The sequence below is a fragment of the Hydrogenophaga luteola genome (assembly GCF_042648585.1).
GTDB classification, from domain to species: domain Bacteria; phylum Pseudomonadota; class Gammaproteobacteria; order Burkholderiales; family Burkholderiaceae_C; genus Hydrogenophaga; species Hydrogenophaga luteola.
Genome location: NZ_JBHRXX010000002.1, coordinates 53,575 through 164,462, shown reverse-complemented (window position 1 = coordinate 164,462; position 110,888 = coordinate 53,575). Strand labels below are relative to the sequence as shown.

Below are 110,888 nucleotides of genomic sequence, written 5' to 3'. Positions count from 1 at the left end.
CGAAACAAAGTCCATCAGGCCGAAGCTCAGTGAGGCCACACGAGGGTGGGCCGCGATGTCGAAAGCCCGGTGCACCGCGGCCGGCGACTCGATCAGCACGTGCAGCGGCAGCGCAGTGGCGCCTGCGGCCTCCATGGCCACCACAGCGCGCTCGACGTCGGCCACCGATTCGACCTTGGGCACCATCAGGTGGCACAGGCGCGAACCCGCGCGGCCCGCGATCTGGGCCACATCGGCATCGAAGTGGGGGTGTTCGACCGGGTGGACCCGGGCCGCGACGCGGGTGCCCGCAGGGGCCCCCAGCGCCAGTTCGGTGACCAGGGCCGCGTGCTCGGCCTCGCCGCCAACGGGTGCCCCGTCTTCGCAGTCCAGCGTGACGTCGAAGACGCAGGCGCCGAACTCGGCACTCAGTTCGGCCTGCAGCTGCAGGCTCTTCCTCATCCGCGCCTCGACCCCGCTGTAGTGGTCACAGACCGGCAGTGCGAACGCACCGGCCTGGGCCCCAGCAAGGATGTCGCGCGGGTGAGGTTTCACGGAGTTACGAAGCGGTTACCAGCTCAGAGCAGGTGCTTCACGCCGTCCTTCTCGCCTTCGAGCTCGGCCAGGGTCTTGTTGATGCACTCTTGCGAGAAGGCGTCGATGGGCAGACCTTCGACGATCTTGTACTCGCCGCCTTCGCAGGTGACGGGGTAGCCGAACATGACTTCCTTGGGGATGCCGTATTCACCGTTGGACGGGATGCCCATGGTGACCCACTTGCCGTTGGTGCCCAGGGCCCAGTCGCGCATGTGGTCGATGGCGGCGTTGGCGGCCGAAGCGGCCGAGGACAGGCCACGGGCGGCGATGATGGCGGCGCCGCGCTTGCCCACGGTGGGCAGGAACACGTTGGCGTTCCAGTCGTGGTCGTTGATGGTGTCCTTGACGGACTTGCCGTTCACGGTGGCGAAGCGGTAGTCGGCGTACATGGTGGGAGAGTGGTTGCCCCACACTGCCAGTTTCTCGATGTCGCCCACGGCGCAGCCGATCTTGGCGGCGATCTGCGAAGCAGCGCGGTTGTGGTCCAGGCGCAGCATGGCGGTGAAGTTCTTGGCCGGCAGGTCCGGGGCCGACTTCATGGCGATGTAGGCGTTGGTGTTGGCAGGGTTGCCCACCACCAGCACGCGCACGTTGCGCGAAGCCACGGCGTTCAGGGCCTTGCCCTGGGCAGTGAAGATCTGGGCATTGGCAGCCAGCAGGTCGGCGCGCTCCATGCCGGGGCCACGGGGGCGGGCGCCGACCAGCAGGGCGTAGTCGGTGTCCTTGAAGGCGGTCATCGGGTCGCTGTGGGCTTCGATGCCGGCCAGCAGCGGGAAGGCGCAGTCTTCCAGTTCCATGATCACGCCCTTGAGCGCGTTCTGGGCCTTCTCGTCCGGAATTTCCAGCAGTTGCAGGATCACGGGCTGGTCCTTGCCCAGCATTTCGCCGGAGGCGATGCGGAACAGCAGGGCGTAACCGATCTGACCTGCGGCGCCGGTGACGGCAACACGGACGGGCTTCTTGCTCATGGTGAAAACTCCAGAAGGGACGTTGGGAAGTTGAAAAATCGGTGGGGAGTGACCCCTTGGACAGCCCGCGAGTGTACCCGCGTAAACCCGTAGGCGTCAATTTGTCTTATGTCTTATATAAGATATGATTGCGCACCAAAAATAGCGGGCCACGGCGTTGGGTCATTTGCCCGCTCATCCACCGACACCATGGCCTCCGCACATCCTTCGCAGTCCGATCTGTCCCCGGAGGACCCGCGTGCGCCTGCCGATGCGACAGGCGCCGAATCGCCCGCGCTTCTTCCGCCAACACCCGCGTTCAGCCCGCTCTACCAGCAAATCAAGAGCCTGATCCTGCGCAGCCTGCAGGCGGGCGAGTGGAAGCCCGGCGACATGATTCCCAGCGAGTTCGACCTCGCCGCCCGCTTCCGCGTGAGCCAGGGCACGGTGCGCAAGGCCATCGACGAACTGGCCACCGACAACCTGCTGGTGCGCCGCCAGGGCAAGGGCACGTTCGTCGCCACCCACGCCGAACAGCACATCCAGTACCGCTTCCTGCGCGTGCTGCCCGACGCCAGCGCGCCCGAGGCCCAGGTTCCGGCCGAGCGCCGCATCATCGAATGCCGCCGCCTGCGCGGTCCGGCCGAAGTGGCGCGGCAGCTCGACCTCAAGGGCGGCGACTCGCTCGTACAGGTACGGCGCGTGCTTTCGTTCTCGGGCACGCCCGCCATCCTGGAAGACATCTGGCTGCCAGGCGCGCCGTTCAAGGGCCTGAGCCTAGAAACCCTGTCCAGCGACAAGGGTCCCATGTACGCCCTGTTCGAAGCGCAGTTCGGCGTGCGCATGGTGCGCGCGACCGAGAAGATCAAGGCCGTGGCCGCCGATGCCGACGCCGCAGCGCTGCTGGGGGTCGAAGTGGGCCACCCGCTGCTGAGCGTGGAACGGCTGGCTTACACCTACAACGACGTGCCGATGGAACTGCGGCGCGGCCTCTACCGCACGGAAACCAGGCATTACCACAACGAACTGAACTGAGTCGCCAACGCGCCGGAGCCCGACACGCCAAGGCCAGATGTCAGGCTTGGGTATGCTGCGTTGCAATAGAATTTGAAGGTTTGTAATCCGGGTTACCACCGAGTTACAAGCCCCCTTCCAACCCCGAACCCCACGGAAGAAAGTCCCCACCATGACCGAGTTGACCAAGAAGCGGCCCGAGTTCCGCAACATCAACGCCTTCAAGGACCTGACCACCTACCGCCTCCCATTGGCCGGCTGGGTGTCGATCCTGCACCGCGCCAGCGGCGGCCTGATGTTCATCCTGCTGCCCCTGATCGTCTGGCTGTTCGACACCTCGGTGTCGTCCGAGATCTCCTACGAACGTTTCAGCGCAGCCTTCTCGGGCGGCATCGGCTTTGTTCCCGGCTGGCTGTTCAAGCTGGTGGTGCTGGCCATCATCTGGGCCTACCTGCACCACCTGATCGCCGGCCTGCGCCACCTCTACATGGACGTCAACCACGCTGTGAGCAAGGAGTTCGGCAAGTCCTCCGCCATCGTGACGCTGGTGCTGTCGATCGGACTGACGCTGATCCTCGGTGCCAAGCTGTTCGGCCTGTACTGATCTGCGCGAAAGAAGGAAAACAACATGTCCGTCAATTACGGTTCCAAACGCGTCGTAACCGGCGCCCGCTACGGCCTGCGCGACTGGCTGGCCCAGCGCATCACCGGCGCGCTCTTCGCCCTGCTGACCCTCATCGTCCTGGCCAAGGTGCTGCTCACCAGCGGCCCCCTGGGCTACGAGGGCTGGGCCGGCATCTTCGCCCCGCAGTGGATGAAGGCGCTCACCTTCGCCGTCTTCATCGCCATCGCGTACCACATCTGGATCGGCATGCGCGACATCTGGATGGACTACATCAAGCCCGCAGGCATCCGCCTCGTCCTGCACGTGTTCACCATCGTCTGGCTCGTCGCCTGCCTGGGCTGGGCTGTTCAAGTTCTCTGGAGACTCTGATCCATGACCACCACCGCATCCCTTTCCAAGCGCAAGTTCGACGTGGTCATCGTCGGAGCCGGCGGCTCCGGCATGCGAGCCTCCCTGCAGCTGGCCCGCGCCGGCCTCAAGGTGGCCGTGCTCTCCAAGGTCTTCCCGACCCGCTCCCACACCGTGGCGGCACAGGGCGGCGTGTCCGCCTCGCTGGGCAACATGAGCGAAGACAGCTGGGAATACCACTTCTACGACACCGTCAAGGGCTCCGACTGGCTCGGTGACCAGGACGCCATCGAATTCATGTGCCGCGAAGCCCCGAAGGTCGTGTACGAGCTCGAGCACTTCGGCATGCCGTTCGACCGCAACCCCGACGGCACCATCTACCAGCGCCCGTTCGGTGGCCACACCGCCAACTACGGCGAGAAGCCGGTGCAGCGCGCCTGCGCGGCGGCCGACCGCACCGGTCACGCCATGCTGCACACGCTGTATCAGGCCAACGTATCGGCCAAGACCACATTCTTTGTGGAGTGGATGGCGCTGGATCTGATCCGCGACGCCTCCGGTGACTGCGTGGGCGTGACCGCCCTCGAAATGGAAACCGGCGACACCTATGTGCTCGAAGCCAAGACCGTGCTGCTCGCCACCGGTGGTGCCGGCCGCATCTTCCAGTCTTCGACCAACGCCTTCATCAACACCGGCGACGGCCTGGGCATGGCCGCCCGTGCCGGCATCGCGCTGCAGGACATGGAGTTCTGGCAGTTCCACCCCACCGGCGTGGCCGGCGCGGGCGTGCTGCTGACCGAAGGCTGCCGCGGCGAAGGCGCCATCCTGCTCAACAGCAACGGCGAGCGTTTCATGGAGCGCTATGCGCCCACGCTGAAGGACCTGGCGCCGCGCGACTTCGTGTCCCGCTGCATGGGCCAGGAAATCCTGGAAGGCCGTGGCTGTGGTCCCAACAAGGACTACATCCACATGAAGCTGGACCACCTGGGTGCCGACACCATCCACAAGCGCCTGCCCTCGGTGTACGAGATCGGCGTGAACTTCGCCAACGTGGACGTGACGCGCGAGCCGATCCCTGTTGTGCCCACCATCCACTACCAGATGGGCGGCATCCCGACCAACATCCACGGTCAGGTGGTCGAGCGCTTCAACGGTGAAGACCGCCCGGTGAACGGCCTCTATGCAGTGGGCGAATGCTCCTGCGTGTCGGTGCACGGCGCCAACCGCCTGGGCACCAACTCGCTGCTGGACCTGCTGGTCTTCGGCAAGGCGGCCGGCAACCACATCATCGCCAACGTCAACCCCAAGCAGGAACACAAGGACCTGCCCAAGGACGCGGCCGACAAGACCCTGGCCCGCCTGGCCCGCCTGGACAGCGCCAAGAACGGCGAGTACGCCCAGGACGTCGCCAACGACATGCGCGCCATCATGCAGACGCACGCCGGCGTGTTCCGCAGCCAGGAATCGATGGACGCTGGTGTCCAGAAGATCAATGCCCTGCGCGAGCGCGTGGGCGCCATCGGTCTGAAGGACAACTCCAAGGTGTTCAACACCGCGCGCATCGAGGCGCTGGAAGTCGAGAACCTGATGGAGGCCGCTCAGGCCACCATGACCAGCGCGGCCGCTCGGAAGGAATGCCGCGGTGCCCACCTGGTGCGCGACTACGAACACGACGTCAACCACCCGACCTGCCCGCTGGGGCGCAACGACGCCGAGTGGATGAAGCACACCCTGTGGTACCAGGACGGCAACAAGCTGGACTACAAGCCGGTGCGCATGAAGCCCCTGACCGCCGAAACGGTGCCCCCGAAGCCCCGCACCTTCTGACCGGAATCAGCGAACACAAGGACACTGAAAAATGGCACAACGCACTTTCAAGATCTACCGCTACGACCCGGACAAGGACGCCAAGCCGTACATGCAGACCATCCAGGTCGAGCTCGACGGCACCGAGCGCATGCTGCTCGACGCCCTGGTCAAGCTCAAGGCCGTCGACCCCACGCTGTCGTTCCGCCGCTCCTGCCGCGAAGGCGTGTGCGGTTCGGACGCCATGAACATCAACGGCAAGAATGGCCTGGCCTGCCTGACCAACCTGAACACGCTCAAGGGCGACATCGTGCTCAAGCCGCTGCCCGGCCTGCCGGTGGTGCGCGACCTGATCGTGGACATGACGCTGTTCTTCAAGCAGTACCACTCGATCAAGCCCTACCTGATCAATGAGACGCCGGCCCCCGAGCGCGAGCGCCTGCAGAGCCCCGAAGAGCGCGAAGAGCTCAACGGCCTGTACGAGTGCATCCTGTGCGCCAGCTGCTCGACCAGCTGCCCCAGCTTCTGGTGGAACCCCGACAAATTCGTCGGCCCCGCCGGTCTGCTCCAGGCCTACCGTTTCATCGCCGACAGCCGCGACCAGGCCACCAGCGAGCGTCTGGACAACCTGGAAGATCCGTACCGCCTGTTCCGCTGCCACACGATCATGAACTGTGTGGATGTCTGCCCCAAGAGCCTGAACCCGACGAAGGCGATTGGCAAGATCAAGGAACTGATGGTGCGCCGCGCCGTCTGACCCCGCCTTTTATGACCATGAATGCCAGCCCCGGTGACGCCGAGCTCGATGCCCCGGCATTGAGCAAGCTGCGCTGGCGCTGCCGCCGTGGACTGCTCGAGAACGACCTGTTCATCGAGCAGTTCTTTGCCAGGCACGAAACTGGCTTGACTGTCAGGCAGGCCGAAGCTCTGGGGGTTCTAATGGACCTCTCCGACAACGACCTGCTTGATCTGTTGCTCGGCCGCAAGAAGCCCGAGGGCGATCAGGCCAGCAACGACGTCACTCAGGTGCTGGGCATGCTGCGCGCTGCCCGACGACCCGATTAACCTCTACCAGGAAACCGCATGAAACTCGTAGACAACAAAGCCACCCTGTCGTTCTCCAACGGCAGCCCCAGCGTCGAGATGCCGGTGTACGGCGGCAGCATCGGTCCGGACGTGATCGACATCCGCAAGCTGTACGCACAGACCGGCATGTTCACCTACGACCCCGGCTTCCTGTCCACGGCGTCCTGCCAGTCGGCCATCACCTACATCGATGGCGACAAAGGTGAGCTGCTGTACCGCGGCTACCCGATCGAACAGCTGGCCACCCAGGCCGACTACCTCGACACCTGCTTCCTGCTGCTCAACGGCGAACTGCCGAACGAAACGGAACGCGGCGACTTCCACAAGCTCGTGACCAACCACACCATGGTCAACGAGCAGATGCAGTTCTTCCTGCGCGGTTTCCGTCGCGACGCGCACCCGATGGCCGTGCTGACCGGCCTGGTGGGCGCACTCTCGGCCTTCTATCACGACAGCACCGACATCAACAACCCGAAGCACCGCGAGATCGCGGCGATCCGCCTGATCGCCAAGATGCCCACGCTGGTGGCCATGGCCTACAAGTACGGCGTCGGCCAGCCCTACATGTACCCGCAGAACAACCTGAGCTATGCCGGCAACTTCCTGCGCATGATGTTCGGCACGCCCTGCGAGGAGTACAAGGTCAGCCCGGTGCTCGAACGCGCCCTGGACCGCATCTTCATCCTGCACGCCGACCACGAGCAGAACGCCTCCACCTCCACGGTCCGCCTGTGCGGCTCGTCGGGCACCAACCCGTTCGCCGCCATCGCGGCCGGTGTGGCCTGCCTCTGGGGCCCCGCCCACGGCGGCGCCAACGAGGCCTGCCTGAACATGCTGGAAGACATCCAGCGCCAGGGCGGCGTCGCCAAGGTCGGCGAGTTCATGGAGAAGGTCAAGGACAAGAACAGCGGCGTCAAGCTGATGGGCTTCGGTCACCGCGTGTACAAGAACTACGACCCGCGCGCCAAGCTGATGCAGGAGACCTGCAACGAGGTGCTGGCCGAGCTGGGCCTGGAAAACGACCCGCTGTTCAAGCTGGCCAAGGAACTGGAAAAGATCGCGCTGGAAGACGACTACTTCGTGCAGCGCAAGCTCTACCCGAACGTCGACTTCTACTCCGGCATCGTGCAGCGTGCGATCGGCATCCCGGTCAGCCTGTTCACGGGTATCTTCGCGCTGGCCCGCACCGTCGGCTGGATCGCCCAGCTCAACGAGATGCTGGCCGACCCCGAGTACAAGATCGGCCGTCCGCGCCAGCTGTTCACCGGCTCGGCCCGTCGCGACGTGCCGGCAGGGTTCAAGAAGTAACCCCCTGCGCCGCTTTGCGGCTTCCCCTTTGAAAGGGGGACCACACCAGCGGCCCGGCAAAGCCGGTTCCGCGGTGTGTACTGACCAAGGCCTTCCCTCAACCCGCTCACCCCAGGTGCAGCGGGTTTTGTTTTTGCGGTGCCTGGCATCTCCAATCACGATGCCACTTACCCGTCAAACAAGGGGAAAATACCAAAAGTCATCTTGATACGCGATGACTTTCGAATGAACGCTCCCGACCGCGCCTTCACCCGCCGACTCGACCTGACCACGCTGCAGCTGTTCGTGGCGGTGTGTGAGCGCGGCAGCATCGGCAAGGCGGCCGAGACCGAGTTCATGGCCCCATCCGCGGTCAGCAAGCGCCTGTCGGATCTGGAAACCACGGTCGGCACGCCACTGCTGATGCGCCACGCGCGGGGCGTCACCCCCACTCCGGCCGGCCAGAGCCTGCTGCACCACGCCCGCTCGGTGCTGTTCAGCCTCGACAAGATGCAGGGCGAGCTCTCGGAATACGCCGACGGCGTGCGCGGTCATGTGAGGGTGCACGCGAACATCTCGGCCACGGTGCAGTTCCTGCCCGAAGACCTGGGCGGCTTCATCCGTGCGCACGACGCGATCAAGATCGACCTCGAGGAACACCTCTCGACGGAGGTGCTGCGCGCGGTGCAGGAAGGCGCCGCCGACCTGGGCATCTGCCATGTCGGCGACGAACAAGCCCAGGGCCTGCAGACCCTACCCTACCGGCAGGACCGGCTGGTGCTGATCGTGCCGGCCCGCCATCCGCTGGCCGGACACACGGCCATGGCCTTTGCCGACAGCCTCGACTGGGACCACGTCGGCCTGCACGCCAACAGTTCCATCTACCGCGCCATGCACGCCGCCGCCACCGCCAGCGGCCGCAACATCCGGCTGCGCATCCGCGTCTCGGGCCTGGACGCCATGTGTCGCATGATCCACAACGGCCTGGGTGTCGGCCTGATGCCGCGCCGCGCCTTCGAAATCACACAGGGCACCGGCGATCTGCAAGCCGTTGAGCTGACCGACGACTGGGCCACGCGCCACATCGACCTGGTGGCCCGCGACTTTTCCAGCCTGCCCGTCAGCGCCCGGCTGCTGGTGGACCACCTGTCCACACAGGCCGCCGCGCCCGCCACCCCGACCTAGAATTTCAAGCCCCACAGGAGAACCACACCCCATGGCCCGCACGCTCTACGACAAGATCTGGGACGAACACGTCGTCCACACCGAGGAAGACGGCACGTCCGTCCTCTACATCGACCGACACCTGGTGCACGAAGTGACCAGCCCGCAGGCCTTCGAGGGCCTGCGCCAGGCCGGCCGCAAGGTCTGGCGTGTGAGCTCGGTGGTCGCGACCGCCGACCACAACACGCCCACCACCGGCTGGGAACGCGGCTACGACGGCATCACCGACCCGATCAGCAAGGAACAGATCACCACGCTGGACAGCAACATCAAGGAGTTCGGCGCCGCGGCGTTCTTTCCCTTCATGTCCAAGCGACAGGGCATCGTGCACGTCATCGGCCCGGAGAACGGCGCCACCCTGCCCGGCATGACCGTGGTCTGCGGCGATTCCCATACGTCCACCCATGGCGCCTTCGGCGCATTGGCGCACGGCATCGGCACCTCCGAGGTCGAGCACGTGATGGCGACGCAGACCCTGCTGGCCAAGAAGGCCAAGAACATGCTGGTCAAGGTCGAGGGCCAGTTGGCCAAGGGCGTGACCGCCAAGGACATCGTGCTCGCCATCATCGGCAAGATCGGCACCGCCGGCGGCACCGGCTACACCATCGAGTTCGCCGGCAGCGCCATCCGCTCGCTGTCCATGGAAGGCCGCATGACGGTCTGCAACATGGCCATCGAAGGCGGCGCGCGCGCTGGCCTTGTCGCCGTGGACGAGAAGACCATCGAGTACGTCAAGGGTCGCCCGCTGGCGCCCACCGGCGTGGAATGGGACCAGGCCGTCGCCTACTGGAAGACGCTGCACTCTGACGACGGTGCGCACTTCGATGCCGTCGTCGAACTCGACGCCGCGCAGATCCTGCCGCAGGTCACCTGGGGCACCTCGCCCGAGATGGTGCTGGGCGTGGACGCCCGCGTGCCCGACCCCGAGAAGGAAAAGGACGCCAGCAAGCGCGGTGCGATGGAGCGCGCGCTGACCTACATGGCGCTCGAACCCGGCAAGCCGCTGTCCGACATCTTTGTCGACAAGGTCTTCATCGGATCCTGCACCAACAGCCGCATCGAAGACATGCGCGAGGCCGCCGCGGTCGTGAAGAAGCTGGGTCAGAAGGTCGCCAAGAACATCAAGCTGGCGATGGTCGTGCCGGGCTCGGGCCTGGTGAAGGAACAGGCCGAGCGCGAGGGCCTGCACGAGATCTTCAAGGCCGCGGGCTTCGAATGGCGCGAGCCCGGCTGCTCGATGTGCCTGGCGATGAACGCCGACCGGCTGGAGCCGGGCGAGCGCTGCGCCAGCACCAGCAACCGCAACTTCGAAGGCCGCCAGGGCGCCGGTGGCCGCACCCACCTGGTCTCGCCTGCGATGGCCGCCGCCGCCGCCATCCACGGCCATTTCGTCGACATCCGCACCATCGCCTGAACGTCATTCCCGAGCGTTTTCCCAAGGAGTCCCTCATGTCCCCGTTCAAGACCCTGCTCGCCACCGCCGCCCTGATGTCCCTGGCCGCCTGCAGCTCCAACACCGTGCAAGGCGTCAAGCAGGACGCCCATGTCGTCAAGGACAAGGCTGTGGAGGTCAAGGACGTGGTGGTCGACAAGGCCATCGAGATCAAGGACAAGGCCGTCGAAGGCGGCAAGGCCGCCGGCCAGGCGGTCGGGTCCGGACTGGAGAAAGCCGGCGAAGCCGTCAAGGGCGCGACCAACTGAACACCCACACCATGCAGACATTCACCATTCACCAGGGCCTCGTGGCCCCCATGGACCGCGAGAACGTCGACACCGACGCGATCATTCCCAAGCAGTTCCTCAAGTCGATCCGCAAGACCGGCTTCGGTCCCAACCTGTTCGACGAGTGGCGCTACCTCGACCAGCCGGGCGAACCCGGCGTGCCCGAGAGCGCGCGCAAGCCCAACCCCGACTTCGTACTCAACCAGCCGCGGTACAAGGGTGCTTCGGTGCTGCTCACGCGCCGCAACTTCGGCTGCGGCTCCAGCCGTGAGCATGCGCCCTGGGCCATCGACCAGTACGGCTTCCGCGCCATCATCGCGCCCAGTTACGCCGACATCTTCTTCAACAACTGCTTCAAGAATGGCCTGCTGCCCATCGTGCTGAGCGAAGCGCAGGTGGACCAGTTGTTCAACGAGGTGTTCGCCTTTCCCGGCTACCAGCTGACCATCGACCTGGAGCGCCAGGTGATCGTCAAGCCGCAGGGCGAGGAGATCCCCTTCGAGGTCAACGCCTTCCGCAAGTACTGCCTGATCAACGGCCTGGACGACATCGGCCTGACGCTGCGCCACAAGGACAAGATCGAGGCGTTCGAGAAAGAGCGTCTGGCGACCAAGCCCTGGCTCGCGCACACCATGTAATCCACTTCAACAGCAAGACACAATGAAAATCGCAGTTCTCCCCGGTGACGGCATCGGCACCGAAATCGTCGCCGAAGCGGTCAAGGTCCTCGACGCGCTCGACCTGAAGTTCGAGATGGAATCGGCCCTGGTCGGTGGCGCCGCCTACGACGCGCACGGCCACCCGCTGCCCGAGTCCACGCTCAAGCTCGCCAAGGAAGCGGACGCCATCCTGTTCGGCGCCGTCGGCGACTGGAAGTACGACAAGCTGGACCGCCCGCTGCGCCCCGAGCAGGCCATCCTGGGCCTGCGCAAGAACCTCGGCCTGTTCGCCAACTTCCGCCCCGCCATCTGCTACGAGCAGCTGGTCGGTGCCTCCAGCCTCAAGCCCGAGCTGATCGCCGGTCTGGACATCCTGATCATCCGTGAGCTGACCGGCGACATCTATTTCGGCCAGCCCCGTGGCCGCCGCGAAGCCCCGGACGGCGAGTTCAAAGGCGCGCCTGAAGCCTTCGACACCATGCGCTATTCCAAGCCGGAGATCGAGCGCATCGCCCACGTAGCCTTCCAGGCCGCGCGCAAGCGCAACAAGAAGGTGACCTCGGTCGACAAGGCCAACGTGCTGGAGACCTTCCAGTTCTGGAAGGACACCATGATCGAGGTGCACGCCCAGTACCCCGACGTCGAGCTGCAGCACATGTACGTCGACAACGCCGCGATGCAGTTGGTCAAGGCGCCCAAGGCCTTCGACGTGGTGGTCACCGGCAACATGTTCGGCGACATCCTGTCCGACGAGGCCTCGATGCTCACGGGCTCGATCGGCATGCTGCCCTCGGCCTCGCTCAACGCGAAGAACCAGGGCCTGTACGAGCCCAGCCACGGCAGCGCACCCGACATCGCCGGCAAGGGCATCGCCAACCCGCTGGCGACCATCCTGTCGGCCGCGATGATGCTGCGCTTCTCGCTCAACCAGGAAGAAGCCGCCCAGCGCATCGAAGCCGCGGTGCAGAAGGTGCTGGCCCAGGGCCTGCGCACCGGCGACATCTGGAGCGAAGGCACGACCAAGGTCGGCACTGTCCAGATGGGCGATGCCGTGGTCAAGGCGTTGGCCTGAAATCGGGCGCCCGCAGATGAGCGCGCCGCTGTTCACCTTCGACAACAGCTACGCGCTGATGGAGGGCATGTCCGTGGCCTGGCAGCCAGCGACGGTGCCGGCGCCGCGCTGGCTGTACCTGAACCGGCCGTTGGCCGAGGAACTCGGGCTCGACGCCGAGGCCTTGGCCTCGGACGATGGCTTGGCGGTGTTCGCCGGCAACCGCGTGCCCGAGGGCGCCACACCGATTGCACAGGCCTACGCCGGTCACCAGTTCGGCGGTTTCTCGCCGCAGCTGGGCGACGGACGCGCGCTGCTGCTGGGCGAAGTGATCGACTGCCAGGGACAGCGCCGCGACATCGCCTTCAAGGGTTCGGGCCGCACGCCGTTCTCGCGCGGCGGCGACGGCAAGGCGGCCGTGGGCCCGGTGTTGCGCGAGGTGCTGATCAGCGAGGCCATGCACGCGCTGGGCATCCCGACCACGCGTTCGCTGGCGGCGGTGGCCACCGGCGAAACCATCCGCCGCGAACGTCCCCTGCCCGGCGCGATCCTCACACGCGTCGCGGCCAGCCACATCCGCGTCGGCAGCTTCCAGTTCTTCGCTGCGCGCAACGACACCGAACGTGTGCGGCAGCTCGCCGAACACGCCATCGGGCGCCACGACCCGGTGCTGGTCGGTCGTGAAGACCGGTACCTCGCGTTCTACGAGGCCGTGGTGCAGCGCCAGGCCCGCCTAGTCGCGCAGTGGATGTCGATCGGCTTCATCCACGGCGTGATGAACACCGACAACATGACCATCTCGGGCGAGACCATCGACTACGGGCCCTGCGCCTTCCTGGAGGCCTACGACCCCGAGACCGTGTTCAGCTCCATCGATACCCACGGCCGCTACGCCTTCGGCAACCAGCCCGGCATCGCGCAGTGGAACCTCGCGCGGCTGGCCGAAACCCTGCTGCCGCTGTTCAACACCGACGACGGGCAGGCGGTGGCCGCCGCCACCCGGGTGCTGGACGGCTTCGGCGAGCGCTTCGACCGGCACTGGCTCAACCTGCACCGCCTCAAGCTGGGCCTGCGGGGCGAACCCGCCAACGACGAGGCCGACCGAGCCCTGGTCAACAACCTGCTGCGGCTCATGCACGAGCACCGCGTCGACTTCACGCTCGGTTTCCGCCGACTGTCGGCCGTGTTGCGCGGGGCGCCGCAGGACTGGCTGGCGCTCTGGGGCGACTCGCAAGCCGCCGCCGGCGAGTGGCTGGGGCGCTGGCAGCAGCGCTTGACGGCGCAAGGCGAACCGGCGCATGAAGTGGCCGCCCGCATGGACGCCACCAACCCGCTGTTCATCCCGCGCAACCACCTGGTCGAGAATGCGCTGGACGCAGCCAGCGAGTCCGGCGACCTGCGGCCTTTCGAGCGCCTGCTGGCCATCGTCACCGACCCGTACACCGAGCGCAGCGAAGACGCCAGCGCTGCCCAGCCCGGCACGCCCGAACAGACCCAGGGCTACCGCACCTTCTGCGGCACCTGAGTCGGCAGCTGTCGAAAACGGCGCCCCTGTCTCGTCGTCATTCCAAGGCCTGACCTGGCCTTGCCATCCGCCAACACCCCGACCGAGGAGCAATCCATGAGCACCGGCACCGTCCGCTTCCACCGCATTCTCAAGGCACCGCCCGAGCGCGTCTACCGCGCCTTCCTCGACCCCGACGCCATGGCCAAGTTCCTGCCGCCGCACGGCTTCACCGGCCGCGTGCTGGAGATGGACGCGCGCGTCGGTGGCGTCTACCGCATGCAGTTCACCAACTTCAGCAACGGCCAGACGCACGCCTTTGGCGGCAAGTACCTGGAGCTGGTGCCGAACGAAAAGATCGTGAACACCGACCTCTTCGACGACCCCAACCTGACCGGCCAGATGATCACCACCATCAGCCTCAAGGCCGTCTCCTGCGGCACCGAATTGACCGCCGTGCAGGAAGGCATCCCAGAGGCCATCCCGGTCGAGATGTGCTACCTCGGCTGGCAGGAAACGCTGGCGCTGCTGGCCCAGCTGGTGGAGCCCGAAATCCCGGGCTGACGCCATCCTCCGGATGGGCGATGCGGGGTGCCGCGCCCGTTCCCAGAATGCAGCGGTCGGGCCAGTCCGACGCCCGCTCTCAGGAGGACACCCCATGACACCCCTTGCCCGCTGCCTGTCCCTGTTGCTCGCCGGCCTCGCGCTGGCGGGCTGCCGGGAATCCGAAGCCCCTTTGGTGGCGCACTCGTCCACCTCGCAGCACCACGAGTACCGCAACGACCTGGCGGTGTGCGGACTCAACACGCACCCGATCGTGCCCATCACCAGCACGGTCCGCTACACCGAAGCCACCGTGATGGCGGGCTTCCGTTCCGATTACTTCCCCGGCGCCCAGCCCTTCCCCTGCAACCGGCTGATGGCCTACCGCTCGCAGGGGGTGATGATGTTCCGGGGCACCGTGCCCGCAGGGGCTGCGCTCAACACGGTGAACGCCTTGCTGGAAATCAGCAGCTTCGCGCCAACGGTGCCGATCCGCGTCATCGAAGCGCGGCCCTTGTCCACCGGCTCCACCGGCAGCTACTCAGGCACCACACGCGAGAGCTGCCGCTTCCGGGTCAGCAGCTACCCCCGCACACCCTATGTGCCCGGCCCGACCAACTACGGCGGGCCGTGGATCACCACCACCGAGCTGGCCGACACCGGCACGCACCGCTTCTGGGTGCCGATGCGGGAGCCCCAGATGGTCAATGTGACCGAGGAGTTCCGCCGCTCGGTGACCGGGGGTAGCGATGTGGTGATGCGCCTGGTCATCGAACCCGACGACATCGCCTTCGCCTCGGCCGCCAGCAACAACTGCTACGGGCAGTTCACGGTGCGTCTGCGGATCTTTGCGCCGGACGAGTGATGTGGCCCAACGCGCGCACGCGCTGTTCTGCCTCGCTGTCCACCGACAGCGGCTGGTGTCCCCGCGCGCTCAGGTAGCGCTCGCTGAACAGGCCGAACCAGGCGTCCAGCGCGTCGGCGGCGACGGCATCTCCCGCTAGGTCCAGGCACAGGGCGGCCACCTCGGCGGTGCAGAAGTGGTGTTCCTGTGCCGAGCGCCGCAGCTGGTAGCGCGAGGCATGCGCCGGCTGCAGCCCCAGCACCGGCGCGCTGTCCAGCCAGGGGCTCTTGCGGAACATCTTGCGCGCCTCGGACCAGGTGCCATCCAGCAGCACGAACAGCGGCCGGCGCCCGTCGTCCACCACCGGAGTCGTCACCGCGCGCGAGGGTGCGGCGTACTCGGTGGGGAACACGACGTGCGGCCGCCACTGCGGATCGGCCAGCAGGGCCAGCAGCGCCGGATCGACCTCGGTGCGCGACCAGCCGAAGGCCCAGGTGTCGGGCACCACGTCGGCGATCAGCCATCCGGTGTTGGTGGGCTTGAGCGCCTCGATGTCGCCCAGCAGCAGGCAGAATCCCGCGTTCGATGGCACCACCGGCCGCAGGCCGCAGATGCAATGGGTCGCGGGCAGGCGGCAGCCGCTGCAGCGCACCAGGCCGGCGCCGCGCGCGACATAGGGTTTGCTGGAGGCCGCCAGGCGCTGGGCGCGCTGGCGCGCGACCGCGTGGAGAACGGAAGGGACGGCGGGTTCCGGGGTGGCAAAGGGCATCCGTCAAATGTATGCTCCCCGCGATGAACGTCCTGACCTCCCTCGACGCCCTGCGCGCGCTCTACGACCCGGTGCGCGAGCGCTCGTCCAAGAAAGAGATCCCGCAGCTCGACGCGCACGCTCGCCGCTTCATCGGTCTTTCGCCCTTCGTGGTGATCGGCAGCGGCGATGACCCGCACGGCATGGACACCTCGCCGCGCGGCGGCGCACCGGGCTTCGTGCACGTGCCGGACGCCCACACCCTGCTGATTCCCGACGCGCCGGGCAACAACCGGCTGGACACGCTGGAGAACATCGTGCGCGGCGGCGAGGCCGGCGCACCGGTCGGTCTGCTGTTCCTGATCCCGGGTGTGGACGAAACCCTGCGCGTGAACGGCCGCGCCGTGCTCAGCACCGACGCCACCGACCTCGCGCTGTGTGCCGAGCCCGGCCGAAGCCCCAAGCTGGCGATCCGGGTCGCGGTGCAGGCCTGTTACCTGCACTGCGCCAAGGCGCTGATGCGCTCGAAGCTCTGGGACGCGGAGCGCCAAGTGGAGCGCTCCGCATTGCCCAGCATGGCCGAGATGATGCGCGACCAGATCCGCGAATTCCGCGGCGAAGAAGTCGCCGCGGAAACGCTGGAACAGATGCTGGAGCGCTACCGCCAGACGCTCTGACGACGTTCCAACCCAGGCTCAGGGCAGGAAGTTCAGCCCCTCGGGCAGCGGCGGCACCAGCGGCATCTCGAACAGCGGGCCGGGCCCATCGGGGTCGATCACCACACTGCCCCCGCTGCGGAAGAACTCCGCGATCTGCGTCTGCGCCAGCACCGCGATGGTCGGTCCCGCCGGGCTTGCCAGCCCGGTCAGGAAGGTGTGCGGGTTCTTCGGCACCGCCGGGTTCGCGGCGACGGCCAGGTCGTTGCGGAAGTAGGTGGTCTGCGCCTGCAGGCCACCAGCGCGCACGATGGCGGTCGAGGTCGGGTTGGGCACGGTCTGGTCCCCCTTGGCCATCTGCAGGATCACCGGCTTGGCCGCGCTGCCCGGCAGCGGCTGCTGGCGGATCAGGTGCGCGTAGGACACCGGGTTGCCTGCCTGCTGCACCCACTCCCAGCGGTCGATCACCTGCGCGATCTCCATCGCGCCAGGCACCTGGTTGACCACCGGCGGCAGATCGCGCAGCGGCATGTTCTCGAAGAAGTTGAACGGCACCGGCAGGCTGGCCGACGGCGGCAGGTTGAGCAGCTGCGGCACCCGCGTGGCCAGCGCCAGGCCGGTCAGGCCGCGAAACGCGCCCAACCGGGCGACTTCGGCGATGGAGCCACCCGGCACATTGGGCACGCCCGCCTGGATGGACGGCTCCACGCCCAGCAGGATGGTGCCGTAAATGCCGCCGAAGGACTGGCCGGCGTAGTAGATGCGCTGCGCGTCGAGGTCGGTGCTGCCATCGCCTTCGACATCGATACCCGCCTCCACCTGGCGCACCAGCTGCATCAGGTCGATGGCGGTCTGGCGCAGGCCGTCGCGGCTGGAAATCGCGGAGCGCGGCGGCGCGGCACTGGACCCCTCGGTGCTGTCGATGGTGCCGTTGCCGTCCTGGTCGAACCCACGGCCGCCAGCTGGCACCGCCACCGCACCACCCGCCGTGGTCAGGTTCAGCACACCGGCCGCGCCGCCGCCGTGGCCCACCACGTTGATCGACAACGTGGCAATGCCGCGCGAGGCCAGCACCGAAGCCACCGTCCACGGTGCGCCGAACATGCTGTCGGTGAAGCCATGGCCGAAAATCGCCACCGGCCATCCCGCCGTGGGTTTGGCACCGGCCGGCAGGAAGAGCTGAAACACCAGCTCGTTTGTGCCCTGCGGCTGGGGTCGGCCCGACAACGTCGGGGTCGCGGGTATGTACTGGCCCGTGGCCAGGTAGTTGGGCGACTGGTAGCGGCCGTAGGCGATCTGACCGACGGCGCCGGGCACGACGTAGAGCGCCGACAGCGGCACGGCCTGTGGCGCCAGCGCCCCCGCGGCGGCGCCGACCTGGCGCTGCAGCTCGACCGCCGCCACGCCGGCCAGCGGAAACACCGCGCGCACCGGTGCGCCGCCCGCGCTGCCGATCATGAAGTCCACCGGCGCCGGATTCGTTGCCTTGATACGGCGCATCACCTTCACCAGGTCGCCGGTGGCGCTCTGCGTGGTGAAGACCGAGGCCGCCGCCACCGCCAGCCCACGACCGAGGCGCACCGCCGACGCCCCTTCGCGCATCTCGCGGTGGTGTTCCGCACGGTGGCGCCCGCCGCCCAGCGCGGCCCCGGACACGATGCGCCGTCCCTTGGCGTCGCGCACCCCGTTGGTCACCACCAGCACATAGCGCGAACGCTCGGCCAGCAACTCGTCGGGTTCGAACACCAGCGTGCGCGTGGCCGGGTCCCACAGCACCTGGTTGATGCCCACCTTCTGGCCAAAGCCGCGCAGGTTCTGCGTGTCGCCGAGGTTGTAGAGGAACACCGTCTCGCTGCTGACCGATCCCACGTCGATGTCGCCGGTGAACGGCACCGTGATGCGCGGCTGTGTCGAGAAGCCGTCGAGCGTGTTGATGATGTCGATGTCCTGGCAGTCGCTCACCCGCACCGCGCAGTCGGGCCGGGGCAGGTTGACGCGGCGGAAGGTCGCGTTGCCGAAGTCGACCACCGTGTGGCGGTTGCTCGGGAACGGACTGGCTGTGTCGTCGTCGCGCACCGACACGGACTGCGCCACCGCGACCACGGGCATCAGCGCAAGCGACAGGACCGCTGTGATCAAGCGGGCGTGAAAGGGCGTCATGGGAGTCTCCTGATGTTTGACCGCCCAGGGCACCGGGAGGTCTTTTTGTGAATTTGTGCACGCCGTTGTACGCCGCTGCACGGGCAAGTGCCAGAGTCCTCAGCGTTTTCCCTGAGCCCTGCACACCGGTTTGCGTCGCGCAGGCGACGCAAACCACGCAGGCGCCGGAGCGGGCCGGTACAGAAACCCTGCTGTCCTTGTATCCGCAGGTAAAGCCCGCGGGCTCGGTGGCCAACTGCGTATGCTCGGCCATCTTCAACCCTGAGGAGAACCCCATGCCCATGACTTCCCGACTCGCCCTCGCAGGTGCCGCAGCCGCCGTTCTGGCACTGTCTGCCTGCAGCCATTCCATGCACGCCCACCACGGCGGCAAGCACGGCGCCATGAACCCCAATGCCAATGCCAGCGCCACCACACCGGCCAAAGTCACGGCCAGCACGCCGGTGCTCGCCAGCGGCTACAAAAAGGTGGAGGCACCAGCGACGGCCCGGCTGTACTTCGTCAACCTGGCCGACGGAGCCACCGTGAGCAGCCCGGTCAAGGTCGTGTTCGGCCTCAGCGGCATGGGCGTGGCGCCGGCTGGCGTCGAGAAGGCCGGCACCGGTCACCACCACCTGCTGGTGAACGTGAACGAGTGGGACGCCAACGCGCCGCTGCCGGCCAACGACAACTTCCGGCATTTCGGCGCCGGCCAGACCGAGGTGTCGCTCGACCTCAAGCCGGGCCAGCACACGCTGCAGTTGGTGCTGGGCGACCAGAACCACATTCCCCACCACCCGGTCGTGATGAGCGACCGCATCACCATCACCGTCCGATGAACGACCTCAACCCCGTCATCGCCCTGCTCGGGCGCCGCCTTCGCCTCGCTGTCATCGGCGGCGGCCCGGGCTCCTTCATCGGCCCCATCCACCGCATGGCGGCGCGCCTGGACGACCGCTACGACATCGTGGCCGGCGTGCTTTCGTCGGACCCGCAACGCTCGGTGGCCGCCGGCCTGGCAATGGGACTGGCCCCGGACCGCTGCCACCCCGACCTGGCCACCCTGCTGGCGGCCGAATCGCAACGCCCCGACGGCATCGACGCGGTCGCCATCATGACGCCCAACGACGGCCACTTTCCTGCTGCGATGGCGGCGCTGGACCACGGTTTCGACGTCATCTGCGACAAGCCCATGACCAACACCCTGGCCGAGGCACAGACGCTGTGGGAGAAGGTCCAGGCCAGCGGCCGCGTGTTCTGCCTGACGCACAACTACAGCGGTTACCCCATGGTGCGCCAGGCGCGCGCCATGGTGGCCGACGGCCAGCTCGGCGACATCCGTCTCGTGCAGGTGGAGTACGTGCAGGGCGGGCGCGCCAAACCTGGCCCCGGCCGCGTGGCCTGGAAGGCCGACCCGGCGCGCGGCGGGCCTTCGCTGGTCATGGGCGACATCGGCACCCACGCCCACCAGCTGCTGCGCTTCATCAGCGGGCTGGAGGTCGGCGAGGTCGCGGCGGAACTCGGCTGCGTGGTGCCCGAGCGCGAGGCGCATGACTTTGCCGGCGTGCTGCTGCGCATGGCGGGCGGCGCACGCGGCAGCTTCTGGGTCACTCAGGCGGCGGCGGGCGTCGAGAACGGCCTGCGCATCCGCGTCAGCGGCTCGCGCGGCACGATTGAATGGCAGCAGGAACACCCGCAGGTGCTGGACTTCAAGCCGCTGGACGCGCCCGCCCAGCGCCTGACGCCGCGCGGCCCGGGCGCCCTGCCGCTGGCGCTGCGCGGCACCCGCGTGGCCGCCGGCCACCCCGAGGGCTTCCCCGAGGCCTTTGCCAACCTCTACTCGGACGCGGCCGAGGCCATCGCGGCACGGCGCGCCGGCCAGAGCCCCGACCCGCTGGCCCTGCATTTTCCGAACGCGCACGACGGCTGGATGGGCATGCGCTTCGTCGACGCGGTGATCCGCTCAGCACAGGCCGGTGGCGCCTGGACGCCCGCATGACGCAGCCCATGCGCGCCCGCCGCGAGGTGCTCGGCGCCCTGGCTGCGATGGGCCTCGGCGTGTGCCCGACCACCTGGGCGAACACCACGCCCCCACAGCCCACCGACTGGCCCCAGGCATCGGCCGTACCCGGCGGCGTGGCCCGGCTGTCGCTCGGCCCCTCGGCCGACCGGCCCCAGGCCTGGGCCGGCGAGGCTCCCTTGCTGGTGGTGGGCAGCCCGACCGGCTGGACCGCGCTGGTCGGCATCCCGCTGGCTGCCGCGCCCGGGGAAGCCCAGATCGAGATCAAGATAGACGGCGGCGGCCGGCGCGCCCTGCCCTACCGCATCGGCGCCAAGGCCTACGCCGAGCAGCGCCTGACGGTGGCCCCGCGCACGGTCGAACTCTCGCCCGAGGACCTGGCCCGGCACGAACGCGAACGACTCCATCAGCAGGCCGTCATCACCCGCTTCACCGAACCGCTGCCGCTCGACCTGCGCATGCAGGCGCCGGTGGACGGACGCCGCTCCAGTTCCTTCGGGCTGCGGCGCGTGTTCAACGGGCAGGCACGCCAGCCCCACAGCGGCATGGACATCGCGGCCGCGACCGGCACGCCGGTGATCGCGCCGCTGGCGGCACGGGTGATCGACACGGGCGACTACTTCTTCAACGGCCAGACCGTCTGGCTGGACCACGGAGGCGGGCTGCTGTCCATGCTGTGCCACCTCAGCCGCGCCGATGTGCGGGTGGGCGATGTGCTGGCGGCCGGCCAGCCACTGGGCGCGGTGGGCGCCACCGGCCGCGTCACCGGCCCTCATCTGCACTGGAGCGTGCTGCTCAACCGGACCGCGGTCGATCCGGCGTTGTTTATTCACGCTTGATCCCGTTTTTTGGGGCGGGAAATGGCGGCCGGCCGGAGCACCGCGGGCACAATGCGCGCTCTCCCTTGTTGCCCGAATGTCCGCCCCGGAGGCCCCGTGTACCGTTTGCCGCTCGCCATCGCCGCCCTCATCGCCCTGGCGGCGTGTTCATCCACCAAGCGGCAATGGCAGAAGGAAGGCGTGAGCGCCTTCGACACCGCCAACGTCGAGTCGGAGTGCAAGTTCCAGACCGGTCTGGCCAAGATCAAGGGCGACCAGGCCGAGGAACTGGTCCGCCACTGCATGCAGGCGAAGGGATTTCGCCTGAACTGAGGGCCAGGGTCAGCCGCCGATGCGTTCGGCACCACCCATGTAGGGGCGCAGCACCTCGGGCACGGTCACGCTGCCGTCGGCGTTCTGGAAGTTTTCCAGCACCGCCACCAGCGCCCGGCCCACCGCCACGCCAGAGCCGTTGAGGGTGTGCACCAGTTCGTTCTTGCCCTGGGCGTTCTTGAAACGCGCCTGCAGGCGGCGGGCCTGGAAGGCTTCGCAGTTGGAGACCGAGCTGATCTCGCGGTAGGTGCCCTGTGCCGGCACCCAGACCTCCAGGTCGTAGGTCTTGCTAGCGCCAAAGCCCATGTCGCCGGTGCACAGGCTCATCACCCGGTAGGGCAGGCCCAGCGCCCGCAGGATGGCTTCGGCGTGGCCGGTCATCTCTTCCAGCGCCTCGTAGCTCTTTTCCGGGTGCACGATTTGCACCATCTCGACCTTGTCGAACTGGTGCTGGCGGATCATGCCGCGCGTGTCGCGGCCGGCGCTGCCGGCTTCGGAGCGGAAGCACGGGGTATGCGCCGTCATCTTGATCGGCAGGTCCGATTCGGCCAGCACGGTGTCACGCACCACGTTGGTCAGAGTCACTTCGCTGGTCGGGATCAGGTACAGCGCCTGGGTGTCGGGCATCTCTTCCCCCTCCTGCCCGCCCTTTTTCACAGCGAACAAGTCGCCTTCGAACTTGGGCAACTGGCCGGTGCCGCGCAGCGTCTCGCCGTTGACGATGTAGGGCGTGTAGCACTCGGTGTAGCCGTGCTGCTGGGTCTGCGTGTCCAGCATGAACTGGGCCAGCGCGCGGTGCAGGCGTGCAATCGGCCCGCGCATGAAGGTGAAGCGCGAGCCGGCGAGCTTGGTACCGGTGTCGAAGTCCAGGCCGAGCTTCTCGCCGATGTCCACGTGGTCGCGAACCGGGAAGTCGAAGGTCTTCGGCGTGCCCCAGCTGCGCACCACCACGTTGCCCTCTTCACCCGCGCCCACCGGCACGCTTTCGTGCGGCAGGTTGGGCACCGCCAGCAGCAGGTTCTGCAGCTCGCCCTGGATCACGTCCAGCCGCGCGGCCGAGGCTTCCAGCTCTGCCTTCATCTCGCCCACCTGGGCCATCACCGCATCGGCCTCTGCGTGCTGCCCCTTGCCCTTGAGCATGCCGATCTGCTTGGAGAGGCTGTTGCGCTGCGCCTGCAAGGCTTCGGTGCGGGTCTGCAGCGCCTTGCGCTCGGTTTCCAGCGCCTGGTAGGCGGCCACGTCGAGGTAGGGCTGGGGGTTCTTGCGGGTTTCCAGGCGCGCGACGACGGCGTCCAGGTCTTTGCGGAGTTGAAGGATGTCTAGCATTCGGCGATTGTAGGCAGCGGTGTTCAGTGGATATGGTCGATGGCGCCGTCGCCTTGAATCTTCAGCCCCTTGGGCAGCGGGAACTTGATGGTCTCGGTGATGCCGTCGAGCTTGCGCACCGAAATCGCGCCCAGCTCGCGCAGCCGCTCGATCACCTGCTGCACCAGGATGTCGGGCGCCGAGGCGCCGGCCGTCAGGCCCACGCGCTGCTTGCCGTCGAACCACTCGGCCTTGAGCTCGCTGGCGTTGTCGACCATGTAGGCCTCGGTGCCCAGGCGGTGCGCCACCTCGCGCAGTCGGTTGCTGTTGCTGCTGGTCGGGCTGCCGACCACGATCACGATGTCCACCTGCGGGCTCAGCAGCTTGACCGCGTCCTGCCGGTTCTGCGTGGCGTAGCAGATGTCCTGCTGCTTGGGTTCGCGCACCTTCGGAAAGCGCGCCTTCACCGCGGCCAGGATGCCGGCCGTGTCGTCCACGCTCAGTGTGGTCTGCGTCACCACCGCCAGCAGATCGGTCTGCTTCGGCTGCACCTTGGCCACGTCGTCGATGTCCTCGACCAGGTGAATGCCCTCGCTGAGCTGGCCCATGGTGCCCTCGACCTCCGGGTGCCCCTTGTGGCCGATCATGAGGAACTCGTAACCCTCCTTGAACAGCTTGGCCACCTCGACGTGCACCTTGGTCACCAGCGGGCAGGTGGCGTCAAAGATGCGGAAGCCACGCCGTTCGGCCTCCTGCTGCACCGCCTGGCTCACGCCGTGGGCCGAGAACACCAGCGTCGCACCGGCCGGCACCTCGTCGAGTTCCTCGATGAAGATCGCGCCCTTGTCCTTGAGGTCGTTGACCACGTAGGTGTTGTGCACGATCTCGTGGCGCACGTAGATAGGCCGGCCGAACTTGGCCAGTGCGCGCTCCACGATCTCGATGGCGCGGTCGACGCCGGCACAGAAGCCCCTGGGCTCTGCGAGCAGGATCTCGGACATCACAGCACCCCGATCAGCTGGACTTCAAACTTCACCGGCTGGCCCGCCAGCGGGTGGTTGAAGTCGAACAGCACCGCACCGTCCTCGCGCACCTCGACCACGGAACCGGCGTACTGGCCCAGGCCGTCGGGCGTGGGGAACTGCACCACATCGCCCGCGGTGTACTTCTCGTGCGGGTCGCCCAGCTCGTTGAGCAGCTTGCGCGCCACCCACTGGACCATCTCGGGCTGGCGCTCGCCAAAGGCCTCACCGGCGGCGAGGTCGATCACCGTGGTCGTGCCCTCTTCCAGGCCGATCAGGCGCTGTTCGATTGCGGGTGAGAGTTCTCCGGCGCCCAGGCTAAGCGTGGCGGGCTGGCCCTGCTCGAAGGTGTCGATCACCACCTTGCCCTGCGGACCGGAGAGGCGGTAGTGCAGGGTGAGAAAAGAACCTTCTTGGACGTGTGTCATGGACAAATGGGGGATGAAACAGGGGGTGCGGCGAGCGCAGCGCAGTCGGAACGGCCCGGACGACGCCGCCGGACACAGGCCGCTATTGTAAAAACCGGCGACCGCCCAGGCGGCAACAGGGAGTACACAACGATGAATGGTCTGGCCGCCACCGGGCTCAAGAGCCTGCCCGCCGACGCGCGCCCGCGCGAAAAACTGCTCAGCCGGGGCCCCGGCGCACTGGGCGACGCCGAACTGCTGGCGCTGCTGCTGCGCACCGGCATCAGCGGCAAACACGTGATCCAGCTCGCACAGGAACTGCTCGACCGCTTCGGCGGCGTCGGCGGGCTGCTGCACACCAGCGCGGAGGCGCTCAAGACTGTCAAGGGCCTGGGCCCGGCCAAACGGGCCGAGGTGGTGGCGGTGCTGGAGCTGGCACGCCGGGCGCTGGCGCAGGAGCTGCAGCAGCGGCCGCTGTTCGACAGCCCGAAGGCCGTGCGCGAATACCTGCAGCTGCAACTGGGCGCCCGCGCACACGAGGTGTTCTGCGTACTGTTCCTCGACAGCCAGAACCGGCTGCTGGCGCTGGAGGAGCTGTTCCGCGGCACGCTGAGCCAGACCTCGGTCTACCCGCGCGAGGTGGTGCTGCGCGCCCTGCACCACCACGCCGCCGCGGTGGTGCTGGCGCACAACCACCCCAGCGGCGAAGCACGCCCCTCGCGCGCCGACGAATCGCTCACGCAGTCGCTCAAGGCCTCGCTGGCGCTGGTGGACGTGCGGGTGCTGGACCATTTCATCGTCACGCGCGACGCCGCCGCCTCGATGGCCGAAATGGGCCTCGTCTGACGAAACATGGCCCCCACGCTCCGCCGCTGCGCGGGTCGCTGCCTCCCGAGGGGGCTGGGCCGGCCCTGGGGCGGCCCACCCGAGGGGATTGCCCCCTGGGCGAGAATCGCATCACCATGAAAGTGCGCGCCCTCGCCGACCTCAAGACGCTGCAGAAGGTGATCGCCCAGCGGGCCGCCGCCGAAGCCGCGGCGCGCGAAGCCGAGCGACTGCACGCCCTGCGCATCGACCGCGAGAAGCGCCTGTTCGAGCTGGCCGTCGGCCCGGTGCGCCCGCTGACCCACCAGCGCCGGGTGGTGCACCCGCCTGCCCCGGTGTCCACCGAGCCCCGGCAGCGCCTGCTCGACGAGCACGCTGTGATGCGCGAGGCGCTGTCGGACGAGTTCGACGTGGAGACCCTGCTGCACACCGACGAGGCGCTGAGCTACCGCCGACCGGGCCTGGGGCCGGACGTGACGCGCAAGCTGCGCGAGGGCCACTGGAGCATCCAGAAGCACATCGACCTGCACGGCCTGCGCACCGACGAGGCGCGCGAGGCGCTGGGCCGTTTCATCCGCGAGGCGCACCAGCTGGGGCTGCGCTGCGTGCGCGTGGTGCACGGCAAGGGTCTGGGCTCGCCGGGCCGCACGCCGGTGCTCAAGGGCCGGGTGCAGCGCTGGCTGGTGCAGAAGAAGGAAGTGCTGGCCTTCGTCCAGGCGCGGCCGGCTGAGGGTGGGGCCGGGGCGCTGGTGGTGCTGCTCAAGCCTGTGGGGCGCTGAGGCTCTTGCCCGTCAGGCAGGCGTGTTCCGCATCCAGTCGGCGGTCTTGAAGAAACTTTCCTTGAGGCGCACCCGCAGCGCGTCTGGCACCCCGGTCTCGCCCATCGCCTGGTCCATGCAGGCCAGCCACTGATCCCGCTCGACGATGCCGATCTTGAATGGCATGTGCCGCATGCGCAGGCGCGGGTGGCCGAAGCGGTCTTCGTAATGCGAGGGGCCACCCAGCCAGCCGCAGAGGAACCAGAACAGCTTCTGCCGCGCGTCGTCCAGCGTGCTGCCGTGTGCCACCCGCAACTCGTGGTAGCCCGGCTCGATGTCCATCAGGTCGTAGAAGCGGTCGACCAGCGCCCGCACGCGGGCTTCGCCGCCGATCCATTCGAAAGGGGTGGCGGGCTTGGTCGGGCTGTCTTCTGTGTTCATGCAGGATCCTTGTCAAATCGCGGCGCGGCGAAGCGTTTCAATCACGGGCGTCTTCAACACGCTGCGCAGGCCCCACCACCCCGCGGCCAGCGCCAGCACCCCGCCCGCCAGGCCACCGGCAACCGGCACCCAGGGCGATGGCTGCCAGCTGAACTCGAAGGCGTATTTCGCCAGCGCCCAGCCGACCGCCATCGCCACCACCGAAGCGAGCACGCCCGCCAACAGCCCCACACCGAGCAGCTCGACCCGCTGCACGTCGCGCAGCAGCTTGGACCCAGCGCCCACCGCGCGCAGCACCGCGAACTCGCGTTCGCGCTCGCCGCGCGTGGCGGTGATCGTGGCCAGCAGCACCACCAGGCCAGCGGCCAGCGCAAAGCCGAACAGGAACTCCACCGCGCGGATCACCTGGCCCAGCACGCGCTGCACCTGTGCGATGGTCTGGCTCATGTCGACGTTGGTGATGTTCGGAAACTGGCGCACCAGCGCGTTGTCGAAGGTCTTGTTGCCATCGGGCACGCGGTAGGCGCTGATGTAGGTGGTGGGCAGGTCGGGCAGATGCGACACCGGGAACAGCACGAAGAAGTTCACCCGCATGGAGCCCCAGTCGACCTTGCGCAGGCTGGTGATGCGGCCCTCGACTGGAATGCCCGCCATCTCGAAGCCGAGCCGGTCGCCGAGTTTGAGGCCAAGCTCCTTGGCCAGCCCCTCCTCCACGCTCAGGCCGTCCTGTTCCTCGGGCGTCCAGCGACCGGCAACGATGTCGTTGTGGACGGGCGGCTGGGCGGTGTGCGAGAGGTTGAACTCGCGCTCCACGAGGCGCTGGGCGCGGTCGCTCTCGAAGTTCTCTGGTTGCACAGCGGCGCCGTTCACGCTCACGAGGCGGCCGCGGATCATGGGATACCAGTCGTACTTGGCGATGCCACCGTCGGCCAGCGCCCGCTTGAATGGCTCGCTCTGCTCCGGCTGGATGTTGATGACGAAACGGTTGGGCGCATCGGGCGGCGTGGCGTTGCGCCAGCTGGCGATCAGGTCGGTGCGCAGCAAGACCAGCAACACCAGGGCCAGCAGACCCACCGCCAGCGCGCTGATCTGCACCACGGCGTAGGCCGGCCGGGCGGAGAGCTGGCGCGTGGCCAGCACCAGCGCGCGCGGTGCGGTACTCTCGTTGACGCTGCGGCGCAGCAGCCAGACCGCGGCCCAGCTCACCAGCGCAAACACCGCCACCGCGGCGGCAAAACCACCGACTGCGATGCCGCCGAGCTTGAGATCGCGGCTGGCGGCCAGCAGCAGCACCGCAAAGCCGGCCACGCCCAGGCCCAGCACCGCCAGCGTGGCGGGCTTGAGCTGCCCGACGTCGCGCCGGATCACGCGCAGCGGCGGCACCTGCGCCAGTTGCAGCACCGGCGGCAGGCCGAAGGCCATCATCAGCGTCAGCCCCATGCCCAGGCCCAGCAGCACCGGCCAGAACGTCGCGGCCGGCAGCGCCGACTCGACCAGCCCGGAGAGCAGCAGCACGAACACGTAATGCAACCCGAAGCCCGCCAGCACCCCCAGGCCGCTGGCCACCAGGCCGACCACGGTGAACTCGAAGGCGTAGGCGCGCGCCATGGTGCCCTGCGACAGGCCGAGCACGCGCATCATGGCGCAGTCGTCCAGGTGCCGCTGCGCGAAGCCGCGCGCCGCGATGGCCACGGCCACCGCCGACAGCAGCGCCGCCAGCAGCGCGACCAAGTTGAGGAATTTCTCGGCGCGTTCCAGCGTCTGCTGCATCTCGGGCCGGCCGCCTTCGAGTGACTCCAGCCGCAGGCCGCGAATCTCCGGCTTCTTCAATTCGGCCTCGGCCCAGGCCACGTACTGCTTCACCGCCGGGTCGGCGCCCGCCACCGCCAGCCGGTAACCGACTCGGCTGGCCGGCTGCACCAGCCCGGAAGCCGGCAGGTCGGCGGCGTTGATCATGACGCGCGGCGCGAAGCTCATGAAGCCGGCGCCGCGGTCGGTCTCGACCACGATCACCTTGGCCAGCGTCAGGCTCGCGTCGCCCAGCAGCAGCGGATGACCGATCTGAAGCTGGAGCGCCGACAGCAGGGCCGCGTCAACCCAGGCCGTGCCGGGCGCGGGGATGTCGCGGGTGGGCGCGTCGGCCGTCTCAGGACTGTCGGCCACACGCAGGCTGCCGCGCAGCGGATACCCGGGCGCCACCACCTTGAGCGCCACCAGCCGCGCAGCGCCACCCTCTTCGTCCCGCGCCCGGCCCATGGTCGGAAAACTCAGGGTCTGCACCGTTTGCAGGCCCAGCTCGGCGGCCTTGGCGGCAAACGCCGGGGGCGCCGGCCGGTCGCTCTGGATCACCGCGTCGCCACCGATCAGCGCCCGCGCATCGCGCTGCAGGCCGCCCTGCAGCCGGTCGGCAAAAAACGCAACCGCCGTCAGCGCCGCCACCGCCAGCGTCACCGCCAGCAGCAACAGCCGCAACTCGCCCGCCCGCCAGTCGCGCCAGAGCGAGCGCCAGCCCAAGGACCAAAACGAGACCGGAACGGAAGAAGGAGCAGCAGCCATCCGGCGACCTTACCGCAAGCGCATCAACCGCGCGCGACCGTATGGATATGAACAAGACAAAGCCGGAGCGCGTGTCTCAGTCGAGGATGCGGTGGAACCGGCTCCGCCGGGCCACTCGCATCGCCCCCTTGAGGGGGTGACGCGCCGCAGGCGCGGCGCGGGGGTGGACCTTATTTCGTGCCGAAGATCCGGTCGCCCGCGTCGCCCAGTCCCGGCACGATGTAGCCATGCTCGTTGAGCTCGCGGTCCACCGCCGGGGTGTAGATCGGCACGTCGGGATGGGCGTCGTGGAAGGTCTTGATGCCCTGCGGGCAGGTGACCAGGCACACGAAACGGATCGAACGCGGCTTCGTCGCCTTCAGGCGGTCCACCGCGGCCACCGCCGAATTGCCGGTGGCCAGCATGGGGTCGAGCACGATCACGTCGCGCTCTTCCATGCCGCTGGGCATCTTGAAGTAGTACTCCACCGCCTTGAGCGTGGCCGGGTCGCGGTACAGGCCGATGTGACCCACGCGCGCGCCGGGGATCACCTGCAGCATGCCGTCCAGAAAGCCGTTGCCAGCGCGCAGGATGGACGCGAGCACGATCTTCTTGCCGTCGATGACGCGGGATGTGGTCTTCTCCAGCGGGGTCTCGATCTCGACCTCCTGCATGGGCATGTCGCGCGTGAGCTCGTAGGCCAGCAGGGCGGACAGCTCGTGCACCAGCTCGCGGAAGCTCTTGGTGCTGGTGTCCTTCTTGCGCATCAGCGTGAGCTTGTGCTGGACCAGGGGGTGATCGATGATGTGGACGTCGCGGCTCATGAACGGGAACTCTGAAAAATGAACGGCCAGCCGCACTGGGCTGGCGCTGCCGCGAGTTTATGCGGCAGGGGGCGGCGGATCGTCGAAGACGATGCGCTGGGGGTGCGAGAAGCACAGGAAGCGCCGGTGCGTGGCACGGCCGATGGCACACAGACCCACGCGCTGGGCCACGTGCAGCCCCATTTCGGTGATGCCGCTGCGCGAGATCACCACCGGCACCCCCATCTGAGCCGACTTGATGACCATCTCGCTGGTCAGGCGACCGGTGGTGTAGAACACCTTCTCGCCCGCGGGCAGCGGCTGCTGCAGGGCCATCCAGCCCGCAATGGTGTCCACCGCGTTGTGGCGCCCCACATCTTCCACGAACAGCTGCAGGTCTTCGTTGACGAACAGCGCGCAGGCATGCACCGAACCGGCGGTCTTGTAGGTGCTGTCGTGCAGGCGGATGGTGTTGACGATGTCGTACAGCTGCGACTGCCGCAGCGTCGCCTGCGGCGGCAGCACGATGCGGTCCACGTCGTCCATCAGGCCGCCGAACACGCTGCCCTGGCCGCAGCCAGTGGTGACCACGCGGCGCGCGGTGCGCTCCTCGATGCGGTCGATGCCCGCGCGCGTCACCACCGCCGCCGCGCCCACGTCCCAGTCCACGGTGATGGACTCGATGTCGTGCACACCGCCCACCAGCCGCTGGTTGAGCAGGTACCCCAGCACCAGCCATTCGGGGTGGGCCCCCAGGGTCATGAGGGTGACCAGCTCGCGCTTGTCCACGTAGACCGTGAGATCGCGCTCGGCCGGAATGCGGATAGAACGAGGCTGGCCGGACTCGTCCACCACCGTCACCTCGCGGGTGAGGTCGGCATGGGCCTGCGTCAGGCGCGGCCGCAGCGCAGCAGCTTGGTCGGGGGCAACGGCGTGGGGCAGATCGGCCAGGTTCATGCGGTCAAGGATACGCCGCCGCGCAGGCAGCAGCAGCCCTCAGGACTTCTTGGCGGGGGCTGCCGCGGCAGGCGCCGGTGCCGCAGCAGGTGCTGCGGCCGAAGCCGGCGCAGGCCAGACGAAGGGGCCGGGGTCGGCGCAGGGCGGCGTGGCCGTGGCCGGCTTGGCGGTCTTGCCCGCGGCGGCCAGGGTCTTCTGGTGGTTGGCTGCCGCCTTGTCCATCGACAGGCAGAGCTTGTAGGCGTCCACCTTGCCCGTGTGCGCGGTCTTGGCCTTGGCCTCCTCGGCCTTGGCCTTGGCGGCGTCGTCGAGCACGGGGGCGGGCAACTTGGCGAGAGTGGCCGTGGACACGGCGGCCAGCGCCATCAGCAGAAATGTCTTCTTCATGGTGTCTTCCTCGGGATCAGGCCTTGGCGGGCGCCTGCAGCGGTGCGTCCGGACCGGACTTGCTGCGCTGGGCGGGGATCTTGCCGGCCTTGACATCGTCGTACCAGAGCTCGTGGTGTTCCTTGGCCCAGGCCTCGTCCACGTAGCCGGTCCTCATGGCACCATAGGCCCCTTTGACGCCGACCGTTCCCATGTAGATGTGGCCCATGATGAGCGCCATCATCACCAGCGCGCACACCAGGTGCAGCATGTGGGCGATCTGCATGTCACCGCGCAGGTACAGCATGCCCGGCAGTAGCTTGTCCAGAAACAGGCCCGAGCCCACCACCACGATGCCGGGAATGGTCACACCCCACCAGAACAGGCCCTTCTCACCCGCGTTGAAGCGGTGCGAAGGCACTTCCTTGTCGCTCAGCATGCCACCAGCCTTGCTGAGCCAGACGAAGTCGGCCGCGTTGGCGATGTTGTCCTTGATGAAGGTGATCACGATGATCAGCAGCGACACCGCGAACAGCGGGCCGACGAAGTTGTGCACGTTCTTGAGCGCGAAGGTCAGCCAGCCGAACAGCGTGCTGCCGATCACCGGCAGCAGGAAGAACTTGCCGAAAGCCATCACGATGCCGGAGATCGCCAGCGCGATGAAGGCACCGGCGTTGGACCAGTGGGCCGCACGTTCGAACGGGGTGAAGCGCTCAATCTTGCGGCCGGTGTCGGGCAGGTGGCCACCCAGCGGACCCTTGGCCTTGTAGAAGATCGCTAGGGTGAGCAGCACGATGAAGAGCAGCGCACCGCCATAGGGAATCAGCCAGTCGTTGCGCACCTGGCGCCAGGCCTCGCCCGCCGTCGTCAGGCGCGAACCCGGGTACTGCACGAAGGGCTGGATCAGGTTGCCGGCTTCGGGCGCCTCAGTGACCGGCAGGCTGCTGTAGCCGGTCACGCCCTTGCCCACATCGCGCCACATGGGGGCGTTGTTGCCGGGCTGCACCTGCTTGCGCTGGGCGTTGGTCTGGCTGGCGTAGTTCGGGTCGGTGCTGGCGTCGGGCGCGATCTCGAAGATGTTCGCGCTCTTGACGCCGCCCACGGCCGGGGCCGCCTGGGCGGCGGGCGGCGCGGGGTCGTCGGGCGGGGGGCTGCTGGCGGCCTGTGCGTGGGCCAGGCCCAGCGTCCCGGCCAGCGACAGCGCCACGCCCCAGCCACGCAGTCGTGCGAAGGTAGGTTGGCTCATGCGCGGTTCCTCACTGGGTGCTGACGCGGGTGTAGTCGTTCATGCCGTACTGGGCGCGCGCCTTGAGCTGCTGTTCCCAGCTGGCCTTGTCGCCCACCGTCCAGCCGGGCTGCTGGTACTGGCTCTTGCCGACACCGGTGTAGGGCGCGGTGTCCTGGCGCACACCGGTCGTTTCCTGGGGTTTCTCGCCACAGGCGGAGAGGACCGCGGCGGAAGCCAGCAGCCCGAGGATGGTCAGGGTCTTGTGCATCACGACTTGGTCCCTCCCTGTGCGGTGCCGTAGGCCGTGCCCCAGCCCCAGACTTCGGCGCCCTTGCCACGGCGCAGCACGCGGCTGCGGAAGATGTCGGCCACCACGTCGCCGTCACCAGCGAGCAGGGCCTTGGTCGAGCACTGCTCGGCGCATGCCGGCAGCTTGCCTTCGGCCAGGCGGTTGCGGCCGTACTTCTCGAACTCGGCTTCGCTGCCGTGTTCCTCCGGGCCACCGGCGCAGAAGGTGCATTTGTCCATCTTGCCGCGCACGCCGAACGTGCCCTGGCTGGGGAATTGCGGGGCGCCGAAGGGGCAGGCGTAGCTGCAGTAGCCGCAACCGATGCAGACGTCCTTGTCGTGCAGCACCACGCCTTCGTCGGTGCGGTAGAAGCAGTTGACCGGGCAGACCGCCATGCAGGGCGCATCGCTGCAGTGCATGCAGGCCACCGAGATCGACTTCTCGCCCGGCACGCCGTCGTTGAGCGTCACCACGCGGCGGCGGTTCACGCCCCAGGGCACCTCGTGCTCGTTCTTGCAAGCGGTGACGCAGCCGTTGCACTCGATGCAGCGCTCGGCGTCACAGATGAATTTCATTCGTGCCATCGTGCGTCTCCTTATGCTTTCTCGACGTTGCAGACCGTCGTCTTGGTTTCTTGCATCATGGTCACGATGTCGTAACCGTAGGTGGTTGAGGTGTTGATGGCCTCGCCGCGCACCACCGGCATGGCGCCCGTCGGGTAGTACGCCTTCATGTCTTCACCCTGCCAGCGGCCCGAGAAATGGAAGGGCATGAACACCGTGTGCTCGTCCACCCGCTCGGTCACCAGGGCCTGCACATTCAGGCGTGCACCGGTGGGGGTGCTGACCCATACGCGCTCGCCATTGCGGATGCCGCGGGCCGCCGCGGCGGCCGGGTTGAGCTCGATGAACATCTCCTGCTGCAGCTCGGCCAGCCAGGGGTTGGAACGTGTCTCTTCGCCGCCGCCCTCGTACTCGACCAAGCGACCCGAGGTCATGATGAACGGGAATTTCTCGTGGACCTTGTCCTCGATGTTCTTCTGCTGCAGCGACTTGTAGAGAATGGGCAGGCGCCACCGGTTCTTCTGGTCGTCGTGGCTGGGGTACTTGGCCACCAGGTCGGGGCGGATGCCATAGATCGGCTCGCGGTGCTGCGGAATGCCGTCGGGGAAGTTCCACACGATGGCGCGCGCCTTGGCGTTGCCGAACGGGTGGCAGCCGTGCGCCATGGCCACGCGGATGATGGCGCCCGTAGGGTCGGTCTTCCAGTTCTTGCCTTCGGCCTTGGCCTTCTCGGCGTCGCTCAGGTCGTCCCACCAGCCCAGCTTCTTGAGCAGCAGGTGGTCGAACTCGGGGTAGCCGGTGGTGATCTCGGCGCCCACCGAGTGCGAGCCGTCCTCGGCCAGCAGGCTGACGCCGTCTTTTTCCACGCCGAAGTTCGCGCGGAAGTTGCCACCACCTTCCATCACGTGCTTGGAGGTGTCGTACAGGTTGGGCGAGCCGGGGTGCTTGATCTCGGGCGTGCCGTAGCAGGGCCAGGGCAGACCGAAGTAGTCGCCGGACATGTCGTAACCGGTTTCCTTGTCCACCACCTTGCCCTTGCACTTGAGCGTCTTCACGTCGAAGGCGCCCATGTTGCGCATGTGGGCCTTCAGGCGCTCGGGGCTCTGACCGGTGTAGCCGATGGTCCAGACCGACTTGTTGATCTCACGCAGGATGTCCTCGACCACGGGCTCGTCCATGCCCTTGACCTGCTGCATCTTGTAGTTCTTGCACAGCTCCTTGTCGAAGCCCAGACGCTGTGCGAACTGGTACATGATCATGTGGTCGCTGCGGCTCTCCCACAGCGGGTCGATCACCTTCTCGCGCCACTGGATCGAGCGGTTGGATGCGGTGCACGAACCGCTGGTCTCGAACTGCGTGGCCGCCGGCAGCAGGTAGACCGCGCGTTCGGGGTTCAGGTCTTCGGGCTTGCCGGGCATGGCCGCCATGGCCGCCGTGGCCGACGGATACGGGTCGACCACGACCAGCAAGTCCAGCTTGTCCATCGCACGCTTCATCTCCAGACCGCGGGTCTGCGAATTGGGCGCGTGGCCCCAGAAGAACACGCCGCGCAGATTCGGGCCCTGGTCGATGAGTTCGTTCTTTTCCAGCACACCGTCGATCCAGCGGGACACCGTGATGCCGGGCTTTTCCATCATGCCCTCGGCGTACTGGGCCTTGATCCAGTCGTACTCCACACCCCAGGTGGCCGCGAAGTGCTTCCAGGAACCGGCGGCCAGGCCGTAGTAGCCCGGCAGCGAGTCGGGGTTGGGGCCGACGTCGGTAGCGCCTTGCACGTTGTCGTGACCGCGGAAGATGTTGGTGCCACCGCCGCTCTTGCCGATATTGCCCAGCGCCAGCTGCAGGATGCACGATGCGCGCACCATGGCGTTGCCGATGGTGTGCTGCGTCTGGCCCATGCACCACACGATGGTGGCGGGCTTGGCCTCGGCCATCATCTTGGCCACCTTGGCCATCTGCTCTTCCTTGACTCCGCAGGCCTCTTCGACGGCCGCGGGCGTCCACTTGGTCATCACCTCCTCGCGCACCTTGTCCATGCCATAGACGCGGTCGTTGATGTACTTCTTGTCTTCCCAGCCGTTCTTGAAGATGTGGTGCAGCAGGCCGAACAGGAAGGGAATGTCGGTGCCCGACCGGATGCGCACGTACTCGTCGGCCTTGGCCGCGGTGCGGGTGAAGCGCGGGTCCACCACGATCATCTTGCAGCCGTTTTCCTTGGCATGCAGCATGTGCAACATGGACACCGGGTGTGCCTCGGCGGCGTTGGAGCCGATGTACAACGCGCACTTGCTGTTCTGCATGTCGTTGTACGAGTTGGTCATCGCGCCGTAACCCCAGGTGTTCGCGACGCCGGCCACCGTGGTGGAGTGGCAGATGCGCGCCTGGTGGTCGCAGTTGTTGGTGCCCCAGAAGCTCACGAACTTGCGCAGCAGGTACGCCTGCTCGTTGTTGTGCTTGGACGATCCGATGAAATAGACCGAGTCGGGGCCGCTGGCTTCTTTCAGCGCCTTCATCTTGGCGGTGATTTCGTCCAGCGCCTGGTCCCAGCTGATCTTCTGGTACTTGCCGTTGACCAGCTTCATCGGGTAGCGCAGGCGGTATTCGCCGTGGCCGTGCTCGCGCAGGGCCGCGCCCTTGGCGCAGTGCGAGCCCAGGTTGATGGGCGAGTCGAACACCGGCTCCTGGCGCACCCAGACGCCGTTCTCGACGATGGCATCGGTCGCACAACCCACCGAGCAGTGGGTACAGACGGTGCGTTTGACTTCGATCTTGCCGGTGCCGTCGATGGAGCCGCCCGAGGCGGCCTTGGCCTTCTTGACCAGGGTCAGCTGCGACGCGGCAATGCCGACGCCCACGCCCAGGCCCGAGCGGCGCAGGAAGGACCGGCGGTCCATGGTGGGCAGCGCCGAGGCCAGGCCGCGCTGCAGGCTGTGAACAAAGGCGTGGCTGCGACCGCTGGCGGCCGTGCCCGGGGATTTTTTGGTGAGCAACATCGTGGGGCTCCTCGGGGTCAGATCCGGGTGGTCTTGTAGTACTGCTTGACGTGGTCGGTCAGGCTGTAGCCACCGCCCCGCTCGGGGGCCGGACGGGCCGCAGCCTCGGGTTCCGGTGTGCCCTGCGTGCCGGGCAGCAGGCTGGCAGCCGCGGCCAGCGCACCGGCGGTGCCGGCGCCCGCAAACAGCGTGCGGCGGCTGAGGCGGCCTCGGGATTCGGGTTGGGGCTTGCTCATGCGTGTCTCCTGTGGGAACAACGCCCGGCTGGCGTGCACCGACACACCTTGTGGGCTTTTTGCATATGTGGAATCTAACCAAGGCCCAGAGGCGACGCAAGCCGACGCCATGCCCCGGTCCTCGGCAGCGGAACAGCTTGACAGCCCGGCCGACGCGGTCCGCTGGCGGCGACACGAAAGCGCGCGCCTTCCAGCCAGAACCATGCCAGCCTCACACCTCATCAACGACAGCATTCGGGGCTCTTGACCGCCCTCCAAACACCCTGTTTCGAGGGATTACCCGCACTGCCGGCATCGCAACCACCGCTCATGGCGACAGGCTGTCGAGAACGGCGCGACAAATTGTCGCAATCTAACGTCTGCCTTCACCCTCGCCCCGGCAGGACGCACTGTCGGATCGGCGCCAATATCCGAGTGATTTGCTCCACCTCCTCCGTAGAATGCCGCCGGGTGGACACCTCTCCTGCACCCCTCCTCTCCCCCGACAAAGGTCTCGAAGGCTGGCCGGACTGGTCCATCCTGGTCGTGGACGACGAGCAGGGCATGCTCAACTTCCTGGTCAAGACGCTGGCGCCGCGCTGCCATTTCGTGATGAGCGCCACCAGCGCCGAAGAAGGCGCCGACTGGCTGCGCGGCCACCACGCCGACCTGGTCATCCTCGACATCTCGCTGCCCGGCAAGAGCGGCGTGGCCTGGCTCAAGGAACTGCGCGAACAGGGCTTCAGCGGTGAGGTGATCCTGATCACCGCCTTCGCCGACCTGGACACCGCCATCGAGGCCCTGCGCGCCGGTGCGTCGGACTTCATCCTCAAGCCCTTCCGCGTGCCGCAGATCCTCAACGCCGTGAAGCACTGCTTCGAACGCTCGCGGTTGCGGCGGGAGAACTTCGTACTGCGCCGCGCAGTGGCCAGTTCCAGTGGCCGCAACCAGGCGTTGGTCGGCACGTCGGACGCGATGCAGCAATTGCGCGCATCGGTGGCCCGCGTGGCACCGGTGGACAGCACCGTGCTGCTGCAGGGCGAGTCCGGCACCGGCAAGGAACTGGTGGCCCGCACCCTGCACGCCAACGGCCCGCGCGCCAGCGGTCCCTTCGTGCCGCTCAACTGCGCCGCGGTCTCGCCCGAACTGATCGAGAGCGAACTCTTCGGCCACGCGCGCGGCGCCTTCACCGGCGCCACCCGGGCGCGCGAGGGCCTGTTCCACTACGCGCAAGGCGGCACGCTGTTCCTGGACGAGGTGGCCGAGCTGCCCCTGCCGATCCAGGCCGCGCTGCTGCGGGCCATTGAGGACCTGAAGATCCGGCCGGTGGGCAGCGAACAGCTGGTGCCGCTGAACCTGCGCATCATGGCTGCCAGCAACCGGCGCCTGGCGGAAGAGGTGGTCGCCGGCCGCTTCCGCAAGGACCTCTACTTTCGGCTGCAGGTGGTGGAACTCACGCTGCCACCGCTGCGCGAGCACAAGGCCGATATTCCGATCCTGGTGCAGCACTTCATGGAGCAGCTCGCGCCCGCGCTCGGTGTGGCACCACTGCAGATCAGCGCGCAGGAACTGGACTTCCTCGCGCAATACAACTGGCCAGGCAATGTGCGCGAACTGCGCAACCTGATCGAGCGCTCGCTCATCCTCGGCTCGCTGAACGTGTCGGCGCTCTATCCCGGTGAAGCGCCACGCGCTCCGCTGGCCACCAGCGCTGGCACCCTGGACCTGGCGACCCTGGAGAAACAGCACATCCTCAGCGTGCTCGACTCGGTGCAAGGCGACAAGACCCGCGCGGCCGAACTTCTGGGCGTCTCGCGCCGCACGCTGGAGCGGCGTGTGGCCGAGTGGGGCCAAGGCTCACAGGCGTTTGGCCGCTGATGAAGCTGCCCACGCCGCGCTGGCTCGCCACCTCGGTGCGCAACAAGCTGCTGGCCATGGCGCTGCTGCCGCTGCTGGTGGTGTTCCCGCTGCTGGTGCTGGCGCTGGCAGTGTGGAGCAGCGTCACCTACGACCGGCTGCTCATCACCAAGGTGCGCAGCGACCTGGCCGTGGCGCGCGGCTACTTCGACCAGACCCTGGCCGAGGTGGGCAGCGGCACACGCGGCGTGGCGCGCTCGCAGCGCCTGCTGCAGGCCATGGCCGGTGGCGATCTGGCCGCACGCCTGGCCGCCGACCGGCAGGAGTTGGGGCTGGACTTCCTGCTGCTCATGCGCCACGACGACCCGCGAGCCGCCCTGCCCGCCGGTGTGGCGCCGCTGCTGCAAACCACGACGTCAGCCCCCACAAGGTCCGCGCAGATCGTGCGCCTTTCGCGCGACGAACTCGCCGCCCTCGCCCCGGGACTGTTGCCACGTCTGCACATCCCGCTGGTGACCACACGCAACGCGGCGCCCGATGCCCGCGCCACGGAGGACCGTGCCCTGGTGCTGCTGGCGCTGCAGCCGGTGCTGGACGCCGCGGGCCAGCCCCAGGCGCTGCTGGTGGGCGGCCTGCTGCTCAACCAGAACCTCGACTTCGTCGACCACATCAACCGCATCGTCTATCCCGAAGGCGCCCTGCCCTTCGGCAGCGAAGGCACGGCGACGCTGTTCCTCGACGACGTGCGCATCACCACCAACGTGCGCCTGTTCCAGGACCAGCGCGCCATCGGCACGCGCGTGTCGCAGACCGTGCGCGACCGGGTGCTCGGCCAGGGCCAGACCTGGCTGGACCGCGCTTTCGTGGTCAACGACTGGTATGTCTCGGCCTACGAGCCGCTGCTGGACGCGGCGGGACAACGCGTGGGCATGCTGTATGTGGGCTTTCTGGAATCGCCCTTCCGCTGGGTGCGCCACGCCATGCTGGCCGTCATGGGCCTGATCTTCCTGGCGGTGATGGCGGTGTCGGCCTGGTTGTCGGTGCGCTGGGCGCGCAGCATCTTCCGTCCGGTGGAACAGATGAATCGCACCATGCAGCGCGTGGAGGATGGCGAGAACGCCGCGCGCGTGGGACCACTGCCGGCGCGCGACGAGCTCGGCGCACTGGCCAGCCACCTCGACCAGTTGCTGGATGTGATCGATGAGAAGACCACTGCGCTGCGTCGCTGGGGCGAAGAGCTGGACCAGAAAGTGGCCGAGCGCACGCGCGAGCTGGAGGAGAGCAACGCCTCGCTGCGGCTGGCGCAGCAGCAGCTGGTCAAGAGTGAAAAGCTCGCCGCCATCGGCCAGCTCACCGCCAGCATCGCGCATGAGATCAACAACCCCATCGCGGTGATGCAGGGCAACCTCGACCTGATCCGCGAGGCGCTGGGCGTGCACGCGCTGCCGCTCAAGCCCGAACTGCGCCTGCTGGACGAGCAGATCGAGCGCATGCGCCTGATCGTGACCCAGCTGCTGCAGTACGCGCGCCCCACCGAATACGCCGGCTACGTGGAGACGCTGGACCTCAACCGCACGGTGCATGACTGCCTGGTGCTGGTGGCGCACCTGCTGGCGCAGACCCGCATCGAGGTCGTGCGCGACCTGCAGGCCACGCAGCGCGTGGGCCTGAACCGGCAGGAGCTGCAGCAGGTCATCATCAACCTCCTCATCAACGCCATCCAGGCCATGCCCAAAGGCGGCAAGCTGCATCTGCGCACGCGGGACTGGGCCGATGAGCACGGCGCGCGCGGAGCACTGCTGCAGGTGCAGGACTCGGGGCCGGGTCTGGCCCCCGGTGTGGTCGAGCGTCTGTTCCGCCCCTTCTACACCACCAAGAACGATGGCAACGGCCTGGGCCTGTGGATCAGCCTGGGCCTGGTGGAGCGATACGGCGGCACCATCGGCGCCGCCAACCGCGAGGACAGCCAGAGCGGCGCGGTGTTCAGCGTGCGGCTGCTGACCGAGCCGCAAGCGCCAGCGGCGGTGAACACACGGGACGGACGGCCCGGCGGATGACGCGGGCGAGGGTGCCGCATGCGGTCACTACTGCAGGCCGGGAACCCCGAGCCTGGTGAGCAGGTCGACCACCAGTTGCGAACCGCCCCACCACAGCAGCACCACCGATGCGGCGGCCACCAGCGTCGCCACGTGACCTGCCAGCAGCATCAGGCCATCGCGCAGGCGCAGACCCCAGGCCGTCAGCACCATGGCCAGGGCAGGCAGCACGTTGTCGAAGCTGATGACGGGCACAGGCACCACCATGGACACACCCGCCACCGACAGCATCAGGCCGTTGGCCCAGCGGGCCGAGTGGTGGCTCAGGCCCAGCAGCCGGGGCCGCCCCAGCCATGCCACAAGGTGAATGACGCGGGCGAGCATGCGGCCGAGCAGCTCCCGGACGCGGTCGTTCAGCGTCCGCTCGCCAAGCCACGCCGGCAGCGGCACCGACCGGCCCGCGCAGAGCCCGAACGCGATCACCAGACAGAACACGCCCACGGCCGAACCCATGCCGGGCAGTGCCACCGGGAACAGCAAGGGCATGGCCAGCAGGGCCAGCCACACCAGGCGCTGCCGGCTGTCGTGACCAATGGTGTCGGCCAGGGTGCCGCCCATGGCGGACAACTGGGCGTCCACGATCCGCGCCACGGTGGCGCGCCGCCGTTCCTTGCGGAGTTCGGAGGGGGTCGGGGTTGGGGAGGGCTGACCTGGCATGCGGGTTCCAGTAGACGCGAGGTCTCGCTGAAGGAAAAAACACCCGCACTGTGCCCGCTGGCGCCGCGGGGTGCAAGGAGTCTGGGCCGAAGGGGCGAATCGAAAAAAACTGAACGCCGCGCAACCGCACCGACTCACACTGTGTAACCTCTCCATTGTCCAACGATGCCGGCACCCCCTTTCGACCCCGACTCATCCCTGCAGTTCGTCATCAATGCCGGGGCCGGCGCCCAGGACGTCGACGCCAAACGAGCCGTGATCGAGTCGGCCCTGGCGGCGCGCGGTCGGCGGGGCGAACTGCTGGTCTGCGAGCCGGCCGACCTGCCTCGGGTAGCGGTCCGGGCGGCTGCCAAAGCGGTGCAACAGCGCTCGGCGGTGGTCGCTGTGGGCGGCGATGGCAGCCTGAACGCGGTGGCCCAGGCGGCGCACGCGGCCGGCTGCGCCATGGGTGTGATGCCCTACGGCACCTTCAACTACTTCGCCCGGACCCACGGCGTTCCCACCGACCCGGCCGCCGCGGCCCAGCTGCTGCTGGATGCGCGACCGCGGCCGGTGCAGGTGGGTGCCATCAACGACCGGGTGTTCCTGGTCAATGCCAGCCTTGGCATCTACCCCGAGCTGCTGCAGGACCGCGAAGCCTTCAAGGCGCGCTTCGGTCGCAGCCGCTGGGTGGCCTTTGTCGCGGCCTGCGCCACCCTGCTGCGCGCGCAGCGCCGGCTGCGCCTGCACATCGAGCTGGGCGACCAGGTGCGCGATGTGAAAACGCTGACCCTGTTCGTGGGCAACAACCGCCTGCAGCTGGAGCAGTTCGGCGCCACCCCGGAGGACACCGTCGCCGGAACGCCCGGACACGGCAGCATGGCCGCGCTGATGCTGCGCCCCATCGGCACACTGTCCATGCTCGGGCTGCTGCTGCACGGCGCCATGGGGCGCCTGGGCGAAGCCGCGGGCGTCGAGAGCTTCGAGTTCCACCACCTGGTGGTCCGGCCACGGCTGCTGCCAGGCCGCCGGGAGGTGATGGTGGCCTTCGACGGTGAGGTGGCGCGCATGCGCGCACCGATCGACTTCCGCGTGCTCGAACAGCCGCTCTACCTGCTCCAGGCCGATTCATGAGCGTGCTGCTGCACATCTCGGACACCCACTTCGGCACCGAACAGGCGCCCGTGATGGCCGCGCTGCTGGACCTGGCCGCCCGGCAGCGGCCGGACCTGGTGGTGCTCTCGGGCGACATCACCCAGCGCGCGCGACCGGCCCAGTTCCGGGCGGCCAGGGCCTTCGTCGATCGGCTGGGTGCGCCCGTGCTGGCCATTCCCGGCAACCACGACATTCCGCTGCTGGATCTGCGGGAGCGCCTGACCCGGCCCTATGCGCGCTACGCCGCGGCCTTCGGCACCGACCTGGAACCCGTGATCGCCGCGCCCGAATGGCTGGTCATCGGCGTGAACACCACCCGCGCCTGGCGCCACCGCAAGGGCGACCTGTCCATTGCGCAGATCGATCGTGTGGCTCAGCTTCTGGGCGCGGCAGCAGCCGGCCAGTTGCGCGTGGTGGTGGTGCACCAGCCGCTGGCGGTGACCGAGCCGCGCGACCGCCCCCACCTGCTGTACGGCCACGACGAAGCCGTGCGGGTCTGGGCCGAGGCCGGGGCCGATCTGCTGCTGGGAGGGCATATCCACCTGCCCTACACGTTGGCGCTGCACGGGCAGGCGCGCCGGCTGTGGGTGGTTCAGGCGGGCACCGCCGTGTCCGCGCGCGTGCGGCCCGGGGTTCCCAACTCGGTGAACATCGTGCGCTGGGAGCCGGCCCAGGGGCGCTGCTGCCGCGTTGAACGCTGGGACTTCATGGGTCGCGAACAGGCCTTTGTGTGCACGCTCGCCACAGCCTTGCAGCCCGACCGCGAGCCGACCGGCGCCTGAGCACCGACGGCACGCGCCTCAGATCAGCAGTGCCGCGACAAACAGGCCGACCATCACGAACGCCAGCACCACCTTGGCCAGCAGGCCAAGCATGATGCCCAGCCAGGTGGCCACACCCACGCGGACCGCGCGGGTCTGGTCTTTCTGCGCCAGGTACTCGCCCAGCGCGGCGCCCACCAGGGGCATGAACAGCACGCCCACCACGCCCATGAACAGCCCGACCACCGTGCCGATGGCCGCACCCAGCAAGGCCTGCCGGCTGGCGCCGGCCTTTCGGGCGCCGAGCAGCCCGGCCACGTAGTCCAGCACCCAGGCCAGCGCAGCCAGCACCGTGACCACCACCAGGGTGGCGGTCCCCACGCGCTGGAAGTCGTCGATCCAGGCCCCCAGCACGATGCCACCCCACACCAGCACCGTGCCCGGCAACACCGGCAGCACGGTGCCCGCGAGGCCCGCCACAATGAGCGCGGCGCACAGAATCCAGAGCAAGGTGATTTCCAAGGGAGCCTTTCATTGGGGTGGAGGTGACCTCAGGCCATCAGATCAAAACCCTGCGCCTCCACGCTGACAAACGCCGCCGTGAACCCAGCCAGCGCGGCGTAGAACCGAGCCTTGGGGTGGGCGCTGATGGCCTCGCACATCGCGGGCACCCAGGGCTGCACGTGGGTGCTGAAGAACTTCTGCTGCTGGGTGAGGTTGGCGACTTCCACGTCGTCACCGGCGATGAGGTAGCGCATGACTTCGCAGACGCAGGCGAAATGGTCTTCGGTTTCGGGCATGGCCTCATCGCGCGCAAGGCCCAGGGCGGCCAGGTCGCTGCGCAGGGCGGCGAGCGGTTTTTCGTTCAGGAAGCCGCTGAGGTACCAGGAGCCGAACAGGTAGACCTCCGGCTTGCCGACGCCGCCGAACAGCGCGTCGTATTCGTTCACCACCTGTTCGTCGCCGAGTTCGCGCACGGTGCCGACGAACTGGCGCCAGGGTTCTTCGAGGAAGCCGCCAGCCGCGGGCGCTTCGGTCACGGCCACACGCAGCTGGGCCAGCAGTTCGGGTCCGGGCGGCGCGTAGTACAGCGCGGCCAGCAGGCCATAGACCTCGGCACGGGCGGTTTCTTCGTCGAGGGCGGAGGACACGGGGATCGGTTCGTTCATGGCGTTCACAGGTCGGAGATGCGGGACTCGCCCGGGTTCGAATAGATGTCCACCACGCGGCAGTCGCCGCACATCTTCAGGCGCTCCAGCGCTTCGCCCTGGAACATGGCGTGGCCGCTGAGTTTGGCAAGCATGACCTCGATGCCCTTGAGCGTGCCAAAGGGTTTGCTGCAGCGGATGCACTGATACGGTTGGGCTTCGTTGAGCACGCGCGGCTGGCGGCGTTCGTCGCTGAGCAGCAGGCGCGGCTGCAGGGTGATGGCATTTTCGGGACAGGTGGTGGCGCACAGGCCGCACTGCACGCAGTTCTTCTCGATGAAGCGCAGCTGCGGGCGTTCGGCGTTGTCCTGGAGTGCACTGGCCGGACAGGCGCTGACGCAGCTCAGGCAGAGCGTGCAGGCGTCGCGGTTGACGTTCAGGCTGCCGAAGGGCGAAGCGGCGGGCAGCGCGATGGCGGCGTCTTTGGTGCGGGAGGCGCGGCCGGCGCTGTCCTGCAGCAGGTGGTCGAGTGCGAGGTCGAGCGTGGCGCGCTTTTCGGGCTGCACCGCGAAGCTGGCGGCCTTGGTGACGCCTTGCGCGGGCGCTTCGCCCAGCTCGGTGTCGAGCAGCGGCAGGTCGCGCGCGTCGCGCACTTCGATGAGTTTGAAGTGGCGACCGCTGTAGCCCAGCGCCTGCACGATGGATTCGGCGACCGCCATCTGCTCGCGCAGGGCCTCGTGGTACTGCGGCGCTTCTTCGCCGGTCATCAGCACCCAGACCTGGCGCGCGCCGTAGGCGAAGGCGGTGAGCCAGAGGTCGATGCCAGTGGACGAGGTGTGCCACAGCGGCAGCGGGATGACGCGGGCCGGCACGCCGCGCACGGTCTTGTCGAGCTGGGCCAGACGTCCCAGGTCGTTGACCAGCGCCGAACCCGCCTCCTGGCTGTGCAGCAGCAGGGCCGCGTCTTTCCCGCCGGCCTTGGCGTAGGTGGCCAGCAGGGTGCGCAGCTTGACACCCTGCTCGCTGGCGCGGGGGTAGGCGTAGCTCAGCGCGCCGGTGGGGCAGACGGTGGTGCAGGTGCCGCAGCCCACGCAGAGGCTGGGGTTGACCACGATCTGGTTGCGCTTGAGGTCGCTGCTGATCGCCGATGCCGAACAGACGTCGATGCAGGCGCTGCAGCCCACGCTCTGGTTGCGGCCGTGCGCGCACACCTTCTGTTTGTAGGTGAAGAACTTCGGCTTTTCGAACTCGCCGACCAGGTCGCGCAGCTGGGTGACGGCACGCACCTGGGCCATCGCGTCGGCCGATGCCGGCAGGTGCACATAGCCCTGTGGCAGCGCATGCTGGGTGAAGCCGGGTGCGTCGCGCAGATCGAGCACCAGGTCGAAGGTCTCTTCACGCTCCTGCGCATCGCGCTGGAAGTTGATCGCGCCGACCGCTTCGCAGGCCTTGACGCAGGCGCGGTCCGATTGGCACAGCGACAGGTCCACCTGGTAGTCCAGGCCGATGGCGCCTTCGGGGCATACGGCCACGCAGGCGTTGCAGCGGGTGCAGAGGTCGAGGTCGATGGGGTTGCTGGCGCTCACCGTCACTTCGAACGCACCGAGCCAGCCATGCAGGCGCTGCAGCTGGCCGGCGAGCACCGGGTACTGGCGCGCCTGCTGGCCGCTGCCGCCGGTGGGCAGCAGGGTCACGTCCAGCGCGTCGCTGACCAGCGCTGCCACGGCCTCGGCACGCTCCAGCGGGCCGATGATGAGCAGACGACCCTCGCTCTTGTAAGTGACGGTGGGCACCGGTTCGGGTTCGGGCAGGAGGGCCGCCGCCAGCATGGCCGCCATCTTGGGTGTGGCCTGCGACGCTTCGCGGCCCCAGCCACCGGTCTCGCGGATGTTGACGAAGCGGATCGGCCGCACGTCCAGGTCCACCGCGCCTTCAGTCTGGGTCGAGAGCTCGCTGAACAGCCGGCTTTCCTGCGTGCACGCGACCACCAGGTCGTCGCGACTGCGGCAGGCCTTCTGGAAGGCGGGCGCGTCGCGCCGGCACAGCGTGGTGTGCAGGTTCAGGTCTTCATCCAGCGCCTGGCCCAGGGCCTTGGGGTCCAGGGGCATGGTCTGGTTGCAGTTGCAGATCAGCGTGGTCATCGTGGGTCTCTGTGGGGGCTTCCGCGTCTGGCGCGCGGGTGTCTTCGGCGGCTTGCGGGGGGTCGGCCGGGGTGCCGGGCTCTGCTTCGCTGGCAGCGCCTTCGGCCTTTTTTTGTTGCTGTTCTTCGGGATCGTCGACCAGTTTCAGGAACTGGGCGCTGACCATCTTGGCCATCATCGCGGCGGGGATGGGCTCTGTCTTTGTGTAGTCATCGATGTAGATGTCCAGCCCGTCCATCACGTTGAAGTGCGGGTCGCTGAACAGCTTCTTGACGGCGGCGTTGCGCACGTCGGACGGCACATCCTTGGCCACGAAGCGGCGGAAATCGGAGGCTGGCGTGAGGTGCTGCGTGTCCTCCAGCGTGGGCGGCGGTGGGGCGGCGGCTTCGGACGCGGGAGTTGTGGCCAGCGCTTCAGGGGGCATTCGAGACGCAGGCGCAAGAGCGGCATCAGCAGACGGCGTGGGAGGCGTCACAGCTGCTGCAGGCTCGGACATCGGCTCGCCCGTGCGTGCCTGCGCCTTGCGGCGCGACCAGCGCGAAAAGAAGCTGTCGTCGGTGGGCGTGCTCATGCAGGCTGGCGGTGGCGGTCCGCCCGTTCGCGCGTGGCCTGAAGAAAGGCTTCCATCAGCGGGCCGCTGTCGATCAGGCCCTGGCGGGCCTCGGCGGGCAGGAGGTGGAACTCGGGGTGCCATTGCAGGCCGAGCACAAAGCCCGGCCCGGTGGCACGGATGGCTTCGATCACATCGTCCTGCGGACAACGGGCCTCGACGACCAGCCCATCGCCCAGGCGGTCCACGCACTGGTGGTGGATGCTGGTGACGCTGTGCACCGAGGAGCCGTACAACCGGTCGAGCAGCAGGCCTGGTTCAAAACGAACCTGGTGCTGCAGCCGGTCGTAGTGGGCCAGGTCCTGGTGCAGCACCGGGCTACGGCGCTGCGAAGGAATGTCCTGCAGCAGCGTGCCACCGTAGTACACGTTGATCAGCTGGGCTCCGCGGCAAATGCCCAGCACCGGCTTGCGCGCCTCGATGAAGCCGCGCAGCAGGGCCAGTTCGTAGCGATCGCGCACCGGGTCGCCCGCCCATTCGGGCCGCAGCAGCGTGCCGCCGTAGGTTTCGGGACAGACATCGATGCCGCCCTGCAGCACCAGGCCGTCGAGCAGGTCCACCACCTCGCTCGCGGGCACGCGGTTGACCAGGTGGGGGCTGTTTTCGTCAACGAATGGCACCATGAGCGCAATCGCCCCGTGGGCCATCACCCAGTGCGCCATGGAGCTTTCAAGGAACTGAAGGCGCTTCTGCGGCAGACCCAGCCCCGGCGGGGGTTCGTGCAGCAAGCGCGCACTGATGCCGATGCGAAGCATCATCTGGATCCTCCTCCGTTGTGGCGCGGGCCCATCTTGTCGGTGCTCACCCTCGCTGGCTGGCCAAAGCGGTCGGTCAGCGGCTTGAAGCTGTCGGGCCGCTTGCGGCGCTTGGGTTCGATGTGATGGTGCGCGGCCACAAAGGCCTGCAGCCATTCGACCACTTCGGGCGCGGCGGGCACCTGGTCCACCTTTTCCTGTGCATCGAGCCAGCGGCCGGCGTCGTGGTAGCTGAGCGTGGCGATCTGCGGAACGGCCATGGGCTCGCCATCGAGCAGCTGATTCTCGTCGGCGCGCCAGAACACCCAGAAACAGGGCGACGGGCTGTTGAGGTTCAGAAAGTAGCCTTCGGCATCGTCGCGGTACAGAGTGGCGCGCAGGCCGGTGAACAACCAGTAGCGCGCGCCCTCCACCACCACCGCACCGGGCAGCGGCTGCACTTCGTGTGGTGCGCCAGCCACGGGTTCGGGGGCACCCACAGGCACCTCGCCGGGGGCTCCGGCCGCCATCACGTCGGCCAGCACCCAGCGCCAGGGCTGCCACCGCGCCATCGGCCCTGTCACGGGCTCGCGCCGCATCACCACATCCACCGGCAGACAGGGGCGACTGGACTGCGGCGGAGAAACTTGTGCTTCGGCATTCATAGGACAACGGACTGTACGCCAAGGCGATGGACGGCTGTATCTGCAGGGTGAATGACCGGTCCGTCCTGTACGGAGAGCCTGCCTCGGTGTAACCTGCGTGAGTTTTCGCACAACAAAACCCCCAGATGTCCCCGCCTTGCCATGTCTTCAGCCCCGTCGTTGCTCGATCAGTGCTTTGACCGGGTGCTCAGGGAGGCACCAGCCCTGCTGGGCCGTTGCCTGAACGCGACGGTGGCGGCGCTGCAGGACGCTGAGAACCAGAGCCGCGAGGTGGCACAGCGGACGCTGCTGGCTCGCGCCTGGTTCAGCCTGGAACGCCAGCGCAACCAGCTGACCGCCCAGTTCCCGCTGCGCCTGCAGCAGGCCTTCCAGCGCGGTGATCACGACGGACCCACCTCTTCGCTGGGGCGTGTGTCCGACTCGTCCCTGCTGGCGCTGGTGGACGACAACTCGGTCAACGAGTCACTGGAGGCGGCCCGCATGCTGCAGGCGCTGCTGCCAGTGGTCGAACAGTCGCTGTCGATGGTGGACGCCCGCATGAGCTCGCTCATCGGGTTGGACACCGTGCACGCCGAGAAGAATCCGCTGCGGCCTTCGGTGTTCGTGCGCACGCTGCGCGACCTGATGGCCGAGCGCGAGACCGACCCGCAGTTGCGCAGCCTGTGGATGCAGAAGGTGGTTCCCCCGCTCGCGAAGGAGTTGAGCCAGCTCTACGGCCAGGTGGCCCTGATGCTGCAGCAGGCGCGCGTGCAGGAGGCGGGCTACCGCATCCGTCTGGTGGCGGACGGCGCACCCCAGACTGCGACCCACCTGTCCACGCGGGGCTGGCTGGAGGAAGGTACGCCGTCCGAGCGGGCCGGGCTGGGCCTTGTCCGGGAGGGGCAAGACGCCCCCGCACCGCCGATGTCGCTGCGCATGAAGGATCTGGCGCGCACCCAGACACCGCTGCAGCACGAGGTGCTGCAGGCCTTCATGGCCGGCGAACAGGCGGTGTTCGACCACCCACTGGACAACGCCTATTTCGAGCAGGTGCGTCAGGAACTGCACCATGTCGACCTGCTGGCCCGGTTGCCCCAGCCCGCACCCGAGGAACTGGAGCAGGAGCGCACGCGTTACCGCGACCTGCCCGCGGTGGAGCGCCCGGCCAGACCGGTGGACGTGGCCTCCCCGCTGGACGCGGAGCAGTGGGGCGACTACGCCGCACCGCACGAACGCACCCGCGTCTTGCTGGAACTCAAGCACCAGGCCGACAAGGTGTCGCAGGCGGTCGGCCTGGACGTGGTGCGCAAGCTGGTCAACCAGGTCTCGGGCGATCCGCTGCTGCTGGCGCCGGTGCGCGAAGCGGTGGTGGCTCTGGAGCCGGCGCTGCTGCGCCTGGCCATGGCCGAGCCGCGCTACTTCAGCCGCAACGACCACCCTGCCCGCCTGTGGATCGAGGCGGTGGCCCAGCGCAGCTTTCGCTACAACGACGAGTTCTCGCCCGGCTTCGAGGCCTTCTTTGAACCCGTGCGCGAGCAGGTCCGTTCGCTCAACGACAGCGGGTCGGTCGACGCCGAGCCCTTCGCCTCCGCCCTGGACGAGCTCAAGGCGCAGTGGGCGGGCGACGACGAGGCCCAGGAGCAGCGCCGGCAGCGACAGCTGGACGCGCTGAACTTCGCGGAACGGCGCCAGGAGCTGGCGGACCAGATCGCCTGGGAGATCAGCCACCGGCCGGACCTTTACGACGCGCCCGCCATCGTGCTCGATTTCCTCTACGGATCGTGGTCGCTGGTGATCGCCTCCGCCGAGCTGCAGAACCCCGACAAGGGGCCGGACCCATTTGGCTACCGCAAGGTCATCGGCCACCTGCTGTGGAGCACGCGCAGCCAGGTGACCTTGCGTCAGCCCAACCAGCTGTTCCAGATCGTGCCCGGCATGCTGATGACCCTGCGCAAGGGGCTGGAGAGCCTGGGCCAGTCGCCCGACGAAACCCGGACCTTTTTCGACGCCCTGCTCAAGCTGCACGAACCCGTGCTGCGGCTGCGGCGCGCCCGCGCACGGGTGGATGGACACGCCACCACACTCACGCCCGAGGCGAGCGATTCGGAACAGCAGGCGCTGGCCACCCTGCTGGCACCGGCTTCACCCGAGCAGCAGAAACCCACGCCGCGCGAACAACCCTGGATCGGCGCGCGCGAACTGGCCAGCGCCGGTTTCAGCGAGACCATGCCACTCACCAGCAGCGAGGCCTCGGAGGAGGTGGAGGTGGTCGAGGCGTTCGCAGAAGTCGCGGTCGCTGCCGACGCGGAAGCGCCTGCCGACGCGGTCGAACCGGCGCTGCTGCTCTCGCGCATGACCACCGGCAGCTGGGTCGACCTGTACTCCGGCGGCGAGTGGCTGCGGGCGCAGCTGGTCTGGAGCAGCCAGAAAGCCAGCCTGTTCATGTTCACCAGCCTGGGCGGCCGCACCCACACCATGACGCGCCGCAGCTGCGAGAAGTTGATGGCCAAGCGCTGGCTGCGCCTGGTCGAAACCCGGCCGGTGATGGCGCGGGCGCTGAAGCAGGTGGTGGCCGCGGAGGCGGCCGCAGAAGCTCAGTAGGTTTCCAGGTGCAGGCGGCCTTCGCGCTTGAGCGCGGCGCCGACATCGTCCCAGTTCAGCCCGGCGCCGGTGGCGATGTCGCGCAGCGCCAGCACCACGCCCTCTTCCATCGCCTTGAGGCCGCAGACATAGAAGCAGGCGTTCGGATCCTGCAACAGGGCCGCCAGGTCGGCCGCGCGCTCGCGCATCGCGTCCTGCACGTAGCGCTTGGGCTGGCCCGGCGTGCGGCTGAACGCGAAGTTGCTGTCGATGAAGTCCTTGGGCAGGCTCTGCAGCGGGCCGAAGTACGGCAGCTCTTCCTGCGTGCGGGCGCCGAAGAACAGCATCAGCTTGCCGCCCTCGAACTTGCCACTGGCGCGCAGGCGGCGGCGCCATTCGGTCATGGCGCGCATGGGAGCGGAGCCGGTGCCGGTACAGATCATGACGATGCTGGACTTCGGGTGGTTGGGCATCAGGAAGCTGGTGCCGAAGGGACCGATGACCTGCACCTGGTCGCCCACCTTCAGGTCGCACATGTAATTGCTGGCCACACCACGCACCGGCTGGCCCGAATGGTCTTCGAGCACACGCTTGATGGTCAGCGAGAGGTTGTTGTGGCCGGGGCGCTCGCCGTTGCGCGGGCTGGCGATGCTGTACTGGCGCGCGTGGTGCGGCTTGCCGCTGGCGTCCACCCCGGGCGGCACGATGCCGATGCTCTGACCTTCCAACACCGGGAAGGGCATGGACCCGAAGTCCAGCACGATGTGGTGGGTGTCGTAGTCCTTGCCGACGGCGGTCACGCGCAGGTTGCCTGTCACCGTGGCGGTGACGGTTTTCTGCGCGGCCTTGGGGCCATAGAGGTTGGTGTAGGCATGGGCGGCGCTCCAGGGCGGGACGGTGGCGCCGTACTGGGCGGAGTTGAAGGTGGTCTGTCCGGTCGGGTCGGCGACGGGGGCTGGCTCGGGCTCAGCGACCACTTCGGCCACGGGTTCACCGGCGTCTGCGGTCGCGGCCGCCAGCTCGGCAGTCGAGAGTTCGGCGGGCAGCACGTCCCAGCCGAGCTGTTCTTCGATGGAATACGCCTTGGCGCGCACCACCCGGCGGTAGTTGTCGATGGAGCCGGTCGGGCAGGGTGAGATGCAGTCGTTGCACCAGTTGCACTTGCTGACGTCGACCACGTAGTTGCGCGAGTCGTGGGTGATGGCGCCGACGGGGCAGATCGATTCGCAGGTGTTGCAGCGGATGCAGATCTCGGGGTCGATCAGGTGCTGCTTGATGACGGCGGCTTCCATGGGGGCGTTCATCTTCGGTCTCCGTTGCGGTTCTCTTGGCGCTCTATTGTGTTGCTGGTTCTGACTTCGTGGTGGCACCGCGTGAACCCGGGTGGCTGACTCCGTTCGTGTCCCCCGCCGGCCTGCGGCCGGCTCCTCCTTGACCTCACTGCGCCAGCCACCCGGGCTCACGCTCGCGGGGCTCGCGCGCGTGGAAGCCCGGAGGGCCTGGCAGGGTTCAGTTGAATCTCACGTATTCGAAGTCCACCGGCTGGCGGTTGATGCCCATCACCGGCGGCGCGATCCAGTTGGCGAACTTGCCCGGCTCGACCACGCGGCCCATGAGCGAGCCGACGTAAGCACGGTCGGTGTCGGAGGGCAGCCACTCTTCCACGCGCTGGTTCCACTCGTGGTCGCTGACCACACGGCCGTCCGGGCTGACCTTGACGCCGGCCAGGCTGCCAATGTTGCGGTGGAAGGCCTTGTGCGGCACCTTCAGGCGGAAGTCGATGCCGGCCTTTTCGATGATGCGGTTCCAGCGGTCCACGCCACCCACCGAGTCCTTGATGTAGTCGTCGCGCAGCACCTCGTTGAGCGCGTTGAGCATCGGCACTTCCTTCTCCAGCAGCTTGCCCTCTTCCACCGCCAGGATCTTGTAGGTGTTGCCCTTGAGCACGTGGTCGTCGGTGCGCTTGCCTTCTTCGTAGCGGCCCTTGAGACCTGAGCTGTAGAAGGTGGCGGCGTTGGACGACTGGTCGGCGCCGAACAGGTCGATGGTGACCGAGAAGTGGAAGTTGATGTAGCGCTGGATGGTCGGCAGGTCGATCACGCCGGCCGCGCGCAGCTTGCCCACGTCGTCGGTCTTGAGTTCGTTCATGGCGTTGACGGTGCGCTGGATCACGCGGCCCACGCCGGATTCGCCCACGAACATGTGGTGTGCCTCTTCGGTCAGCATGAACTTGGTGGTGCGGGCCAGCGGGTCGAAACTCGACTCGGCCAGAGCGCACAGCTGGAACTTGCCGTCGCGGTCGGTGAAGTAGGTGAACATGAAGAAGCTCAGCCAGTCGGGCGTCTTCTCGTTGAAGGCCTGCAGGATGCGCGGGTTGTCGGCGTTGCCACTGTTGCGCTCGAGCAGGGCTTCGGCTTCTTCTCGGCCATCCTTGCCGAAGTACTTGTGCAGCAGGTACACCATGGCCCAGAGGTGGCGGCCTTCCTCCACGTTGACCTGGAACAGGTTGCGCAGGTCGTACTGGCTGGGCGCGGTCAGGCCCAGGTGGCGCTGCTGCTCGACCGACGCCGGCTCAGTGTCGCCTTGCGTGACGATGATGCGGCGCAGGTTGGCGCGGTGTTCGCCAGGCACGTCCTGCCAGGCGGCTTCGCCCATGTGGTCACCGAAGTGGATCTTGCGGTCTTGCTCGGCGGGATTCAGGAAGATGCCCCAGCGGTAGTCGGGCATCTTCACGTGGCCGAACTGCGCCCAGCCCTGCGGGTCCACGCTGACTGCGGTGCGCAGGTAGACGTCGAAGTTCTGCGAACCGTCCGGGCCCATGTCCTGCCACCACTGCAGGTAGTTGGGCTGCCAGTGCTCCAGCGCGCGCTGCAGCGTGCGGTCTTCGCTGAGGTTGACGTTGTTGGGAATCTTCTCGCTGTAGTTGATACCGGACATGCTGGTCTCCTGCGGGTGGGTGGATCGTTGGTGGGGCTTAGACGCGGTTGAAATCGAACTGGGCCTTGTCGCCCTTGCCGTAGACCTTGAGCGCACCCTTTTCGCCGACGGCGTTGGGGCGCTGGAAGATCCAGTTCTGCCAGGCGGTCAGGCGGCCGAAGATGCGGGTGGCCATGTTTTCCTTCTGCGCAAAGCGCAGGTTGGCCTCCAGTCCTGTCAGCGCGTCGGGCGACATGGCGGCGCGCTCTTCCAGCGCCAGACGGATCTCGTCGGCCCAGTCGATGTCGTCGGGCGCGGCCGTGACCAGGCCCAGTTTCACAGCGGCATCGCCGTCCAGCGCCTGGCCGATGGCACCGCGCGCGGCTTCCATCGGGCCGGCCTCTTCGTAGAAGCGGCGCTGCAGGCGGCTCTGGCCGTTGACCATGGGCAGGTAGCCGAAGTTCATTTCGCCCAGGGTCAGCGCGGGCTGCTTCTGGGGCTCGTCGGGCAGCACCAGCATGTAGGCACGGTCGGCGCAGAAGGCCAGCTCGGCCAGCGTGCCGGCAAAACAAGAGCCCGGCTCCAGCAGGGCGAACAGGCTGCGCGAGGACACGTCCAGGCGGGCGAAGGTGCGGCGCAGGTGGCCGATGGTCTCGTTGACGAACCAGTGGTCCTTGTGCGCCAGCATCAGCGCGTCGTTGGCAAGCACCGCGGCGCTGTCGCCTTCGGTCTTGAGCAGCCAGGTGCCGATGTCCAGCTCGTTGGTGCGCATGTGCAGGATGGCGTCGTCCAGCTCACGCACCATCTGCAGGGCGTACCAGTTCGCGCCCAGGGCCTCGATGCCGGCGATGTCGGTCGGCTGTGCGCCCTGCGGGGCTTTCACCGTGAAGGTGGCGGTGCGCTTGGCGCGGTCGATCTCGACGGTGACATTCGTGTAAGCCAGCCGGTCGGCCTCGATCGTGCGGTTCAGCGGGGTCAGCGCGACGGGCTGGGCACCGGCCGCACCGCGGTGGCTGCCGGCGGCCAGTTTCTCGGCGCGCTCGCGCACGGCCTGCTGGAACACGGCGGGCTTGGCCACGGCGTCGACCAGGCGCCAGTCCACGGCCTTCTGGCCACGCACGCCTTCGACGCTGGTGCAGAAGATGTCGGCCAGGTCGTGGCGCACGTGGCGCTTGTCGGTCACGCGGGTCAGGCCGCCGGTGCCGGGCAGCACGCCCAGCAGCGGCACCTCGGGCAGGCTGACCGAGCTGCTGCGGTCATCCACCAGCACGATCTCGTCGCAGGCCAGGGCCAGCTCGTAGCCGCCGCCGGCGCAGGCACCGTTGAGCGCGGCCACGAACTTCAGCCCGCTGTGCTGGCTGCTGTCCTCGATGCCGTTGCGGGTCTCGTTGGTGAACTTGCAGAAGTTGACCTTCCAGCCGTGGCTGGAGAGACCGAGCATGAAGATGTTGGCGCCCGAGCAGAACACGCGGTCCTTCAGGCTGGTGACCACCACCGACTTCACTTCGGGGTGCTCGAAACGGATGCGCTGCAACGCGTCGTGCAGTTCGATGTCCACACCCAGGTCATAGCTGTTGAGCTTGAGCTTGTAACCGGGGCGCAGGCCGGCGTCTTCGTTGATCGCGAGCGAGAGCGTGGCGATGGCGCCGTCGAACGACAGGCGGATGTGCTGGTAGCGGGACGGGTCGGTCTGGTAGTCGACGCGGGGGGCGCTGGCGGTAGCGGTCATGGTGGTCTCCTGGGTTCTGGGCGATGGCCGGTCGGGGTGCACTGGAATTCCGATGGATGTGAATAATAGTGCATGCACTTTGGTGCAGTCAAATGCAATTTAGTGCATATCACCCCGTGTTTACCCGAATGCCCGGGTCAGGCGGGCAGCTTGAGCAGCTGGCGCACCTCGCGCCGCAGCTTCGCAAAGCTTTCTTCCAGCGGCTGGGCGCTGGTGTTGAAGGCCAGGTCGGCCTTGGAATAGAACGCCGCGCGCCCGTCCAGGATGCGCTTGAGGTCTTCCATGGCCTCGCGGCTGGCGGCCATGGGTCGCATGTCGCCCTGCGCTGCCACCCGGCCCATGTGGTCGGACGGGTCGGCCTGCAGCCAGACGGTGGTGCAGTGCTGCAGCAGCAGGTTGAAGTTGGCCGAGTCGGCCACCAGGCCACCGGGCGTGGCGATCACCACCTCGGGGTAGATCTGGATCGCCTCTTCCAGAGCTCGGCGTTCGTAGCGGCGGTAGGCGTTGGCACCGTAGAGGTTGTGGATCTCGCTGATGCTGCAACCGGCGAACTGCTCGATCTCGCGGCTCAGCTCGATGAACGGGAAACCCAGGTCGTCGGCCAGGCGCTGACCCAGCGTGGACTTGCCGGCGCCGCGCAGGCCGATCAGTGCCACGCGTGCCAGCCGCCCCTGCGTGTCGACCCCGCCGCTGGCGCCCAGCAGCTCCACCAGCTGCAGCCGCGCGCGGCGCAGGTCGGCCTCGTTGCGACCCTGCAGCAGCTCGCGGATCAAAAGCCATTCCGGCGAGGAAGTGCTCACATCACCGATCAGCTCGGCGAGCGAGCAGTGCAGCGCCTGCGCCACCTGCAGCAGCACCAGGATGGAGGCGTTGCCGGTGCCGTACTCGAGGTTGGCCAGGTGCCGCTCTGACACGTCGGCCGCGATCGCCACCGCCTTGCGTGTCATGCCCTTGCGCGAACGCAGGTTGCGCACTCGCTCGCCCAGCGCCACCAGAAAGGGGTGGCGCTCTTCCTCGTCGGAGGGCGCGGCGGCGGTTGGTGCGAGGGTCTCGGTGCTGCTCATGGCGCGGGCGCCTTTCGTCTGTTGGCGGGGGCGGCTGCGGGTAAACCCCAGCCAGCGGCGCCCCCACAAACATGCACTTTACTGCATACTGCACCGGACGCAAGATAGTGCAGTTATACCGTCAAACCCCCGCCGCGACCACGGCAAAAACGCAAAGCGCTGCAGCTTCCGACCATGAGCACACCCGACATTCCCCTGCTTCCAAACTTCTTCGCCGGCCGCTGGCAGACCGGCCACGGCCACGGCACTACCCTGCGGGACGCGGTGACCGGCGAGGCCCTGGTGCGCGTCGACAACACCGGACTGAACCTCCACGAGGGCTTTGCCTTTGCCCGCGAGCACGGCGGCGGCGCGCTGCGTGCCATGAGCTACGGCCAGCGCGCCGCGATGCTGGGCGAGGTGGTGAAGGTGCTGCAGGCCAATCGCGACGCCTACTACGACATCGCCACCCGCAACTCCGGCACCACCACCAAGGACTCGGCGGTCGACATCGACGGCGGCATCTTCACGCTGGGCTACTACGCCAAACAGGGCGAGGCCCTGGGCGAGGCCAAGTGCCTGCTCGACGGCGAGCGTATCCGCATGGGCAAAGACCCTCTGTTCCAGACCCAGCACGTGCTGAACCCCACGCGCGGCCTGGCGCTGTTCATCAACGCCTTCAACTTCCCGAGCTGGGGCCTGTGGGAGAAGGCCGCGCCGGCCCTGCTCTCGGGCGTGCCGGTGATCGTCAAGCCGGCCACCGCCACCGCCTGGCTGACCCAGCGCATGGTGGAGGACGTGGTCAAGGCCGGCGTGCTGCCCGAGGGCGCGCTGTCGGTGATCTGCGGCTCCTCGGCCCACCTGATGGACCAGCTCCAGCCCTTCGACGTGGTCAGCTTCACCGGCTCGGCCGAGACCGCGCGCATCATCCGCAGCCACCCGGCGGTGGCCCAGCGCTCGGTCCGCTGCAACATCGAGGCCGACAGCCTCAACAGCGCCCTGCTCGACCCGTCCGCCACGGCCGACAGCGAGGCCTTCAAACTGATGGTCAGCGAGGTGGTGCGCGAGATGACAGTCAAGAGCGGCCAGAAGTGCACCGCGATCCGCCGCATCTTCGTGCCGCTCGAACTCTTCGACAACGCCGCCGAAGCCATTTCCGCCAAGCTGGCCAAGGTCACTGTCGGCAACCCGCGCAACGAAGGCGTGCGCATGGGCGCGCTGGTGAGCCAGGAACAGAAACGCAGCGTGCTGCACGGCATCGAGGCCCTGTGCCACGAGGCGCTGGTGCTGCACGACGGCAGCGAAACGCCCCTGGTCGACGCCGACCCCGAGGCCTCCGCCTGCGTCGCGCCCACCCTGCTCGGCCACCGAGACCCGGGCCAGGCCAAGCTGCTGCACGAGGTCGAGGTGTTCGGCCCGGTCGCCACCCTGATGGCCTACGAGGACGAAGACGAGGCCTGGGACCTGGTCCGCCGCGGTGAGGGCTCGCTGGTTGCTTCCATCTACAGCGAGGACCCGGCCTTCATCGCCCGCGCCGCCGCCGAACTGGCCGACAGCCACGGCCGCGTGCACGCCATCAGCCCCGACGTCGCCGCCAGCCAGACCGGCCACGGCAACGTGATGCCCATGAGCCTGCACGGCGGCCCCGGCCGCGCGGGCGGCGGCGAAGAACTCGGCGGCCTGCGCGCGCTGGGCTTCTACCACCGCCGCACGGCCGTGCAGGCCAGCAGCGCGGCGCTGGACGCGCTGGCCGCGACGGCCGCACCGTTCAAACCCTGAAGTCCACCAGAGACCCCACGACAGGAGACAAGCCATGAGCCAGAAAGACACCGCACCGCCACCTGACCGTTTCAACTTCGCGCGTCACCTGATCGAGGTCAACGCCGGCCGCGCGGCCAAGACCGCGCTGATCGACGACGCCGGCCAGCTGAGCTACGGCCAGCTGGCCGACCAGGTGCAGCGCTGCTCAGCCGCGCTAAACGCCCTGGGTCTGCGCCGCGAAGACCGCGTGCTGCTGCTGATGCACGACTGCAGCGATTGGGTGGTGAGCTTTCTGGGTGCATTGCACGCGGGCGTGGTGCCGGTCTGCGTCAACACCCTGCTGACCGCCAAGGACTACGCCTACATGCTGGCCGACAGCCGCGCCCAGGCCGCGCTGGTGTCCGCCGCGCTGCTGCCCACGCTGCAGACCGCGATGGACGGCACGCCGCACGAGGTCAAGCAGCTGATCGTCTCGCGCAGCAAGGAGCCGCTGCCGGCCGGCGCCCACGACTGGACGCAGTGGGTGGCGTCGAGCGAGCCCGGCACCGGCGCCGACACCCACGGCGACGAACCCGCGTTCTGGCTGTACTCCAGCGGCTCCACCGGCGCGCCCAAGGGCACGGTGCACACCCAGGCCAACCTCTGGTGGACCGCCGAGCTCTACGGCAAGGGCGTGCTGCGCCTGCAGGAGAGCGATGTGGTGTTCTCGGCCGCCAAGCTGTTCTTCGCCTACGGCCTGGGCAACGCGCTGTCGTTCCCGCTGAGCGCGGGCGCCAGCGTGGTGCTGATGGCCGAACGCCCGACGCCACAGGCCTGCTTCAGGCGCATGACCGAGCACCAGCCCACGGTGTTCTATGGCGCGCCCACCGGCTACGGCGGCATGCTGGCCGCGCCCGACCTGCCGCCCAGAAGCGCGGTATCGCTGCGTCTGTGCTCCTCGGCCGGCGAAGCGCTGCCGCGCGACATCGGCGAACGCTGGACTGCGCACTTCGGCTGCGAAATCATCGACGGCATCGGCAGCACCGAAATGCTGCACATCTTCCTCTCCAACCGCCCTGGCGATGTGCGCTACGGCACTACTGGCAAACCGGTGCCCGGTTACGAGGTGCAGCTGCGCGACGAGGACGGCAGCGTCATCACCAGTCACAACCAGATCGGCGACCTCTATATACAAGGGCCCAGCGCCGCGCTGATGTACTGGAACAACCGCGCCAAGTCGCGCGACACCTTCCAGGGCCCCTGGACCAAGAGCGGCGACAAGTACCTGCGCGACCCCGACGGCTACTACACCTACGCCGGGCGCAACGACGACATGCTCAAGGTCAGCGGCATCTACGTCTCGCCTTTCGAGGTCGAGGCCACGCTGGTGCAGCACAGCGCGGTGCTCGAGGCCGCGGTGATCGGCAAGAACGACGACGAGGGCCTGACCAAGACCAAGGCCTTCGTCGTGCTCAAGCCGGGCCAGCAGGCCACTGAGGCCGAGCTGCAGGCCTTCGTGAAGGAAAAGCTCGCGCCCTACAAGTACCCGCGCTTCATCGAGTTCGTGAGCGAGCTGCCCAAGACCGCCACCGGCAAGATCCAGCGCTTCAAGCTGCGCGAGCTGGAAAACCAGCGCCTGTTTGTGCGCCGCTGATTCGCTGGCAGGCACCGCCCATCCGGCCAGAGGCTCCTGCCCCGGGTAAACCCGGGCACCGCGCGCTTGATCTGGTTTCCGTTCATAACGAAACTCGTCCGCTTCCGGAGACAGACACAGAGGTCGAGATGATTCGAAAATGGCTGGGGATGTGTGCGTGGATGGTGGTGGCGGTGGCAGCGCACGCGGGCGACGAGGGCGTCACACCGACCGAAATACGGCTGGGCGCCTCCCAGGTGCTCTCCGGTCCGCTGGGGCCGCAGACCCTGCAGTACGGCGAAGGTGCCAGGCTGCTGTTCGACGCGGTCAACGCCGCGGGCGGCGTGCACGGCCGCAAGATCAGCTTCACCACCCTGGACGACGGCTTCGATCCCAAGCGTGCGGTGGAGAACACGCGCAAGCTGGTCACGGAACAGAAGGTGTTCATGCTGTTCAACAGCACCGGCACCGCGCAGACCGCCGCCGTGCTGCCCCTGCTCAAGGAATCCGGCACCATCCTCTTCGGCCCGGTGACCGGCGCTTCGTCGATGCGCGAAGGCGCCAACCCGTACCTGTTTCACGTCCGCGCCAGCTACGCCAACGAAACCGAGCGCATCTTTTCCCAGCTCAAGCAGATTGGCGTGACCCGCGTCGCCTTCTTCTACCAGGACGACGGCCTGGGCAAGACGCTGCTGGGCGAGGTCAAGAAGGCCTCCGCAGCATTGAACCTGCCGCTGGCGGCCGAGATCAAGGTCGACCCGGCGTCGCCGGACTTTGCTGCCGCCGCTGCGGCCACCGCGCAGGCCAATCCGCAGGCGGTGATCGTGGGCACGGCGGGGCTGACTTTCCCCAACTACGTCAAGGCCGTCAGCGCCACGACGGCGCGCCCCACCTACTACGGCTATTCGGTCGCCAGCCTGGACGTGATCAACCGGGAGCTCAAGGACAAGGCCCGCGGCATCATCCTGGCGCAGATCATGCCGTCGCTGCGCAACACCACCATTCCGGTGGTGGCGGAGTACCTGAAGCTGCTCAAGGACAAGAGCCCCGATGCCGCACCATCGGCCTCGCAGTTCGAGGGCTTCGTGCACGCGCGGCTGCTGGTGGAAGGCCTGCGGCGCACCGGCCGCGACCTGAGCACCGCGTCGTTCACCCGCGCCATGGAAAGCGCCGGCGAAATCGCGTTCGGCCGCTTCACCGCCAAGTACTCGCCCAAATCACACAACGGTTCGGACTATGTGGAACTGGCCATCATCGACGGCCAGGGGCAGTTGCGGTATTGAGCCCGTCGGGCTCAGGTGTCCTTGGAGATCTTGATGGTCGGGAACTTGCTGGAGAAGTCCTTGGCCTTGGCCGCGATCTTGATCGCCACCTGGCGCGCCACCGTCTTGTAGATGCCGGCGATCTCGCCCTCGGGGTCGGCCACCACGGTCGGCCGGCCGCTATCGGCCTGCACGCGGATGCTCATGTTCAGCGGCAGCTCGCCCAGGAAGTCCATGCCGTACTCGGCCGCCATCTTCTTGCCGCCTTCTGAGCCGAAGATGTGTTCGGTGTGGCCGCAGTTCGGGCAGCAGTAGACGGCCATGTTCTCCACGATCCCCAGGATGGGCACGCCCACCTTCTCGAACATCTTGATGCCCTTGCGCGCGTCCAGCAGGGCGATGTCCTGCGGCGTGGTCACGATCACCGCACCGGTCATGGGCACGCGCTGGGACAGCGTGAGCTGGATGTCGCCGGTGCCCGGCGGCATGTCGACGATCAGGTAGTCCAGATCCTTCCAGTTGGTCTGGCGCAGCAGCTGCTCCAGCGCCTGTGTGGCCATGGGGCCGCGCCAGATCATGGCCTCGTCCTTGTCCACCAGGAAACCGATGGAAATGACCTGCACGCCGTAGTTTTCCAGCGGCTCCATGGTCTGGCCGTCGGTGCTCTCGGGACGGCCCTCGATGCCCATCATCATGGGCTGGCTGGGGCCATAGATGTCCGCATCGAGGATGCCGACCTTGGCACCCTCGGCGGCCAGCGCCAGCGCCAGGTTCACCGTGGTGGTGCTCTTGCCCACACCGCCCTTGCCCGAGGCCACGGCGATGATGTTCTTCACATTCGGCAGCAATTGCACACCGCGCTGCACCGCGTGCGCAATGATCTTCACCTGAATGTTGACCGACACGTTTTCCACACCGGGCACGCCCTTGGCGGCCTCGATCAGGCCGCGGCGCAGCGCCGGAATCTGGCTCTTGGCGGGGTAACCCAGCTCGACATCGAAGGACACATCGCCGCCATCGGCCTGCAGGTTCTTCAGAGCCTTGGTGGACACGAAGTCCTTGCCGGTGTTGGGATCGGTCACCGCCTGCAGGGCGGCAAGGAGCGCTTGGGTGTCGACGGCCATGAAACGGGCTCTCCGGGTACGGGGGTAGGGGTATGAAGAATCGCACCGAAGTCTAACGGCCCCGGCATGCCCCGCCTAAAATTGCGGGTTCCCCCGAATGAAAGCCTTCTGACATGAGCCAGCGCCGCCTGTTCGTCACCACCGCCCTGCCCTACGCCAACGGCCATTTCCACATCGGTCACATCATGGAATACATCCAGGCCGACATCTGGGTGCGGTTCCAGCGCATGCAGGGCCATGAGGTGCACTTCGTCTGCGCCGACGACGCACACGGCGCGCCGATCATGATTGCGGCCGAAAAGGCCGGCAAGACGCCGCAGCAGTTCGTGGCCGACATCGCAGCCGGCCGGCCGCAGTACCTCAACGGCTTCCACATCGGCTTCGACAACTGGCACAGCACCGACGGCCCGGAGAACCACGAACTCGCACAGGACGTGTACCGCGCCCTCAAGGCCAACAATCTGATCGAGACACGCACCATCGAACAGTTCTTCGACCCCGAGAAGAACATGTTCCTGCCCGACCGCTTCATCAAGGGCGAGTGCCCCAAGTGCGGCGCCAAGGATCAGTACGGCGACAACTGCGAAGTCTGTGGCGCAGTCTACGCCCCCACCGAGCTGAAAAGCCCGTACTCGGCGCTCTCCGGTGTCGCTCCGGTGCTCAAACACTCGGACCACTTCTTCTTCAAACTGTCCGACCCACGCTGCATCGATTTCCTGAAGCAATGGACCACCAGCGGCGCCGTACAGCCCGAGGTGCTCAACAAGATCACCGAATGGATCGCGCCCGGCGAGGACGGCAAGCCCAAGATGGGCGACTGGGACATCAGCCGCGACGCGCCCTACTTCGGCATCGAGATCCCGGATGCCCCTGGCAAGTACTTCTACGTCTGGCTGGACGCGCCGATCGGCTACCTGGCCTCGCTCAAGAACTACTTCGGCAAGACGGGGCGCGACTACGAGACGTTCATGGCCGACCCGTCCACCGAGCAGTACCACTTCATCGGCAAGGACATCATTACCTTCCACACCCTGTTCTGGCCGGCCATGCTGCACTTCAGCGGCCGCAAGGTGCCCAACGCGGTCTTCGTGCACGGCTTCCTGACCATCAACAACGGCGAGAAGATGAGCAAGAGCCGGGGTACCGGTCTGTCGCCGCTGAAGTACCTGGAACTGGGCATGAACCCCGAGTGGCTGCGCTACTACCTGGCGGCCAAGCTCTCGGGCAAGAACGAGGACGTGGACTTCAACGCCGAAGACTTCATGCTGCGCGTCAACAGCGACCTGGTCGGCAAATTCGTCAACATCGTCTCGCGCTCGGCCGGCTTCATCACCAAGCGCTTCGGCGGTCAGCTGACGCAGAGCTTCGACGAACAGGGCACCGCTCTGCTGGCCGACATCCGGGCCGCGGCGGGCGGCGTCGCCACGCACTACAACGAGCGCGAATACGGCAAGGCCATGCGCGAGATCATGGCGCTGGCCGACCGTGTCAACGCCTACGTGGACCAGCACAAGCCATGGGACCTGGCCAAGGACGCCGCCAACGACGCCCGCCTGCAGCAGGTCTGCTCGGTGCTGGTCAATGCCTTCACCGCGCTGGCCCGCTACCTCGCGCCTGTGCTGCCGCAGCTCGCTGGCCAGGTGCAGGCCCTCACCGGCGCCGACCTCAAGGACTGGCACAACGCGACCAACGTGCCGGCCATCCAGCCCTACCAGCACCTCATGCAGCGCGTGGATGTCAAGCAGCTCGACGCCCTGTTCGAGCCGCCGCCGGCGCCCGAAGAACCCAAGATCGTGCCGGGCGGTGAGGAGATCGCCCCCACCATCTCCATCGACGACTTCGCCAAGGTTGATCTGCGCATCGCGCAGATCGTCAAATGCGAAGCGGTGGAGGGCTCGACCAAGCTGCTGCGCCTGACGCTGGACGTGGGCGAAGGCCGGACGCGCAACGTGTTCAGCGGCATCGCCAGCATGTACAAGCCCGAGGACCTGGAAGGCAAGCTGACCGTGATGGTGGCCAACCTCGCGCCGCGCAAGATGAAGTTCGGCGTCAGCGAGGGCATGGTGCTGGCCGCCAGCCACGCCGACGAGAAGGCGCAGCCGGGCATCCACGTGCTGCAGCCCTGGCCGGGCGCGCAGCCGGGCATGCGTATCCACTGAACTGCCACCGCCCGTGTTCGCACCCATCCGCGGCTTCACCGCCCTGCAGCGCACGCCGCAGGCGGACCTGAAGCTGGGCACCGTGCTGGCCTTCGTGGCCGGCGCCGCCAACGCGGGCGGCTTCCTGGCCGTGGGCCAGTACACCTCGCACATGACGGGCATGCTCTCGGCGCTGGCCGACAACCTGGTACTTGGCCAGTTCGTGCTGGTGGGCGCCGGACTGGTCTCGGTGCTCGCCTTCCTGCTGGGTGCCATGAGCACCGCCTGGATCGTCAACTGGGGCATGCGCCTGCAACTGCGCAGCGCCTACGGCCTGCCGCTGCTGCTGGAGGCCGTGCTGCTGCTGGTCTTTGGCCTCTTTGGTGCCGTTATGAGCCTGTGGCACACCGTGTTCCTGCCGGTCACGGTGGTGCTGCTCTGCTACATCATGGGCTTACAGAACGCGGTCATCACCAAGATATCGCAAGCCCGCATCCGCACCACCCACGTCACCGGACTGGTCACCGACCTGGGCATCGAACTGGGCAAGCTGCTCTATGTGAACCGGCACCCGGACATGCAGCCGGTGCGGGCCGACCGCGAACGCCTGCGGGTGCACGCCCAGTTGGTCCTCAGCTTTCTTGTCGGCGGCATCGTCGGCGCCCTGGGCTTCAAGCACCTGGGCTATGTGAGCACATTGCCGCTGGCGCTCGCGCTGCTGCTGCTGGTGCTGCGCCCGCTGCTGGACGACTGGCAGCGTCTGCGCGCCAGCTGAACCGCCGGGACCACCTCAGCGGGACCGGTCCAGCGCCGGGTCGCGCACCGACCCGGCCGAGATCACCCGCAGGTCCGGGCTGAAGATGACCGTGAACACCTGGCTGTCGCTTTCGTTCGGACCATCGCGCCACCGCCAGTCGTAGTGGATCTCTTTCTTGAGGGCGTACTCGGTCACCTTCATCGGTTTGCCCAGCAGCTTGCGCACATCCTCCATGGCCATGCCGGGCTGGATCTCGGCGAAGGTTCTCGGGTTGAGCACCTGCCGCAGGGCCGCCATCTTGCCGTCCGGGCCGATGGTGATCTGGTAGTTCTGGTAGCCCTCGGGCTGGCGGTTGTATTCGTAGATCTGGGCGCCATCCGGCCCATCCCACACCGCCTCGGGCGCCCCGAACTTCTCGCGGACATCGGCGTCGGTCGACACCCCCTCTTCCAGTTCGTTGATGGCGCGCTGGTCGCAGGCCGTCAGCAGCACCGCCACCAGCAGGAAGCATCCCAAGCGGTTGAACATCTGTGGGGTCATGGGTCGCACCGGGAAGGTCAAAAATTCAGTGTAAACCCTGCAATCCTCGCTCCATGCACCGTGGCGCGGGGGTATGCAAACGGTAACATCTGGCGATGCTGAACAACCTGCCCCCGCTGGCGCCGTTCCGGCCCCGACTGTTCCAGGACATTCGCGGCTACAACGGCGAGAAGCTGGCGCGCGACGTGGGGGCCGGCGCCACGGTGGGCATCGTGGCGCTGCCACTGGCCATGGCCTTTGCCATCGCCAGCGGCCTCAAGCCGGAGGCCGGTCTGTGGACGGCCATCATCGCCGGCTTCCTCATTTCCGCCCTGGGCGGCACCTCGGTGCAGATAGGCGGCCCGGCCGGCGCCTTCATCGTCATCGTCTACGGCATCGTCGAGCGCTACGGCGTGGCCAATCTGCTGATCGCCACAGCCAGTGCTGGCGTGCTGCTGTTCCTGCTGGGCCTCTTCCGCCTCGGCACCCTGGTGCGCTACGTGCCGGTCAGCGTGGTGATCGGTTTCACCAATGGCATTGCGGTGCTCATCGCGCTGTCGCAGGTGCGCGACTGGCTCGGCCTGGACATCGCCAAGATGCCAGGCGATTTCTTCGGCCAGATCGCCACCATCGCCCAGCACCTGGGCAGCTTCAATCCCTATGCCTGCATGCTGGGTGTTCTGTGCGTGGTGGGCCTGTTCATCTGGCCGCGGCTGTGGGCGGTGGACTCGCAGTTCCGGCGCCAGCTGGAGCAGGTGGACACCATCAGCGCGCTCAAGGCCACCTCGCGGCTGCCGGCGCCGGTGGTGGCGCTGGTGACGCTGTCGCTGCTGGCCTGGCTGCTGAAGATGCCGGTCGAGACCATCGGCACCCGCTTCGGGGGCATCCCGCAGGGCCTGCCGACCTTTGAACTCCCCGACTTCAGCTGGCAGACCGTGAAGCTCCTGGTGACACCCACACTCACCATCGCGCTGCTGGGCGCGATCGAATCGCTGCTCTGTGCCCGCGTCGCCGACCAGCTCGGCGACACCCCCAAACACGACCCGAACCAGGAACTCATGGCACAAGGGGTGGCGAACTTCGCCGTGCCCTTCTTTGGCGGTATGCCGGCCACCGGCACCATCGCCCGCACGGTCACCAACATCCGCTCGGGTGCGGTGTCACCGGTCGCCGGCATGGTGCATGCAGGCACGCTGGCGGCGGTTGTCCTCATGGCCGCCCCGCTGGCCCAGCACATCCCGCTGGCGGTGCTGGCTGGCGTGCTGCTGTTCGTGGCCTGGAACATGGGCGAGTGGCGCGAGTTCGGGCGCCTCAAGCAGTTCACCAACCACTACCGCCTCATGATGGTCTCCACCTTCATGGTGACCATCGTGTTCGACCTCACCGTGGCGGTGGAGCTGGGCCTGGTGCTGGCCTGCCTGCTGTTCGTGCGCCGCCAGAGCGACATCTTCCGCGCCGACCCGGTGCCTCAACAGCACCCCGGGCAGCTCCACTTCCGGCTCTATGGCTCGCTGTTCTTCGGCGCCGTCGCCAAGATCGACCCCATCGTGGCGGCGGTCGAGCGGGCACCAGCAGGGCTGGCGGTGACGCTGGATGCCAGCCGGCTGATCTCGCTGGACACCACCGGCCTGGATGCGCTGGAACAGCTGCACAAGGCCATCCTCAAACGGGGCGGCACGCTGGCGCTGACCGAGTTGAACCCGCAGCCGCAGTCGCTGATCGAGCGCTCCGGCTTCGGCGCCCGGCTGCGGGGCGAGGCGGCCGACCGGCATACCGGATGAGCTGGGCCGACCGGTAAAATCGTTGGTTTTCCGCTGACCGGCGCCCTGCGCCCTCTTGCTATGAGCATCTTCGGCCGCCCCCACTACACCTCCGACACCACACAGTTCATCGACCAGCTCAAGTCCAGCCGGCCCGAGATCGAGCAGGGTCAGCTCCAAGGGCGCTCGCTCCTGTGGGACAAGCAGGTTGACCGCGACCTGCTGGCCCAGGCGCAGGCCGCGCGCGTGCCGCAGCAGCCCTACGTCTACCAGACCCAGCCGGACCCGCACTGAGCGCTGCGCTCCCGAGCCTGCGATGAGCGACGAGGCTGGCGCACTCGATGCGCCCCCGGAGGGTCTGGATGCCGTGTTGCCGGATGTGGTGGACCAGGTGGCGCTGGCGCGCCTGTACGGCGAGCCCCTGTTCGACCTGCCCCGCGACCTGTACATCCCGCCGGATGCGTTGCAGGTTTTCCTCGAAGCGTTCGAGGGCCCGCTGGACCTGCTGCTCTACCTGATCCGCAAGCAGAACTTCAACATCCTCGACATCCCGATGGCGGCTGTGACCCGCCAGTACCTGAGCTACGTCGACGAGATCCGCGCCAGCAACCTCGAACTGGCGGCCGAGTACCTGCTGATGGCGGCCATGCTGATCGAGATCAAGTCGCGCATGCTGCTGCCGCCCAAGAAGACGGCCGAGGGCGAAGAAGCCGAAGACCCGCGCGCCGAGCTGGTGCGCCGGCTGCTTGAATACGAACAGATGAAGCTGGCGGCCCAGCGCCTGGCCGAGGTGCCGCAGTACGGCCGCGATTTTCTGCGCGCCCAGGTCTACGTCGAGCAGGCGCTGCAACCCCGCTTCCCCGATGTCAGCGCCCTGGACCTGCAGTCGGCCTGGCGCGACATCATGAAACGCGCCAAGCTGGTCCAGCACCACAAGATCAGCCGCGAGGAATTGTCTGTGCGCGAACACATGAGCATCGTGCTGCGCCACCTGCAGGGCCGCAAGTTCGTCGAGTTCGGCGAGCTGTTCGACACCACCCGCGGCACGCAGGTCATGGTCGTCACTTTCATCGCCATGCTCGAACTGGCCAAGGAAACCCTGATCGAGCTGACCCAGGCCGAAGCCTTCGCGCCGATCTATGTCCGTCTGGCGTACACCCCTGCATCATGACCACCCACCATTTCGACGTCCTCATCATCGGTAGCGGACTGGCCGGCCTGACCGCCGCCCTCAAGCTGGCCCCCACCCACCGTGTGGCCGTGGTCACCAAGCGAGGCATCTCGGACGGTTCCAGCAACTGGGCCCAGGGCGGCATCGCTGCTGTGCTGGCCGAGGGCGACAGCTACGCCTCGCATGTCGACGACACCCTGGTGGCCGGTGCCGGGCTGTGCGACCTCGAAGCCACCCAGTTCACGGTGGAGAACGCTCCGGCGGCCATCGCCTGGTTGCAGGAACTGGGCGTGCCCTTCTCCACCGAAAACGGCGAGCTGCACCTGACCCGCGAAGGGGGCCACACCCACCGCCGCATCGTGCACGCCACCGACGCCACCGGCGCCGCCGTGCAGACCACGCTGAGCAACCTGGCCCGCAGGACACCCGGCATCACGTTCTTCGAGAACCACATGCTGGTGGACCTGATCACCGACGCCAAGCTGCCCGGCCACCAGGCCGGTGAAGGCCCGCAGCGCTGCCACGGCGCCTACGTGCTGGACGTGGACCGCGACGAGGTCGAGACCTTCAGCGCGCCCCACACCATCCTGGCCACCGGTGGCGCGGGCAAGGTCTACCTCTACACCACCAACCCCGACACGGCCACTGGCGACGGCATCGCGGCTGGATGGCGCGCGGGCTGCCGCGTCGGCAATATGGAATTCATCCAGTTCCACCCGACCTGCCTGTACCACCCGCACGTCAAGAACTTCCTCATCACCGAGGCGGTGCGCGGCGAGGGCGGTCAGCTCAAGCTGCCACCGCACCTGGGCGGCCACCGCTTCATGCCCGACTATGACCCGCGCGCCGAACTGGCGCCGCGCGACATCGTGGCCCGCGCCATCGACTACGAGATGAAGAAGCACGGCCTGGACTGTGTGCACCTGGACATCTCGCACAAGAGCCCGGAGTTCCTGAAGGAGCACTTTCCCAACATCCTGGCGCGCTGCGCCGAGCTGGGCATCGACATCACGAAAGAGCCGATCCCGGTCGTGCCGGCCGCGCACTACACCTGCGGCGGCGTGGTGACCGATCTGGCCGGCCGCACCGACATTGATGGTCTGTACGCAGTGGGCGAGACCACCTGCACCGGTCTGCACGGCGCCAACCGCCTGGCCAGCAACTCGCTGGTCGAGTGCATGGTGTTCGCCCAGGCCGCGGTCAAGGCCATCCACACCGCCGCCGCCACCACCCGCCCCGAAATTCCCCTGTGGGACGCCAGCCGTGTCAAGGACGCCGACGAGCAGGTCGTCATTTCCCACAACTGGGACGAGCTGCGCCGCTTCATGTGGGACTACGTGGGCATCGTGCGCACGAACAAGCGGCTGGAGCGAGCGGCCCACCGGATCGCCCTGCTGCAAGGCGAGATCCAGGAGTTCTACGCCCAGTTCCACGTCACGCGCGACCTGCTGGAGTTGCGCAACCTGGTTCAGGTGGCCGACCTGATCGTGATGTCGGCCATGCTGCGTCGGGAGAGCCGCGGCCTGCACTACAGCCGCGACTACCCGGACAAGCTCCCCGAAGCCCGTCCGACCATCCTCGTTCCGCCGGCGCGCTGATCACCCGCACCGACGGTGGTGGCGCGCGTCTCGCGCTACAGTAAGGGGATGATCACCAACGCCGACCCCGGCAGCCTCGCCCCGCCTGCACCACAGGCCCATCCCGCCGCCAGCGCGGCGGCGGCGAGCTTTGCCGCGCTGCTGGGTCGGCTGGACTATCTGGGTGCGGCCGACATCGAGGCCATCCGACGCGCCTACCGCTTCGCCGACGAGGCCCACCTGGGGCAACTGCGCAAGAACGGTGATCCCTACATCACCCACCCCATTGCGGTCGCCGCCCAGTGCGCCGAGTGGAAGCTGGATGCCCAGGCGCTGATGGCGGCCCTGATGCACGACGCGATGGAAGACTGCGGCGTGAGCAAGGTCGAACTCGTCGAGCGCTTCGGTGCGCCGGTCGCGGACCTGGTCGACGGCCTGACCAAGCTGGAGAAGCTGGCCTTCGACACCCGAGAGCAGAACCAGGCCGAGTCCTTCCGCAAGATGCTGCTGGCCATGGCCAAGGACGTGCGGGTCATCCTGATCAAGCTGGCCGACCGCACCCACAACATGCGCACCATGGGCGATATGCCGCGCAACAAGTGGCAGCGCATCAGCAGCGAGACGCTGGAGATCTATGCCCCGATCGCGCACCGCTTGGGTCTGAACTTCACCTACCGCGAACTGCAGGACCTCTCGTTCCGCTTCCTGCACCCTTGGCGCTACGAGGTGCTGTCCAAGGCGCTGAACAAGTCCCGCAACCGCCGCAAGGACCTGATCGCCCGCGTGCAGAAGGAGGTTGAAGGCGCGTTTGCCAGGCACGGCATGCCGGTGCGCATCGTCGGACGTGAAAAGACGCTCTATTCCGTCTACCGCAAGATGGACAGCAAGCACCTGTCGTTCTCGCAGGTCACCGACATCTACGGCTTCCGCATCGTGGTGCCCGAGCTGACCGACTGCTACACCGGCATGGGCCTGCTGCACCAGCTCTACAAGCCGGTACCCGGCAAGTTTCGCGACTATGTGGCCATCCCCAAGGTCAACGGCTACCAGTCGCTGCACACGACCCTGATCGGCCCCTTCGGTACCAACATCGAGTTCCAGCTGCGCACCCACGCAATGGACGTGGTGGCCGAGTCCGGCGTTGCCGCCCACTGGCTCTACAAGGCCAACGAACCCAACAGCGACACCACCCAGCGCCTGGGCACGCAGTGGCTGCAGTCGCTGCTGGACATTCAGCAGGAGACACACGACGCCAGCGAGTTCTGGGACCACATCAAGATCGACCTGTTCCCCGACGCGGTCTACGTGTTCACGCCGCAGAGCAAGATACTCTCGCTGCCGCGCGGAGCCACAGTGATGGACTTCGCCTACGCCATCCACAGCGGCGTGGGCAATCGCGCCGTGGGTGCCCGCATCAACGGCGAACAGCGCCCGCTGCGCACCGAACTTGCCAACGGCGATGTGGTGGAGATTCTCACCAGCGAGTCCGCCGAGCCCAACCCGGCCTGGCTGTCCTTCGTCAAGACCGGTCGTGCGCGCTCGAAGATCCGGCACCACCTCAAGACGCTCGCTCAGGAAAAGACCCACCTGCTCGGCGAGCGCATGCTCGCCCAGGCCCTGCGCTCCGAAGGCATCGCACATCTCCCCGACGCCAGTGGCGAACACAAGGCCACCTGGGACAAGCTTCTGCGCTTTACCGGCAACAAGTCGCGCGAAGAACTCCTCTCGGACATCGGCATGGGCAAGCGCATCGCCAACATGGTGGGCAAGAAGCTGGCCGTGCTGTTGGCGGAAACCGGGCTCAAGCCCGATGCGGTGCTCATAAGCACCGAGCGCTATGCCGCCGGCGAAGACGAGTCGGTCTCGCAGGGCGTGGTCAGCCTGGATGGCAGCGAAGGCCTGTCGGTCCAGTTCGCGCGCTGCTGCCAGCCGATCCCAGGCGACCGCATCGTGGGCTATCTCGGCCGTGGAGAGGGACTGACGGTGCACACCGAGGACTGCCCCACCGGCAAGCGCCTGCTGGCGCGAGACGGGGAACGCTTCCTCCAGGTCGAGTGGTCCGATGAACCGACGCGCCCGTTCGACACCACCGTGGTGGTCACCGTGACCAACGGCAAGGGGGTTCTGGCTCGCGTAGCCTCCGCCATAGCCTCGGCGGAGGCGGACATCACCCACGTGGACATGGGCGCCGAGCCCGCACAGACAGCCACCGACATCCGCTTTTCAGTGGCCGTGCGCGACCGGGTGCACCTCGCCGAAGTGCTGCGCAGCCTCAAGCGGACCACCTCGGTGATCAAGGCGCAGCGGTTCCGCGCCAGCTGAATGGCAGGCGTCAGCTCCCGGGTGCGGGATAGCTGACCGAGAGGATTTCCAGCTCCTGACTTCCGCCAGGCACCACCAGCCTGACCAGATCGCCCACGCGAGCCTTCAGCAGGGCCCGGGCCACGGGGGACACCCAGCTGATCTCGTGACGGGCACTGTCCGCCTCATCCACACCGAGAATGGTCACCGTGGTCTCCTTGCCCTCATCGTCTGCATAGGTCACCGTGGCGCCGAAAAACACCTGGTCGCTGCCATGGTGCTGCGAGCAATCCACCACCTCGGCAATTTCAAGCCGACGCGTGAGAAAACGGATGCGTCGATCGATTTCGCGCAGGCGCTTCTTGCCGTAGAGATAGTCACCGTTCTCGGAACGGTCGCCGTTGCTGGCGGCCCAGTGAACGATCTCGACGATGCGTGGCCGCTCGTCGTCGATCAGAGCCATCAACTCGGCCCGCAGCCGGTCATAACCCGCCCGGGTGATGTAGTTCACCCCAGTCGGCAGCACCGCCGGCTCGGGCAGGTCATCGTCTTCGTCTGCGTCGGTTTCGCGGGTGAATGCTTTGCTCATGAAGGAACGGCCCGGGAGAACGTTTCGGAGCGAAAAAGAAAAAAGCCCGCAGCTTGTGGCTGCGGGCTTTTTATTTGGTGCGGCTGGCAGGAATCGAACCCACGACCCCTTGGTTCGTAGCCAAGTACTCTATCCAGCTGAGCTACAGCCGCGAAGACATGCATTGTAGCACGGTTTTTTTGGTAGGCCGTGTTGGGCTTGAACCAACGACCAAAGGATTATGAGTCCTCTGCTCTGACCAACTGAGCTAACGGCCCGGGAAGGCCCGCATTGTAGGCGGCCGCGACGCCCCACTCACTTGTGGCTCAGGGCGTTGCTCACCAGCTTGGCCGTCACGTCGACGATCTGGATCATGCGGTCGTAAGGCATGCGCTGCGGACCAATGACTCCAAGCGTGCCCACCACCTGACCGTCCACCTCGTAGGGCGCGGTGACCACCGACAGATCTTCAAAAGGCACGACATGGCTTTCGCCACCGATGTAGATGCGCACGCCATCGGCCTGTGAGGACACGTCCAGCAGGCGGATCAACTGGGTCTTCTGCTCGAACAAGTCGAACAGCTGGCGCAGGTGCCCCATGTCGCTGGAAAACTCGCTGACCGACAGCAGGTTGCGTTCCCCCGAGACCACCACTTCGTCACGCTCGGTGTTCGAGTCGGCCCCGATGTCGACAGCGACCTGCATGAGAGAAGCGATCTCGCCCCGCAGAGCCTCGACCTCGTTGCGCAGGCGCGCCCGCACCTCTTCCATGGTCAGGCCGGCGTAGTGGGCATTGAGGAAGTTGGCCGCCTCCAGCAACTGGGACTGGGTGAAGTTTGCCTGGGTGTGAATGATCCGGTTCTGCACATCCCCGTCCGGCGACACCAGGATCACCAGCACTCGGCGCTCCGACAGGCTCAGGAACTCGATGTGTCGGAACACCGAGGCGCGCCGCGGCGCCATCACCACGCCCACGTACTGGGACAGGCTGGAGAGCATCTGGGCGGCGTGGCTGATGACGCGCTGTGGCTGTGCGCCCGCCTCGATGCCGGTGGCGCCGATGTTCTCTGCCCCCGAAATGTCTTCGCGCCGCACGGTGAGCATGGTGTCCACGAACAGCCTGTAGCCTCTGGCGGTTGGAATGCGCCCGGCCGAGGTATGGGGGCTGGCGATGAGCCCGAGCTCCTCCAGGTCGCTCATCACGTTGCGAATGGTCGCAGGGGAGAGCTCCATGCCGGCAGCCTTGGCCAGCGTGCGGGAACCGACGGGCTGGCCGTCGGCAATGTAGCGCTCGACCAGGGTCTTGAGCAGAAGTTTGGATCGGTCGTCCAGCATGGCCCCATTTTACGGACGGTGCCACCCGAAAGCAGTGAATGGGAGCAAGGGTTTCCGGGGGGCCGGCCTACCTTTCCCCCTATGTTGTAATTTGTGCATGACCCAGCTCGACACCAGCCGCCATGCGGCCCCTGCGCCGAAGCGCCACCTGCGATTCGCCCATGTGGCCATCGTCGGCAAGTACCAGGCGCCCGGCTCTCGCAAGGTGGTTGAGACCCTGGCCGAGTTTCTGCACGACGAAGGCTGCGACGTCTCGCTGGAGAGGGACACCGCGCTCAACACCGGCCTGTTGCAATACCCGGCGCTGGACGTGCCGGCCATGGGCCAGTCCATCGACCTGGCGCTGGTGCTCGGCGGCGACGGCACCATGCTGGGCATCGGCCGGCAGCTGGCCCGCTATGGCGTGCCACTGGTGGGCATCAACCAGGGGCGCCTGGGTTTCATCACCGACATTCCACTGGGCGCCTACCAGGACAACCTGCGAGCCATCCTGCGTGGCGAGTTCGAAGAAGATCCCCGCTCTTTGATGGCGGCCAGCGTCTGGCGCGACGGCCGCTGCGTGTTCGAGGCCACCGCCCTGAACGACGTGGTTGTCAACCGGGGCGGTGTGGCCAGCATGATCGAGCTGCGGGTGGAGGTGGACGGCCATTTCGTGGCCAACCAGCGCGCGGACGGCCTGATCCTCGCCACCTCCACCGGCTCCACCGCCTACGCATTGTCGGCCGGCGGTCCGCTGCTGCATCCCGCGGTCGGCGGCTGGATCATGGTGCCCATCGCGCCACACACACTGTCCAACCGGCCCATCGTGCTGCCGGCGCACTGCGAAGTGGCGGTCGAGATCGTCTCTGGCAAGGACGCCAGCGCCAACTTCGACATGCAGTCGCTCACCAGCCTGCTGCACGGCGACCGCATCGTCGTGCGCCGCTCGGAACACACGCTGCGCCTGCTCCATCCCTTGGGCTGGAGCTACTTCGACACCTTGCGCAAGAAGCTGCACTGGAACGAGGGCGCCTGAGAGCGGTCAAAATAGCCGCCTTCCCTTCGTTTGTTCCGAAGCCATGAGCCTCCGACGCATCGTCTTGCGTGACTTCGTCATCGTGCCCTCGCTGGATCTCGATCTGGACCAGGGCTTCAACGTGCTCACCGGCGAGACCGGTGCCGGCAAATCCATCCTCATCGACGCCTTGCAGCTGGCGCTCGGGGCCCGCGCCGACAGCGGCGTGGTGCGAGAGGGCGCCACGCGCTGCGAGATCGCTGCGGAATTCGACCTGCCCTCTACCCTGCGCCCCTGGCTGGATGAACAGGGCATTGCTGCGACCGAAGACAGCCTGCTGCTGCGCCGCACCGTCGACACCGAAGGACGCAGCCGCGGCTGGATCAATGGCAGTGCGGCCACGATGGCCCAGCTCAAGGCCCTGGCAGATCACCTGGTCGATATCCACGGCCAACACGCCTGGCAAAGCCTGACGCGCGCCGAAGCCGTGCGGGGTCTGCTAGACGCTTACGGCGGCGTGGACACCTCGACGGCGTCCACGCTCTGGGCCGGCTGGCGCCAGGCCCGAAAGGCACTGGAGAGTGCGACCCAGCGCCAGAACACGCTGCAGCAGGAAAGCGAGCGACTGGCCTGGCAGATCGGGGAGCTCGACAAATTGCAGCCACAACCCGGCGAGTGGGAAGACATCAACGCGCAGCACAGCCGCCTGGCCAATGCGCAAGGCCTGATGGACGCCGCACGCGACGCCGCCGCAGCGCTGGACGACGAGGACAGCAGCGCCGCGTCGCTGATTCACCGGGCGCTGTCCGCGCTGCAGGCCCAGGCCCACCTGGAGCCCGCTTTCAACGACGCCATCGAAGCGCTGCAGGCGGCCCTGGCCCAGGTGCAGGACACGGTGCACAGCCTGCACCACTACACACGCCACACCGAACTGGACCCCTCGAGGCTGGAGGCACTCGATCAGCGCCTGTCCCAATGGATGTCGCTGGCCCGCCGCTACCGCCGGCCGCCCGAAGAACTGGCCGAGCTGCTCGCGGGCTGGAAACAGGAGCTCGAAAGCATCGACCAGGCCATGGACCTGGACGCCCTGCGCGCGGCGGAACGCAAGGCATGGGACTCATTCGAGCTTGAAATCAAGCGCCTGGCGAAGCTGCGCCGGCAGGCGGCGCCCAAGCTGTCGCGGGCGGTCACCGACGCCATGCAGACCCTGGGCATGCAGGGAGGGCGTTTCGAGGTGGGTCTTCAGAAACTGGACGAACCCCAGGCGCACGGCTGGGAGCAGGTCGAGTTCCTGGTCGCAGGCCACGCGGGCGTGAGCCCACGACCGGTCGGCAAGGTGGCCTCGGGCGGCGAACTATCACGCATCGCTCTGGCGATCTCGGTGGTCACCAGCCAGCTGGGACAGGCCCCGACCCTCATCTTCGACGAGGTCGACTCGGGCATCGGGGGGGCCGTGGCGCACACCGTCGGGCAGCTTCTGCGCCAGCTCGGTCGCGACCGTCAGGTGCTCGCCGTGACCCACCTGCCCCAGGTGGCCGCGTGTGGAGACCACCACCTGCTTGTGAGCAAGCGCCAGAGCGGCTCGATCACGCACAGCACCGTCACCCAGATCACCCACGAACAGCGCGTGAGCGAACTGGCGCGCATGCTCGGCGGCAACGACCGTTCGGAAGTCTCGCTGGCGCACGCACGCGAACTGCTGACCACATGAACACGCCGGACCCCGCCCAACTCCTCAAGCCGATCGAGCTGGTGCTGATCACCGGCATGTCCGGATCGGGCAAGTCGATCGCCCTGACCGCCCTGGAAGACCTGGGCTACTACTGCGTCGACAACCTGCCGCCGGAGCTGCTGGCCTCGTTCATCGCGCTGGAGCAGAGCCACCGAGCCAGCAAGGTGGCGATCGCGATGGATGTGCGCAGCGCCGCATCGCTGCCTGGCCTGCCCGCGCGGCTGGCCGAGATCCGCCACCAGCCCGGACAGGATGTCCACCTCACCACGGTCTTCCTCGACGCCACCACGGACACGCTGGTGCGGCGCTTCTCCGAGACCCGCCGCCGCCACCCGTTGTCGCTCAAGCCGTCGAACGACGAACACCGGGCGCTCACGGACGCCATCGAATACGAGCGCGAACTGCTGTCGGAGCTGCGCGACCGCGCCCAGGTGCTCGACACCAGCCTGATCCGCCCAGCGCAGTTGCGCAGCCACATCAAGGAACTCATCGGCGCCCAGCAGGCGCCGCTCACCTTGGTGTTCGAGTCCTTCGCCTTCAAGCGTGGCATTCCCATGGACGCCGACTTCGTGTTTGACGTGCGCATGCTGCCCAACCCGCACTACGAACCCGACCTGCGCCCACTCACGGGGCGGGACGAGCCCGTGGCGGCCTTCCTGGCGCGCCATGACGAGGTGGGGGTGATGCAGGAGCAGATCGACACCTTCCTGCGCCACTGGCTGCCGCACATGCTGAACGACCACCGCAGCTATGTCACCGTGGCCATCGGGTGCACGGGCGGCCAGCACCGGTCGGTGTACCTCGTGGAGCGCCTGGCCAAGGCCTTTTCAAGCGCCTGGTCCACACGCTTGCGCCACCGCGAGATCGATGGCTGGCCCACACCCCCTGCCCGGTCCGCCTCCGCGAGCCCCTGAGCGAGCGTCAGTCCGGCAGCTGCAGCAGCAGGCTTCGAACCGGCGCAGGCAGACCAACGTCGCCCAGTTGGTCCGTCGGCACCCACCGACCATCCGGGATCGCCGGGTCCGCGGCGTCCGCCACCAGATCGACCAACACGGGATGCAGTCGCAGCTCTCGATGGGTGAGCGCATGGGCCTGCGCAGGCAGGTGCCGGGCCGCCCCCGCGTGGTCACCGGCCGCTGACAGCGCCTGGGCCTCATCACCGGCCACCGGCACACAGTGCAGGCCCGCCCAGATGCCTCGTGGCGGCCGCCGCTCCAGCCAGACGACCGACTGCTCCCCCACGCGCTTGCGCAATATCAGCAGCCACCAGCTCTCGTGACGCCGGGCGACCCGCCTGGTCTTCACCGGGTACCGGTCGGTGGCGCCCGCCCGGCGGGCCTCGCACAGCCCGGCCACCGGGCACCGTTCGCAGGCGGGCTGCCGCAGCGTGCACACGCCAGCCCCGAGGTCCATGAGGCCCTGGGTGTAGGCCACCATGTCGTCCGCCGAAGGGTGCTCGGGCAGCAGCGACTGGGCCAGTTGCCACAGCTCCCGCTGGGCACGGGCTTGCGAGAGATCCCCCTCGAAGGCCAGCAGGCGACTGAGCACACGGCGCACGTTGCCATCGGCGATGGACACCCGTTCGCCGTGACAGAAAGCCGCGATCGCAGCCGCAGTGGAGTCGCCAATCCCGGGCAGGGTGGCCAACACCGACGACATGGAGGGAAACAGCCCCCCATGCTCCGATACCACGGTGCGCGCACAACGGTGCAGGTTACGGGCCCGGCTGTAGTACCCCAGCCCACTCCAGAGGGACATCACCTCGTCCTCAGACGCCGAGGCAAGGGCATGCACATCGGGAAACCGGTCCAGGAATCGTTGGTAGTAGCCCAGGACGGTGCTCACCTGGGTCTGCTGCAACATGATTTCGGACAACCACACGCGATAGGGATCGCGGGTGCCCTGCCAGGGCAGGCCGTGCCGCCCATCCCGACGCTGCCAATGCACCAGGGCCGGCGCAAATCCGGCGCTGACGGAGCCGGGGATCTTCATGCCTCGACCGCTTCGGCCGGGACTGCTTCGGGAGAATCCAGCAACTGACCTGTCAGCTCCACCAGCTTGGCGTCGACCAGGTTGAGCTCGGCCTGCTGGGACTGCAGCTCACGAATACGCTCGTCCAGCCCGCTCGCAGCCTGCTGGATGCGCGACACGGCTTCGATGCGGCGACTGAAGTTGCGTCGGCGCTCGCGCAGCTGGGCATCCAGCTGGGCCGCGGCCGACTTGTTCCACAGTTCCACCGCGTTGACCGCCGTGTCATAGACCACGCGCAAACGGCTCATCAGCGCTCGCGCCAGTCGCTCGCCAAACTCGGGCTGGGCCAGCCGCAGTGCGTTGCCCAGGCTGAGGTACTGCAGGTGGCTCTTTTCGATGAGTTCCAGGTCTTTCAGGTACTGCTGAAGCTGCGGCGGCGTGGGCGGCTGCAGGGAGAAGCCGTACTCGGCGTTGAGCCCCTTGAAACTGCCTTCGAGCATCGACTGGATTTCGGACGCGAGCTGGTCTGCCTTCAGAAGGTCGGCCCGCAGCTGCTCGAAGGTATGACCGTAGGCGCGGCGCACACCCAGCTTGATGCCGGGCTGCTTGAGAGCACGCGCCAGTTCGGTCACCCGCGACTTGAGATGCGAGTGCCCGAGCAGCGAGAACAGGTCCTTGAGCAGTCTCAAGTGCACCGAACGCACGGCCTGGATCTTGGCGCCACTGGCGTCAAACTCGGCCTGCTCTTGCTCGATGCGCAGCCGCATCTGCTTGATCACACCGGCGTTTTTGCCGCGCAGGCCTTCGAGCTCCTGGACCTGCTCGACCAGGTCGCGGGCGCGGGTGTGTACCAGGCGTCCGGTCTCCTGGCGCAGTGCCTGCATCGCACTCGCCACCGCCGCGCCCAGAATCCGGCGACGCTGTCCCAGCAGGTCGACACCCAGCGCGGTTTCCAGTTCCATCAGGTTGCTCGCCTGCAGCAGGCGTTCGTCTCGGCTGACCTTGGCCAGCAACCCTTTCTGTGCGGACACCGCGATCACCTGCATAGGCGACAGACCCAGCACGTCGGCCGACTCGGTGCGCTGGGCTGCGATCTGCAGCTGCACCTGCTCGGGGGTACTCAGCGCGTCCCACATCGTGTCGATCTTGTTGAGCACCACCAGCCGGCTGGCCTGGCCTTCTGGGAGCCCGGCGATGTGCTGGCGCCAGATGGCGAGGTCCGACTTGGTCACGCCAGTGTCCGCCCCAAGAATGAACACCACGGCATGTGCCTGGGGCAGCAGGCTCACGGTCAGCTCAGGCTCGGCCCCGATCGCGTTCAGCCCCGGCGTGTCCAGAATCACCAGCCCCTGCTTGAGCAGCGGGTGGGCCATGTTGATCAGCGCATGCCGCCACTTGGGCACCTCGATCATCCCGTCGGAGCCCATCACCGGGTTGTCGTCCGGCAGCTCGTCGTTCCAGAAGCCCAGCGCGGTCGCTTCCGAACGGGTCACCCGTCGCACCTCGGCCACCTTCTGGATGGCGCGAGCCAGCTGCTGGGGATCGTTGACATCCAGATCGACCCGCTCCCACTTGTCCGGCGCGTTGCGCCAGTCCAGCAGAGATTTGGACTGCAACCGCGTCTCAATCGGCAACAGGCGCAGGCAGGGCGGCACCTCGGAGTCGTAGCCCAGCTCGGTGGGGCACATGGTGGTGCGTCCCGCACTGGCCGGCATGATCCGGCGCCCGTAGCCAGCGAAGAACACGGCGTTGATCAGCTCGGACTTGCCCCGCGAGAATTCGGCCACGAACGCGACCATGATCTTGTCGTTGCGGACCTGCGCATGCAGCTGGTCCAGCCGCTCGCGAACTCCGGCCTCCAGCAGCTCGTGGTCCTGAAGCCATTCCGACATGAGCTTGAGACGCAGAGCAAACTGTCTGCGCCAGACGCCGTGGTCGTCGAATTCCTGGTTGAAGCTCATGGGCCGGTGGGGGAGTGAACCCGTTCAATATAGCATCGCACCCCGTCCCGCTTACGGCTTCTGGCACCGGGGACAGAAATAGGTCGAGCGTTGTCCCTGGCGCAGCTGCTGTATCGGCGTGCCGCAGGCCCTGCAGGGCAGTCCCTCCCGACCGTAGACCATGGCATCCATCTGAAAGTAGCCGCTCTGGCCGTCTGCGCTGGAAAAATCGCGCAATGTGCTGCCCCCCAGCGCCAGAGCGCGCTGAAGCACTTGAACGATCGCCCCGTGCAGGCGGGTCGCGCGCGGGCGGCTCAGCCGGTCGGCGCGCACCGTCGGGCGAATGCCGGCCATGAACAACGCCTCGGACGCGTAGATATTGCCCACGCCGACCACCACATCACCGGCCAGCAGCACCTGTTTGATGCTGGCCCGCCGCTGTTGCAAGGCCATGCGAAACCCGACCGGCTCGAACCCGTGCTCCAGAGGCTCGACCCCTAGTCCGTCCAGCAGCTTGCGGGCCCGTGGATCCTCCGTCGAGTCGACCAGCACCACGGCACCGAACCGCCGGGGGTCGTGCAGACGCAGCACGCCCCGGGAGGTCTGGAGCTCGAAATGATCATGAACACCCCGCTCAGGCAGCTCGTTGGAGAACTGAAGGCTGCCAGACATGCCCAGATGGACAAGCAGCACCCCTTTATCCAGATGAATCAGCAGGTACTTCCCGCGACGCCCGACCGCCAGGACATGGCGGCCGGTCAGTGTGGCGGGGTCTGCCCCCAGGGGCCAGCGCAGGGGTTTGCCCATCAGCGCACCCCGGATCTCCGCACCCGCGATACGGTCCGCAAAGCTGCGACGGGTGACCTCGACCTCGGGCAATTCAGGCATCGCTTGGTGATTTCTGACGATGAAGGGAACGCCCGACCGGGCACCGGAATCCCAGACCTGCCGACCTGGACCCTTCCATTATCATGAGCTCGATGAACACTCCGCCCGACCGCAGCCACCGCAGCCCGCAACGTCGGAGCGCCCGGACAATACAACAAGCCGTGCTGTTTCTCGGCCTCCTGGCGAGTCTGCCGACCCTGGCGCTGGCCCAGGAGAATCCACCGGCAGAGCCCCCGGCCGCCAACTCCACGCTTTCTGCACCATTGTTCTATCAGCTGTTGCTGGGGGAACTCAACGTTTCCTCCGGCGAGCCCGGTACCGGCTACTCGCTGATTCTGGATGCTGCCCGCAAGCAAAACGACCCCGACCTGTTCCGCCGAGCCGTGGAGATCGCCCTTCAGGCCCGCTCGGGTGACGCGGCGCTGGCGGCGGCGCGCGCATGGTCGCAGGCCATCCCGGTTTCACCCGAAGCAGACCGCTTCGAACTCGAGATTCTGCTGGCGCTCAACCGCGTGGGTGAGACCGGTCCCGTTCTGCGCCGCCTGCTCGACCAGGCCCCTGCAGCATCCCGCAACGACGCCATCAATGGCATTCCCCGCATCTACGGGCGGGTGGCGGACAAGGCTGCCGCCCTTCAGGTGGTGCGCGAAGCCCTTGCCTCAGTGATCAAACAGGGAACGCACGCCGCGGCGGCATGGACCACCATCGGTTCCATGGAACTGGGCAACAACCAGCCCACCCAGGCGCTGACATCCGCGCGAAGCGGGCATGCCGCCGACCCGGCTTCCCCATTTCCCGCCCTACTCGCCCTGGACCTCATGGAGCGCGGGCAGACCGCAGCGGAATCCGTGGTTCGTGGCCAGCTGAAAGCCAGCCCACCGGTGGCGGGCAGTCCGGCCCCGGTGGCACTGGGTTACGCCCGTATCCTGTTCGATCTTCAGCGCCACGCTGAAGCGCGCAGCCTGCTGGAAAACCTGACCCGCCTCCAGCCCGAGGCCATGGAACCCTGGCTGCTGCTGGCTGCGCTGCAGGTGCAGGACAAGCGCCTGCCTGCCGCCACGCAGTCCCTGCAGACCTACATGGGCCTGGCACGCCAGTCCGGCGACGAGCGAGCCGCGCGCGGTCTGACGCAGGCCTATCTGTTGATGGCCCAGATCGCCGAACAGCAAAAAGACTTCCAAGCAGCCAGCGCCTGGCTGGACCGGATCGAGAACGCCGACGACGTCATGGCTGCGCAGATGCGCCGCGCCTCCCTGCTGGCCCACCAGGGGCAGATGGACCGCGCACGTGCGCTGCTGCGCAACCACCCCGAACGGCGCCCCGAGGATGCGCGACTGAAGTTCGCTGCCGAAGCACAGCTGTTGCGGGACTTCAAGCAATGGGAGCAGGCCTACCAGCTCTATGGCGAGGCGGTCACCCGGTTCCCTAAAGACAGCGACCTGATCTACGACCAGGCCATGATGGCGGAAAAGCTCAACCGCATCGACGACATGGAGCGCCTGTTTCGCCGGGTGATCGAACTCAAGCCAGACCACCACCACGCCTACAACGCACTGGGCTACTCCCTGGCCGATCGCGGCCTTCGACTGGCAGAAGCCAGGCAGCTGATCGAAAAGGCCGTGTCCATGGCGCCCGACGACGCCTACATCCAGGACAGCCTGGGCTGGGTGGAGTTCCGCGACGGCAACATCGCTCGCGCCCTGCAAATCCTGCAGGCCGCCTTTGACAAACGCCCCGATGCAGAAATCGCTGCCCACCTCGGCGAGGTGCTGTGGGTCAGCGGCAATCGAGACAAGGCCATGAAGATCTGGCGCGAGGGGCTGCTGCTGGCCAGCGACAACGAGACGCTGCAAAACACCCTTCAGCGTCTGCGCGTCAAGCCATGACCCGATTTGCTCGATGGTGTCTCGCCTTTCTGGGCGCGGCGGTACTGACGCTGGTGGGTTGCGCCACGTCCCGATCAGACGCGCCGCGGGACGTCACCTCTTGGAGCGGTCGTATGGCGCTGACCGTCCACAGCGAGCCACCGCAATCGTATTCCGCCGGATTTGAACTTCGTGGGACCCCTGCTGCCGGCGAACTGCAGCTGACCTCTCCGCTGGGGACCGTGCTGGCAGCGGTGCATTGGTCACCTCAGGGTGCTGAGCTAAAGCAGGGCAACCAACTGACCCGCCGAGCCTCTCTGGACGAACTCACCGCTGACATCGGAGGCACCCCCTTGCCCGTGACCGCTCTCTTCGGCTGGTTGCAAGGACAAGCCGCCGCTGCCGACGGCTGGACCGCCGACCTCAGCCGGCAAAGCGAGGGACGCGTGGTCGCGCGCCGACTTCAACCGTCGCCCACTGCCGAACTGCGCCTGGTTTTCCAGCCATGACCCTATACGCCGAACCGCTTCAGCGCCTCGAAGGTGTGCCCGCACCGGCCAAGCTGAACCTGTTCCTACACGTCACTGGCCGCCGCGCCGATGGCTATCACCTCCTTCAGTCGGTGTTCATGCTGATCGACTGGATGGACGTTCTGGACTTTGAGCTCCGCCCGGACGGCCGGATCAGCAGGGAGGACAACGTCCCTGGCCTGCCTGCCGAGGACCTGAGCGTCCGCGCTGCCCGTGCGCTCCAGGAAGCGACAGGATGCACCCTGGGCGTCCATATCCGTCTGGACAAGCGCATCCCTGCTGAAGCGGGCATGGGAGGAGGTTCGTCGGACGCCGCTACCTGCCTGCTCGCGCTCAATCGGCTGTGGGGGCTCAGGCTGACCCGGAGCGAACTCTGCAGAATCGGCTTGCGGCTGGGTGCCGACGTTCCGTTTTTTTTGTGCGGCCACAACGCCTGGGTCGAGGGCGTGGGTGAACAACTCACCCTGGTGTCTCTGCCCTCCGCCCGCTTTGTGGTGGTCAAGCCACCCACCGGTGCATCGACACCCGCAATTTTCAATTCGCCAGAACTTCAACGCAACACAAAAACTGCTATACTCCAAGGCTTTGCTGCAAACACCAATGCAGAACGTTTGAACAGCGATGCCCGCATCGCCTGCGATCTTCAGAGAATTCTGGATTTCGGACACAACGACCTGCAGCCGGTGGCACAGACACTGTGTCCCGACGTGGTGCGATGCCTCGATTGGCTGTCGTCCCGTGGCCTCCACGGGCGGATGACCGGTTCTGGTACCGCGGTGTTTGCGCAACTGCCGCAGGGAACGGACCTTTCTGGCGCTCCAGCCGACTGGACGGTTCGTGAATGCAGCAACATGGATGCACATCCATTGCTGGACTGGTGTCCCGGGTAAAATCGGGTCAGTCAGTCCGGTCAACGGATGTGTGACCAGCGACATTTTTCGGGTGTTTGTGGAGCGCAAGCTTTACAGACCTCCTGAGTAGGGGAGTCGCCAAGTTGGTAAAGGCACCGGATTTTGATTCCGGCATGCGAGGGTTCGAGTCCTTCCTCCCCTGCCACCCTTTTTTTGAACCACATACCCAGCGGCCGCGCCGCTGTCGGCCAGCGCACTGGTCGTTGAAACAGCCGGGAATACCATGCAAGTTCAGCCCCCTGATTTCATGATCTTCACCGGCAATGCCAACCCGGTCCTCGCGGCCGAGATTGCCCAGCATCTCAACACCCAGCTTGGGTCAGCCAACGTGGGTCGCTTCTCTGACGGTGAGGTCACGGTCGAGATCACCCAGAACGTGCGAGCCCGCGATGTGTTTGTGATCCAGTCGACCTGCGCACCGACCAATGAGAACCTGATGGAACTCATCATCATGGTCGACGCGCTCAAGCGGGCTTCCGCCGCGCGCATTTCGGCTGTGATCCCCTACTTCGGCTACGCCCGCCAAGACCGCCGCCCGCGCTCCAGCCGCGTGCCGATCTCGGCCAAGGTCGTGGCCAACATGCTGCAGACCGTGGGCGTGAACCGCGTGCTGACCATGGACCTGCACGCCGACCAGATCCAGGGCTTCTTCGACATTCCGGTCGACAACATCTACGCCTCCCCGGTGCTGCTGGGCGACCTGCGCCAGAAGAACTACGAAGATCTGCTGGTGGTTTCACCCGACGTCGGCGGCGTGGTGCGTGCCCGTGCGCTGGCGAAACAACTCGGCTGCGACATGGCCATCATCGACAAGCGCCGCCCCAAGGCCAACGTATCGGAAGTGATGCACGTGATCGGTGACATTGATGGCCGCAACTGCGTGATCATGGACGACATGATCGACACCGCCGGCACGCTGGTCAAAGCCGCTGAGGTGCTCAAGGAACGCGGCGCCAAGCATGTCTACGCCTACTGCACGCACGCCATCTTCTCGGGACCGGCCATCGACCGCATCGCCAAGGGCTCTGCTCTGGACGAAGTCGTCGTAACCAACACCATCCCTCTGTCTCAGGCCGCCCAGGCCTGCGCCAAGATTCGCCAACTCTCCGTGGCGCCGCTGATGGCCGAAACCATCGCGCGCATTGCCTCGGGCGAGTCGGTCATGAGTTTGTTCGCCGATCAGGACAATCTGTTCTGAGGCGACAAAAGCCGGGTCGTGCCATGGGGTGCGGCCTTTTTCAACCTGAGGCGTTCTGGTCGCGGAACCCCTCCACTGGAGTCAGTCATGCAATTTGTCGCTTTTGAGCGCGCCAAGCAGGGTACGGGTGCGAGCCGCCGTCTGCGCATCACCGGTCGCGCGCCCGGTATCGTTTTCGGTGGTGACACCGCGCCCGTGACGATCGAGGTCGATCACAACGCGCTGTGGCACGCCCTGAAGAAGGAAGCCTTCCACGCGTCCATCCTGGACATGGAACTCGCTGGCAAGGTCCAGAAGGTCCTGCTGCGCGATGTGCAGTACCACCCCTACAAGCTGCAGGTCCTGCACGTGGACTTCCAGCGCGTGGACGAAAAGACCCGCCTGCACAAGAAGGTGCCGATCCACTTCGTGGGTGAAGAGAACTCGCCGGCGGTCAAGACCGACAAGTGCCTCGTCAACCACATCGTCACGGAGATCGAGATCGAATGTCTGGCCATGCAGCTGCCGGAATTCATCGAGGTCGACCTCAGCACCGCCGAAAAGGGTGCCACTATCCACACCGGCGACCTGAAGCTGCCCGCCGGCGTGAAGATCGTGACCCACGGCCGCAAGGACATCACCATCGCCACCGTCGTTGAGCCGGTGGAAGAAGTGGTGGCCGCTCCGGTGGTCGCTGCCGCCGACGACAAGAAGAAAGGCAAGGGCAAGAAGTAATTCTTGGTCTCCCTCTCAAAGGCCCGCTCCATGCGGGCCTTTGTCTTTGGTGCCCCTGATAATCCGACGCCATGATCCGACTCATCGCAGGCTTGGGCAATCCTGGCCCCGAATACGCCGACACCCGCCACAACGCAGGCTTCTGGTTCGTGGACGAGGCAGCGCGTCTGCTCAAGACGTCGCTGCAGATGGAGCGCGGGCACTTCGGTCTGGTGGCACGCGCCAATATGGCGGGTCAAAGTATCTGGCTGGTCGAACCGCAGACCTACATGAACCTCTCGGGCAAGTCGGTCGCCTCACTGGCGCGCTTCTTCAAGATCGCGCCTGAAGAAGTGCTGGTGGTGCACGACGAGCTGGATCTTCCGCCAGGCGAGGCGAAACTCAAGAAGGGCGGCGGCCACGCCGGCCACAACGGCCTGCGCGACATCCACGCCCAGCTGGGCAGTGCGGACTACTGGCGTCTGCGCATCGGCATCGGCCACCCGGGCAACAGAAACGAAGTGGCGAACTGGGTGCTCAAGAAGCCATCACAGGATGACCGCATCGCCATCACGCAGTCTCTGGACCGCGCCCTGAAAGCGCTGCCGCAACTGATCGCAGGTGAGATGGACAAGGCCACGGCCCTGATCCACACCAGCAAGCCACCACGCCCCAAGCCACCCAAGCCTGTGGCGGCGACGCCCGCTCAGGGCGTCGAGGGCGGCAATACCACCGGGCCAGGCGAAGCCAGCGACTGACCGGCCGCCTGCAGGCGCTGGTACTTCTGCCACAGCGTCTCGTGATTTTCGGTGTGCGCCGGATCGACCGGGATGCATTCCACCGGGCACACCTGCACGCACTGCGGCTCGTCGAAATGGCCCACGCACTCGGTGCAGCGGTTGGGATCGATCTGGTAGAAGTCCTCGCCCATCGAGATCGCTTGGTTCGGGCATTCGGGCTCGCAGACGTCGCAGTTGATGCACTCGGCGGTGATCATCAGGGCCATGACGCGCTCCTCAAGCCTGGAGGGGGCGTGGCTTCAGCCGGTCGGCCACGCCGGGTCTGACCATCTGCGACACATCGCCGCCGAGCGTGGAAATCTCGCGCACCAGGGTGCTGGAGATGCACTGCAACTCGGCCTGCGGCAGCAGGAACACAGTTTCCACCGCCGGCAACAGCTTGCGGTTCATGGCCGCCATCTGGGCCTCGTAGTCGAAGTCGGTCATGTTGCGGATGCCGCGCACCACGGCGCAGGCGCCCTGCTCCCGACAGAACTCCATGATGAGCCCGTCAAACGGCAGCACGCGCACCGGCAGGCCAGCCATTGCTTCCGCCGCCATCTCCATGCGCTCCTGAAGCGAGAAGCGCGTCTTCTTGTGGTGGGCGATGGCCACAGCCAGGATCAGTTCGTCGAACAGCCCGGCGGCGCGGCGCACCACGTCTTCATGACCGAGCGTGAGCGGATCGAAGGTGCCGCTGTAGACCGCGATGCGGCGAGAGGAAGGGGCGGATTCGGGCATGGCAAGGATTATCGGCCAAGGGCCGGCGGGAGCTGGGCGCCGGGCCGCTTGTCACTGCGGGGGCAAGGGGCGCAGAAGGTGGAAGTGCACCTGCCCAGCCCGGCCGTGACGGTGCGTCTGCAGGCCGATCTGCGCCAGCTCGTCATCGCCCCAGGTGCGCGGCGCTTCAAGGTAAACCAGACCGTTCTCTGCCACCGCCTGGCGGGCCGACCGCAGCGCCGTGCTGAACAAGGCCTCGTTGCCGCCGTCACCGAACGGCGGGTCGAGGAACACCAGGTCCAGCCCCTGCCCGGCCCGCTGGCGCAGCGCGGCCACGCCGTCACCACGCTCCACGCGCACCGTCCCGGCCTTGAGCCGGAGTGCAGTGGCCTGCAGGGACTTGCACAGCACCGGGTCGTGCTCCACCAGCGTCACCTCGGCTGCGCCGCGCGACCCCGCCTCCAACCCGAGTGCGCCCGTGCCCGCGAACGCGTCCAGGCAGCGCCATCCACTCAGGTCCTGGCCCAGCCAGTTGAAGAGGGTCTCGCGCACGCGCGAGGGCGTGGGCCGCAGGCCAGGCCGGTCGGCCACCGGCAGCTTGCTTCGTTTCCACTGGCCGCCGATGATGCGAACCTCGTGCGCAGCCTGGGCGGCGGCGCGTGTCGGTGTTTTGTTCATGCGCCGAGCTTAACCAGTCAGGGCTTGGCGCCCACGACCACCGTCACCATGCGCTCGGGCTGCAGCACCCGTGCAAACGCCCGCCGGATGTCAGCCGTGGTCACTGCCTCGACGCGGCGGGTCCAACTCTCCAGGTAGTCCAGCGGCAGGCCGTTCCAGGCGATGTTGGCCACGTTGTCCAGCAGCTTGCGGTTGCTGTCGAAGCGCAAGGCGAAGCCGTTGACCAGGTAGTCCTTGGCAGCCCGCAGCTCCGCCTCGGTGGGACCGTCGGCGACGAAGCGGCGCACGACCTCGCGCGCCACCTGGACCGCCTGATCCGCCTGGTCCGGCCGCGTGCTCAGGCCGAGCTGGAAGGCGCCTGCGTGCAGGCCGGGCGCGAAGTAGCTGTAGGCGCTGTAGCTCAGCCCCCGCTTTTCACGCACTTCCGTGGTCAGACGCGAGACGAAGCCACCGCCGCCCAGGATGTAGTTGCCGACGAACAGCGGGAAGAAGTCGGGGTCGTTGCGCCGGTGGCCCGGCTGGCCGATCAGAACCTGGGCCTGCGCGGCGTCGAAGGGAATGCGCCGCTCGACGGCGCTCGACAGGGGCGAGACCTCGGCCACCGCGGGCAGGGGCTCACAACCGTGCGGGGACAGGGCCGCCACGAGCCGATCGGCGATGCGACCGGCCATGGTGCGGTCGACCGCCCCCACCATGACGATCTGTGCCCGGCAAGCGGCTGCATGGCGGCGGTAGAAACCGCGCATGTCGCCCACGGAGATCGCGTCCAGCGTGGTGGCGGTGACCTCGCGGCCGTAGGGGTGGTCGCCGTACACCGCCTGTGCAAAGGCCCGCCCGGCATGGGTGCCAGGGCGCGTCTCGGCTTCCTTGAGGGCAGCCAGCCAGCGCTGGCGGTCGCGCAGCCAGACGGCCTCGGGCCACGCCGGCGAGGCCAACTGGCGGGCTGCGAGCGCCAGGGAGCGCTCCAGCAGATCCGGCTCGGTCAGTGTGCGCAGGGACACGCTGAAGCGATCCAGCCCCGCGCTCACGCTCAGCTGGGCGCCCAGGTCGACCCAGGCCTCGCTGAGCGCGTTCTCATCCAGCGCCGGCTGCGCACCCTGCGCGGCAACGCCGGCCGACACCATCGACACCATCGACGCCGTGGCGCTCGCCAGCCCGGCGCGGTCGGCGGGATCGCGGCGCGAACCGCCGTCGAAGTCGATCTGCACGTCCAGCATCGGAATCGAGGGGCTGGCCACCAGATAGACCCGGGCGCCGCTGGCATGGGTCCAGTGCTGGATCGGAATCACGGCCCAGGCAGGCGCACAGAACAGACACAGCAGCACAAGGCGGAAGACGTTCTTCATTGTTGGATCACCCAGGTGTCAGTGGCGGCCCAGCGCGGGCCGGGGACCGGTCCGGGCCGGTGCGCTGCGTTGCGACGGATCAGGCACCAGTACGGCCACGTTGAGGCGCTCCGCCGGGAACAGCCGCTGCGCTGCCGAACGAACCTGTTCGGCCGTGACGCCGCGCAGGGCGTCCATCAGCCGCGGCGCGCTGCCGGGGCCGAGCCCGTTGACCCACCAGGTGCCCAGCTCCTGCGCCTGGTTGTAGACCGAATCGAGCTTGTAGATCTCGCCCGCCGCCCACTGGGTCTTGACCCGCTGCAGTTCGGCCTCGCTCACGCCCTCGCGCGCGATCCGGTCCAACTCGGCACGCAGCGCCTTCTCCACCTCGGCCACGGCCACCCCAGCCGCCGGCACCGCGGTCAGCGTGAACTGCGCGGGCCCGCGCCCCAGCGGCCCGTAGCCGGACCCGGCGCTGTCGGCCAGCCGGTCGCCCGCGGCGCCCTGCACCAGCGCCCGGTCGAGCCGGGCGCCGCTGTAGCCGTCGAGCAGCGCGGACAGCACGATCAGCGCCAGCGCATCGCGCGATTCGTCGTCGAGTGCGCCAGGGTCTTTCAGGCGCGGCATGGGCCAGGCCATGGCCAGCATGGCCTGTTCGGTCGCGGCACGGTACTCCATGCGCCGTTGTCCGCTCTGGGGCGGTTCGTCGCGCGGCTTGCGTTCGGGCAGCGCGCGGGCGGGAATGCGGCCGTAAATGGACTCCGCCAGCGCACGCACGGTATCGGGCTCGACATCGCCCGCCACCACCACAGCGGCGTTGCCCGGCACATACCAGCGTCGGTGGAAGTCCCGCACGTCCTGCGGGGTCATCGCATCCAGGTCGCTCATCCAGCCGACCACCGGCCGGCGGTACGGGTGGGCCTGCAAGGCCATGGCGCCGAAGGCCTCGAACATGCGCGCCCGCGGCGACTCCTCGGTGCGCTGGCGCCGCTCCTCCTTGACCACCTCGATCTCGCGCCGGAACTCGTCGTCGCTCCAGCGGTTGTTTTCGAAACGGTCGGCCTCCAGCCGCATCACCGCCTCCAGATGGCGCGCGGGCACCTGCTGGTGGTAGGCGGTGGCGTCGCGGCTGGTGAACGCGTTCTCGCGCCCGCCCAGCGCCGCGACGCGGCGGGAGAACTCGCCCGGCGCCAGGCTGGGCGTGCCCTTGAACATCATGTGTTCGAGCACATGGGCCACGCCCGAGGTGCCATCGACCTCGTCCATGGAGCCCACACGAACCCAGAGCATGTGCACCACGGTAGGCGCCCGCCGGTCGGGCTGCACGATCAGGGTCATGCCGTTGGAGAGGGTGTAGGTCCGGGCGGCTTCGGTGGCGGACGCGGCGGCGGACCAGAGCATGGCCAGCACCACCAGCCCCCGCATCAGGGAGGAGAAAGCTCGTTTCATAGAATCCTGTGGATTCCAAAGATTGAAACATGTTCTCGTTCTTCAGAAAAAAACCGCCTGCGCCCGCTCCGGCTCCCGAACCGGGCCCCGCCGCCGCGCCCGCCCCTGCGGCACCGGTCGCTCCGCAGGCCACGGTGCCCGCCATGGTCAGCCCGCCGGCCACGCCGCCAGCACCCGAGCGCAAGGGCTGGCTGGACAAGCTCAAGGCCGGACTGCGCAAGACCGGGTCGAGCATCGCCACAGTCTTCACCGGCACGCAGATCGACGATGCGCTGTATGAAGAGCTCGAGACCGCGCTGCTGATGGCAGACACCGGGGTCAAGGCCACCGAGCACCTGCTGGCCGATCTCAAGCGCCGCGTCAAAGAGTCGAAGACCACCGACCCGGCCGCCGTCAAGGGCTTGCTGGCCGACGCCATCGCCGACCTGCTGGCGCCGCTGCAGAAGCCCCTGGTGATCGGCGAGCACAAACCCACCGTGATCATGGTCGCGGGCGTCAACGGCGCAGGCAAGACCACCTCCATCGGCAAGCTCACGCGGCACCTGGCCAACGAAGGCGCCAGCGTGCTGCTGGCGGCGGCCGACACTTTCCGCGCCGCGGCGCGCGAGCAGCTGGCCGTGTGGGCCGACCGCAACACCGTGGAAATCGTGACCCAGGAAGGCGGCGATCCGGCGGCGGTGAGCTTCGACGCGGTGAGCGCCGGCAAGGCGCGCGGCCGCGACGTGGTGCTGGTGGACACGGCCGGCCGCCTGCCGACGCAGCTGCACCTGATGGAAGAGCTCAGGAAGATCAAGCGGGTGGTACAGAAAGCCGATGGAACCGCGCCGCACGAGGTGCTGCTGGTCATCGATGGCAACACCGGCCAGAACGCGCTGACGCAGGTCAAGGCCTTCGACGAGGCGCTGCAGCTCACGGGCCTGGTGATCACCAAGCTGGACGGCACGGCCAAGGGCGGCGTGGTCTGCGCCATCGCGCGCGAGCGGCCGGTGCCGATCTACTTCATCGGCGTCGGTGAAAAGCTCGAAGACCTGGAAACCTTCAGCGCGCGCGAGTTCGCGCAGGCCCTGCTGAACTGAAGCCGACCCGCGCCGAGCCGGCGGCGCGCGTCACTCGTCCTCGGTGTAGCCGCGCCACTGCTTCATCGCATTGCGCATGGTGAGCATCTGACGTTCGAAGCCAGGACAGGCCTTGCACATGGCCAGGTGCAGCCGCAGCCCGACGCGATCTCCCCAGGACAGCGGGCGGTCTTCACGGGCCACCATCAGCGCGGTGGCCTCCTTGCAGGTGCGGCGAAATGGGTAAGCGGCTTTCATGTCGTGTGAGCTCGTCCAAACCAGTTCAGTTCCAGGCACTCCCGCAGTCGCAGGCGGGACCGATGGAGCTGAACGTAGAGGTTGGTCGGCGTCAGCCCCAGTTCCTTACAGATCTCGTCGCTGGAGAGCTCCAGCCATTCGCGCATCAGGAACAGACGCCCCTGCACCGGCGGCAGCTTTTCGGCGCAGGCATTGAGCACGGCCATGAACTGGCGGCTGCCCAGCGACTGCTCGGGATCGCCCCAGTCGGCCGGCATCTGGGCGTGGTGGCCATCGGCCTTGAAGGCCATGTGCTCCAGCGGATCGGCGCTGTCGTCGTCCGAGCCGCTGTCCAGCGTCACCTCGCGCTGACGCTGGCGCAGGATGTCGATGATCTTGTGCTTGAGGATGCCCACCATCCAGGTGCGCATCTGGGAACGGCCCTCGAACGCCTGGGGCCGGGCCAGCGCGGCGAGCATGGTCTCGGAGACGGCGTCCTCGGCCCAGGCGTCGTTGCGCAGTTGCAGGCGCGCGAAGCGCAGCAGGTAGTTGCGGCACTCGGCCACCTGGGTTGGAAAATCGGGCATGGGTGTGTCCGGTTACGGAAAGACGCGGAGAGTGTAAGGACCCGCACGTGGTGACGACTGAACGGTCACACCGGAGAAACCCTATGACCCACGCAACCACCCGCCGACGCCTGCTGCAGGCCACAGCTCTGACACCCGCAGCGATGCTCGCTGGCGCCGCCTGGTCACGGACCTCGACCGACACCGAGGCTGTTGTTCGGCTGGAGGGCAGCGACGCCGAAGGCCGACCGGTCCGCCTGTCGGCCCTTCGCGGACGCGTGGTGCTGGTCTTCCACTGGCGCACTGGCTGCGCCGTGTGCCGCGACAAGATGCACGAGTTGCGCGCCAATCTGATCGGCTGGCAGGGGCAGGCCTTCTCGCTGATCGGCGTGAATGCGGATGCGCGGCGAAAGGACTGGCTGGACTACGAGCAGCTGGTGGCCAGCGCCGTCCCGATCACACAGCGCTTCCCGTCCATCTGGAGCGGTGATCCATCGACGGTCGACAGCCTGGGGCCTGCCACGCAATGGCCCACGGCGATCCTCATCGACAAAAGCGGTCGCCCGGTCGAGCGCTATGTCGGACGCATCCCGGCTGCAGCCTGGGACCGCATCGCCGAACTGCTCTGACAAATTCTTTTGGCATGCCGTGTAAGAACCGCGCTGCCCGACAGACAGACACGCAACCGCCCGGTGTCACCCAAACAGACCGGCGGTTGAACCTCAACCCAACCAGGAGTCTTTTCCATGAATCAACGCACCATGATCACCACCGCCGCCGCCTCGCTGATGTCGCTGGCCCTGCTGTCCAGCCCTGCCATGGCCCAGAACGCGGCCAAGGAAAAGTGTTTCGGCATCGCCAAGGCGGGCCAGAACGACTGCGCCAACCTCTCTGGCTCGCACTCCTGCGCCGGTCAGTCCAAGGTAGACAACGACAAGGGCGAATGGAAGTACGTCGCCGCGGGCACCTGCAAGACCATGGGCGGCATGTCCATGGACGAAGCCAAGATGGGCATGAAGAAATCCTGATCCGCAGCCACCCGTCGCAAGAGAAAGCCCGCCACCATGACCGCACCCGCTCATCGGCCCCACGCCGCAGCACCCGAGGTGGGCATCGGTTGGCGGCACCCCCACTACGCAGCGCTGCTGGAACAGCAGCCTGCCCTGGACTTCCTCGAAGTTCATTCCGAGAACTTCTTCGCCCCCGGCGGTGCGGCCCTGGCCGTGCTGTGCGAAGGGCGGGCGCAGCACCCAGTGAGCCTGCACGGTGTGGGCCTGTCGTTGGGTTCGGCGCGGGGCATCGACACCGCGCATCTCAACCAGCTGGCGCGGCTGGTGCAGGCCATCGACCCGGTCCGGGTCAGCGACCACGCCAGCTTCGCAAGCGGTGCGGTGGTGCATGCGGCCGACCTGCTGCCCGTGCCGATGAGCCGCGCGGCGCTGGACGCCATGTGTGCCAACGTCCAGCACGTGCAGGACCGTCTGCGCCGCCCCATCGCGGTGGAGAACCTATCGGCCTATGTTCAGTGGCGCGGTGCCGAGATGGACGAACCCGAGTTTCTCAACACGCTCGCGCGGCGCAGCGGTTGCGGCCTGCTGGTCGACGTGAACAACATCTTTGTCAACGCCCTCAATGGCCAGCTGCGAGGCGAACACGACGACCCGATGGACGCGTGCAAGCGCTGGCTGGATGCCATCGCGCCGGACCATGTGGCGGAGATCCACCTCGCCGGCCACCGGCACTGCGGCGACATCGTGATCGACGACCACGGCAGCCGCGTGGACGAGCGGGTCTGGGCGCTGTACCGCCACGCCATCGGCCGCTTCGGCGCCGCGCCCACCCTGATCGAGTGGGACACGGACGTGCCTGAACTGGCCGTGCTGCTGGACGAGGCCGCCCACGCCCGCGAGGCCGCGGCGCAGGTGCTGACCCCAGCCACCGACACACAGGCGGTCGCCGCATGAACACCCGGGACACCTTCACGCTGGCGCAGCAACAGCAGCTCTTTCTGGACGCCCTGTTTGCGCGCCCCGGCGACGACCGACAAACAGCCGACGCGCGCCTGAACGCGCAGCTCGATGTGCGGCATCCCCAGTCCGTACGAGGCCTGGCGGCCTACCGCAGCAACGGCCATGCGATGGCCGAACGCGTGCTGCGGGCCGCCTACCCAGTGATTGCTGCGATGCTCGGCGAACAGAACTTCGACCTGCTCGCGCGCGACCTCTGGCACACCCACCCGCCCCGCTGCGGCGACCTCGCGCAATGGGGCGACGCCCTGCCCGGCTTCCTGCAGGCGAGCGACCAACTGTCCAATGCGCCCTACCTGGGCGACGTGGCGCGCGCCGAGTGGGCGCTGCACCGCGCGGCCAGCGCCACCGACGCCGAGCCCGATCTGCCCAGCTTCGCGCGGCTGGCCAGCGAAGACCCGCAGGGCCTCGCGCTCGTGCTCAGCCCAGGCGCCACTGTGATCGGCAGCCGCTTTCCGGTCGCCAGCCTGGTCACCGCGCACCTGCACAGCAGCCCCAGCCTGGCCGAGGCGGCTCAGCGGCTGCGCGAGGGCGTGGGCGAACACGCCCAGGTGTGGCGCCAGGGCCTGCGCCCGCGCATCGACGCCATCGCCCCGCCGGCCGCGGCGCTGGTGCAGGCGCTGCAGGCCGGCGCCGATCTGCCCGGCGCACTCGATGCGGCCGGCGCCGCCGACACCGAACCGCCGGCCTTCGACTTTTCAACCTGGCTGACCGCCGCAGTCACCGACGGGCTGGTCATCGGCGTGCAGCGCCTGACCACCCACGCCACCCAACTGGAGACCACCCCATGAACACGACCCTGCTGCAGCGCGGCCTGAACCTCTGGAACGCCTTCACCGCCGTCCTGGACGGCGCACAGCCCCTGGCCGCACTGCTCGCGCGTGCCTACCTCGCCCAGGTGTTTTTCCTGTCCGGCCTGACCAAGCTGCGCGACTGGGACACCACCCTGCTGCTGTTCACCGAGGAATACCGCGTGCCGCTGCTCTCGCCCGGTATCGCGGCAGTCATGGGCACCGCGGGCGAGCTGGTGCTGCCGGTGATGCTGCTGCTGGGCCTGGCCGGGCGCTTTGCCGCGCTGGGTTTGAGCGTGGTCAATGTGGTGGCGGTGCTCAGCCTCGCCGAGATCGCCCCGGCCGCACTGCAGCAGCACATCACCTGGGGCGTGCTGCTGGCGGCGCTGGCCTTGTACGGCGTGGGCCGCTGGTCGCTGGACTGCGCCTGGCTCAAGCCCCGGGTGAACGGCTGGCTGACACCGGCGGCCAGCAGGTAAGCTCGCGCAGCGGTACACACCGCGCAACCCCCGCCGCTCTGGAGACCCTGCTTGGCAACGCCGTCCTCCCCTCCTGTGCACACCCTGTGCCACCAACATGCTGGATAAGGCGATCCAGCAGGCCCTGCGACCGGCCATGCGCCGCGCCGGCGCCATCCTCGCGCGGTTGGGTGTGGGGGCCGATGCGGTCACGCTGTCCGGCTTCGTCACTGGCATGGCTGCCGCGCTGGCCATCGGTCTGCGGCAGTTCGTGGCGGGCCTGGTGCTGCTGCTGCTCTCGCGCCTGCTCGACGGACTGGACGGTGCGGTGGCGCGAGCCTCCACCCCCACCGACCGCGGCGGCTTCCTGGACATCACACTGGACTTCCTGTTCTACGCCACGATCCCGCTGGGCTTCGCATTCGCCGACCCAGCGGCCAACGCCCTGCCCGCCGCCGTGCTGCTGGCCAGCTTCATCGGCACTGGCAGCAGCTTCCTGGCCTTCGCCGCGCTGGCCGAGAAGCGCGGCCTCACCGACACCGCACTGCCCGGCAAGAGCTTCTACTTTCTGGGCGGCCTGACCGAAGCCACAGAGACCATCGCCGCCTTCGCCGCGATGTGCCTGTGGCCACAGTGGTTCGGCCCCATCGCCTACTGCTTCGCTGCGCTGTGCGCCATCACCACCGCGTTGCGCATCGGCTGGGGCTGGCAACGGCTGTGCGACGGCGCCTGAGGAGATCCCATGAACCTGCGCAAACTCCTGCTCCTGCTGGCCGTGCTGATCGGCATCGTGGCCTTCTTCGCGTTCGACCTCGGCCGCTTCTTCAGTCTGGACTTTCTCAAGCAGAGCCAGACGCGCTTTGCCGAGCTGCGCGAGCAGCAGCCGCTGGCGCTGGCCGCCGGCTACTTCCTCATCTACGTGGCCGTCACCGCACTCTCGCTGCCGGGCGCCACCATCGTCACGCTGGCCGGCGGCGCCATCTTCGGCCTGGGCTGGGGCCTGCTGCTGGTGTCGTTCGCGTCCAGCATCGGTGCGACGCTGGCCTTCCTCACCGCGCGCTTCCTGCTGCGCGACAGCGTGCAGAGCCGCTTCGGCCAGCGTCTGGCCGAGGTGGACAAGGGCATCCAGAAGGACGGCGCGTTCTACCTGTTCACCCTGCGGCTGATCCCGGTCGTACCCTTCTTCGTCATCAACCTGTTGATGGGCCTGACGAAGATGAAGGCCTGGACCTTTTATTGGGTCAGCCAGCTGGGCATGCTGGCCGGCACGGCGGTGTACGTGAACGCGGGCACGCAGCTGGGCCAGCTCGAATCGCTCAAGGGCATCGTCAGCCCCGGCCTGCTGGGCAGCTTCGTGCTGCTGGGGCTGTTCCCGCTGATCGCACGCAAGATCGTCGAGGCGGTGCAGAAGCGCAAGGTGTATGCGAAGTGGGCCGGTGTGCGCCCCAAGGCCTTCGACCGCAACCTGATCGTGATCGGCGCGGGGGCGGGCGGTCTGGTCTCGGCCTACATCGCCGCCGCGGTCAAGGCCAAGGTCACGCTGGTCGAGGCGCACAAGATGGGCGGCGACTGCCTGAACTACGGCTGCGTGCCGAGCAAGGCCCTGATCAAGAGCGCCAAGCTGGCGCACCAGATGCGCCACGCCTCGACCTACGGCCTGAGCGATGCCACGCCCACGTTCAGTTTCAAGGCCGTGATGCAGCGCATCCACGATGTCATCAAAGCCATCGAGCCCCACGACAGCGTGGAGCGTTACACCGGCCTGGGTGTGGAGGTGCTGCAGGGCTACGCAAAGCTGGTGAATCCGTGGACCGTGGAGATCGCGCTGAACGGCGGGGGCACCCAGCGACTCACCGCACGCAGCATCGTCATCGCCGCCGGCGCCCGGCCCTTCGTGCCCCCGCTGCCGGGGCTCGATGAGGTCGGCTACGTCACCAGCGACACGCTGTGGGACGAATTCGCGAAGCTCGACGAGATCCCGAAGCGCCTGGTGGTGCTGGGCGGCGGCCCGATCGGCTGCGAGCTGGCACAAAGCTTTGCCCGGCTGGGCGCGCAAGTCACCCAGGTGGAGATGGCGCCGCGCATCATGATCCGCGAGGACGAGGAAGTCTCCGCGCTCGCCAAGGCCTCGCTGGAGGCCGATGACGTGGCCGTGCTGACCGGCCACAAGGCGCTGCGCTGCGAGCTCGTGAACGGCGAGAAGACGCTGGTGGTCGAACACGGCGGCGCCGAAAAACGCATCGTGTTCGACCAGCTGCTGTGCGCCGTCGGCCGTGTGGCGCGGCTCACGGGATACGGCCTGGAAGAGCTGGGCATACCGACGAACCGCACGGTCGAGACCAACGAATACCTGCAGACGATTTACCCGAACATCTATGCCGCCGGCGACGTGGCCGGGCCATTCCAGTTCACCCACACGGCCGCGCACCAGGCCTGGTACGCCGCGGTGAACGCCCTGTTTGGCGACTTCAAGAAGTTCAAGGCCGACTACAGCGTCATCCCCTGGGCCACCTTCATTGACCCCGAGGTCGCGCGCGTGGGCCTGAACGAGCAGGACGCGAAAGAAAAGAAGATCGCCTACGAAGTCACGAAGTACGGCATCGACGACCTCGACCGCGCCATCGCAGACAGCGAGGCACACGGCTTTGTCAAGGTGCTCACCGTGCCAGGCAAGGACACCATCCTGGGCGTGACCATCGTGGGCACGCACGCCGGCGACCTGCTGGCCGAGTACGTGCTGGCCATGAAACACGGCCTGGGCCTGAACAAGATCCTGGGCACCATCCACACCTACCCCACGCTGGCCGAGGCCAACAAATACGCGGCGGGCGAATGGAAGCGCGCCCACCAGCCGCACCGGCTGCTGGCCTGGGTGAAGAAGTACCACGACTGGAAGCGCACATGAACACCTTGGCCACAGCCTCACTCATCACGGTACTGACGGGCGCGCTGGCGGGTGTGCAGGCCCAGACCCTGCCGCCGCTGACACAGCCCGACGGCGCGCTGCACTCCGGCTGGCGCTACGTCGGTTTCCCGAAACAGAAGGCCCAGATCCCACCCACGCTCATCGAGGCTGGCCAGGTCGATGGCCAACCCGCGGTGAAGGTGGTCACCGCCTCGTCCTACGGCAGCCTGGTGCACGACCTCAAGGACGCGCCGCCCGCGCGCCTGCAGTGGCGCTGGCGGTTGGACCAGCCGCTCTCGGGCGGCACGGCCACACCCGACCTCACCACCAAGGCCGGCGACGACGCGGCCCTCAAGGTCTGCGCCATGTTCGATCACCCGCTGGAACGCGTGCCCTTCGTCGAACGCACCGTGCTGCGCATCGCGCGCAGCGTCAGTGGCGAAGCCCTGCCCGCTGCCACCATCTGCTACGTGTGGGACAGCGGCCACGCCGCCGGCCTGCAAGGCGCCAACCCCTACTCCCGGCGCGTGCGCTACATCAGCCTGCGCGGCAGCGAAGCGCCGACAGGTCAGTGGGTGGCCGAGAGCCGAGATCTAGCGCAGGACTTCATCACCCTCTTCGGCGACGAACTGCCCCGGGGCGCGCAGACGCCACGTAGCGAGCTGCCCAAGGTTGCCACCGTGCTGATCGGCGCCGACAGCGACAACACCGCCAGCCGCAGCAGTGGCTGGGTGGCCGAGCTGCGCACCAGTCCCCCGTCGCCATGACGCCCCTGCACCCGCGCGGCTGCTGTACCGAGCGCCTGGACCTGCGCCCTGTGACGCCGTCGGACCGCCACCACCTGGTGGCGCTGGAAGCCGACCCCGAAGTCATGCGCTTTCTCAATGGCGGCCAGTCTGTGCCCGAGGCCGGCTGCCCGGACGCAGATTTCCTCACGCCGCGCGGCGCCGAGCCGGAGGTGCTGGCGGCCCACGAACGCAGCACGGGCCGCTTCATCGGATGGTTCGCCCTGTTCGATGACGGACGGGTGGACGGTCTGCGCACCGCCGAGGTCGGGTACCGGCTGCACCGGTGGGCCTGGGGCCAGGGCTTCGCCACCGAGGGCGTTGCTGCCCTGGTAGCCCAGGCATTCGAAGCGCCCGGGTTTGACCGCGTCCGCGCCCAGACCATGGCAGCCAACATCGGCTCGCGCCGCGTGCTGGAAAAAGCCGGGTTCCGCCATGTCGACACCGTATTCCCAGCCCATTTGAGACAGTCACCCGGCGGCGAAGCAGGCGAGGTGGTGTACGAACTACGGCGCCACCCAGGCCATGGCAACAGCGGGTGCATCGCCACGCACTGAGCGCGTCAGACACAACCCGTAACATTGGGGCCCATGCACCACGGAATCAAGAAGCTGCTGCTGCTCGGCGGCGGACACGCCCATGTCCATGTCCTGTCGCGGCTGGCGCAGCAGCGGCCGGCCGATCTGGACATCACGGTCGTCACGCCCTACCCGTACCAGACCTACAGCGGTATGGTGCCGGGCCTGGTGGCTGGCCACTACAGCGAGACCGACTGCCAGATTCCACTGGAGCCGCTGATCCGCGCCGCGGGTGCCAAGTGGGTGCGGGCGCGCTGCAGCGGGATCGACACGGCGGGCCGACGAGCGCGCCTGAGCCCCGCCGGCAAGAGTCGCTCGCAGGACGAGATCCTGCCGCCCGACCTGCCCTACCACCTGCTGTCCATCGACACCGGCCCGGTGATCGACCGCCAGCGCATCGAAGAACAGATGCCCGGCGCGGCGGACAACGCGCTGATTGTGCGGCCGATCGAGGTCTTTGCCTCGCTCTGGCCCCAGGTGCTGGAGCAGGCGCAGGCACGCGCGCTGTCGGTGGCGGTGATCGGCGCGGGCGCCGGCGGACTGGAGCTGCTGTTGGCTGCCGAGCAGTGCCTGCGCACGCGCGGCGCAGCCGGCGCCCGCTTCACCCTCATCACGGGTGGTGTGGAACCCTTGGCCAGCTACCCCGTCGGCGTGCAGGCGCGCGTGCTGCGCCGGCTCAAGCGGCTGAACATCACCGTGCTGCGCGACAGCTGCGTCGGCCTGGCGCCAGGCGTGGTGAAGCTGGGCAGCGGCTCCGAACTGGCCTGCGACGTGCCCATCCTCGCCATCGGCTCCCACGCGCCGCCCTGGCTGCAGGGCAGTGGCCTGGCGCTCAACGAATCGGGGCATGTGCTGGTCAATCAGTTCCAGCAGAGCACCAGCCACCCCGAAGTGTTCGCCGCGGGCGACGTGTGTGCCCGCGCCGACCGGCCGCACCCCCGCAACGGTGTCTATGCGGTGCGCGCAGGCCCGCCGCTGGCGGACAACCTGCTCGCGGCCCACGAAGGCCAGCCGCTCAAGCCCCACCACCCGCCGACCCACACGCTGAGCCTGATCTCGTGCGGGGCCGGTCACGCCATTGCAAGCTGGGGGCCTCTGCACGCCGAAGGTGGCTGGGCGTGGCGCTGGAAGGACCACATCGACCGCGCCTTCATGGGGAAGTACACCCTGCCGACCGCATGAACACCGCATCCGACCGCAGCGCCTGGCAGGTCTTCCTGGTGTTCTTGCGGCTCGGCCTCACCAGCTTCGGTGGCCCGGTGGCGCACCTGGGCTATTTCCGCACCGAGTTCGTCGAGCACCGCCGCTGGCTCAGCGAATCCGCCTACGCCGACCTGGTCGCGCTGTGCCAGTTCCTGCCCGGCCCGGCCAGCAGCCAGGTGGGCCTGGCACTGGGCCTCTCGCGCGCCGGCTATTCGGGCGCCTTCGCCGCCTGGGCCGGCTTCACCCTGCCCTCGGCCCTGGCCCTGATCGCGCTCGCCCTGGGCGTGGCGCAGGCCGGCGACGCGCTGGGCAGCGGCGCGGGCGCGGGCCTGCTGCACGGCCTGAAGGTGGTGGCGGTCGCCGTGGTGGCACAGGCCGTCTGGGGCATGGCGCGCAGCCTCTGCCCGGACGCGCCGCGCCGTGCACTCATGCTGGGCGCCGCGGCGGTCCTCATCGCCTGGCCTGGCACGGTCATGCAACTGCTGGTCATCGCCGCCGCCGCCGCCATCGGCCTGGCGGCGATGCGTCCGCCATCCGACACCGCCCACGAGCCCTTGAACATACCGGTCGGCCGGCGCGCCGGCTCGCTGTGGCTGCTGCTGTTCGCCGTGCTGCTGGTGGGCCTGCCGCTGCTGGCCGCGGCCGTGCCCTCGCAGGCCCTGGCCGTGGTCGACGCCTTCTACCGCGCCGGCGCCCTGGTGTTCGGCGGCGGCCACGTCGTGCTGCCGCTGCTGCAGGCCAGCGTGGTGCCCACCGGCTGGGTCGGCAACGACGCTTTCCTCGCCGGCTACGGTGCGGCCCAGGCCGTGCCCGGCCCGCTGTTCACCTTCGCGGCCTTCCTCGGCGCCAGCATGCAGAGCGCCCCCACCGGCTGGGCCGGCGGGCTGCTGGCGCTGGCGGCCATCTTTGCGCCGGCCTTCCTGCTGGTGGTGGGTGCGCTGCCGTTCTGGGAACGCCTGCGCGCCCAGCCCCGCGTGCGCGCCGCCCTCATGGGCATCAACGCCGGTGTGGTCGGCCTGCTGCTGGCGGCGCTGTGGAACCCGGTCATCACCAGCGGCATCCGCGGCGTGGCCGACGCGCTGCTGGCGGTGGTGGCGTTGCTGGCGCTGATGAAGTGGAAGTGGCCGCCGTGGGTGGTGGTGGCGGGGTGTGCCACCATCGGGTGGGCCATGGCGGCCTGATCACGCGAAGGACACGAAATGAAGCTCGGCTACACCATCACCTACGTCCTCGACGTCACGGCCTCGCTGGCGTTCTGCGAACAGGCCTTCGGGCTGAAGCGCCGCTTTCTGCACGAGAGCGGCGCCTACGGTGAGCTCGACACCGGCGAGACCACGCTGGCCTTCGCCGCACACGAGCTGGGCGACATGAACTTCCCAGGCGGCCATGTGCGTGCCGACACCTCGGCCCAGCCGCTGGGTTTCGAGATCGCGCTGGTCACGGACGATGTGCCCGCCGCGCATGCGCGGGCCGTTGAAGCCGGCGCGCGCGAGATGGCGGCGCCGTCACAGAAGCCCTGGGGCCAGGTGGTGTCCTATGTGCGCTGCCCGGACGGCCTTCTGGTGGAGCTGTGCACGCCGGTCGGCGGGTGATCGGCCTCAGGGCTTGACGAGGTGCCAGATGCCGCGGAAGCCGTCGCCCTTGTGGTCACCCGGCTGCTTGTCGTTGGCCGAGTGGTACAGCGGCCTGCCCTTGTGGGCCCACTGCAGGATACCGTCGTCGCGGGTCATCAGGGTGAAGTCGCCCGAGGCCTGGGTGCCCTCCTTGGCGAGCATCGGTGGCCAGGTGATGGTGCAGGGTCCGGTGCACAGGACCTTGCCTGGGGCGGTCAGCTCGTTGTCCCACACATAGAGACTCATGCCTTTTTCGTCGGTGAGGATGCCGTTGGTGGTCTTGGGCTGGGCCGCCGCGACTGTGGCGCAGGCCAGCAGGCCCAGGACAACCAGGGCTTTGAGCGAGGTGTGCAGGTGATTCATGGTGCTGTCTCCGGGTGGGTGGGATGAATTCACTGTAGGCCTCTGCCCAGGGGAAGACTTGACCCGCATCAAGCACCTGCGTCACACGCGCGCTGGCACGGCTCTTGTATGGTTCGGATGCCGCCGCCCGGCGGCCCACCCAGGGAGTCCACCATGTCGCAGCGGCAGCAAGTCAACGTCCCGATCACCTGGCAGCTGGCGCCCACCAGCCTGACCCAGCCCATCCTGCCCAACTGGCAGTTTCACCTGTTCAACGTCAACCTCGGCACCTCGTCCAACCCCTCGGTGGAACAGGCGGCGTTGGAACGGGTGGGCAGCTACGGCCGCCAGATCGGCCACCTTGCAGAGGCGCTGGAGCTGGTTGTACGGCGCTTGAAACTGCTGGAGAGCAAGGACCTGACGCCCGAAGAGAAGGACGTGATCCAGGTCTTCCTGGGCGACGTGTCCACCATCCGGCAGATCAAGGCGTCGCTGTCGGATATCTGAGCCACGGCGGCGCGCGGACAGGCACCCAGGGACGGGGCTTCCGTTCTTGAAGCCCTTCCACACGTCGGTCGGGCTCAAGTTGCGGCCGAGTTGAGCCGATTCAGGAGAAACGCGTTCTGCGCTTCACTGGATTGCCTTGCATGCTTGATCGGTTCTTTCTGCTTGAGGACGTTGCTCCCACCGAACTCCTGACCGGTACATACGAATACGGGCTGGTCGCACTGTCGGTTGCGATGGCCATCCTTTCGTCTGCGCTGGCTTACCACCTGGTCGCCTTTGCAAACGCTTCGCGTGAACGGCTCAACCGCATAGTGGGCATCGGCACCAGCGGCGTGATCATGGGCACGGGCGTCTGGATGATGCATTTCATCGGGATGATGTCGTTCCAGCTCTGTGTCCAGGTGAGCTACGACCCGACCATCACCGCCCTGTCGCTCCTGCCGGCCCTTGCCGCCTCCTGGCTGGCGCTCAGTCGCACGTCCGAACAGGACTCCGCGCTGCGCATGGTCATCAACGGGACACTGATCGGCGCTGGCATCGGCCTGATGCACTACGGCGGCATGGCGGCCATGGTCATGACACCCAGCCTGCGCTACGACCCTGCCCTGTTCCTGGTTTCGCTCATTGTGGCCGTTGGACTGGCCATTGCATCCCTTTTCGTTCGCAGAGCGCTGCACGCCCGGCTCCGGAAGCGGCTGTGGCTTTCGAACGCAGGTGGTGGTGCCGTGCTGGGACTGGCCATCTCCGGCATGCACTACATGGCGATTCTCGCCACCCGCTTCATCGGCCAGGAGGAGCCGGGAAGCGAAGTGCTTCAGAGCTCGACCAGCCTGGTGGTCGTGCTGATCATGTCCAAGGTGCTGGTTGGGCTGGTGCTCTTTGTGGTGGTCATCAACATGCTGTTGCGCTACCGCGACCTGTACCTTCGGTCCAAGGCCCTGGCCGAAATGGAAGGCAGGCTGCGCGAGCAGGCCGACGCAGGCAAGGTCATCGCCGAGGAGGCCAAGGACAAGGCGGAACTGCTGGCCAACATGCGGTCGGAGTTTCTTTCCAGCATGAGCCACGAGATCCGGACACCGATGCACGGCATCATGGGCCTCATCGGTGAAATCCAGCGACAGCCCCTCTCGCCCAAGGTGCGAGAACTCGCAGAACTGCTCGATGGTGTCACGCGCAACATGCTGCACCTGCTCAACGACATCTTGGACTATTCCAAGCTGGAAGTCGGGCAGTTCCAGCTGCAACCCAGGCGCCACCAGATGGCCACCGAGGTGCAAGGTGTGACCGCCAGCTTTGAGGCCACGGCACGGCACAAGGGCCTGACACTGATCACGGAAGTGCCTGCGGACCTGCCGGTGACACTGGATCCTGTTCGCGTGAACCAGATCATCAACAACCTTGTCGGCAACGCCATCAAGTTCACTGAACGCGGATTCGTCAAGCTCAGCGTGGACGAGACACACAACACCCAGGGTGCACGTTGCGTCCGCATTCAGGTCGAAGACAGCGGCGTGGGCATTCGTCCGGAGGTCCGTGACAAGATTTTCGACAAGTACTACCAGGTGGTCGACAGCTCGATCAACTACGTCAGCGGCACGGGTCTGGGTCTTTCGATCTGCAAGCAGCTGACCACGCTCATGGGCGGCTCCATCAGCGTGGCAAGCGAGCTGGGGCGGGGCACGACATTCACCGTCGAGATTCCCTGCGACGCCGTTGCGGCCGATGCGGTCGCAACGGTCGAAGCGGCGCCGCAAGCCGTCACAGCGCCAGTAGCCCAAACATCAGCACTCAGGGTGCTGGCGGCCGACGACAACAGCATCAACCGCGAGCTGCTCAAAGCCTATTTCCAGGACACAGGCCACACCCTCGTCACCGTCGAAGACGGACGGCAGGCGGTGGACGCAGCAAAAAAGAGCACCTTCGACGTGGTGCTGATGGACATCGGCATGCCTGTCCTCAACGGGCCAGCCGCCATGGACGAAATCCGTCGGATCAGCAACGCATGGGCCCAGCGCCCCTTCATCGCGCTGACCGCCAATGCAAGGAAGGAAGACAAGCAGGACTACCTCGCGAAGGGATTTGCGGGCTATGTGTCGAAGCCCTTCACACGCGAGGAGTTGATGACAGAAATCGGACGGGTGGCCAACGCGGAGACGCAGCACGCCGCTCTGCAGGAACCGGCTGTCGCGGAGGAGCTCGACGAAGGCAGCAACGAACTGGAAGTGCTGATGGACAACTTCGCCGCCTTCAGTCCGGCCGACCTGAAGACCTTCATCGTCAGCGCCGCGGCCCAGTTGCATCTCAACCTGTCGATCATCCGCGACCGTCTGCATGCCAACGACGTAGAAGGCCTGGAGGAGCCACTCCATTGCATCGCCGGAAGCGCACCCGCCATTGGCTGCGTTAGGTTGGGCCAGATCACCCGTCAAGCCATGGACCACATCCGCACAGGCGGATCGAAGGCACAGATCCTGCAACTTGCACAGAGCAGCCTGGCCATGGGTGAGGGGTCGGTGCAGTGGCTGCACCGACTGGCCCGGGGAATGTGAGGCCCTTCAACCCGCCGGGGTCAGCAGCCCAGCTGGTCGGCCAGATGCAGCAGGTCGCGCGCGTGCCAGGTGTTGTCCGGCTGGGGTGACACGTCCTTGACGTGGGCGGCGCCGAACTCCAGCGGACGTTCGATGTACGCCGTCTGCAGGCCGCAGGTGCGGGCCGCGGCGAGGTCGTCGTGGTGGGCGGCGACCATCATCACCTCGCCTGGTTTGGCGTCGAACACCCCGGCCGCACCCAGGTAGACGCGCGGGTCGGGCTTGTAGGCCTGGAACACCTCGGCGCTGAGCACGCAGTCCCAGGGCAGGCCGGCGTTCTTGGCCATGTCGGCGAGCAGGCCCAGGTTGCCGTTGGAGAGGCTGCAGATCGTGAAGTGCGACTTGAGCCGTGTGAGCCCGGCCACGCTGTCGGGCCACGCGGACAGGCGGTGCCAGATGCGGTTGAGGTCGGCCCTTTCGGCGTCGCCCAGGTGGTCCAGGCCAAAACGCGGCAGCAGGCCGTCGAGGATCTCGCGGTGCAGCACGTCCAGCTTCACGAAGCCGCGCCCGCCCGAGCGCACCGCCTCCATCGCCGGCTGGTAGCCCGCGCGCCAGGCGAGCGCGAAGGCGTCGGCGTCGACCTGCGGGAAGCGCTGACTCACCTCGCGCACGATGGAGCCGTGCCAATCGACGACAGTGCCGAAGATGTCGAAGACGAGGATGCGGGGTGGTGTCATCGCTTCGCCTTCGACAGGCGTTTGGCGTTGGACACCGCCTTGCGGTGCACCGGCGTCAGGCCTTTTTCCGCGATGGAAACCGCTGCCGACTGCATGCGCCGCGCCGCGGTCAGGGAAGCGGCCTGCTTGCGCGGCCAGGGCGTGAGCCCCACGGTCCAGAGCGAGGACCAGATCTGCTGCTGCAGCCGCAGGGACTCGGTGGCCATGGCCATCCACGACTGTACGAAGGCCTGCTGCTTCTCGGCCACCATCCCGACAAACTCCCTCTGGTCGCGGCGGGACGGGTTCGCGCCGGCCGTGGCCATGCGGCCCACGCGGTGGGCCACCACCTGCGGCGCGGCCATGGCGGTTTCCATGGTCTTGCGACCGAGGGTGGCGGCGGTCTTGAGGGTTCGTCGGGTCATGGTGGTCCTTTCTGGAGGGCGGGGTATTCAGTCCACCTGCAGCCGCACACCGCCGGGCTGCGCCGACACGATCTCGCCGACCTCAGCCGCGGCTTCGAAGCCGTGTCGCCGGAACACCGCCAGCACCTCGGCCACCGTCTCGGCCGAGCAGGCGACCAGCAAGCCGCCGCTGGTCTGGGGGTCGGTCAGCAGCGCCTTGTCCTGCGGCGTCAGCGCGTCGGCCAGTCGCACCTCGGCACCGTACGCCGCCCAATTGCGGCCGCTGGCGCCGGTGACCATGCCCTGCGCCGCCAAGTCGCGCACGCCGCCGATCAGGGGCACGCGGGCCATGTCGAGCTTCACAGTCGTGTCCGAGCCGCGCGCCATTTCCAGCGCGTGGCCGGCCAGGCCGAAGCCGGTCACGTCGGTCAGCGCGTGCACGCCGTCGACGGCCGCAAGGTCCGGGCCGGGGGTGTTCAGCTTGGTGGTGTGAGCGATCATCTGCGAGTAGCCCTCGGCGCTCAGCGCGTCCTTCTTGAGCGCGGCCGAGAGCACGCCCACGCCCAGCGGCTTGCCCAGCACCAGGCGATCACCAACCTTCGCGTCGGCGTTGCGCTTGACGCGTTTCGGGTGCACCAGGCCGAGCGCGACCAGGCCGTAGATGGGCTCGACCGAGTCGATGGTGTGGCCACCAGCGATCGGGATGCCGGCCGCGGTGCAGACGGCGCGACCGCCTTCGAGGATCTTGCCGATGGTGTCGGTGGAGAGCACGCTGATCGGCATGCCCACCAGGGCCAGCGCCATGATGGGCGTTCCGCCCATGGCGTAGACGTCGCTGATGGCGTTGGTGGCGGCGATGCGGCCGAAGTCGAACGGGTCGTCGACGATGGGCATGAAGAAGTCGGTGGTGGCGATCAGAGCCTGCTCGTCATTGAGCTGGTAGACGGCGGCATCGTCCGCGGTCTCGATGCCGACCAGCAGTTCTTTGGGGACAGGCATGGCGCTGGTGCCCTTGAGAATTTCGCTGAGCACGCCGGGGGCGATCTTGCAGCCGCAGCCGCCGCCGTGCGAAAGGCTGGTCAGGCGAGGCTGAGTGGGCGTGGACGGGGCGTTCATTCGGGTCTCCGTGAATTGGGACAAATCGGTCGGTCGGGTCAGGGTATCGGGTCTTGCCGCGGCCCGGCCAGTGCGCGCAGCAGGGCAGCACGCTCGGTCGTGGGTTCGAACAGCGGCGCTCTGGCAGAACATTGTGCTTGCAGGGCGGCCAGGGCGCCGCCGTCACCGGCGATGTCCCTGCGGCATTCACGCAGCCGCGCCACCAGCGCCGCCGCATCGCCGACCGGAAAGTAGCCGCCGTAGTCGGGACCCAGCATGCCCAGGTTGCCGTCCATGTGCGAGGCCAGCACCGGCGTGCCGCTGAGCACGGCCTCCATGATGACGTGGGCACCGCCTTCCATGCGGCTGGGGTGGACCAGCAGGTGGGCGCGCTGGATGCGGCGGCGCGTGGCCTCGTGCGGCTGGCTGCCGAGCCAGCGGTAGTGCGGACAGGCCGCGGCGGTGGCGCGCGCCAGTTCGCCCAGCGCGGGGTCGAGGGCATTGCCGATGTGGTCGATCAGGATGCCCTCGTCGGGCGACAGCAGGCGCGCGGCCTCGAACACGGTCTCTGGCGATTTTTCTTCGCGCAGGTGCCCCACCACCACCACCCGCAGATGCTCACGCGTCTTGTCCAGGGTCTGGCGCCGCGTGCTCGACTGGAACACCACATGGCATTTGGCGCGGTGGGCCTCGGGCAGGGCCAGGGGCGCCCGCTCCTGCAGCACGATCAGGCGGTGTGCGAGCGCCAGCGAGCGCTGCGCGCTGGCGTCGGTCCGGATGTCGCGGTAGAGGTCGGTGCCGGTGAGCGCGAGC

Annotated in this window: 108 protein-coding genes and 3 tRNA genes (2 of these 111 only partly in view); 62 read left to right on the top strand and 49 right to left on the bottom strand. The window is 67.5% G+C overall.

Annotation, left to right across the window (positions count from 1 at the left end; all coding sequences use genetic code 11):
- Together ACFOPI_RS04515 and ACFOPI_RS04510 are read right to left on the bottom strand one after the other, a co-directional pair.
- Window positions 1-534 carry the 5' portion of an HpcH/HpaI aldolase/citrate lyase family protein gene (locus tag ACFOPI_RS04515; RefSeq protein WP_382171385.1) on the bottom strand. It extends 450 nt beyond the left edge of the window, so 534 of the gene's 984 nt are visible here — the first part of the coding sequence; the start codon lies at window positions 532-534; its stop codon lies beyond the left edge, outside the window.
- 23 nt (window positions 535-557) lie between these two features.
- A complete protein-coding gene (locus tag ACFOPI_RS04510) occupies window positions 558-1,544 on the bottom strand; it encodes a malate dehydrogenase (RefSeq protein WP_066149765.1) in 987 nt (328 codons plus the stop codon).
- A gap of 189 nt (window positions 1,545-1,733) precedes the next feature.
- Between ACFOPI_RS04510 and ACFOPI_RS04505 the strand changes: the two genes are divergently transcribed.
- The 15 genes from ACFOPI_RS04505 to ACFOPI_RS04435 all read left to right on the top strand — a co-directional run bounded on the left by ACFOPI_RS04505 (window position 1,734) and on the right by ACFOPI_RS04435 (window position 15,257).
- Entirely contained in the window at window positions 1,734-2,558 is an 825-nt protein-coding gene (locus ACFOPI_RS04505) for a GntR family transcriptional regulator (RefSeq protein WP_382171382.1), read from the top strand.
- A 151-nt stretch (window positions 2,559-2,709) separates the two neighbouring features.
- Window positions 2,710-3,141, top strand: a complete 432-nt coding sequence (gene sdhC / locus ACFOPI_RS04500; protein ID WP_382171379.1) for a succinate dehydrogenase, cytochrome b556 subunit — start codon at window positions 2,710-2,712, stop codon at window positions 3,139-3,141.
- 24 nt (window positions 3,142-3,165) lie between these two features.
- Complete coding sequence (gene sdhD / locus ACFOPI_RS04495) at window positions 3,166-3,531, top strand: succinate dehydrogenase, hydrophobic membrane anchor protein (protein WP_382171376.1); 366 nt, start codon at window positions 3,166-3,168, stop codon at window positions 3,529-3,531.
- Between the two features lie 3 nt (window positions 3,532-3,534).
- Complete coding sequence (gene sdhA, locus ACFOPI_RS04490) at window positions 3,535-5,337, top strand: succinate dehydrogenase flavoprotein subunit (RefSeq protein WP_382171373.1); 1,803 nt, start codon at window positions 3,535-3,537, stop codon at window positions 5,335-5,337.
- 31 nt (window positions 5,338-5,368) lie between these two features.
- Window positions 5,369-6,073, top strand: coding sequence for a succinate dehydrogenase iron-sulfur subunit (locus ACFOPI_RS04485; RefSeq protein ID WP_066255086.1), 705 nt, complete (start codon window positions 5,369-5,371; stop codon window positions 6,071-6,073).
- 17 nt (window positions 6,074-6,090) lie between these two features.
- The gene (locus tag ACFOPI_RS04480; RefSeq protein ID WP_382171371.1) at window positions 6,091-6,381 is read left to right on the top strand and encodes an FAD assembly factor SdhE; all 291 of its coding nucleotides are present in this window, start codon (window positions 6,091-6,093) and stop codon (window positions 6,379-6,381) included.
- A gap of 18 nt (window positions 6,382-6,399) precedes the next feature.
- The gene (locus ACFOPI_RS04475; RefSeq protein ID WP_382171369.1) at window positions 6,400-7,710 is read left to right on the top strand and encodes a citrate synthase; all 1,311 of its coding nucleotides are present in this window, start codon (window positions 6,400-6,402) and stop codon (window positions 7,708-7,710) included.
- Between the two features lie 225 nt (window positions 7,711-7,935).
- Window positions 7,936-8,874, top strand: coding sequence for a LysR family transcriptional regulator (locus tag ACFOPI_RS04470; protein WP_382171366.1), 939 nt, complete (start codon window positions 7,936-7,938; stop codon window positions 8,872-8,874).
- A gap of 31 nt (window positions 8,875-8,905) precedes the next feature.
- The gene (leuC, locus tag ACFOPI_RS04465) at window positions 8,906-10,327 is read left to right on the top strand and encodes a 3-isopropylmalate dehydratase large subunit (protein WP_382171363.1); all 1,422 of its coding nucleotides are present in this window, start codon (window positions 8,906-8,908) and stop codon (window positions 10,325-10,327) included.
- Window positions 10,328-10,362: 35 nt separating this feature from the next.
- Window positions 10,363-10,614, top strand: a complete 252-nt coding sequence (locus ACFOPI_RS04460) for a hypothetical protein (RefSeq protein WP_382171360.1) — start codon at window positions 10,363-10,365, stop codon at window positions 10,612-10,614.
- Between the two features lie 11 nt (window positions 10,615-10,625).
- Window positions 10,626-11,273 carry a 3-isopropylmalate dehydratase small subunit gene (gene leuD / locus ACFOPI_RS04455; RefSeq protein ID WP_066149735.1) on the top strand — a complete coding sequence of 216 codons (648 nt, stop codon included), beginning with the start codon at window positions 10,626-10,628 and terminating at the stop codon, window positions 11,271-11,273.
- Window positions 11,274-11,295: 22 nt separating this feature from the next.
- Window positions 11,296-12,366, top strand: a complete 1,071-nt coding sequence (gene leuB, locus ACFOPI_RS04450) for a 3-isopropylmalate dehydrogenase (protein ID WP_382171357.1) — start codon at window positions 11,296-11,298, stop codon at window positions 12,364-12,366.
- Window positions 12,367-12,382: 16 nt separating this feature from the next.
- Complete coding sequence (locus ACFOPI_RS04445; RefSeq protein ID WP_382171354.1) at window positions 12,383-13,870, top strand: protein adenylyltransferase SelO; 1,488 nt, start codon at window positions 12,383-12,385, stop codon at window positions 13,868-13,870.
- 96 nt (window positions 13,871-13,966) lie between these two features.
- Complete coding sequence (locus tag ACFOPI_RS04440) at window positions 13,967-14,413, top strand: SRPBCC family protein (RefSeq protein WP_382171352.1); 447 nt, start codon at window positions 13,967-13,969, stop codon at window positions 14,411-14,413.
- A gap of 94 nt (window positions 14,414-14,507) precedes the next feature.
- Entirely contained in the window at window positions 14,508-15,257 is a 750-nt protein-coding gene (locus ACFOPI_RS04435) for a hypothetical protein (protein WP_382171349.1), read from the top strand.
- Here ACFOPI_RS04435 and ACFOPI_RS04430 read toward each other — a convergent pair.
- A complete protein-coding gene (locus ACFOPI_RS04430) occupies window positions 15,220-16,005 on the bottom strand; it encodes a tRNA-uridine aminocarboxypropyltransferase (protein ID WP_382171346.1) in 786 nt (261 codons plus the stop codon). The two genes, ACFOPI_RS04435 and ACFOPI_RS04430, sit on opposite strands and share 38 nt — an antisense overlap.
- Before the next feature lie 23 nt (window positions 16,006-16,028).
- On the opposite strand from ACFOPI_RS04430, the gene ACFOPI_RS04425 reads away from it, so the two are divergent.
- Window positions 16,029-16,661, top strand: a complete 633-nt coding sequence (locus tag ACFOPI_RS04425) for an MSMEG_1061 family FMN-dependent PPOX-type flavoprotein (protein ID WP_382171343.1) — start codon at window positions 16,029-16,031, stop codon at window positions 16,659-16,661.
- 18 nt (window positions 16,662-16,679) lie between these two features.
- Here ACFOPI_RS04425 and ACFOPI_RS04420 read toward each other — a convergent pair whose 3' ends face one another.
- Window positions 16,680-18,800, bottom strand: coding sequence for an alpha/beta hydrolase family protein (locus ACFOPI_RS04420; RefSeq protein WP_382171340.1), 2,121 nt, complete (start codon window positions 18,798-18,800; stop codon window positions 16,680-16,682).
- A gap of 275 nt (window positions 18,801-19,075) precedes the next feature.
- On the opposite strand from ACFOPI_RS04420, the gene ACFOPI_RS04415 reads away from it, so the two are divergent.
- The 4 genes from ACFOPI_RS04415 to ACFOPI_RS04400 all read left to right on the top strand — a co-directional run bounded on the left by ACFOPI_RS04415 (window position 19,076) and on the right by ACFOPI_RS04400 (window position 21,950).
- Window positions 19,076-19,618, top strand: a complete 543-nt coding sequence (locus ACFOPI_RS04415) for a DUF4399 domain-containing protein (RefSeq protein ID WP_382171338.1) — start codon at window positions 19,076-19,078, stop codon at window positions 19,616-19,618.
- Window positions 19,615-20,778, top strand: a complete 1,164-nt coding sequence (locus ACFOPI_RS04410) for a Gfo/Idh/MocA family protein (RefSeq protein WP_382171335.1) — start codon at window positions 19,615-19,617, stop codon at window positions 20,776-20,778. The genes ACFOPI_RS04415 and ACFOPI_RS04410 overlap by 4 nt, the downstream gene beginning before the upstream one ends.
- On the top strand, window positions 20,775-21,638 hold the full coding sequence (locus ACFOPI_RS04405) for a peptidoglycan DD-metalloendopeptidase family protein (protein ID WP_382171333.1): 864 nt from the start codon (window positions 20,775-20,777) through the stop codon (window positions 21,636-21,638). Before ACFOPI_RS04410 ends, ACFOPI_RS04405 begins: the two co-directional genes overlap by 4 nt.
- Before the next feature lie 96 nt (window positions 21,639-21,734).
- Window positions 21,735-21,950: a hypothetical protein gene (locus ACFOPI_RS04400; RefSeq protein ID WP_382171330.1), complete on the top strand. Its 216-nt coding sequence runs from the start codon at window positions 21,735-21,737 to the stop codon at window positions 21,948-21,950.
- 9 nt (window positions 21,951-21,959) lie between these two features.
- Here ACFOPI_RS04400 and serS read toward each other — a convergent pair whose 3' ends face one another.
- The 3 genes from serS to ACFOPI_RS04385 are packed head-to-tail and all read right to left on the bottom strand — an operon-like array spanning window position 21,960 to window position 24,705.
- On the bottom strand, window positions 21,960-23,276 hold the full coding sequence (gene serS / locus ACFOPI_RS04395) for a serine--tRNA ligase (protein ID WP_382171327.1): 1,317 nt from the start codon (window positions 23,274-23,276) through the stop codon (window positions 21,960-21,962).
- Between the two features lie 23 nt (window positions 23,277-23,299).
- Entirely contained in the window at window positions 23,300-24,256 is a 957-nt protein-coding gene (gene ispH / locus ACFOPI_RS04390) for a 4-hydroxy-3-methylbut-2-enyl diphosphate reductase (RefSeq protein ID WP_382171324.1), read from the bottom strand.
- Window positions 24,256-24,705 (bottom strand): FKBP-type peptidyl-prolyl cis-trans isomerase, encoded by a 450-nt coding sequence (locus ACFOPI_RS04385; RefSeq protein WP_066149701.1) that lies wholly within the window; start codon window positions 24,703-24,705, stop codon window positions 24,256-24,258. The genes ispH and ACFOPI_RS04385 overlap by 1 nt, the downstream gene beginning before the upstream one ends.
- A 132-nt stretch (window positions 24,706-24,837) precedes the next feature.
- Between ACFOPI_RS04385 and radC the strand changes: the two genes are divergently transcribed.
- Both radC and ACFOPI_RS04375 read left to right on the top strand, forming a co-directional pair.
- Entirely contained in the window at window positions 24,838-25,530 is a 693-nt protein-coding gene (radC, locus tag ACFOPI_RS04380) for a RadC family protein (protein WP_066255139.1), read from the top strand.
- 110 nt (window positions 25,531-25,640) lie between these two features.
- A complete protein-coding gene (locus ACFOPI_RS04375; protein ID WP_382173053.1) occupies window positions 25,641-26,288 on the top strand; it encodes a Smr/MutS family protein in 648 nt (215 codons plus the stop codon).
- 12 nt (window positions 26,289-26,300) lie between these two features.
- Here the strand turns inward: ACFOPI_RS04375 and ACFOPI_RS04370 are convergent, their stop codons facing one another.
- The 10 genes from ACFOPI_RS04370 to ACFOPI_RS04325 form a co-directional block, all read right to left on the bottom strand.
- On the bottom strand, window positions 26,301-26,708 hold the full coding sequence (locus ACFOPI_RS04370) for a group II truncated hemoglobin (RefSeq protein ID WP_382171320.1): 408 nt from the start codon (window positions 26,706-26,708) through the stop codon (window positions 26,301-26,303).
- 12 nt (window positions 26,709-26,720) lie between these two features.
- The gene (locus tag ACFOPI_RS04365) at window positions 26,721-29,264 is read right to left on the bottom strand and encodes an ABC transporter permease (RefSeq protein ID WP_382171317.1); all 2,544 of its coding nucleotides are present in this window, start codon (window positions 29,262-29,264) and stop codon (window positions 26,721-26,723) included.
- Window positions 29,265-29,434: 170 nt separating this feature from the next.
- Window positions 29,435-30,067: a uracil phosphoribosyltransferase gene (gene upp, locus ACFOPI_RS04360; protein WP_382171314.1), complete on the bottom strand. Its 633-nt coding sequence runs from the start codon at window positions 30,065-30,067 to the stop codon at window positions 29,435-29,437.
- Window positions 30,068-30,124: 57 nt separating this feature from the next.
- Entirely contained in the window at window positions 30,125-31,003 is an 879-nt protein-coding gene (locus tag ACFOPI_RS04355; RefSeq protein WP_382171311.1) for a formate dehydrogenase accessory sulfurtransferase FdhD, read from the bottom strand.
- A gap of 39 nt (window positions 31,004-31,042) precedes the next feature.
- Entirely contained in the window at window positions 31,043-31,390 is a 348-nt protein-coding gene (locus ACFOPI_RS04350) for a hypothetical protein (RefSeq protein WP_382171308.1), read from the bottom strand.
- Between the two features lie 16 nt (window positions 31,391-31,406).
- Window positions 31,407-32,615 carry a formate dehydrogenase subunit gamma gene (locus ACFOPI_RS04345; protein WP_382171305.1) on the bottom strand — a complete coding sequence of 403 codons (1,209 nt, stop codon included), beginning with the start codon at window positions 32,613-32,615 and terminating at the stop codon, window positions 31,407-31,409.
- Window positions 32,616-32,625: 10 nt separating this feature from the next.
- Entirely contained in the window at window positions 32,626-32,865 is a 240-nt protein-coding gene (locus tag ACFOPI_RS04340) for a hypothetical protein (RefSeq protein WP_382171302.1), read from the bottom strand.
- Window positions 32,865-33,470 (bottom strand): formate dehydrogenase FDH3 subunit beta, encoded by a 606-nt coding sequence (gene fdh3B / locus ACFOPI_RS04335; RefSeq protein WP_066149674.1) that lies wholly within the window; start codon window positions 33,468-33,470, stop codon window positions 32,865-32,867. Before fdh3B ends, ACFOPI_RS04340 begins: the two co-directional genes overlap by 1 nt.
- Window positions 33,471-33,481: 11 nt before the next feature.
- Window positions 33,482-36,442, bottom strand: coding sequence for a formate dehydrogenase subunit alpha (locus ACFOPI_RS04330; RefSeq protein WP_382171299.1), 2,961 nt, complete (start codon window positions 36,440-36,442; stop codon window positions 33,482-33,484).
- Window positions 36,443-36,459: 17 nt separating this feature from the next.
- Window positions 36,460-36,678, bottom strand: a complete 219-nt coding sequence (locus ACFOPI_RS04325; protein ID WP_382171296.1) for a formate dehydrogenase — start codon at window positions 36,676-36,678, stop codon at window positions 36,460-36,462.
- A gap of 450 nt (window positions 36,679-37,128) precedes the next feature.
- On the opposite strand from ACFOPI_RS04325, the gene ACFOPI_RS04320 reads away from it, so the two are divergent.
- A complete protein-coding gene (locus ACFOPI_RS04320) occupies window positions 37,129-38,535 on the top strand; it encodes a sigma-54-dependent transcriptional regulator (protein WP_382171293.1) in 1,407 nt (468 codons plus the stop codon).
- Window positions 38,535-40,571, top strand: coding sequence for a sensor histidine kinase (locus ACFOPI_RS04315; protein WP_382171289.1), 2,037 nt, complete (start codon window positions 38,535-38,537; stop codon window positions 40,569-40,571). Before ACFOPI_RS04320 ends, ACFOPI_RS04315 begins: the two co-directional genes overlap by 1 nt.
- 27 nt (window positions 40,572-40,598) lie before the next feature.
- Here the strand turns inward: ACFOPI_RS04315 and ACFOPI_RS04310 are convergent, their stop codons facing one another.
- The gene (locus ACFOPI_RS04310; protein ID WP_382171286.1) at window positions 40,599-41,201 is read right to left on the bottom strand and encodes an exopolysaccharide biosynthesis protein; all 603 of its coding nucleotides are present in this window, start codon (window positions 41,199-41,201) and stop codon (window positions 40,599-40,601) included.
- 231 nt (window positions 41,202-41,432) lie between these two features.
- On the opposite strand from ACFOPI_RS04310, the gene ACFOPI_RS04305 reads away from it, so the two are divergent.
- Both ACFOPI_RS04305 and ACFOPI_RS04300 read left to right on the top strand, forming a co-directional pair.
- Window positions 41,433-42,380, top strand: coding sequence for a diacylglycerol/lipid kinase family protein (locus ACFOPI_RS04305; RefSeq protein WP_382171283.1), 948 nt, complete (start codon window positions 41,433-41,435; stop codon window positions 42,378-42,380).
- Window positions 42,377-43,183, top strand: a complete 807-nt coding sequence (locus tag ACFOPI_RS04300) for a metallophosphoesterase family protein (RefSeq protein ID WP_382171280.1) — start codon at window positions 42,377-42,379, stop codon at window positions 43,181-43,183. Before ACFOPI_RS04305 ends, ACFOPI_RS04300 begins: the two co-directional genes overlap by 4 nt.
- 18 nt (window positions 43,184-43,201) lie before the next feature.
- Here the strand turns inward: ACFOPI_RS04300 and ACFOPI_RS04295 are convergent, their stop codons facing one another.
- From ACFOPI_RS04295 to ACFOPI_RS04270, 6 genes are read right to left on the bottom strand one after another with little or no spacing between them, the layout of a single operon-like run.
- Window positions 43,202-43,684 (bottom strand): DUF456 domain-containing protein, encoded by a 483-nt coding sequence (locus tag ACFOPI_RS04295; RefSeq protein ID WP_382171278.1) that lies wholly within the window; start codon window positions 43,682-43,684, stop codon window positions 43,202-43,204.
- A 29-nt stretch (window positions 43,685-43,713) separates the two neighbouring features.
- Complete coding sequence (locus ACFOPI_RS04290) at window positions 43,714-44,331, bottom strand: TorD/DmsD family molecular chaperone (protein ID WP_382171275.1); 618 nt, start codon at window positions 44,329-44,331, stop codon at window positions 43,714-43,716.
- Window positions 44,332-44,336: 5 nt separating this feature from the next.
- On the bottom strand, window positions 44,337-46,418 hold the full coding sequence (locus ACFOPI_RS04285; RefSeq protein ID WP_382173051.1) for a 4Fe-4S binding protein: 2,082 nt from the start codon (window positions 46,416-46,418) through the stop codon (window positions 44,337-44,339).
- A complete protein-coding gene (locus ACFOPI_RS04280) occupies window positions 46,378-47,022 on the bottom strand; it encodes a DUF3306 domain-containing protein (RefSeq protein WP_382171272.1) in 645 nt (214 codons plus the stop codon). Before ACFOPI_RS04280 ends, ACFOPI_RS04285 begins: the two co-directional genes overlap by 41 nt.
- Window positions 47,019-47,819: a gamma-glutamyl-gamma-aminobutyrate hydrolase family protein gene (locus ACFOPI_RS04275; RefSeq protein WP_382171270.1), complete on the bottom strand. Its 801-nt coding sequence runs from the start codon at window positions 47,817-47,819 to the stop codon at window positions 47,019-47,021. Before ACFOPI_RS04275 ends, ACFOPI_RS04280 begins: the two co-directional genes overlap by 4 nt.
- Entirely contained in the window at window positions 47,816-48,460 is a 645-nt protein-coding gene (locus tag ACFOPI_RS04270) for a DUF3305 domain-containing protein (RefSeq protein ID WP_382171267.1), read from the bottom strand. The genes ACFOPI_RS04275 and ACFOPI_RS04270 overlap by 4 nt, the downstream gene beginning before the upstream one ends.
- A gap of 141 nt (window positions 48,461-48,601) precedes the next feature.
- Between ACFOPI_RS04270 and ACFOPI_RS04265 the strand changes: the two genes are divergently transcribed.
- On the top strand, window positions 48,602-51,040 hold the full coding sequence (locus ACFOPI_RS04265; protein WP_382171264.1) for a DUF1631 family protein: 2,439 nt from the start codon (window positions 48,602-48,604) through the stop codon (window positions 51,038-51,040).
- Here ACFOPI_RS04265 and boxA read toward each other — a convergent pair.
- The 4 genes from boxA to ACFOPI_RS04245 form a co-directional block, all read right to left on the bottom strand.
- The gene (gene boxA / locus ACFOPI_RS04260) at window positions 51,034-52,323 is read right to left on the bottom strand and encodes a benzoyl-CoA 2,3-epoxidase subunit BoxA (protein ID WP_382171261.1); all 1,290 of its coding nucleotides are present in this window, start codon (window positions 52,321-52,323) and stop codon (window positions 51,034-51,036) included. The genes ACFOPI_RS04265 and boxA overlap by 7 nt on opposite strands.
- 205 nt (window positions 52,324-52,528) lie before the next feature.
- A complete protein-coding gene (gene boxB / locus ACFOPI_RS04255) occupies window positions 52,529-53,956 on the bottom strand; it encodes a benzoyl-CoA 2,3-epoxidase subunit BoxB (RefSeq protein WP_382171258.1) in 1,428 nt (475 codons plus the stop codon).
- Between the two features lie 37 nt (window positions 53,957-53,993).
- Window positions 53,994-55,664 (bottom strand): 2,3-epoxybenzoyl-CoA dihydrolase, encoded by a 1,671-nt coding sequence (gene boxC / locus ACFOPI_RS04250; RefSeq protein WP_382171255.1) that lies wholly within the window; start codon window positions 55,662-55,664, stop codon window positions 53,994-53,996.
- Between the two features lie 137 nt (window positions 55,665-55,801).
- Entirely contained in the window at window positions 55,802-56,728 is a 927-nt protein-coding gene (locus tag ACFOPI_RS04245; RefSeq protein WP_382171253.1) for a helix-turn-helix transcriptional regulator, read from the bottom strand.
- Between the two features lie 174 nt (window positions 56,729-56,902).
- Here ACFOPI_RS04245 and ACFOPI_RS04240 point away from each other — a divergent pair, with 174 nt between their 5' ends.
- The 3 genes from ACFOPI_RS04240 (at window position 56,903) to ACFOPI_RS04230 (ending at window position 61,363) form a co-directional block, all read left to right on the top strand.
- Entirely contained in the window at window positions 56,903-58,486 is a 1,584-nt protein-coding gene (locus ACFOPI_RS04240) for a 3,4-dehydroadipyl-CoA semialdehyde dehydrogenase (RefSeq protein WP_382171250.1), read from the top strand.
- A gap of 34 nt (window positions 58,487-58,520) precedes the next feature.
- Window positions 58,521-60,101, top strand: a complete 1,581-nt coding sequence (locus tag ACFOPI_RS04235) for a benzoate-CoA ligase family protein (RefSeq protein WP_382171247.1) — start codon at window positions 58,521-58,523, stop codon at window positions 60,099-60,101.
- A gap of 128 nt (window positions 60,102-60,229) precedes the next feature.
- The gene (locus tag ACFOPI_RS04230; protein WP_382171245.1) at window positions 60,230-61,363 is read left to right on the top strand and encodes an ABC transporter substrate-binding protein; all 1,134 of its coding nucleotides are present in this window, start codon (window positions 60,230-60,232) and stop codon (window positions 61,361-61,363) included.
- A gap of 11 nt (window positions 61,364-61,374) precedes the next feature.
- On the opposite strand, the gene apbC is transcribed toward ACFOPI_RS04230, so the two are convergent.
- Window positions 61,375-62,466, bottom strand: a complete 1,092-nt coding sequence (gene apbC / locus ACFOPI_RS04225; RefSeq protein WP_382171242.1) for an iron-sulfur cluster carrier protein ApbC — start codon at window positions 62,464-62,466, stop codon at window positions 61,375-61,377.
- Between the two features lie 113 nt (window positions 62,467-62,579).
- Here apbC and metG point away from each other — a divergent pair, with 113 nt between their 5' ends.
- Window positions 62,580-64,625 carry a methionine--tRNA ligase gene (gene metG / locus ACFOPI_RS04220; protein ID WP_382171239.1) on the top strand — a complete coding sequence of 682 codons (2,046 nt, stop codon included), beginning with the start codon at window positions 62,580-62,582 and terminating at the stop codon, window positions 64,623-64,625.
- 13 nt (window positions 64,626-64,638) lie between these two features.
- Window positions 64,639-65,379, top strand: coding sequence for a YoaK family protein (locus ACFOPI_RS04215; protein ID WP_382171236.1), 741 nt, complete (start codon window positions 64,639-64,641; stop codon window positions 65,377-65,379).
- A 15-nt stretch (window positions 65,380-65,394) separates the two neighbouring features.
- Here ACFOPI_RS04215 and bamE read toward each other — a convergent pair whose 3' ends face one another.
- Window positions 65,395-65,901: an outer membrane protein assembly factor BamE domain-containing protein gene (bamE, locus tag ACFOPI_RS04210; RefSeq protein ID WP_382171232.1), complete on the bottom strand. Its 507-nt coding sequence runs from the start codon at window positions 65,899-65,901 to the stop codon at window positions 65,395-65,397.
- A gap of 95 nt (window positions 65,902-65,996) precedes the next feature.
- On the opposite strand from bamE, the gene ACFOPI_RS04205 reads away from it, so the two are divergent.
- From ACFOPI_RS04205 to ACFOPI_RS04185, 5 genes are read left to right on the top strand one after another with little or no spacing between them, the layout of a single operon-like run.
- Window positions 65,997-67,661: a SulP family inorganic anion transporter gene (locus ACFOPI_RS04205; RefSeq protein ID WP_382171230.1), complete on the top strand. Its 1,665-nt coding sequence runs from the start codon at window positions 65,997-65,999 to the stop codon at window positions 67,659-67,661.
- 60 nt (window positions 67,662-67,721) lie between these two features.
- Window positions 67,722-67,934, top strand: coding sequence for a DUF3460 family protein (locus ACFOPI_RS04200; protein ID WP_066255241.1), 213 nt, complete (start codon window positions 67,722-67,724; stop codon window positions 67,932-67,934).
- Between the two features lie 22 nt (window positions 67,935-67,956).
- The gene (locus tag ACFOPI_RS04195) at window positions 67,957-68,811 is read left to right on the top strand and encodes a segregation and condensation protein A (protein WP_382171227.1); all 855 of its coding nucleotides are present in this window, start codon (window positions 67,957-67,959) and stop codon (window positions 68,809-68,811) included.
- On the top strand, window positions 68,808-70,409 hold the full coding sequence (gene nadB / locus ACFOPI_RS04190) for an L-aspartate oxidase (RefSeq protein WP_382171223.1): 1,602 nt from the start codon (window positions 68,808-68,810) through the stop codon (window positions 70,407-70,409). Before ACFOPI_RS04195 ends, nadB begins: the two co-directional genes overlap by 4 nt.
- Window positions 70,410-70,457: 48 nt before the next feature.
- Window positions 70,458-72,710, top strand: a complete 2,253-nt coding sequence (locus ACFOPI_RS04185) for a RelA/SpoT family protein (protein WP_382171220.1) — start codon at window positions 70,458-70,460, stop codon at window positions 72,708-72,710.
- Between the two features lie 10 nt (window positions 72,711-72,720).
- On the opposite strand, the gene greB is transcribed toward ACFOPI_RS04185, so the two are convergent.
- The 4 genes from greB to hrcA form a co-directional block, all read right to left on the bottom strand.
- Window positions 72,721-73,278: a transcription elongation factor GreB gene (gene greB / locus ACFOPI_RS04180; protein ID WP_382171217.1), complete on the bottom strand. Its 558-nt coding sequence runs from the start codon at window positions 73,276-73,278 to the stop codon at window positions 72,721-72,723.
- 75 nt (window positions 73,279-73,353) lie between these two features.
- Window positions 73,354-73,430: transfer RNA gene (locus tag ACFOPI_RS04175), tRNA-Arg, on the bottom strand.
- A gap of 28 nt (window positions 73,431-73,458) precedes the next feature.
- A tRNA-Ile gene (locus ACFOPI_RS04170) sits at window positions 73,459-73,535 on the bottom strand.
- A gap of 37 nt (window positions 73,536-73,572) precedes the next feature.
- Entirely contained in the window at window positions 73,573-74,592 is a 1,020-nt protein-coding gene (gene hrcA, locus ACFOPI_RS04165) for a heat-inducible transcriptional repressor HrcA (protein WP_382171214.1), read from the bottom strand.
- 97 nt (window positions 74,593-74,689) lie between these two features.
- Between hrcA and ACFOPI_RS04160 the strand changes: the two genes are divergently transcribed.
- Genes ACFOPI_RS04160 through rapZ form a run of 3 tightly spaced genes read left to right on the top strand, consistent with a single transcriptional unit; the run spans window position 74,690 to window position 78,232 of the window.
- On the top strand, window positions 74,690-75,607 hold the full coding sequence (locus ACFOPI_RS04160; RefSeq protein WP_382171211.1) for an NAD kinase: 918 nt from the start codon (window positions 74,690-74,692) through the stop codon (window positions 75,605-75,607).
- Between the two features lie 43 nt (window positions 75,608-75,650).
- Entirely contained in the window at window positions 75,651-77,297 is a 1,647-nt protein-coding gene (recN, locus tag ACFOPI_RS04155; RefSeq protein ID WP_382171208.1) for a DNA repair protein RecN, read from the top strand.
- A complete protein-coding gene (gene rapZ, locus ACFOPI_RS04150; RefSeq protein WP_382171206.1) occupies window positions 77,294-78,232 on the top strand; it encodes an RNase adapter RapZ in 939 nt (312 codons plus the stop codon). Before recN ends, rapZ begins: the two co-directional genes overlap by 4 nt.
- Window positions 78,233-78,239: 7 nt before the next feature.
- On the opposite strand, the gene mutY is transcribed toward rapZ, so the two are convergent.
- The 3 genes from mutY to mutM are packed head-to-tail and all read right to left on the bottom strand — an operon-like array spanning window position 78,240 to window position 82,117.
- Window positions 78,240-79,310: an A/G-specific adenine glycosylase gene (mutY, locus tag ACFOPI_RS04145; protein WP_382171203.1), complete on the bottom strand. Its 1,071-nt coding sequence runs from the start codon at window positions 79,308-79,310 to the stop codon at window positions 78,240-78,242.
- On the bottom strand, window positions 79,307-81,250 hold the full coding sequence (locus ACFOPI_RS04140; RefSeq protein WP_382171200.1) for a dynamin family protein: 1,944 nt from the start codon (window positions 81,248-81,250) through the stop codon (window positions 79,307-79,309). Before ACFOPI_RS04140 ends, mutY begins: the two co-directional genes overlap by 4 nt.
- A gap of 51 nt (window positions 81,251-81,301) precedes the next feature.
- Window positions 81,302-82,117, bottom strand: a complete 816-nt coding sequence (gene mutM / locus ACFOPI_RS04135; RefSeq protein ID WP_382171198.1) for a bifunctional DNA-formamidopyrimidine glycosylase/DNA-(apurinic or apyrimidinic site) lyase — start codon at window positions 82,115-82,117, stop codon at window positions 81,302-81,304.
- A gap of 161 nt (window positions 82,118-82,278) precedes the next feature.
- Between mutM and ACFOPI_RS04130 the strand changes: the two genes are divergently transcribed.
- From ACFOPI_RS04130 to pth, 7 genes are all read left to right on the top strand, one after another.
- Entirely contained in the window at window positions 82,279-84,003 is a 1,725-nt protein-coding gene (locus ACFOPI_RS04130; protein ID WP_382171196.1) for a tetratricopeptide repeat protein, read from the top strand.
- Between the two features lie 113 nt (window positions 84,004-84,116).
- Entirely contained in the window at window positions 84,117-84,491 is a 375-nt protein-coding gene (locus tag ACFOPI_RS04125; protein ID WP_382171193.1) for a lipoprotein insertase outer membrane protein LolB, read from the top strand.
- Entirely contained in the window at window positions 84,488-85,402 is a 915-nt protein-coding gene (ispE, locus tag ACFOPI_RS04120; RefSeq protein WP_382171190.1) for a 4-(cytidine 5'-diphospho)-2-C-methyl-D-erythritol kinase, read from the top strand. The genes ACFOPI_RS04125 and ispE overlap by 4 nt, the downstream gene beginning before the upstream one ends.
- Before the next feature lie 89 nt (window positions 85,403-85,491).
- A tRNA-Gln gene (locus tag ACFOPI_RS04115) sits at window positions 85,492-85,568 on the top strand.
- A 78-nt stretch (window positions 85,569-85,646) separates the two neighbouring features.
- Window positions 85,647-86,621: a ribose-phosphate pyrophosphokinase gene (locus ACFOPI_RS04110; protein ID WP_066255280.1), complete on the top strand. Its 975-nt coding sequence runs from the start codon at window positions 85,647-85,649 to the stop codon at window positions 86,619-86,621.
- Between the two features lie 87 nt (window positions 86,622-86,708).
- Window positions 86,709-87,335, top strand: a complete 627-nt coding sequence (locus ACFOPI_RS04105; RefSeq protein ID WP_382171187.1) for a 50S ribosomal protein L25/general stress protein Ctc — start codon at window positions 86,709-86,711, stop codon at window positions 87,333-87,335.
- 71 nt (window positions 87,336-87,406) lie between these two features.
- Entirely contained in the window at window positions 87,407-88,072 is a 666-nt protein-coding gene (gene pth, locus ACFOPI_RS04100) for an aminoacyl-tRNA hydrolase (RefSeq protein WP_382171184.1), read from the top strand.
- Here pth and ACFOPI_RS04095 read toward each other — a convergent pair.
- From ACFOPI_RS04095 to ACFOPI_RS04075, 5 genes are read right to left on the bottom strand one after another with little or no spacing between them, the layout of a single operon-like run.
- Window positions 88,021-88,320, bottom strand: coding sequence for a YfhL family 4Fe-4S dicluster ferredoxin (locus ACFOPI_RS04095; RefSeq protein ID WP_382171181.1), 300 nt, complete (start codon window positions 88,318-88,320; stop codon window positions 88,021-88,023). The two genes, pth and ACFOPI_RS04095, sit on opposite strands and share 52 nt — an antisense overlap.
- A 10-nt stretch (window positions 88,321-88,330) precedes the next feature.
- Complete coding sequence (gene coaD / locus ACFOPI_RS04090; RefSeq protein ID WP_382171179.1) at window positions 88,331-88,834, bottom strand: pantetheine-phosphate adenylyltransferase; 504 nt, start codon at window positions 88,832-88,834, stop codon at window positions 88,331-88,333.
- 51 nt (window positions 88,835-88,885) lie between these two features.
- Window positions 88,886-89,491, bottom strand: a complete 606-nt coding sequence (rsmD, locus tag ACFOPI_RS04085; RefSeq protein ID WP_382171176.1) for a 16S rRNA (guanine(966)-N(2))-methyltransferase RsmD — start codon at window positions 89,489-89,491, stop codon at window positions 88,886-88,888.
- Window positions 89,492-89,508: 17 nt separating this feature from the next.
- Window positions 89,509-90,837 carry a M16 family metallopeptidase gene (locus ACFOPI_RS04080; protein WP_382171173.1) on the bottom strand — a complete coding sequence of 443 codons (1,329 nt, stop codon included), beginning with the start codon at window positions 90,835-90,837 and terminating at the stop codon, window positions 89,509-89,511.
- A gap of 18 nt (window positions 90,838-90,855) precedes the next feature.
- On the bottom strand, window positions 90,856-92,265 hold the full coding sequence (locus ACFOPI_RS04075) for a M16 family metallopeptidase (protein ID WP_382171170.1): 1,410 nt from the start codon (window positions 92,263-92,265) through the stop codon (window positions 90,856-90,858).
- A gap of 29 nt (window positions 92,266-92,294) precedes the next feature.
- Here ACFOPI_RS04075 and ftsY point away from each other — a divergent pair, with 29 nt between their 5' ends.
- Window positions 92,295-93,341: a signal recognition particle-docking protein FtsY gene (gene ftsY, locus ACFOPI_RS04070; protein WP_382171168.1), complete on the top strand. Its 1,047-nt coding sequence runs from the start codon at window positions 92,295-92,297 to the stop codon at window positions 93,339-93,341.
- Window positions 93,342-93,371: 30 nt separating this feature from the next.
- Here the strand turns inward: ftsY and ACFOPI_RS04065 are convergent, their stop codons facing one another.
- Both ACFOPI_RS04065 and ACFOPI_RS04060 read right to left on the bottom strand, forming a co-directional pair.
- Entirely contained in the window at window positions 93,372-93,578 is a 207-nt protein-coding gene (locus ACFOPI_RS04065; protein ID WP_382171165.1) for a zf-HC2 domain-containing protein, read from the bottom strand.
- Window positions 93,575-94,144 carry a sigma-70 family RNA polymerase sigma factor gene (locus tag ACFOPI_RS04060; RefSeq protein ID WP_382171162.1) on the bottom strand — a complete coding sequence of 190 codons (570 nt, stop codon included), beginning with the start codon at window positions 94,142-94,144 and terminating at the stop codon, window positions 93,575-93,577. Before ACFOPI_RS04060 ends, ACFOPI_RS04065 begins: the two co-directional genes overlap by 4 nt.
- 83 nt (window positions 94,145-94,227) lie before the next feature.
- Between ACFOPI_RS04060 and ACFOPI_RS04055 the strand changes: the two genes are divergently transcribed.
- From ACFOPI_RS04055 to ACFOPI_RS04000, 12 genes are all read left to right on the top strand, one after another.
- Complete coding sequence (locus tag ACFOPI_RS04055; protein WP_382171159.1) at window positions 94,228-94,752, top strand: TlpA family protein disulfide reductase; 525 nt, start codon at window positions 94,228-94,230, stop codon at window positions 94,750-94,752.
- A 117-nt stretch (window positions 94,753-94,869) separates the two neighbouring features.
- Complete coding sequence (locus ACFOPI_RS04050) at window positions 94,870-95,151, top strand: BufA1 family periplasmic bufferin-type metallophore (RefSeq protein ID WP_382171157.1); 282 nt, start codon at window positions 94,870-94,872, stop codon at window positions 95,149-95,151.
- Between the two features lie 36 nt (window positions 95,152-95,187).
- Complete coding sequence (gene bufB, locus ACFOPI_RS04045) at window positions 95,188-96,087, top strand: MNIO family bufferin maturase (protein WP_382171155.1); 900 nt, start codon at window positions 95,188-95,190, stop codon at window positions 96,085-96,087.
- Window positions 96,084-96,941: an HvfC/BufC family peptide modification chaperone gene (locus tag ACFOPI_RS04040; RefSeq protein WP_382171153.1), complete on the top strand. Its 858-nt coding sequence runs from the start codon at window positions 96,084-96,086 to the stop codon at window positions 96,939-96,941. Before bufB ends, ACFOPI_RS04040 begins: the two co-directional genes overlap by 4 nt.
- Entirely contained in the window at window positions 96,938-97,420 is a 483-nt protein-coding gene (locus ACFOPI_RS04035) for a DoxX family protein (RefSeq protein WP_382171150.1), read from the top strand. The genes ACFOPI_RS04040 and ACFOPI_RS04035 overlap by 4 nt, the downstream gene beginning before the upstream one ends.
- A 97-nt stretch (window positions 97,421-97,517) precedes the next feature.
- Window positions 97,518-98,132 (top strand): CDP-alcohol phosphatidyltransferase family protein, encoded by a 615-nt coding sequence (locus tag ACFOPI_RS04030; protein WP_382171148.1) that lies wholly within the window; start codon window positions 97,518-97,520, stop codon window positions 98,130-98,132.
- A gap of 9 nt (window positions 98,133-98,141) precedes the next feature.
- A complete protein-coding gene (locus ACFOPI_RS04025) occupies window positions 98,142-100,304 on the top strand; it encodes an FAD-dependent oxidoreductase (RefSeq protein ID WP_382171145.1) in 2,163 nt (720 codons plus the stop codon).
- Complete coding sequence (locus ACFOPI_RS04020) at window positions 100,301-101,071, top strand: DUF3047 domain-containing protein (RefSeq protein WP_382171142.1); 771 nt, start codon at window positions 100,301-100,303, stop codon at window positions 101,069-101,071. The genes ACFOPI_RS04025 and ACFOPI_RS04020 overlap by 4 nt, the downstream gene beginning before the upstream one ends.
- On the top strand, window positions 101,068-101,646 hold the full coding sequence (locus ACFOPI_RS04015; RefSeq protein ID WP_382171139.1) for a GNAT family N-acetyltransferase: 579 nt from the start codon (window positions 101,068-101,070) through the stop codon (window positions 101,644-101,646). The genes ACFOPI_RS04020 and ACFOPI_RS04015 overlap by 4 nt, the downstream gene beginning before the upstream one ends.
- 33 nt (window positions 101,647-101,679) lie before the next feature.
- Complete coding sequence (locus ACFOPI_RS04010) at window positions 101,680-102,849, top strand: FAD-dependent oxidoreductase (protein WP_382171136.1); 1,170 nt, start codon at window positions 101,680-101,682, stop codon at window positions 102,847-102,849.
- Window positions 102,846-104,051: a chromate efflux transporter gene (gene chrA, locus ACFOPI_RS04005; RefSeq protein WP_382171134.1), complete on the top strand. Its 1,206-nt coding sequence runs from the start codon at window positions 102,846-102,848 to the stop codon at window positions 104,049-104,051. The genes ACFOPI_RS04010 and chrA overlap by 4 nt, the downstream gene beginning before the upstream one ends.
- Window positions 104,052-104,069: 18 nt before the next feature.
- Complete coding sequence (locus ACFOPI_RS04000; protein ID WP_382171131.1) at window positions 104,070-104,462, top strand: VOC family protein; 393 nt, start codon at window positions 104,070-104,072, stop codon at window positions 104,460-104,462.
- Window positions 104,463-104,468: 6 nt separating this feature from the next.
- Here the strand turns inward: ACFOPI_RS04000 and ACFOPI_RS03995 are convergent, their stop codons facing one another.
- Window positions 104,469-104,846 carry a COG4315 family predicted lipoprotein gene (locus ACFOPI_RS03995; protein ID WP_382171129.1) on the bottom strand — a complete coding sequence of 126 codons (378 nt, stop codon included), beginning with the start codon at window positions 104,844-104,846 and terminating at the stop codon, window positions 104,469-104,471.
- Between the two features lie 153 nt (window positions 104,847-104,999).
- Here ACFOPI_RS03995 and ACFOPI_RS03990 point away from each other — a divergent pair, with 153 nt between their 5' ends.
- Both ACFOPI_RS03990 and ACFOPI_RS03985 read left to right on the top strand, forming a co-directional pair.
- Window positions 105,000-105,332, top strand: coding sequence for a hypothetical protein (locus ACFOPI_RS03990; protein ID WP_382171127.1), 333 nt, complete (start codon window positions 105,000-105,002; stop codon window positions 105,330-105,332).
- Window positions 105,333-105,472: 140 nt separating this feature from the next.
- Window positions 105,473-107,881: an MHYT domain-containing protein gene (locus ACFOPI_RS03985; RefSeq protein WP_382171124.1), complete on the top strand. Its 2,409-nt coding sequence runs from the start codon at window positions 105,473-105,475 to the stop codon at window positions 107,879-107,881.
- A 20-nt stretch (window positions 107,882-107,901) separates the two neighbouring features.
- Here ACFOPI_RS03985 and ACFOPI_RS03980 read toward each other — a convergent pair whose 3' ends face one another.
- The 4 genes in view from ACFOPI_RS03980 to senB are tightly spaced (at most 38 nt apart) and all read right to left on the bottom strand, a layout consistent with a single transcriptional unit that may run on beyond the window.
- Window positions 107,902-108,597 carry a haloacid dehalogenase type II gene (locus tag ACFOPI_RS03980; protein WP_382171121.1) on the bottom strand — a complete coding sequence of 232 codons (696 nt, stop codon included), beginning with the start codon at window positions 108,595-108,597 and terminating at the stop codon, window positions 107,902-107,904.
- The gene (locus tag ACFOPI_RS03975) at window positions 108,594-109,001 is read right to left on the bottom strand and encodes a polyhydroxyalkanoate granule-associated phasin (RefSeq protein ID WP_382171118.1); all 408 of its coding nucleotides are present in this window, start codon (window positions 108,999-109,001) and stop codon (window positions 108,594-108,596) included. Before ACFOPI_RS03975 ends, ACFOPI_RS03980 begins: the two co-directional genes overlap by 4 nt.
- A 27-nt stretch (window positions 109,002-109,028) precedes the next feature.
- The gene (selD, locus tag ACFOPI_RS03970; protein ID WP_382171115.1) at window positions 109,029-110,096 is read right to left on the bottom strand and encodes a selenide, water dikinase SelD; all 1,068 of its coding nucleotides are present in this window, start codon (window positions 110,094-110,096) and stop codon (window positions 109,029-109,031) included.
- A 38-nt stretch (window positions 110,097-110,134) separates the two neighbouring features.
- On the bottom strand, window positions 110,135-110,888 hold the 3' portion of the coding sequence (senB, locus tag ACFOPI_RS03965; protein ID WP_382171112.1) for a selenoneine biosynthesis selenosugar synthase SenB. The gene runs 242 nt beyond the window's last position; only the last 754 of its 996 coding nucleotides appear in the window; its start codon lies off the right edge, out of view; it ends in the stop codon at window positions 110,135-110,137.

Excerpts from the sequence above, each read along its gene's own strand:
- ACFOPI_RS04510 (WP_066149765.1), bottom strand. The coding sequence starts at position 1,544 with ATGAGCAAGAAGCCCGTCCGTGTTGCCGTCACCGGCGCCGCAGGTCAG.
- ACFOPI_RS04505 (WP_382171382.1), top strand. The coding sequence starts at position 1,734 with ATGGCCTCCGCACATCCTTCGCAGTCCGATCTGTCCCCGGAGGACCCG.
- sdhC (WP_382171379.1), top strand. The coding sequence starts at position 2,710 with ATGACCGAGTTGACCAAGAAGCGGCCCGAGTTCCGCAACATCAACGCC.
- sdhD (WP_382171376.1), top strand. The coding sequence starts at position 3,166 with ATGTCCGTCAATTACGGTTCCAAACGCGTCGTAACCGGCGCCCGCTAC.
- sdhA (WP_382171373.1), top strand. The coding sequence starts at position 3,535 with ATGACCACCACCGCATCCCTTTCCAAGCGCAAGTTCGACGTGGTCATC.
- ACFOPI_RS04485 (WP_066255086.1), top strand. The coding sequence starts at position 5,369 with ATGGCACAACGCACTTTCAAGATCTACCGCTACGACCCGGACAAGGAC.
- ACFOPI_RS04480 (WP_382171371.1), top strand. The coding sequence starts at position 6,091 with ATGAATGCCAGCCCCGGTGACGCCGAGCTCGATGCCCCGGCATTGAGC.
- ACFOPI_RS04475 (WP_382171369.1), top strand. The coding sequence starts at position 6,400 with ATGAAACTCGTAGACAACAAAGCCACCCTGTCGTTCTCCAACGGCAGC.
- ACFOPI_RS04470 (WP_382171366.1), top strand. The coding sequence starts at position 7,936 with ATGAACGCTCCCGACCGCGCCTTCACCCGCCGACTCGACCTGACCACG.
- leuC (WP_382171363.1), top strand. The coding sequence starts at position 8,906 with ATGGCCCGCACGCTCTACGACAAGATCTGGGACGAACACGTCGTCCAC.
- ACFOPI_RS04460 (WP_382171360.1), top strand. The coding sequence starts at position 10,363 with ATGTCCCCGTTCAAGACCCTGCTCGCCACCGCCGCCCTGATGTCCCTG.
- leuD (WP_066149735.1), top strand. The coding sequence starts at position 10,626 with ATGCAGACATTCACCATTCACCAGGGCCTCGTGGCCCCCATGGACCGC.
- leuB (WP_382171357.1), top strand. The coding sequence starts at position 11,296 with ATGAAAATCGCAGTTCTCCCCGGTGACGGCATCGGCACCGAAATCGTC.
- ACFOPI_RS04445 (WP_382171354.1), top strand. The coding sequence starts at position 12,383 with ATGAGCGCGCCGCTGTTCACCTTCGACAACAGCTACGCGCTGATGGAG.
- ACFOPI_RS04440 (WP_382171352.1), top strand. The coding sequence starts at position 13,967 with ATGAGCACCGGCACCGTCCGCTTCCACCGCATTCTCAAGGCACCGCCC.
- ACFOPI_RS04435 (WP_382171349.1), top strand. The coding sequence starts at position 14,508 with ATGACACCCCTTGCCCGCTGCCTGTCCCTGTTGCTCGCCGGCCTCGCG.
- ACFOPI_RS04430 (WP_382171346.1), bottom strand. The coding sequence starts at position 16,005 with ATGCCCTTTGCCACCCCGGAACCCGCCGTCCCTTCCGTTCTCCACGCG.
- ACFOPI_RS04425 (WP_382171343.1), top strand. The coding sequence starts at position 16,029 with ATGAACGTCCTGACCTCCCTCGACGCCCTGCGCGCGCTCTACGACCCG.
- ACFOPI_RS04420 (WP_382171340.1), bottom strand. The coding sequence starts at position 18,800 with ATGACGCCCTTTCACGCCCGCTTGATCACAGCGGTCCTGTCGCTTGCG.
- ACFOPI_RS04415 (WP_382171338.1), top strand. The coding sequence starts at position 19,076 with ATGCCCATGACTTCCCGACTCGCCCTCGCAGGTGCCGCAGCCGCCGTT.
- ACFOPI_RS04410 (WP_382171335.1), top strand. The coding sequence starts at position 19,615 with ATGAACGACCTCAACCCCGTCATCGCCCTGCTCGGGCGCCGCCTTCGC.
- ACFOPI_RS04405 (WP_382171333.1), top strand. The coding sequence starts at position 20,775 with ATGACGCAGCCCATGCGCGCCCGCCGCGAGGTGCTCGGCGCCCTGGCT.
- serS (WP_382171327.1), bottom strand. The coding sequence starts at position 23,276 with ATGCTAGACATCCTTCAACTCCGCAAAGACCTGGACGCCGTCGTCGCG.
- ispH (WP_382171324.1), bottom strand. The coding sequence starts at position 24,256 with ATGTCCGAGATCCTGCTCGCAGAGCCCAGGGGCTTCTGTGCCGGCGTC.
- ACFOPI_RS04385 (WP_066149701.1), bottom strand. The coding sequence starts at position 24,705 with ATGACACACGTCCAAGAAGGTTCTTTTCTCACCCTGCACTACCGCCTC.
- radC (WP_066255139.1), top strand. The coding sequence starts at position 24,838 with ATGAATGGTCTGGCCGCCACCGGGCTCAAGAGCCTGCCCGCCGACGCG.
- ACFOPI_RS04370 (WP_382171320.1), bottom strand. The coding sequence starts at position 26,708 with ATGAACACAGAAGACAGCCCGACCAAGCCCGCCACCCCTTTCGAATGG.
- ACFOPI_RS04365 (WP_382171317.1), bottom strand. The coding sequence starts at position 29,264 with ATGGCTGCTGCTCCTTCTTCCGTTCCGGTCTCGTTTTGGTCCTTGGGC.
- upp (WP_382171314.1), bottom strand. The coding sequence starts at position 30,067 with ATGAGCCGCGACGTCCACATCATCGATCACCCCCTGGTCCAGCACAAG.
- ACFOPI_RS04355 (WP_382171311.1), bottom strand. The coding sequence starts at position 31,003 with ATGAACCTGGCCGATCTGCCCCACGCCGTTGCCCCCGACCAAGCTGCT.
- ACFOPI_RS04350 (WP_382171308.1), bottom strand. The coding sequence starts at position 31,390 with ATGAAGAAGACATTTCTGCTGATGGCGCTGGCCGCCGTGTCCACGGCC.
- ACFOPI_RS04345 (WP_382171305.1), bottom strand. The coding sequence starts at position 32,615 with ATGAGCCAACCTACCTTCGCACGACTGCGTGGCTGGGGCGTGGCGCTG.
- ACFOPI_RS04340 (WP_382171302.1), bottom strand. The coding sequence starts at position 32,865 with ATGCACAAGACCCTGACCATCCTCGGGCTGCTGGCTTCCGCCGCGGTC.
- fdh3B (WP_066149674.1), bottom strand. The coding sequence starts at position 33,470 with ATGGCACGAATGAAATTCATCTGTGACGCCGAGCGCTGCATCGAGTGC.
- ACFOPI_RS04330 (WP_382171299.1), bottom strand. The coding sequence starts at position 36,442 with ATGTTGCTCACCAAAAAATCCCCGGGCACGGCCGCCAGCGGTCGCAGC.
- ACFOPI_RS04325 (WP_382171296.1), bottom strand. The coding sequence starts at position 36,678 with ATGAGCAAGCCCCAACCCGAATCCCGAGGCCGCCTCAGCCGCCGCACG.
- ACFOPI_RS04315 (WP_382171289.1), top strand. The coding sequence starts at position 38,535 with ATGAAGCTGCCCACGCCGCGCTGGCTCGCCACCTCGGTGCGCAACAAG.
- ACFOPI_RS04305 (WP_382171283.1), top strand. The coding sequence starts at position 41,433 with ATGCCGGCACCCCCTTTCGACCCCGACTCATCCCTGCAGTTCGTCATC.
- ACFOPI_RS04300 (WP_382171280.1), top strand. The coding sequence starts at position 42,377 with ATGAGCGTGCTGCTGCACATCTCGGACACCCACTTCGGCACCGAACAG.
- ACFOPI_RS04290 (WP_382171275.1), bottom strand. The coding sequence starts at position 44,331 with ATGAACGAACCGATCCCCGTGTCCTCCGCCCTCGACGAAGAAACCGCC.
- ACFOPI_RS04285 (WP_382173051.1), bottom strand. The coding sequence starts at position 46,418 with ATGCCCCTGGACCCCAAGGCCCTGGGCCAGGCGCTGGATGAAGACCTG.
- ACFOPI_RS04280 (WP_382171272.1), bottom strand. The coding sequence starts at position 47,022 with ATGAGCACGCCCACCGACGACAGCTTCTTTTCGCGCTGGTCGCGCCGC.
- ACFOPI_RS04275 (WP_382171270.1), bottom strand. The coding sequence starts at position 47,819 with ATGATGCTTCGCATCGGCATCAGTGCGCGCTTGCTGCACGAACCCCCG.
- ACFOPI_RS04270 (WP_382171267.1), bottom strand. The coding sequence starts at position 48,460 with ATGAATGCCGAAGCACAAGTTTCTCCGCCGCAGTCCAGTCGCCCCTGT.
- ACFOPI_RS04265 (WP_382171264.1), top strand. The coding sequence starts at position 48,602 with ATGTCTTCAGCCCCGTCGTTGCTCGATCAGTGCTTTGACCGGGTGCTC.
- boxA (WP_382171261.1), bottom strand. The coding sequence starts at position 52,323 with ATGAACGCCCCCATGGAAGCCGCCGTCATCAAGCAGCACCTGATCGAC.
- boxB (WP_382171258.1), bottom strand. The coding sequence starts at position 53,956 with ATGTCCGGTATCAACTACAGCGAGAAGATTCCCAACAACGTCAACCTC.
- boxC (WP_382171255.1), bottom strand. The coding sequence starts at position 55,664 with ATGACCGCTACCGCCAGCGCCCCCCGCGTCGACTACCAGACCGACCCG.
- ACFOPI_RS04245 (WP_382171253.1), bottom strand. The coding sequence starts at position 56,728 with ATGAGCAGCACCGAGACCCTCGCACCAACCGCCGCCGCGCCCTCCGAC.
- ACFOPI_RS04240 (WP_382171250.1), top strand. The coding sequence starts at position 56,903 with ATGAGCACACCCGACATTCCCCTGCTTCCAAACTTCTTCGCCGGCCGC.
- ACFOPI_RS04235 (WP_382171247.1), top strand. The coding sequence starts at position 58,521 with ATGAGCCAGAAAGACACCGCACCGCCACCTGACCGTTTCAACTTCGCG.
- ACFOPI_RS04230 (WP_382171245.1), top strand. The coding sequence starts at position 60,230 with ATGATTCGAAAATGGCTGGGGATGTGTGCGTGGATGGTGGTGGCGGTG.
- apbC (WP_382171242.1), bottom strand. The coding sequence starts at position 62,466 with ATGGCCGTCGACACCCAAGCGCTCCTTGCCGCCCTGCAGGCGGTGACC.
- metG (WP_382171239.1), top strand. The coding sequence starts at position 62,580 with ATGAGCCAGCGCCGCCTGTTCGTCACCACCGCCCTGCCCTACGCCAAC.
- bamE (WP_382171232.1), bottom strand. The coding sequence starts at position 65,901 with ATGACCCCACAGATGTTCAACCGCTTGGGATGCTTCCTGCTGGTGGCG.
- ACFOPI_RS04205 (WP_382171230.1), top strand. The coding sequence starts at position 65,997 with ATGCTGAACAACCTGCCCCCGCTGGCGCCGTTCCGGCCCCGACTGTTC.
- ACFOPI_RS04200 (WP_066255241.1), top strand. The coding sequence starts at position 67,722 with ATGAGCATCTTCGGCCGCCCCCACTACACCTCCGACACCACACAGTTC.
- ACFOPI_RS04195 (WP_382171227.1), top strand. The coding sequence starts at position 67,957 with ATGAGCGACGAGGCTGGCGCACTCGATGCGCCCCCGGAGGGTCTGGAT.
- nadB (WP_382171223.1), top strand. The coding sequence starts at position 68,808 with ATGACCACCCACCATTTCGACGTCCTCATCATCGGTAGCGGACTGGCC.
- ACFOPI_RS04185 (WP_382171220.1), top strand. The coding sequence starts at position 70,458 with ATGATCACCAACGCCGACCCCGGCAGCCTCGCCCCGCCTGCACCACAG.
- greB (WP_382171217.1), bottom strand. The coding sequence starts at position 73,278 with ATGAGCAAAGCATTCACCCGCGAAACCGACGCAGACGAAGACGATGAC.
- hrcA (WP_382171214.1), bottom strand. The coding sequence starts at position 74,592 with ATGCTGGACGACCGATCCAAACTTCTGCTCAAGACCCTGGTCGAGCGC.
- ACFOPI_RS04160 (WP_382171211.1), top strand. The coding sequence starts at position 74,690 with ATGACCCAGCTCGACACCAGCCGCCATGCGGCCCCTGCGCCGAAGCGC.
- recN (WP_382171208.1), top strand. The coding sequence starts at position 75,651 with ATGAGCCTCCGACGCATCGTCTTGCGTGACTTCGTCATCGTGCCCTCG.
- rapZ (WP_382171206.1), top strand. The coding sequence starts at position 77,294 with ATGAACACGCCGGACCCCGCCCAACTCCTCAAGCCGATCGAGCTGGTG.
- mutY (WP_382171203.1), bottom strand. The coding sequence starts at position 79,310 with ATGAAGATCCCCGGCTCCGTCAGCGCCGGATTTGCGCCGGCCCTGGTG.
- ACFOPI_RS04140 (WP_382171200.1), bottom strand. The coding sequence starts at position 81,250 with ATGAGCTTCAACCAGGAATTCGACGACCACGGCGTCTGGCGCAGACAG.
- mutM (WP_382171198.1), bottom strand. The coding sequence starts at position 82,117 with ATGCCTGAATTGCCCGAGGTCGAGGTCACCCGTCGCAGCTTTGCGGAC.
- ACFOPI_RS04125 (WP_382171193.1), top strand. The coding sequence starts at position 84,117 with ATGGCGCTGACCGTCCACAGCGAGCCACCGCAATCGTATTCCGCCGGA.
- ispE (WP_382171190.1), top strand. The coding sequence starts at position 84,488 with ATGACCCTATACGCCGAACCGCTTCAGCGCCTCGAAGGTGTGCCCGCA.
- ACFOPI_RS04110 (WP_066255280.1), top strand. The coding sequence starts at position 85,647 with ATGCAAGTTCAGCCCCCTGATTTCATGATCTTCACCGGCAATGCCAAC.
- ACFOPI_RS04105 (WP_382171187.1), top strand. The coding sequence starts at position 86,709 with ATGCAATTTGTCGCTTTTGAGCGCGCCAAGCAGGGTACGGGTGCGAGC.
- pth (WP_382171184.1), top strand. The coding sequence starts at position 87,407 with ATGATCCGACTCATCGCAGGCTTGGGCAATCCTGGCCCCGAATACGCC.
- ACFOPI_RS04095 (WP_382171181.1), bottom strand. The coding sequence starts at position 88,320 with ATGGCCCTGATGATCACCGCCGAGTGCATCAACTGCGACGTCTGCGAG.
- coaD (WP_382171179.1), bottom strand. The coding sequence starts at position 88,834 with ATGCCCGAATCCGCCCCTTCCTCTCGCCGCATCGCGGTCTACAGCGGC.
- rsmD (WP_382171176.1), bottom strand. The coding sequence starts at position 89,491 with ATGAACAAAACACCGACACGCGCCGCCGCCCAGGCTGCGCACGAGGTT.
- ACFOPI_RS04080 (WP_382171173.1), bottom strand. The coding sequence starts at position 90,837 with ATGAAGAACGTCTTCCGCCTTGTGCTGCTGTGTCTGTTCTGTGCGCCT.
- ACFOPI_RS04075 (WP_382171170.1), bottom strand. The coding sequence starts at position 92,265 with ATGAAACGAGCTTTCTCCTCCCTGATGCGGGGGCTGGTGGTGCTGGCC.
- ftsY (WP_382171168.1), top strand. The coding sequence starts at position 92,295 with ATGTTCTCGTTCTTCAGAAAAAAACCGCCTGCGCCCGCTCCGGCTCCC.
- ACFOPI_RS04065 (WP_382171165.1), bottom strand. The coding sequence starts at position 93,578 with ATGAAAGCCGCTTACCCATTTCGCCGCACCTGCAAGGAGGCCACCGCG.
- ACFOPI_RS04060 (WP_382171162.1), bottom strand. The coding sequence starts at position 94,144 with ATGCCCGATTTTCCAACCCAGGTGGCCGAGTGCCGCAACTACCTGCTG.
- ACFOPI_RS04055 (WP_382171159.1), top strand. The coding sequence starts at position 94,228 with ATGACCCACGCAACCACCCGCCGACGCCTGCTGCAGGCCACAGCTCTG.
- ACFOPI_RS04050 (WP_382171157.1), top strand. The coding sequence starts at position 94,870 with ATGAATCAACGCACCATGATCACCACCGCCGCCGCCTCGCTGATGTCG.
- bufB (WP_382171155.1), top strand. The coding sequence starts at position 95,188 with ATGACCGCACCCGCTCATCGGCCCCACGCCGCAGCACCCGAGGTGGGC.
- ACFOPI_RS04040 (WP_382171153.1), top strand. The coding sequence starts at position 96,084 with ATGAACACCCGGGACACCTTCACGCTGGCGCAGCAACAGCAGCTCTTT.
- ACFOPI_RS04035 (WP_382171150.1), top strand. The coding sequence starts at position 96,938 with ATGAACACGACCCTGCTGCAGCGCGGCCTGAACCTCTGGAACGCCTTC.
- ACFOPI_RS04030 (WP_382171148.1), top strand. The coding sequence starts at position 97,518 with ATGCTGGATAAGGCGATCCAGCAGGCCCTGCGACCGGCCATGCGCCGC.
- ACFOPI_RS04025 (WP_382171145.1), top strand. The coding sequence starts at position 98,142 with ATGAACCTGCGCAAACTCCTGCTCCTGCTGGCCGTGCTGATCGGCATC.
- ACFOPI_RS04020 (WP_382171142.1), top strand. The coding sequence starts at position 100,301 with ATGAACACCTTGGCCACAGCCTCACTCATCACGGTACTGACGGGCGCG.
- ACFOPI_RS04015 (WP_382171139.1), top strand. The coding sequence starts at position 101,068 with ATGACGCCCCTGCACCCGCGCGGCTGCTGTACCGAGCGCCTGGACCTG.
- ACFOPI_RS04010 (WP_382171136.1), top strand. The coding sequence starts at position 101,680 with ATGCACCACGGAATCAAGAAGCTGCTGCTGCTCGGCGGCGGACACGCC.
- chrA (WP_382171134.1), top strand. The coding sequence starts at position 102,846 with ATGAACACCGCATCCGACCGCAGCGCCTGGCAGGTCTTCCTGGTGTTC.
- ACFOPI_RS04000 (WP_382171131.1), top strand. The coding sequence starts at position 104,070 with ATGAAGCTCGGCTACACCATCACCTACGTCCTCGACGTCACGGCCTCG.
- ACFOPI_RS03995 (WP_382171129.1), bottom strand. The coding sequence starts at position 104,846 with ATGAATCACCTGCACACCTCGCTCAAAGCCCTGGTTGTCCTGGGCCTG.
- ACFOPI_RS03990 (WP_382171127.1), top strand. The coding sequence starts at position 105,000 with ATGTCGCAGCGGCAGCAAGTCAACGTCCCGATCACCTGGCAGCTGGCG.
- ACFOPI_RS03985 (WP_382171124.1), top strand. The coding sequence starts at position 105,473 with ATGCTTGATCGGTTCTTTCTGCTTGAGGACGTTGCTCCCACCGAACTC.
- ACFOPI_RS03980 (WP_382171121.1), bottom strand. The coding sequence starts at position 108,597 with ATGACACCACCCCGCATCCTCGTCTTCGACATCTTCGGCACTGTCGTC.
- ACFOPI_RS03975 (WP_382171118.1), bottom strand. The coding sequence starts at position 109,001 with ATGACCCGACGAACCCTCAAGACCGCCGCCACCCTCGGTCGCAAGACC.
- selD (WP_382171115.1), bottom strand. The coding sequence starts at position 110,096 with ATGAACGCCCCGTCCACGCCCACTCAGCCTCGCCTGACCAGCCTTTCG.